This is a genomic window from Gordonia insulae, assembly GCF_003855095.1.
In the GTDB taxonomy this organism is placed as follows: Bacteria; Actinomycetota; Actinomycetes; order Mycobacteriales; family Mycobacteriaceae; genus Gordonia; species Gordonia insulae.
Map to the genome: position 1 here is coordinate 5,052,981 of NZ_CP033972.1, position 115,343 is coordinate 5,168,323.

Annotated in this window: 97 protein-coding genes, 4 tRNA genes and 2 pseudogenes (1 of these 103 only partly in view); 69 read left to right on the forward strand and 34 right to left on the reverse strand. The window is 66.8% G+C overall.

All coding sequences use genetic code 11. The features are described from left to right. Positions 1–16: 16 nt before the first annotated feature. Entirely contained in the window at positions 17–661 is a 645-nt protein-coding gene (locus D7316_RS23115) for a TetR/AcrR family transcriptional regulator (RefSeq protein WP_124710346.1), read from the forward strand. Continuing rightward, a complete protein-coding gene (locus tag D7316_RS23120; RefSeq protein ID WP_124710347.1) occupies positions 658–1,938 on the forward strand; it encodes a glycosyltransferase in 1,281 nt (426 codons plus the stop codon). The genes D7316_RS23115 and D7316_RS23120 overlap by 4 nt, the downstream gene beginning before the upstream one ends. Positions 1,939–2,016: 78 nt before the next feature. On the opposite strand, the gene D7316_RS23125 is transcribed toward D7316_RS23120, so the two are convergent. Continuing rightward, positions 2,017–2,541 (reverse strand): DoxX family protein, encoded by a 525-nt coding sequence (locus D7316_RS23125; RefSeq protein ID WP_124710348.1) that lies wholly within the window; start codon positions 2,539–2,541, stop codon positions 2,017–2,019. Positions 2,542–2,654: 113 nt separating this feature from the next. Then, a complete protein-coding gene (locus tag D7316_RS23130) occupies positions 2,655–4,235 on the reverse strand; it encodes an HNH endonuclease signature motif containing protein (RefSeq protein ID WP_124710349.1) in 1,581 nt (526 codons plus the stop codon). Positions 4,236–4,443: 208 nt separating this feature from the next. Here D7316_RS23130 and D7316_RS23135 point away from each other — a divergent pair, with 208 nt between their 5' ends. Further along, entirely contained in the window at positions 4,444–4,974 is a 531-nt protein-coding gene (locus D7316_RS23135) for an AAA family ATPase (protein WP_232017040.1), read from the forward strand. A 205-nt stretch (positions 4,975–5,179) separates the two neighbouring features. On the opposite strand, the gene D7316_RS23140 is transcribed toward D7316_RS23135, so the two are convergent. Then, on the reverse strand, positions 5,180–5,785 hold the full coding sequence (locus D7316_RS23140; protein WP_124710351.1) for a cold-shock protein: 606 nt from the start codon (positions 5,783–5,785) through the stop codon (positions 5,180–5,182). A gap of 537 nt (positions 5,786–6,322) precedes the next feature. Beyond that, positions 6,323–7,642: an O-antigen ligase family protein gene (locus tag D7316_RS23150; protein ID WP_124710352.1), complete on the reverse strand. Its 1,320-nt coding sequence runs from the start codon at positions 7,640–7,642 to the stop codon at positions 6,323–6,325. Positions 7,643–8,375: 733 nt separating this feature from the next. On the opposite strand from D7316_RS23150, the gene D7316_RS23155 reads away from it, so the two are divergent. From D7316_RS23155 to D7316_RS23250, 19 genes are all read left to right on the forward strand, one after another. Beyond that, the gene (locus D7316_RS23155) at positions 8,376–9,893 is read left to right on the forward strand and encodes a sugar transferase (protein WP_408610079.1); all 1,518 of its coding nucleotides are present in this window, start codon (positions 8,376–8,378) and stop codon (positions 9,891–9,893) included. Further along, positions 9,893–11,194 carry a UDP-glucose dehydrogenase family protein gene (locus D7316_RS23160; RefSeq protein ID WP_124710354.1) on the forward strand — a complete coding sequence of 434 codons (1,302 nt, stop codon included), beginning with the start codon at positions 9,893–9,895 and terminating at the stop codon, positions 11,192–11,194. Before D7316_RS23155 ends, D7316_RS23160 begins: the two co-directional genes overlap by 1 nt. A gap of 47 nt (positions 11,195–11,241) precedes the next feature. Further along, positions 11,242–12,264 carry a GDP-mannose 4,6-dehydratase gene (gene gmd / locus D7316_RS23165; protein WP_124710355.1) on the forward strand — a complete coding sequence of 341 codons (1,023 nt, stop codon included), beginning with the start codon at positions 11,242–11,244 and terminating at the stop codon, positions 12,262–12,264. A 2-nt stretch (positions 12,265–12,266) separates the two neighbouring features. After that, on the forward strand, positions 12,267–13,241 hold the full coding sequence (locus D7316_RS23170; RefSeq protein ID WP_124710356.1) for a GDP-L-fucose synthase family protein: 975 nt from the start codon (positions 12,267–12,269) through the stop codon (positions 13,239–13,241). Then, positions 13,238–14,407 carry a glycosyltransferase gene (locus D7316_RS23175; protein WP_164473843.1) on the forward strand — a complete coding sequence of 390 codons (1,170 nt, stop codon included), beginning with the start codon at positions 13,238–13,240 and terminating at the stop codon, positions 14,405–14,407. The genes D7316_RS23170 and D7316_RS23175 overlap by 4 nt, the downstream gene beginning before the upstream one ends. Before the next feature lie 46 nt (positions 14,408–14,453). Continuing rightward, positions 14,454–14,978, forward strand: a complete 525-nt coding sequence (locus D7316_RS27655; RefSeq protein WP_124710358.1) for an acyltransferase — start codon at positions 14,454–14,456, stop codon at positions 14,976–14,978. Between the two features lie 41 nt (positions 14,979–15,019). Beyond that, positions 15,020–16,279 carry a glycosyltransferase family 4 protein gene (locus D7316_RS23185; protein ID WP_164473845.1) on the forward strand — a complete coding sequence of 420 codons (1,260 nt, stop codon included), beginning with the start codon at positions 15,020–15,022 and terminating at the stop codon, positions 16,277–16,279. After that, complete coding sequence (locus D7316_RS23190; protein WP_124710360.1) at positions 16,276–16,821, forward strand: DapH/DapD/GlmU-related protein; 546 nt, start codon at positions 16,276–16,278, stop codon at positions 16,819–16,821. Before D7316_RS23185 ends, D7316_RS23190 begins: the two co-directional genes overlap by 4 nt. A 28-nt stretch (positions 16,822–16,849) precedes the next feature. After that, the gene (locus D7316_RS23195; RefSeq protein ID WP_164473846.1) at positions 16,850–18,142 is read left to right on the forward strand and encodes a lipopolysaccharide biosynthesis protein; all 1,293 of its coding nucleotides are present in this window, start codon (positions 16,850–16,852) and stop codon (positions 18,140–18,142) included. A gap of 17 nt (positions 18,143–18,159) precedes the next feature. Next, positions 18,160–19,254 (forward strand): polysaccharide pyruvyl transferase family protein, encoded by a 1,095-nt coding sequence (locus D7316_RS23200; protein ID WP_164473847.1) that lies wholly within the window; start codon positions 18,160–18,162, stop codon positions 19,252–19,254. 71 nt (positions 19,255–19,325) lie between these two features. Continuing rightward, positions 19,326–20,069 (forward strand): SGNH/GDSL hydrolase family protein, encoded by a 744-nt coding sequence (locus tag D7316_RS23205; protein ID WP_232017219.1) that lies wholly within the window; start codon positions 19,326–19,328, stop codon positions 20,067–20,069. Between the two features lie 159 nt (positions 20,070–20,228). Further along, the gene (locus D7316_RS23210; RefSeq protein WP_124710364.1) at positions 20,229–21,734 is read left to right on the forward strand and encodes a polysaccharide biosynthesis tyrosine autokinase; all 1,506 of its coding nucleotides are present in this window, start codon (positions 20,229–20,231) and stop codon (positions 21,732–21,734) included. A 56-nt stretch (positions 21,735–21,790) separates the two neighbouring features. After that, positions 21,791–35,869: a non-ribosomal peptide synthetase gene (locus D7316_RS27300; RefSeq protein ID WP_232017041.1), complete on the forward strand. Its 14,079-nt coding sequence runs from the start codon at positions 21,791–21,793 to the stop codon at positions 35,867–35,869. 32 nt (positions 35,870–35,901) lie between these two features. Beyond that, positions 35,902–36,447 (forward strand): arsenate reductase/protein-tyrosine-phosphatase family protein, encoded by a 546-nt coding sequence (locus D7316_RS23225; RefSeq protein ID WP_124711530.1) that lies wholly within the window; start codon positions 35,902–35,904, stop codon positions 36,445–36,447. Beyond that, positions 36,444–38,204, forward strand: a complete 1,761-nt coding sequence (locus tag D7316_RS23230; RefSeq protein ID WP_124710365.1) for a DUF4012 domain-containing protein — start codon at positions 36,444–36,446, stop codon at positions 38,202–38,204. Before D7316_RS23225 ends, D7316_RS23230 begins: the two co-directional genes overlap by 4 nt. A 43-nt stretch (positions 38,205–38,247) precedes the next feature. Beyond that, positions 38,248–39,747: an alpha/beta hydrolase gene (locus tag D7316_RS27660; RefSeq protein ID WP_124710366.1), complete on the forward strand. Its 1,500-nt coding sequence runs from the start codon at positions 38,248–38,250 to the stop codon at positions 39,745–39,747. A gap of 101 nt (positions 39,748–39,848) precedes the next feature. After that, the gene (locus D7316_RS23240) at positions 39,849–40,727 is read left to right on the forward strand and encodes a type IV toxin-antitoxin system AbiEi family antitoxin domain-containing protein (RefSeq protein WP_124710367.1); all 879 of its coding nucleotides are present in this window, start codon (positions 39,849–39,851) and stop codon (positions 40,725–40,727) included. A gap of 105 nt (positions 40,728–40,832) precedes the next feature. Next, positions 40,833–42,335 carry a SulP family inorganic anion transporter gene (locus tag D7316_RS23245; RefSeq protein WP_124710368.1) on the forward strand — a complete coding sequence of 501 codons (1,503 nt, stop codon included), beginning with the start codon at positions 40,833–40,835 and terminating at the stop codon, positions 42,333–42,335. Positions 42,336–42,340: 5 nt separating this feature from the next. Continuing rightward, positions 42,341–42,745: a MerR family transcriptional regulator gene (locus D7316_RS23250; RefSeq protein WP_124710369.1), complete on the forward strand. Its 405-nt coding sequence runs from the start codon at positions 42,341–42,343 to the stop codon at positions 42,743–42,745. Positions 42,746–42,811: 66 nt separating this feature from the next. Here D7316_RS23250 and D7316_RS23255 read toward each other — a convergent pair whose 3' ends face one another. Beyond that, entirely contained in the window at positions 42,812–43,255 is a 444-nt protein-coding gene (locus D7316_RS23255; protein ID WP_124710370.1) for an Hsp20/alpha crystallin family protein, read from the reverse strand. A gap of 447 nt (positions 43,256–43,702) precedes the next feature. On the opposite strand from D7316_RS23255, the gene D7316_RS23260 reads away from it, so the two are divergent. Both D7316_RS23260 and D7316_RS23265 read left to right on the forward strand, forming a co-directional pair. After that, the gene (locus tag D7316_RS23260; protein WP_124710371.1) at positions 43,703–43,945 is read left to right on the forward strand and encodes a hypothetical protein; all 243 of its coding nucleotides are present in this window, start codon (positions 43,703–43,705) and stop codon (positions 43,943–43,945) included. Positions 43,946–44,246: 301 nt separating this feature from the next. Then, the gene (locus D7316_RS23265; RefSeq protein ID WP_408610045.1) at positions 44,247–44,909 is read left to right on the forward strand and encodes a PAS and ANTAR domain-containing protein; all 663 of its coding nucleotides are present in this window, start codon (positions 44,247–44,249) and stop codon (positions 44,907–44,909) included. Between the two features lie 294 nt (positions 44,910–45,203). Here D7316_RS23265 and D7316_RS23270 read toward each other — a convergent pair whose 3' ends face one another. Continuing rightward, entirely contained in the window at positions 45,204–45,476 is a 273-nt protein-coding gene (locus D7316_RS23270) for a GlsB/YeaQ/YmgE family stress response membrane protein (RefSeq protein WP_124710372.1), read from the reverse strand. A gap of 29 nt (positions 45,477–45,505) precedes the next feature. Continuing rightward, a complete protein-coding gene (locus tag D7316_RS23275; protein ID WP_124710373.1) occupies positions 45,506–45,703 on the reverse strand; it encodes a CsbD family protein in 198 nt (65 codons plus the stop codon). Positions 45,704–45,956: 253 nt separating this feature from the next. On the opposite strand from D7316_RS23275, the gene D7316_RS23280 reads away from it, so the two are divergent. Together D7316_RS23280 and D7316_RS23285 are read left to right on the forward strand one after the other, a co-directional pair. Further along, positions 45,957–46,430 carry a flavin reductase family protein gene (locus D7316_RS23280; protein WP_124711532.1) on the forward strand — a complete coding sequence of 158 codons (474 nt, stop codon included), beginning with the start codon at positions 45,957–45,959 and terminating at the stop codon, positions 46,428–46,430. After that, entirely contained in the window at positions 46,427–47,158 is a 732-nt protein-coding gene (locus D7316_RS23285) for a pyrimidine reductase family protein (protein WP_124710374.1), read from the forward strand. The genes D7316_RS23280 and D7316_RS23285 overlap by 4 nt, the downstream gene beginning before the upstream one ends. Positions 47,159–47,170: 12 nt before the next feature. Here D7316_RS23285 and D7316_RS23290 read toward each other — a convergent pair whose 3' ends face one another. The 7 genes from D7316_RS23290 to D7316_RS23320 form a co-directional block, all read right to left on the reverse strand. Beyond that, a complete protein-coding gene (locus tag D7316_RS23290) occupies positions 47,171–48,172 on the reverse strand; it encodes a zinc-binding metallopeptidase family protein (RefSeq protein WP_124710375.1) in 1,002 nt (333 codons plus the stop codon). A gap of 79 nt (positions 48,173–48,251) precedes the next feature. Then, complete coding sequence (locus D7316_RS23295; protein WP_124710376.1) at positions 48,252–48,752, reverse strand: hemerythrin domain-containing protein; 501 nt, start codon at positions 48,750–48,752, stop codon at positions 48,252–48,254. 118 nt (positions 48,753–48,870) lie between these two features. Then, complete coding sequence (menE, locus tag D7316_RS23300) at positions 48,871–50,031, reverse strand: o-succinylbenzoate--CoA ligase (RefSeq protein ID WP_164473891.1); 1,161 nt, start codon at positions 50,029–50,031, stop codon at positions 48,871–48,873. Then, entirely contained in the window at positions 50,028–50,402 is a 375-nt protein-coding gene (locus D7316_RS23305; RefSeq protein WP_124710378.1) for a DUF3349 domain-containing protein, read from the reverse strand. Before D7316_RS23305 ends, menE begins: the two co-directional genes overlap by 4 nt. Positions 50,403–50,537: 135 nt before the next feature. Then, positions 50,538–50,846 carry a DUF3349 domain-containing protein gene (locus D7316_RS23310; protein WP_124710379.1) on the reverse strand — a complete coding sequence of 103 codons (309 nt, stop codon included), beginning with the start codon at positions 50,844–50,846 and terminating at the stop codon, positions 50,538–50,540. 47 nt (positions 50,847–50,893) lie between these two features. Beyond that, positions 50,894–51,175 carry a hypothetical protein gene (locus D7316_RS23315; RefSeq protein WP_124710380.1) on the reverse strand — a complete coding sequence of 94 codons (282 nt, stop codon included), beginning with the start codon at positions 51,173–51,175 and terminating at the stop codon, positions 50,894–50,896. Between the two features lie 39 nt (positions 51,176–51,214). Next, positions 51,215–52,444, reverse strand: coding sequence for an inorganic phosphate transporter (locus tag D7316_RS23320; protein WP_124710381.1), 1,230 nt, complete (start codon positions 52,442–52,444; stop codon positions 51,215–51,217). A gap of 235 nt (positions 52,445–52,679) precedes the next feature. Between D7316_RS23320 and D7316_RS23325 the strand changes: the two genes are divergently transcribed. Next, on the forward strand, positions 52,680–53,747 hold the full coding sequence (locus tag D7316_RS23325; RefSeq protein WP_124710382.1) for an LLM class F420-dependent oxidoreductase: 1,068 nt from the start codon (positions 52,680–52,682) through the stop codon (positions 53,745–53,747). A gap of 273 nt (positions 53,748–54,020) precedes the next feature. On the opposite strand, the gene D7316_RS23330 is transcribed toward D7316_RS23325, so the two are convergent. Then, positions 54,021–55,220, reverse strand: a complete 1,200-nt coding sequence (locus D7316_RS23330; protein ID WP_124710383.1) for a polysaccharide biosynthesis protein — start codon at positions 55,218–55,220, stop codon at positions 54,021–54,023. 31 nt (positions 55,221–55,251) lie between these two features. Then, the gene (locus tag D7316_RS23335; protein WP_124710384.1) at positions 55,252–56,205 is read right to left on the reverse strand and encodes a glycosyltransferase family 2 protein; all 954 of its coding nucleotides are present in this window, start codon (positions 56,203–56,205) and stop codon (positions 55,252–55,254) included. 204 nt (positions 56,206–56,409) lie between these two features. On the opposite strand from D7316_RS23335, the gene D7316_RS23340 reads away from it, so the two are divergent. Together D7316_RS23340 and D7316_RS23345 are read left to right on the forward strand one after the other, a co-directional pair. Next, positions 56,410–57,747 carry an O-antigen polymerase gene (locus D7316_RS23340; RefSeq protein WP_232017042.1) on the forward strand — a complete coding sequence of 446 codons (1,338 nt, stop codon included), beginning with the start codon at positions 56,410–56,412 and terminating at the stop codon, positions 57,745–57,747. Further along, complete coding sequence (locus D7316_RS23345) at positions 57,744–59,228, forward strand: polysaccharide biosynthesis tyrosine autokinase (protein ID WP_124710385.1); 1,485 nt, start codon at positions 57,744–57,746, stop codon at positions 59,226–59,228. The genes D7316_RS23340 and D7316_RS23345 overlap by 4 nt, the downstream gene beginning before the upstream one ends. Here the strand turns inward: D7316_RS23345 and D7316_RS23350 are convergent. From D7316_RS23350 to D7316_RS23360, 3 genes are read right to left on the reverse strand one after another with little or no spacing between them, the layout of a single operon-like run. Continuing rightward, positions 59,197–59,439: a hypothetical protein gene (locus D7316_RS23350; protein WP_124710386.1), complete on the reverse strand. Its 243-nt coding sequence runs from the start codon at positions 59,437–59,439 to the stop codon at positions 59,197–59,199. The two genes, D7316_RS23345 and D7316_RS23350, sit on opposite strands and share 32 nt — an antisense overlap. A 2-nt stretch (positions 59,440–59,441) precedes the next feature. Next, positions 59,442–60,794, reverse strand: coding sequence for a glycosyl hydrolase family 28-related protein (locus D7316_RS23355; RefSeq protein WP_124710387.1), 1,353 nt, complete (start codon positions 60,792–60,794; stop codon positions 59,442–59,444). Next, positions 60,791–61,948, reverse strand: a complete 1,158-nt coding sequence (locus tag D7316_RS23360) for a glycosyltransferase family 4 protein (protein WP_232017043.1) — start codon at positions 61,946–61,948, stop codon at positions 60,791–60,793. Before D7316_RS23360 ends, D7316_RS23355 begins: the two co-directional genes overlap by 4 nt. Before the next feature lie 249 nt (positions 61,949–62,197). Between D7316_RS23360 and D7316_RS23365 the strand changes: the two genes are divergently transcribed. Further along, a complete protein-coding gene (locus D7316_RS23365; protein WP_124711534.1) occupies positions 62,198–63,325 on the forward strand; it encodes a glycosyltransferase in 1,128 nt (375 codons plus the stop codon). Positions 63,326–63,564: 239 nt separating this feature from the next. Here the strand turns inward: D7316_RS23365 and D7316_RS23370 are convergent, their stop codons facing one another. Next, positions 63,565–65,676, reverse strand: a complete 2,112-nt coding sequence (locus D7316_RS23370) for an Rv1355c family protein (RefSeq protein WP_124710389.1) — start codon at positions 65,674–65,676, stop codon at positions 63,565–63,567. 161 nt (positions 65,677–65,837) lie between these two features. On the opposite strand from D7316_RS23370, the gene D7316_RS23375 reads away from it, so the two are divergent. Further along, a complete protein-coding gene (locus D7316_RS23375; protein WP_124710390.1) occupies positions 65,838–66,557 on the forward strand; it encodes a hypothetical protein in 720 nt (239 codons plus the stop codon). Here the strand turns inward: D7316_RS23375 and D7316_RS23380 are convergent. Beyond that, positions 66,536–67,708 (reverse strand): GGDEF domain-containing protein, encoded by a 1,173-nt coding sequence (locus tag D7316_RS23380; RefSeq protein ID WP_197718294.1) that lies wholly within the window; start codon positions 67,706–67,708, stop codon positions 66,536–66,538. The two genes, D7316_RS23375 and D7316_RS23380, sit on opposite strands and share 22 nt — an antisense overlap. 286 nt (positions 67,709–67,994) lie before the next feature. Between D7316_RS23380 and D7316_RS23385 the strand changes: the two genes are divergently transcribed. Both D7316_RS23385 and D7316_RS23390 read left to right on the forward strand, forming a co-directional pair. After that, complete coding sequence (locus D7316_RS23385; RefSeq protein WP_124710391.1) at positions 67,995–69,383, forward strand: sugar transferase; 1,389 nt, start codon at positions 67,995–67,997, stop codon at positions 69,381–69,383. A 79-nt stretch (positions 69,384–69,462) separates the two neighbouring features. Beyond that, positions 69,463–70,677, forward strand: coding sequence for an EAL domain-containing protein (locus tag D7316_RS23390; protein WP_124710392.1), 1,215 nt, complete (start codon positions 69,463–69,465; stop codon positions 70,675–70,677). Between the two features lie 23 nt (positions 70,678–70,700). Here D7316_RS23390 and D7316_RS23395 read toward each other — a convergent pair whose 3' ends face one another. Further along, positions 70,701–71,666, reverse strand: coding sequence for a 1,4-dihydroxy-2-naphthoyl-CoA synthase (locus D7316_RS23395; RefSeq protein WP_124710393.1), 966 nt, complete (start codon positions 71,664–71,666; stop codon positions 70,701–70,703). Between the two features lie 227 nt (positions 71,667–71,893). On the opposite strand from D7316_RS23395, the gene D7316_RS23400 reads away from it, so the two are divergent. The 4 genes from D7316_RS23400 to D7316_RS23415 are packed head-to-tail and all read left to right on the forward strand — an operon-like array spanning position 71,894 to position 75,625. Then, complete coding sequence (locus D7316_RS23400; RefSeq protein WP_124710394.1) at positions 71,894–73,162, forward strand: class I SAM-dependent methyltransferase; 1,269 nt, start codon at positions 71,894–71,896, stop codon at positions 73,160–73,162. After that, the gene (locus D7316_RS23405; RefSeq protein ID WP_124710395.1) at positions 73,159–73,944 is read left to right on the forward strand and encodes a glycosyltransferase family protein; all 786 of its coding nucleotides are present in this window, start codon (positions 73,159–73,161) and stop codon (positions 73,942–73,944) included. The genes D7316_RS23400 and D7316_RS23405 overlap by 4 nt, the downstream gene beginning before the upstream one ends. Then, a complete protein-coding gene (locus D7316_RS23410; RefSeq protein WP_124710396.1) occupies positions 73,944–74,594 on the forward strand; it encodes a PIG-L deacetylase family protein in 651 nt (216 codons plus the stop codon). Before D7316_RS23405 ends, D7316_RS23410 begins: the two co-directional genes overlap by 1 nt. 2 nt (positions 74,595–74,596) lie before the next feature. Continuing rightward, the gene (locus D7316_RS23415) at positions 74,597–75,625 is read left to right on the forward strand and encodes an NAD-dependent epimerase/dehydratase family protein (protein ID WP_124710397.1); all 1,029 of its coding nucleotides are present in this window, start codon (positions 74,597–74,599) and stop codon (positions 75,623–75,625) included. On the opposite strand, the gene rfbC is transcribed toward D7316_RS23415, so the two are convergent. Beyond that, complete coding sequence (gene rfbC, locus D7316_RS23420) at positions 75,609–76,163, reverse strand: dTDP-4-dehydrorhamnose 3,5-epimerase (RefSeq protein ID WP_124710398.1); 555 nt, start codon at positions 76,161–76,163, stop codon at positions 75,609–75,611. The two genes, D7316_RS23415 and rfbC, sit on opposite strands and share 17 nt — an antisense overlap. Positions 76,164–76,177: 14 nt before the next feature. On the opposite strand from rfbC, the gene D7316_RS23425 reads away from it, so the two are divergent. From D7316_RS23425 to D7316_RS23440, 5 genes are all read left to right on the forward strand, one after another. Beyond that, entirely contained in the window at positions 76,178–77,284 is a 1,107-nt protein-coding gene (locus D7316_RS23425) for a class I SAM-dependent methyltransferase (protein ID WP_124710399.1), read from the forward strand. Between the two features lie 18 nt (positions 77,285–77,302). Then, the gene (locus tag D7316_RS23430; RefSeq protein ID WP_124710400.1) at positions 77,303–78,652 is read left to right on the forward strand and encodes a glutamate-1-semialdehyde 2,1-aminomutase; all 1,350 of its coding nucleotides are present in this window, start codon (positions 77,303–77,305) and stop codon (positions 78,650–78,652) included. Positions 78,653–78,741: 89 nt separating this feature from the next. Continuing rightward, complete coding sequence (locus D7316_RS27230; protein WP_164473849.1) at positions 78,742–78,915, forward strand: hypothetical protein; 174 nt, start codon at positions 78,742–78,744, stop codon at positions 78,913–78,915. 24 nt (positions 78,916–78,939) lie between these two features. Next, complete coding sequence (locus D7316_RS23435) at positions 78,940–79,593, forward strand: PaaI family thioesterase (protein ID WP_124710401.1); 654 nt, start codon at positions 78,940–78,942, stop codon at positions 79,591–79,593. 158 nt (positions 79,594–79,751) lie between these two features. Continuing rightward, positions 79,752–81,593: a hypothetical protein gene (locus D7316_RS23440; protein ID WP_124710402.1), complete on the forward strand. Its 1,842-nt coding sequence runs from the start codon at positions 79,752–79,754 to the stop codon at positions 81,591–81,593. A gap of 22 nt (positions 81,594–81,615) precedes the next feature. Here the strand turns inward: D7316_RS23440 and D7316_RS23445 are convergent, their stop codons facing one another. The 3 genes from D7316_RS23445 to D7316_RS23455 form a co-directional block, all read right to left on the reverse strand. Next, positions 81,616–82,902, reverse strand: a complete 1,287-nt coding sequence (locus D7316_RS23445) for a saccharopine dehydrogenase family protein (RefSeq protein WP_124710403.1) — start codon at positions 82,900–82,902, stop codon at positions 81,616–81,618. Between the two features lie 48 nt (positions 82,903–82,950). Then, a complete protein-coding gene (locus tag D7316_RS23450; RefSeq protein ID WP_124710404.1) occupies positions 82,951–84,033 on the reverse strand; it encodes an AbrB family transcriptional regulator in 1,083 nt (360 codons plus the stop codon). A 78-nt stretch (positions 84,034–84,111) separates the two neighbouring features. Continuing rightward, entirely contained in the window at positions 84,112–84,729 is a 618-nt protein-coding gene (locus D7316_RS23455; protein ID WP_124710405.1) for a class I SAM-dependent methyltransferase, read from the reverse strand. Between the two features lie 88 nt (positions 84,730–84,817). Between D7316_RS23455 and menD the strand changes: the two genes are divergently transcribed. From menD to D7316_RS23470, 3 genes are all read left to right on the forward strand, one after another. After that, positions 84,818–86,494 carry a 2-succinyl-5-enolpyruvyl-6-hydroxy-3-cyclohexene-1-carboxylic-acid synthase gene (gene menD, locus D7316_RS23460; RefSeq protein WP_124710406.1) on the forward strand — a complete coding sequence of 559 codons (1,677 nt, stop codon included), beginning with the start codon at positions 84,818–84,820 and terminating at the stop codon, positions 86,492–86,494. A gap of 163 nt (positions 86,495–86,657) precedes the next feature. Next, on the forward strand, positions 86,658–87,551 hold the full coding sequence (locus D7316_RS23465) for a type IV toxin-antitoxin system AbiEi family antitoxin domain-containing protein (protein ID WP_124710407.1): 894 nt from the start codon (positions 86,658–86,660) through the stop codon (positions 87,549–87,551). 116 nt (positions 87,552–87,667) lie between these two features. Further along, positions 87,668–88,213 (forward strand): DUF3592 domain-containing protein, encoded by a 546-nt coding sequence (locus D7316_RS23470; protein ID WP_124710408.1) that lies wholly within the window; start codon positions 87,668–87,670, stop codon positions 88,211–88,213. On the opposite strand, the gene D7316_RS23475 is transcribed toward D7316_RS23470, so the two are convergent. Then, the gene (locus D7316_RS23475) at positions 88,165–88,779 is read right to left on the reverse strand and encodes a Type 1 glutamine amidotransferase-like domain-containing protein (protein ID WP_124710409.1); all 615 of its coding nucleotides are present in this window, start codon (positions 88,777–88,779) and stop codon (positions 88,165–88,167) included. The two genes, D7316_RS23470 and D7316_RS23475, sit on opposite strands and share 49 nt — an antisense overlap. A gap of 144 nt (positions 88,780–88,923) precedes the next feature. Between D7316_RS23475 and D7316_RS23480 the strand changes: the two are divergent. Together D7316_RS23480 and D7316_RS23485 are read left to right on the forward strand one after the other, a co-directional pair. Beyond that, a pseudogene (locus tag D7316_RS23480) lies at positions 88,924–90,074 on the forward strand (glycosyltransferase family 4 protein). 73 nt (positions 90,075–90,147) lie between these two features. Next, the gene (locus D7316_RS23485; RefSeq protein ID WP_124710410.1) at positions 90,148–90,846 is read left to right on the forward strand and encodes a demethylmenaquinone methyltransferase; all 699 of its coding nucleotides are present in this window, start codon (positions 90,148–90,150) and stop codon (positions 90,844–90,846) included. 52 nt (positions 90,847–90,898) lie between these two features. Here the strand turns inward: D7316_RS23485 and D7316_RS23490 are convergent, their stop codons facing one another. Beyond that, positions 90,899–92,173: a geranylgeranyl reductase family protein gene (locus D7316_RS23490; RefSeq protein WP_232017045.1), complete on the reverse strand. Its 1,275-nt coding sequence runs from the start codon at positions 92,171–92,173 to the stop codon at positions 90,899–90,901. A 101-nt stretch (positions 92,174–92,274) separates the two neighbouring features. Between D7316_RS23490 and D7316_RS23495 the strand changes: the two genes are divergently transcribed. The 3 genes from D7316_RS23495 to D7316_RS23505 all read left to right on the forward strand — a co-directional run bounded on the left by D7316_RS23495 (position 92,275) and on the right by D7316_RS23505 (position 95,383). Continuing rightward, on the forward strand, positions 92,275–93,294 hold the full coding sequence (locus D7316_RS23495; protein WP_124710412.1) for a polyprenyl synthetase family protein: 1,020 nt from the start codon (positions 92,275–92,277) through the stop codon (positions 93,292–93,294). Positions 93,295–93,464: 170 nt separating this feature from the next. After that, positions 93,465–94,319 (forward strand): zinc metalloprotease HtpX, encoded by an 855-nt coding sequence (gene htpX, locus D7316_RS23500; RefSeq protein WP_124710413.1) that lies wholly within the window; start codon positions 93,465–93,467, stop codon positions 94,317–94,319. Between the two features lie 140 nt (positions 94,320–94,459). Next, positions 94,460–95,383 (forward strand): phosphodiesterase, encoded by a 924-nt coding sequence (locus tag D7316_RS23505; protein ID WP_232017046.1) that lies wholly within the window; start codon positions 94,460–94,462, stop codon positions 95,381–95,383. A gap of 1 nt (position 95,384) precedes the next feature. Here D7316_RS23505 and D7316_RS23510 read toward each other — a convergent pair whose 3' ends face one another. Continuing rightward, a complete protein-coding gene (locus D7316_RS23510) occupies positions 95,385–96,803 on the reverse strand; it encodes a stealth family protein (protein WP_124711537.1) in 1,419 nt (472 codons plus the stop codon). Between the two features lie 525 nt (positions 96,804–97,328). Then, positions 97,329–97,820 (reverse strand): YajQ family cyclic di-GMP-binding protein, encoded by a 492-nt coding sequence (locus D7316_RS23515; protein ID WP_124710414.1) that lies wholly within the window; start codon positions 97,818–97,820, stop codon positions 97,329–97,331. Positions 97,821–97,971: 151 nt separating this feature from the next. On the opposite strand from D7316_RS23515, the gene D7316_RS23520 reads away from it, so the two are divergent. The 5 genes from D7316_RS23520 to D7316_RS23540 all read left to right on the forward strand — a co-directional run bounded on the left by D7316_RS23520 (position 97,972) and on the right by D7316_RS23540 (position 99,968). Next, positions 97,972–98,052: transfer RNA gene (locus D7316_RS23520), tRNA-Tyr, on the forward strand. 125 nt (positions 98,053–98,177) lie between these two features. After that, positions 98,178–98,250: transfer RNA gene (locus D7316_RS23525), tRNA-Thr, on the forward strand. 20 nt (positions 98,251–98,270) lie between these two features. Continuing rightward, positions 98,271–98,344: transfer RNA gene (locus D7316_RS23530), tRNA-Met, on the forward strand. Between the two features lie 94 nt (positions 98,345–98,438). Then, positions 98,439–98,606: a 50S ribosomal protein L33 gene (rpmG, locus tag D7316_RS23535; RefSeq protein ID WP_003929651.1), complete on the forward strand. Its 168-nt coding sequence runs from the start codon at positions 98,439–98,441 to the stop codon at positions 98,604–98,606. Positions 98,607–98,885: 279 nt separating this feature from the next. Further along, a complete protein-coding gene (locus D7316_RS23540) occupies positions 98,886–99,968 on the forward strand; it encodes a fused (3R)-hydroxyacyl-ACP dehydratase subunits HadA/HadB (RefSeq protein ID WP_124710415.1) in 1,083 nt (360 codons plus the stop codon). A gap of 16 nt (positions 99,969–99,984) precedes the next feature. Here D7316_RS23540 and D7316_RS23545 read toward each other — a convergent pair whose 3' ends face one another. Beyond that, positions 99,985–100,956: a DMT family transporter gene (locus tag D7316_RS23545; RefSeq protein ID WP_124710416.1), complete on the reverse strand. Its 972-nt coding sequence runs from the start codon at positions 100,954–100,956 to the stop codon at positions 99,985–99,987. Between D7316_RS23545 and D7316_RS23550 the strand changes: the two genes are divergently transcribed. The 11 genes and pseudogenes from D7316_RS23550 (at position 100,955) to D7316_RS23600 (ending at position 108,836) form a co-directional block, all read left to right on the forward strand. Further along, complete coding sequence (locus D7316_RS23550) at positions 100,955–102,391, forward strand: aminotransferase-like domain-containing protein (RefSeq protein ID WP_124710417.1); 1,437 nt, start codon at positions 100,955–100,957, stop codon at positions 102,389–102,391. The genes D7316_RS23545 and D7316_RS23550 overlap by 2 nt on opposite strands. 189 nt (positions 102,392–102,580) lie before the next feature. Next, positions 102,581–102,653, forward strand: a tRNA-Trp gene (locus D7316_RS23555). Between the two features lie 39 nt (positions 102,654–102,692). After that, entirely contained in the window at positions 102,693–103,145 is a 453-nt protein-coding gene (gene secE, locus D7316_RS23560) for a preprotein translocase subunit SecE (RefSeq protein ID WP_124710418.1), read from the forward strand. 70 nt (positions 103,146–103,215) lie between these two features. Continuing rightward, on the forward strand, positions 103,216–104,085 hold the full coding sequence (nusG, locus tag D7316_RS23565) for a transcription termination/antitermination protein NusG (RefSeq protein ID WP_124710419.1): 870 nt from the start codon (positions 103,216–103,218) through the stop codon (positions 104,083–104,085). Between the two features lie 74 nt (positions 104,086–104,159). Beyond that, the gene (gene rplK, locus D7316_RS23570) at positions 104,160–104,594 is read left to right on the forward strand and encodes a 50S ribosomal protein L11 (RefSeq protein ID WP_124710420.1); all 435 of its coding nucleotides are present in this window, start codon (positions 104,160–104,162) and stop codon (positions 104,592–104,594) included. A gap of 154 nt (positions 104,595–104,748) precedes the next feature. Next, a complete protein-coding gene (gene rplA / locus D7316_RS23575; protein WP_124710421.1) occupies positions 104,749–105,465 on the forward strand; it encodes a 50S ribosomal protein L1 in 717 nt (238 codons plus the stop codon). Positions 105,466–105,617: 152 nt separating this feature from the next. Next, positions 105,618–106,571: an L-lactate dehydrogenase gene (locus D7316_RS23580; protein WP_124710422.1), complete on the forward strand. Its 954-nt coding sequence runs from the start codon at positions 105,618–105,620 to the stop codon at positions 106,569–106,571. A gap of 102 nt (positions 106,572–106,673) precedes the next feature. Continuing rightward, entirely contained in the window at positions 106,674–106,949 is a 276-nt protein-coding gene (locus D7316_RS23585) for an excalibur calcium-binding domain-containing protein (RefSeq protein ID WP_124711538.1), read from the forward strand. A 22-nt stretch (positions 106,950–106,971) separates the two neighbouring features. After that, positions 106,972–107,391, forward strand: coding sequence for a helix-turn-helix domain-containing protein (locus D7316_RS23590; protein WP_124710423.1), 420 nt, complete (start codon positions 106,972–106,974; stop codon positions 107,389–107,391). Between the two features lie 26 nt (positions 107,392–107,417). Further along, positions 107,418–107,891 (forward strand): VOC family protein, encoded by a 474-nt coding sequence (locus D7316_RS23595; protein WP_124710424.1) that lies wholly within the window; start codon positions 107,418–107,420, stop codon positions 107,889–107,891. Between the two features lie 79 nt (positions 107,892–107,970). Continuing rightward, positions 107,971–108,836 (forward strand): annotated as a pseudogene (locus D7316_RS23600) (DUF2786 domain-containing protein). Between the two features lie 11 nt (positions 108,837–108,847). On the opposite strand, the gene D7316_RS23605 reads toward D7316_RS23600, so the two are convergent. Continuing rightward, positions 108,848–109,807 (reverse strand): YhjD/YihY/BrkB family envelope integrity protein, encoded by a 960-nt coding sequence (locus tag D7316_RS23605; protein WP_232017047.1) that lies wholly within the window; start codon positions 109,805–109,807, stop codon positions 108,848–108,850. An 89-nt stretch (positions 109,808–109,896) separates the two neighbouring features. Between D7316_RS23605 and D7316_RS23610 the strand changes: the two genes are divergently transcribed. From D7316_RS23610 to D7316_RS23620, 3 genes are read left to right on the forward strand one after another with little or no spacing between them, the layout of a single operon-like run. After that, complete coding sequence (locus D7316_RS23610) at positions 109,897–110,397, forward strand: TIGR04338 family metallohydrolase (protein WP_124710425.1); 501 nt, start codon at positions 109,897–109,899, stop codon at positions 110,395–110,397. Between the two features lie 27 nt (positions 110,398–110,424). Next, positions 110,425–111,489: a hypothetical protein gene (locus D7316_RS23615; RefSeq protein ID WP_197718296.1), complete on the forward strand. Its 1,065-nt coding sequence runs from the start codon at positions 110,425–110,427 to the stop codon at positions 111,487–111,489. Next, the gene (locus tag D7316_RS23620) at positions 111,486–112,772 is read left to right on the forward strand and encodes a methyltransferase family protein (RefSeq protein WP_124710426.1); all 1,287 of its coding nucleotides are present in this window, start codon (positions 111,486–111,488) and stop codon (positions 112,770–112,772) included. Before D7316_RS23615 ends, D7316_RS23620 begins: the two co-directional genes overlap by 4 nt. Before the next feature lie 51 nt (positions 112,773–112,823). Here D7316_RS23620 and D7316_RS23625 read toward each other — a convergent pair whose 3' ends face one another. Together D7316_RS23625 and D7316_RS23630 are read right to left on the reverse strand one after the other, a co-directional pair. Next, on the reverse strand, positions 112,824–114,851 hold the full coding sequence (locus D7316_RS23625) for a CocE/NonD family hydrolase (RefSeq protein ID WP_124710427.1): 2,028 nt from the start codon (positions 114,849–114,851) through the stop codon (positions 112,824–112,826). Positions 114,852–115,021: 170 nt separating this feature from the next. Continuing rightward, on the reverse strand, positions 115,022–115,343 hold the end of the coding sequence (locus D7316_RS23630; RefSeq protein WP_232017048.1) for a glycoside hydrolase family 76 protein. The gene runs 878 nt beyond the window's last position; only the last 322 of its 1,200 coding nucleotides appear in the window; its start codon lies beyond the right edge, outside the window; it ends in the stop codon at positions 115,022–115,024.

The window sequence follows — 115,343 nt, forward strand, 5'->3', positions numbered from 1 at the left end:
GGTCTAGAGTTAGACCATGCGGTCAGAAGAGGGCAGCGGGAGAACCTTCGCAGATGAGGCGCGACGACGCCAGATCGTCGCGTGTGCCATCGAGCTGATCGCCGAGGTGGGCTATCCCCAGGCGTCGCTGGCGAAGATCGCCGAGCGAGCCGAGATCGCGAAGAGTGCTGTGCTGTACCACTTTCGTGGCAAGGACGAACTGGTCGCCGCGATCGTGGAAGCCGTGTTCGGGGCGTCGGCAGGCGTGATGATCCCGCGGATCATGGCCGCGACGACGGCGACCGACCGCCTGCGGGCCTACATCGCGTCCAACGGCGAGTTCCTCGACACGCACCGTCGCGGCGCGATCGCCCTCTACGAGATCTCCGTGGGGTACCGCGACAGCGCGGGCCGCCGGTTCGATCAAGTGGTTCAGGCATCCGTCGACGAGTCCGGTGTGCCGCCGGAGCTCGCACTGCTCGACCCGCTCACTATCTTCGTTGACGGAATCCGCGACGGCGAGTTCGTCACGACCGCGGAACCGTTGATGCTGAAGAACATCGTGCGCGCATCACTCGACGGTGCCGTCGCCGAGCTGGCACGGGACGATACCTACGACGTCCTTGAGCACACCTCGACCTTGGCAGATCTCGTCATCTCAGCGATCGGAGCAACACGATGAGTCCACGAATCACCATCCTGGCGTTCGGAACACGCGGCGACGTGGCCCCGATGACCGGCCTCGCGGCGGGCCTTCGCCACCATCTCGGCGCGACAGTCGCGATCGCCGCCCAGCAACCCTACGAGCAGATGATCACCGACGCCGGATTCGACTTCCGGCTCCTTCCGCGCGACACCGAAGCCGACACCCACTCATCCGAGTATGGGCAGGCGATGGTCGACGGACGCCGACTCAAACCGTCGAAGGAGGCAATCGTGGGCATGCGCGAGGACCTGGTGGGTGTCGGCGAGGCCATGGCCCGCGCGGCCGATGACGCCGACCTGGTGCTCTGCGGCGGACCCGTCGGCTCCCTCCTCGGGTCGCACGTGGCCGAAGCGCTCGGGCGTCCGAGCGCCGCGTTGGTGCTCCAACCCTCCTATGTCACCGGCGACTTCGCCCCACCCGCACTCGGTACCCGCTCCTACGGCCGTATCGGCAATCGCACCGCCTGGCGACTGGCCGGTGCCGGCGAGAAGTTGTTCGCTCCGCTGATCGATGACCTCCGCACCACTCTCGGGCTGCCTCCACAGTCGCTCCGGAGTCGCCGACGTCGCCTAGAGCGTGAATGGACTCAATTGTGCGGGTTCAGCACTCACGTGGTGCCCGCACCCGGCGACTGGCCCGAGCACGTCCACGTGACCGGCTACTGGTGGTCTGCCGAGCAGCACGCACCCGAGGTGCCGGCCGGCCTCGAGGACTTCCTGGCCGACGGCCCGCCTCCCGTCTATATCGGTCTCGGCAGCACCGCGATCAGCGACGGCGAACGGGTCAGCGAGATCGTGCGCGACGCTTTGCACTCGAGCGGACAGCGGGGAGTCATTCACAGCGGATGGGCGCACCTCGACGGTGGCGACGACGAAAACCTGTTCACCATCGGCGATGTCGAGCATTCATGGCTGCTTCCGCAGATGGCGGCGGCGGTCCACCACTGCGGTGCCGGAACCACCGCGGCGACGCTGCGCGCGGGGCTTCCTACGGTCGCCCTGCCCGGCATCATGGACCAGCCGTTCTGGGCGCAACGTCTGCATCGTCTCGGCTGCGCTCCGATACCGGTGCCTCGTACAGGCGTCACCGTTCCTGTTCTCACCGAGTCGATCTCGTCGGTGATCGGCGACGACCGGTATCGGCGCTCAGCGGCCTCCATCGCAGAGAAGTTGGCGTCGGAAGACGGGACCACGGCCGCCTGCCGGATCATCGAGACGTTGCTGTCGGCGCCGACCTCACCCACTCATGCCTGACGATCGTGCTGGCGGGAGTGGGCATCCGCGAATTGTGGATGCGCGTAGGTGCACCACGAACAGACCGCGACTAGTCGGTTACGACCCTGCCGTCGCGTTCTTCCGCCGGTACAGCACGCCCGCTGCGCCGACGGTCGCCGTGGCCAGGGCGAGCACGCCGACCCGCTCCTGCTCGAGACGATGCCCGATGAGTCCGTCGACCGAATAGCGGCCGGGACCGGTCAGCGCGAGCGCCGCCGACGCCACGCCCAGGACCGCCGGGAACTCCAGCCCGCCGTTCTGCGAGAAGAAGCCGTTGGGTCGGTGGACATCGGCGGCGGCGAGCATGGCCGCGGCACCTGCGGCCGACGCGACGCGTGTGCCCGCACCCAATGCGACCAGCCCACCTGCTGCTTCGCTCACGCCGGCGGCGACCGCGGACAGCTTGGCCGGGCGAAAGCCCATCTTCTCCATGCCGGCAGCCGTGCCGTCGATGCCGGGTCCGTTGAACCAGCCCGCGAGCTTCTGTGCCCCGTGGGCGAACAACGTCGCTCCGACCGCTGTGCGCAAGGTCAGCAGGCCCACGTCGAGCGCTTTCGTGCGCGTCGAGTTCTCACCAGACATCGAGTAATCCCTTCGTCACTCCGTTAGCAAAGCTAAATAGAACTGTAGTCCGCTTGGGTGTGACAGCGTGCAGTGGCCTGGACGCGTGCTGGACACTCTCCTCCGACGAGGCGCTACCGAACCGGCCCACCGATCCGTTGCAGCGGTCGCCTCCCGACCTTCCGGCCCTTCTTGGGTCGACGACGGCGGACCCGCACCTCGGGTCGCTCGCGTGAGATCACTCGTGCACCCGAGCTGGTCGTCGGTGAAGCAGGTTGTGGGCTCTCGCTGATCGACCCCCTGCGCAGGTACTGCTCCCACAATTCCCCGACCTCGTGTGCGCGGTTGACCCGCGGGGCAGGTGGTGGCCCGCTGGCCGGGTTGATCGACCAACCCGCTCGACCGGCGTCCGGCCCTTCGCGGATGATGCGCGTGCTCCACTTGCCCGGTTCGGGGCCCACCATCCTGTTGTGTAGTGGGCAGGCCGGCGCGGTCTCGTCGATGTTGGTGCGACCTCCCTTGGCCCAATCCTTTTCGGCATGATGGATTTCCACGTGCGTGCTCGGTTGGGTGCATCCGGGTGCCGAGCATCCGCCGCCACCCGGCTGCGCGAAAAGCATGAGCCGCTGCGCTTGGTTGGCGAGGCGTTTCGCGGTGCCGAGGTAGAGCGCCGCTGCAGAGTGATCCTTGAACACTGCAAGGTGCCAGTGGGCTTCGGCGGCGAGTTCGATCACGTCCTTCATCGGCAAGTGTGAACCGGTTGCGGTGGTACCGAGTCCGGCACGGGCATAGAGGTCGGACTCACTGACCTTGACGATCAGGTGGGGCGGCAGGCCACGGTGACTCTTGCCGAGCAGCCCGCCGTCGAGCACAGCTTTGAGCACCGCCTTGAACGCGTCGTGGTTGCGCTGATTCTGCGACCGGTTATCCCTTCCCGCAGCCTCTTTCAGCTTCTCGATGTCGGCGTCGGCGGTGGTCCCCTTCGGCGACTCCTCGTCGTCGGGGTTGTTCATGCCCGGGGCGGCCCACGCGGCGAACACCACCTCGAGCATGGCTCGGGTGGTGGGGTCGAGCGTGCCGGTCAGAGTGCTCATGGATTGGGCGTCCTCTGGGCCCTTGTTCAGGCTGCGACGTCGCTTGCGGTCGACGTCCTCGGTCAACGAACCGTCGGGATCGATGCGTGCCAGCAGGTGAGTCCCGACCTGTGTGATCTGCTTCGGGGTCAGTTGACGTGCGAAGTCGGCCATGAACTCCTCTGCCGATTCGCGGACGTCGAGGGGCACGGCCACCGGGATCTTGCTGAGGATCTCGAGAACCGCGTCCACGTGAGCCGGCGCGCAATCACCTTGTGCCACAGCTGCGGCCAGATTCGGATAGTGAGGCTCCAAGACCTCGCCGGAGAACGCGCGCAGCGACGAGATCATCCGCATGTGGTGCACACGTCGGTTGGCGTCCGGCACACGCAGGCGGTGCGCCATAAAGTCCCGGACGCTGCGATATCCCAGTCCGCCGACCATCCCTCGATCGGACACCTCGACGACCCGCTGGTGCCCGATTCCGCTCATCCGCCGGTAGGCGCGCTCGTGTTCTTCGGCAACGGCCAGAACGGCAAGATCCGACGCGGGCGCGCTGTCGACCTGTTGGATCTGATCGAGCAGGTCGTTGAGCTGTTGGTACAGAGACTCCACCTCGGAGACCTGAATGTCGGCCGTCACGTCGTGCACCCCCCGGCTGCCGTGTTCGAACGTGTATTCGATAGTATGCCGGATTTGCGGAGTTGGCAAGGGTCGTCTCTCAGGAGATCGGTGACAGTCCTGCCTCAGGACCAGATCCTGGTGTCTCCTACTCTGGGTCCAGCCCACAATCCGTACAGCCGCAACTTAATCGAGAGGCGAGTGCATTAGTGAAATGAGTGGTCTAGTCGTGATATCGGGCTGTTCCGGTGGCGGTAAATCGACGCTATTACGTGAACTCGCGCGCCGTGGTCATCGCACTGTTGAGGAGCCCGGCCGGCGGGTTGTCGAACACGAGCTCGCTACCGGTGGCGATGCGTTACCTTGGGCCGACGCACCGGCTTTCGCCATCAAGTGCGCCTACCTTGCCGCCGCTGACATTGCCGCCGCATCGCAGATGCCGGGTGCTGTGACGACCTTCTTCGATCGCGGCCTGGTAGACGCCGCGATCGCAATCCGTCATTACACCGGTACGTACGCGACAACGATCGGCCACGACGCCTTGCGCAGCTACCACCACCGCGTGTTCTTCACACCGCCGTGGGAGGCGATCTGGTCCACGGACGACGCTCGCAGACACTCGCTCGCAGAAGCCACCGCGGAATACGAGCGTCTCACCCACGGCTACGACGAACTCGGCTACCGGATCACCGTCCTGCCGCCCACCAGCGTGAACGATCGAGTCGAACAGATCCTGCGCGAACTCGACATCCAGGCCTAGGGACTCACAGCCACCTCCACGTAATCTGTTGTCGCCATTCAGTGGTTACGGAAACGTGCGGGCGACTTGGACCCGTCAGCTGAGGCACCCGACGGATTGGAGCGTGTCCGCCGCTACGCCGTTGACCCCAGTACGCAAGTGATCCGAACACCGTCGGTGTTGGCGAGTCGCCTCTGCAGAGAGCGCATGAGGCGTCCGCGTCTGCTCACTGCCCGCGAATGTTGTTCGCCCGGAAGTCGTAGCCATCCTGGCCGTGGTCTTCGTAGTCGAACTCGACGACCTGCCCGGGCGTGAGGGACCGGAATCCAGTGCCCGCAACCTCCGAGAAGTGCGCCCATGCACCGCCCGGTGTGGCGTCGGAATCGAGCACACCCCAACCCTCCTCGTCGTGCCAGATGCATACTGTGCCAACGGTGGTCGGGAGAACTGGTGCCTCCGTCGGCGACACGTCGGCTTCGTCGACGACGACCTCGCGCATCGTGGTCAGCCCGTCCGGGCCAGGGTCGCCGACGCTGTTCCACACACTGGCCGAGGACGGGCCGCGCGGCCGCTCTGGCGGGTTGGCGCCTGCCGGCCAGACGAGGTGCGCCACGTGGTCACACCCGTTGATCGGGGAGTCGGCAGCAGACCACTCGAACTCGACCTCGGTGCCCGGTCGGAGGCCGAGCAGTGGGGAGGCGGCCACATCGGCGACGGCCTCTACCCGCAACGACGTCGCCGTCACATAGGAATCGCCCGGGGTGGCATCGGATTCGATGACACCCCAGCCCAATTCCTGGTGCCAGATCTGGACGATCCCGTGCGTCGGCATGGCCACACCGTAGACGCAATCGCATACGTGCGGTGTGCATCAATGAAACCCGTCGCAGGGAACCTGATCCCTCGCAGGTCATGCATGTTCCCCCAACTGGTGGCCAAGGAGTTTACGAACGTGGGTGTGAACGCCCCGACCACCGGTCACTGACGGATCACGACCGACGCTGATGCTCATGTCGACGTCGAGCGGAGCGTCGTCTGGCGGATGTCTCGGTTCGCCACAGGGCCCAGCCTGCGATGACGAATCCAACGATCGAGAGTAGGTCCGATTGAGTGATCCCATGCTGCGCATTGAGTTCGACCAAGATCTGGCCCTCGAGCGGCCCGCTGAAAACGATCCATGCTCCGGAAATGATGATTAGCGCAGCAGCTGACCACCTGCCGGGAATCGCCAGGCACCATGCGCCACAGATGAAGAGTGCGGTCATGAGGGCTAGCGCCAAATTCTGATCGATTGAGCGAAGCATAAACCATCACCTTGCGCGAGAAGATCCATTTTGTTCCAGAAGGGTTGCTTCCGAATGTGAGTCGATCAGCTGGAGGTCTTCTCCCGAGGGCCAACTCCGCCGACTGCACCAGAGGAAGGAGCTCGGCTTTGATCAGGGAATCCCGTCTGACTGCGATTCGCGGAGATCGCGGCCCACGCCACAATGGCGGGCAGCCAATAGTCGGGCTGCTCGAAGAATGCGGAGGTCAGCGCGAAGGCAGCCATCGTCACCAGAACTCCCGCCGGTCCGCCATGCTCCTTCCGGATGACCGATCGAATGGCAACCACCAGGATTGCGACGATGATCGCGGCAATCGCTGCCGCCAGCAGGATGCCACCCTGGAACCATGCTCTCAAGAAGACATTGTGCGTGAGGGTGACACCGTCAAAGGTGCCGCCGTACTCTGCGGCCAGTCCTCTGCCGAAAAGAGGTGCCTCCTTTATGGATTCCCACGCATAGGCGTAGGTCAGTTTTCGGATCTCCCAGGTGCTATCCGCTTGTGTCTGCCCAGTCACTTGGAGGTACCGGTCGGCAGGGGACCGGAAGGTGTCGAACAGGCTGGTGAACTTCGCCGTAGCCCACAAGGCCGCTGCGATTGCGACGACGCCAAGTGCGAAGTGCTTTATCCGTTCGCGTAGGACTGCAGCTGTCACAAGTACCCCGATGGCCGCCGACATCATCGAGCTGAGACTTCCGGTGGACAGGAGTCCGCCGACGTTCACCAGGGTCGCGACGACGAGCACCACCCTGCAGGGTGGCGTTCGAAGTCGGGGAGCGTCGCTCAACAACATCGTCAAGCAGAGCAGTATGGCAATCGATGACATCAAGCCCAGAACGTTTGGGTGTGACGACAGTCCAGACGCCCGACCCTGAACTGTTTCGATTCCGAGGACATCACGCCCAGCAGCCTGAGCGATACCCGCCAGGGAAGAGATCGTCTGGCCGGCCAGATAGGCGAAACCGAGTGCCTCGACGAACCTGGGTGAGCGTTCCACATTGGCGGTCAGCACGAACACTCCGAGTCCGAGTATGGCGAAAAGCTGAGCTCCGACAAATGTGTTGTCGCGGACCGTGGCCACATCCGTGGCAGTGACCACCGCGAAAGCTGTTGCCAAACCGGCGAAGAGCCACACCCCAGGGAAGAGGGGCCTGGCAACCCTGAGGGTGATTGCTGATCCGACAAGGAGAAGGAAGACGCCCGCGAACCACAGCGCCCTCGCAGCATCGGGGAGTTGCCTGTACATGGGTAGGGAGAACGAAATCACGGTCCAGGCGACCGTTATCCAGGTTTCGGGCGAACCACCCCTGTCTCTATACCGGCGTCGATCACTCGTTGTGGTGCGATACGCCGGGGTGGTGATCATGCCGCTATCATTCCCTACTTGCGAGAATACGCCAACTCAGAATGCCACTGAACCGATGGTGGCAGGGAATAGGTATTCGAGTTGTCGAGCATCCGAAAATCCAACAAACGTTGGGAATTGCCACAAGAGTTGAGAATGTGAAACATGCCATTAATTTCTGTAGTCGGTTGTTAACCCAATGCAACCCTGGTGCAACCAAAGGCGTGATCCATGTACCCTTCCCGGGGGCTGAGGTGTGTCCTTCCTCGGCTCGGTGAGCTAGAACCGTCGGACCGCGAAGGGATGATGATCAGCAGTCCCTAATATGCCTCTAGCAAAATCAAATTCGTAGCGGTGACCTGGGAAAAGGATTCGTCCAGTGGTGATTGCGGCCACAGGGTTATTGCCGGGCAACACACTTCGTAAGGACCCCGGAACGGGCGATGATTCCGCGATCTCGCTGGGGTGCAGGCGAAGTCGTCGGGATGCGCTGATCATGCGAATGGGATTCGAATTCGTCCAACGGCAGTTGTGACCTCAACGTTTGTTTGGAATTCCAGGTCCAATGTTTCGAGCGGTTCAAGTTGTCAAAGTGCGTAAGCTGACTTAGGCTCTCAGCATCTGCTCAGGCCGAGAAACTTTGCCAAAGCCAAAGAATGGTGAGCGGGATACCTTGCGCCCATTTCTGACCGGGTGCAGCGCTGGTCTTTGATCGGTACCTGTAGGTCCTATTCTGTCGGGAGGTCGAGCGGTGGTGAACAGTCGGGCGATAGACGAATCACGTCGGGACGGAGTTGGTCGTGCTGCCCCGCGGTTACGGTATGCGCACCGAGCTCACACGCGTTCGCGCAGCTGGGTGCACGGCTATCTCGTACGCCTGGCCTGGTCCGACGCGTTTGTCGTGGCGATCGCGATCACGATTGCGCAGGTGGTCAGGTTCGGTACCGATAGTGCAACTACTCCGAACGGGGCCATTCAGGCTCCGGCAGCGCTGGTCTCGCTGTTGCTCGGCATCGCATGGGTATTGACGCTCAGGGCATTTCACACTCTGGATCGGCGAGTCGTCGGCTCTGGCTCCCAGGAGTACAGCCGTGTCGTCACCGCATGTCTCTCGGTGTTCGGTGTGCTGGCGATGCTCGATCTTCTGTTCAGATTGAATATTGCGCGGGGGTTTCTCGCCCTGGCCTTACCGATCGGAACAATCGGGCTCCTGGTCTCGCGACGAGCATGGCGTAGGCGGCTCGGACGTCAACGTGCCATGGCGAAGAACCTCGAGCACGTACTCGTCGTGGGTGAACCCAGATCCGCTGTGCCGTTGATGGAACGACTCATGAGACAGCCAGATCTCGGCTACCACGTGGTGGGCATATGTCTGCCGGCGTACGCGGGTCCGCGCGAAACGGTCGCGGTTCTCGGCAGAGACGTCCCGGCGTTCGGCACCTTTGGAGATGTGTGCCGGTCCGTCACGGAGTGTGGTGCCACAACAGTGGCTGTGACATCCGCGGAAGCGCTGGGGCACGACGCCATGCAAAGTCTCTCCTGGGATCTCGAGGGATTGGACGTCGACATGCTGGTTTCACCCGGTGTCACCGACGTTGCAGGCCCGCGGATGATGCTCCGACCTGTGGCGGGTCTGCCGCTCCTTCACATCGACAAGCCCCGATACGAAGGCGCCAACAGGTTTCGAAAGGCAATCGTCGACCGGATCGGATCGATGCTGATACTGCTGCTGATTGCCCCGGTTCTGGTGGCTGTGGCCATTGCGATCAAGGTGGACTCGCGAGGCCCGGTCTTCTATCGGTCGACTCGCGTCGGTATCAACAACGCACCTTTCGAGATGTGGAAGTTCCGCTCGATGGTTCAGGATGCGGATTCGCTGAAGGACAAGTTGCGGACCCTGAACGAGGGCTCCGGTGTGCTCTTCAAGATGCGGGATGACCCGAGGGTCACCAGGGTGGGCGCCGTTATCCGTCGGTACAGCATCGATGAGCTGCCGCAGTTGTTCAACGTTCTCGGCGGCACGATGAGTTTGGTGGGCCCGCGACCTCCGCTGCCCGACGAGGTGGAGCGATATGACGGTCGAGTCGCCCGCCGGATGTTGGTCAAACCGGGTATGACGGGCCTCTGGCAGGTGTCCGGGCGATCCGATCTCTCGTGGGAAGAGTCTGTGCGACTTGATCTTTCGTACGTCGAGAACTGGTCGATCATGCAGGACGCGTTGATCCTCTGGAAGACAGTGAGAGCTGTCGTGGCGAAAGATGGGGCGTACTGATGCGAATCGTGGTTCTTGGTCTCGGATACCTGGGTGCAACGCACGCCGCATGCATGGCGGAGCTTGGCCACGAGGTTCTCGGCATCGAGGTGGTTCCGGAGAAGCGTGCACAACTCGCGGCGGGTGACGTGCCGTTCTACGAACCCGGTTTGCCTGAACTGTTGAAGCGTCACATCGACTCGGGACGCCTCGTCGTCTCAGGGTCGTACTCCGAGGCAGCGGAGTTCGCAGATGTGTTCTTCATCGCGGTCGGTACCCCTCAGAAGAAGGGGGAGTACAGCGCAGACCTCCAGTACGTGGACGCCGCGATCGACGAGTTGGTGCCCCTCCTCACCCGCGACGCGATCATACTGGGAAAGTCCACGGTTCCGGTCGGGACCGCTCAGCGATTGTCCGAACGCGCCGACGAGCTCGCAAAGGACATTGATGTCGAAATCGCTTGGAACCCGGAGTTCTTACGGGAGGGTTACGCGGTCAACGACACGCTACATCCGGACCGGCTGGTGCTGGGTCTCTTCGGCGGTGGCCAGGCGGAGGCCATCTGCCGCGAGATCTATCAACTCATTCTCGATGGCGGCACGCCTATGATCGTCACAGATCCGCCGACTGCTGAACTGGTGAAGACCTCGGCAAACGCGTTCCTTGCGACGAAGATCTCGTTCATCAATGCAATTGCGGAGGTCTGTGACGCTGCGGGCGCAGACGTGAAGGCGATTGCGGACGCGATCGGTTTCGATGCGCGTATCGGGCGAAAGTTCCTCAACGCCGGACTCGGGTTCGGAGGTGGCTGCCTTCCCAAGGATATTCGCGCGTTCATGGCGAGGGCCGGGGAGTTGGGTGCCGCCGAGGCGCTCAGTTTCCTGCGAGAAGTCGACAACGTGAACATGCGTCGCCGGACTCGGATGGTGGAACTGACCCGCGAGGTCTGTGGGGGTTCTCTTCTCGGAAAGCGGATCGCGATACTGGGCTCGGCATTCAAGCCTGAGTCCGACGACGTCCGTGATTCGCCTGCCTTGAACGTTGCCGGACAGATTCAACTGCAGGGCGCGTCGGTCACGGTGTACGACCCGAAGGCAATGGACAACTCGCGAAAGCTGTTTCCGACTCTGGACTATGCCGTGACAGCCGTCGAGGCCTGCGAAAAGGCCGACGCGGTGCTCGTCCTCACCGAGTGGAGTGAGTTCATGGCCCTCAATCCAGTTGAACTCGGTGCACAGGTGCGCGAGCGGAATGTCATCGACGGCCGGATGTGCCTCGACTCGACGCAATGGGCTGCCGCCGGATGGCAGTACCGCGTCTGAGGCCAGATCAGGCATGCGATCGATATGAGACTTTTACAAGGAGAAGTATGAAGAAGGCGCTGATCACAGGAATCACCGGACAAGACGGGTCCTATCTCGCTGAACTCTTGTTGTCGAAAGGCTACGAGGTTCATGGCCTGATTCGCCGCTCCTCGACCTTCAACACCTCGCGGATCGATCACCTTTACGTCGATCCACACGAGCCCGGAGCACGTCTCTTTCTTCACTATGGGGACTTGAGTGATGGGGCCCGGCTGGTGACCCTGGTGTCTTCGATCGATCCAGACGAGGTATACAACCTTGCTGCCCAGTCCCACGTGCGCGTGAGCTTCGATGAGCCCGAACACACCGGGGACACAACGGGGATCGGCTCCATTCGTCTGCTGGAGGCGGTGCGGCTGGCAGGCGTCAAGTGCCGGTTCTACCAAGCGTCCAGTTCCGAGATGTTCGGTGCCTCGCCACCCCCGCAAGATGAGGACACCCTGTTCTACCCACGGTCTCCCTACGGTGCGGCCAAGGTCTATTCATACTGGGTGACGCGAAACTACCGCGAGGCTTACGGCATGTTCGCGGTGAATGGAATCTTGTTCAATCACGAATCACCCCGTCGCGGTGAGACTTTCGTGACCCGCAAGATCACGCGTGCGGCGGCGCGGATCAAGGCGGGCATCGAGCAGTTCGTATACATGGGGAACTTGGACGCCATCCGCGACTGGGGCTATGCCCCCGAGTATGTCGAGGGTATGTGGCGGATGCTCCAAGTAGATGAGCCTGGCGACTATGTGTTGGCGACAGGAGGTAGTTTCACGGTCCGGGACTTCCTGGTCACCGCATTCGAGCACGCCGGTCTCGACTGGCAGGACCACGTGCGTTTCGACCCTCGCTACCTACGCCCGACTGAGGTTGACGCGCTGATCGGCGACCCGGGAAAGGCGGAGCGGCAACTCGGTTGGCGCCCATCGGTGATGGCCGACGACCTCGCCAGGATCATGGTCGACGCCGACATCGCCGCCCTCGAGTGCGAGGGCAAGGCGTGGATCGATCAGCCGGCGCTTCCGAATTGGGTCTGAGGATGAATGAGAGGGCTGAGACGATGCCAACAGAACTCGACCGTGATGCAACGATCTACATCGCGGGTCATCGCGGGCTCGTCGGCTCGGCGCTGTGGCGGCGATTCGAACGCGAGGGGTTTGCCAATCTGGTGGGGAAGTCGCGTGCTGAGCTCGATCTAACTCACCGCCGCAACGTGTTCGAGTTCTTCGAGTCGCTTCGTCCCGGCGTAGTCATCCTGGCGGCTGCCAAAGTCGGCGGCATACTCGCAAACAGCACGTATCCGGCGGACTTCCTCTCTGAGAACCTCCAGATCCAGACGAATGTCCTTGATGCAGCTCTGAATGTTCGCGTCCCAAAGCTGCTATTCCTCGGATCATCCTGCATTTACCCGAAGTTCGCGGAGCAGCCGATTCGCGAAGACTCTCTGCTCACAGGGCCGTTGGAGCCGACGAATGACGCCTATGCGATTGCGAAGATCGCCGGAATACTCAACATTCAGGCGGTCCGGAGACAGTATGGTCTGCCGTGGATATCTGGAATGCCAACCAATCTCTATGGGCCCGGAGACAATTTCTCCGCCGAAGGATCCCACCTGCTGCCGGCACTGATCCGACGTTACGAGACTGCGAAGAACAATGGTGATGAGTACGTGATCAACTGGGGTTCGGGAACACCGAGGCGCGAGTTGATGCACGTCGATGACATGGCTGCGGCGTGCCTGCATCTACTCGAGAACTACGACGGTGATCAGCAGGTCAACATCGGGACGGGCCGCGATCACACGGTATCCGAATTGGCGGACATCGTTGCGAATGTGGTCGGTTTCGAAGGTGAAATACGATGGGACCCAGAGAAGCCCGACGGCACTCCGCGAAAGGTTCTCGACGTGGGTGTTCTCGAACGCAGTGGATGGCAGTCCACGAGGACCATCGTCGAAGGCATCGCCGACACAGTCGACTGGTACCGACAGAACGAGGCGGAGGTCCGAGTATGAGTGCAGTGCGTGAGAGCATATCGCCCTCCCGGTTGTCGGTCGCGCGGACCATCGTCATGTACCTGGCAGTTGTTCCGTGGTACCGGACCGAGTGCGTCAGGATGGTGAACAGCAAATTCGCCGGCGGAGTGAAGATATTCGCCGCTTCGTATGCGCTCGACGAGACGGTGCGCACTGGGATACCCCGAGACCGCTACACGGAAGTTTCCCGTCGCCAAATTCTAGGTGGACGGCTCCTTGCCACAGGACTGGCAACCGATGCCGTCTGGGCGGACGAGTGCATTGTCGATCTGAATCCTCGGAGCCTCAGCGCATGGCTGATCCTCGTCGTACGACGCGTGCGCCGCGCGAGAGTGATTGTCTGGGGCCATCTGTACCCGCGTGCAGGTGCGGGGGCCTCGACCGCCGGCCTACGCCGACTGATGCGGCGCCTGGCCGACGGGGTCATCACATATGACTACGACGGTGCGGCCGCCGCGCGTGCAGAGATCCCTTCGCAGCCGGTCTGGACCGCACCCAATGCCTTGTACAAAGCAGATGACATGACGTTCGTTCCGACCGCGGATCGCACAGCATTTGTCTACATCGGACGGCTGGTTGTCGAGAAGAAGGTCGATCAGCTCATTCCGGCCTTCGCCGCATCAGGCGTGTGGCGTCGGGGTTGCACGCTCGAGATTGTCGGTGGCGGTGATCGAGTGGACATACTGCACAAGCAGTTTGACGCTCTGGAGGACGTCGTGAAGCAGTCGGTGTTCCTGCGGGGCTCGATAACGGACACAGGCGACATCCGGCAGATCTACTCGAGGTCTCTGTGCGCTGTGTCCCCGGGGTATGTCGGGCTCAGCGCCACTCAGAGCCTGAGCTTCGGCGTGCCGATGCTGTATTCGCAGAACGAGCCTCATGCACCCGAGATCGAGCTGACATCCACGGGAGCGATGAAGTCCTACGACGACGGAACCGTCGACGGATTGGCGCGAGCCATGGATGAGGTCGTTGATAGTGCAGTGTCGATCACCGATGATTCGCGCACAGCGGTCGTCGACTACATGCGCGAGTTCTATTCGGCTGAGGCCATGGCTGGGGGCATCATCAATGCGCTGTCGAATCTGCCCCATCTGCCGGAGTCGGCGCCTGGCGGTCGCGTGATCGAGTGGTTCGATGAGTAGCAGGTCGCGGCTTCCTGCGGTCGTCAGAAGATCCCTCAGGGGCCTCATGAACGGCCTCGCAATAGACTCCGACAACGTCACAGTCGGGGCCGGCTTCAATGCGGGCCGCGGCGTGATCGTCTCTGCGCCGCACAAACTGTTGGTCGGAAACAACGTGAGTATCGGGCCGCGATCGGTCGTCCAGGTCGACGGGACGATCGGCAACTTCGTCATGATCGGGATGAACGTGCACATCGTCGGTCGAGACGATCACGCGATCGATCAAGTGGGTGTCCCCATGCTGTTGTCCACATGGGTGGGCGATCGGGACGGCACGATGAGGGATGCTGTCGCGATTGGCGACGACGTGTGGATCGGTGCCTCCGCAGTGGTGCTCAGCGGGGTGACGATCGGGCGTGGCAGCGTCATCGCTGCAGGTTCGGTGGTTACCAGTGACACCGACGAGTACTCGCTGAATGCCGGTGTCCCGGCGAAGAAGATCGGCGATCGTTTCGACGGCGATGACGATCGAATGCGTCATTCACTGGCCCTGGACGAGCTCAGCAGAGCTGATCAACGGGTCGAGTTCTAGCTCATCGTGAAAGCCGAGGTTGTGAAATGAAGATATGCCTTGTGGCGCTGAACTACTGCCCAGAGCCGACCGGAATAGCCCCCTACACAACAACATTGGCACGTGAACTGCAACAGAGTGGCCATGCGGTGAGAGTCGTTACATCGTACCCGCACTACCCCCAGTGGAAGGTCTACGAGGGGTATCGCGGACTGGCATCTCAGGAGTTCGACGAGGGTGTCTCGGTGAAGAGACTGCGGACAATCGTTCCTCGTAAGCCTCGGCTGATCACCAGAATGCTGATGGAACTCCTTTTTGGTTGCCGTGTATCGCTGGCTTCGGAGCTGAGGGACTCAGACGTCGTCGTCGTGGTCAGTCCCGCGCTCGCGTCGCTGCTGGCATGTGCGATTCGGGGCCGCCTGTTCGCCCGCTCGACTCCGATGATCGCCTGGGTCCAGGACTTCTACGGACTCGGTCTGCGAGAGGTGGGACTCTCGCGGTCATCGCGACTGCAGAAAGCTGTTGCCGCCGTGGAGTCTCGGACGCTGCGGAGAATGACCGCAGTGGTCGCCATCCACGATTCATTCAAGACCCATTTGACTTCCGAGCTTGACGTTGACGACGCGCGAGTAACGGTCATCAAGAACTGGACTCACGTTCGCGGACCGAGCAGTGCTCTTGACGTATCGCGATACCGCAGCGCTCGCGGATGGCGTGACGATGACCTGGTCGTCTTGCACGCCGGGAACATGGGCAAGAAGCAGGATCTACTGAACGTGGTCAACGCGGCTGCCTCCGCTCAGAACAAGCAGCTGGACAAACTGAAGTTCGTGTTTGTCGGTGACGGTTCCGAGCGCTCCCACGTCGAGGCGGCGGCCGGCGAACTCTCGAATATCGAGTTTCACGATCCGGTTCCCACATCAGAGTTTCCGACTCTGCTGGCATCGGCGGATGTGCTGTTGCTGAACGAGGCGTCAGGTCTGAAGGGTATGGCTGTCCCGAGCAAACTCACCTCGTACTTCTTCGCGGGTCGCCCGATCGTTGCGGCGACGTCGGCGGATACCCCTGCGGCGGAGGAGATCGCGAGATCTTCCGCAGGCATTCGAGTGGACCCTGCGAATCCGGACGAACTGGTCAGGATCATCAACGAACTCGCGGCCTCATCCGATCTGCGAAGCGCACTGGGGGATGCCGGCAAAGACTACTTCAGGTCGGAACTGTCGCAAGATTCGGCGATAACGCGGTTCCGCACTGTGATTCATAGCGTCGCCGGAAGCGGGTCCTACCGGAGTGAGTCCATCGTCCTGGGGTCACCGTCATGACACATCCGGATATGAACCTCGGCAGGTTCGGCGGAGCGGGCTACAACAAAGGCAGGAGCGTCTTCATCCAGGCAGTCTGGATGGCGGTTCGTACACCATTGTCGTTGTGGTGGGTGCCATCAGGTATCCGTGTTCGCGTTCTGCGTGCCTTCGGTGCCGAGATCGGAACGGGAGTGCTGATCAGGCATGACGTCCGCATCCACTGGCCGTGGAAGCTGAGCGTCGGAAACAACAGCTGGATCGGAGAAGGGGCGTGGATTCTCAATCTTGAGCCCGTACGGATCGGACATGACTGCTGTGTGTCCCAACAGGCTCTGCTCTGTAGCGGCAGCCACCAGCGCCGATCGTCGAGCTTCGAGTTCGACAACGCGCCGATTTCGATTGGTGATCGGGTGTGGATCGCAACACGCAGCATCGTTCTGCGAGGAGTGACGATCGGCGACAACGCAGTGGTAGGTGCCAACACGGTGGTTTCGCGAGATGTCGAGCCGAGCGGACTGGTTCTCCCGGTGGCCGCCGAACGACAGAGCGCAGCATCATGATCACGCGGTGGGAGACGGTGGTCCGATCATGACGGCCGGCGTGACGCAGGCCGACAAAAGGACAGGCTCGGAGAGCTCCAGAGTCTTCGGACAAGCAGCGATCGTCGGCGTCGGGCGTGTTGGTGGCGCCGCCCTTCAGGCGATCAGCTTCGCCCTGATTGCGCGGAGCAGTGGACCTGCCTCGTTCGGCTACTTTGCCGCAGCGTACGGGGTGGTAGTCGCGCTGCAGGCAGTCGTAGGTCTCGGCCTCATCCAGACGATCGTTGCGCACAGAGCCGCAGCGAGCGCTGATCAGCCCGGAGTAAAGCCGCCATATGAGGAAGGCGTCGTTCGGCTCGCCCTCCGGATGAGTCTCCTGATTACCACGGTCGTGCTCGTCCTCATCGTGATCGCGTGGCTGCCGATCCAGATGACGCAGGGATTAAAGGCTTTCGTGCCGATCATCATCGCTTGGGGTGTGGTCGACAACTACGTGGAGTCCTGGCTCGGCCTATCGTTGGCGGACGGACGTGTGTACGAGAATGCACTGGCTACTGTCGCGCGCCGGGCGATCGCTCTGGGCTTCGTCCTGCTCGCGACCGGCGTGAGTGGTGACGCGTCCCTGTTCGCGGCGACCGGGCTCCTGGTCGGGTCGATAGCTGTTCTGCCGTTGGTGGTCTGGAGAAACCATCGGTACGTGGAGGGCGCCCTGGGATTCTCGTGGGGTCCAGAGGTCGCTCGAATCGGCGGTGGCTTCTGGGTGAACTCGGTAGCGGTACAGCTGCGAAATTTCGATGCGGCAGTGCTTGCTCTGGCGGGTGCCGCGCCGATGGTGGTCGGAATGTATGGTGCAGCCAGTCGGCTTGTAACACCGTTCAGGATCGTTCCCACGTCGTTCGCGATGGTGCTCATGCCCCACGCCAGCAGGGTAGGGCGGGCCGGCGCTCGCAGACTTCTACTTCCGGTTGTCATGGTCGTCGGCTTGAGTTCGATGTTGTTCGCATCGATTGCCGCGCTCAGTCCGTGGCTGATTCCGACAACCCTTGGCCCGGCGTATGCCGACGCGGTTCCCTGTATCCAGATCGTCTGTATCGGACTGGTCTTCGCGAGTGTGGCGTCGCAGTTCAGTTCCCTGTTACAGGGCTGGGGCCGGTCATCCCTGGTCGCTGTGATCGCTGTGGGTTCATGTGTGGCTTGCCTCGCGGGACTTGTACTGGTCGGAACTCTGGACATGGGCGCGAATGCGGCAGCGGCGGTGTTGTGCGCGACCTTCATGATCCAGGCAGCGTTGCTGACGCTCTTTGTTGGGTCGATCTTCAGAGAAACGGAGCAGCATCGATGACTAGTTCGACAATTTACGTGAGTATCTCGGCCGCCGACGGGAACATCGGCGACGTCTTCATTCGTCGTGAATGCCTCGCCATGCTGCGGGAGAGGTACCCCAGCAGTCAGATGCGCGTCTACGCAGGTTCCATGTCGGATGACTACGTCGCCTCGGTGGTCGGCTGCACTTCCGATGTCGAGACATTCACTCGTTCGGGAGAATTCGCTCGGAAGCTACTCGGTTCGGTTGTGACAACGCGTGGTTCGGTGCTTGTGGTCGCTCCCGGCCCCGCGTTTCTTGGGCGCTCCGTGGGACGGCGAATCAAGCATCTCATGCTTGGGGTGTTCGCAAGTCTGACGAGAGTACGCGGCTGTACAGTTCTTGTTCTGGGTCGGTCCGTGATCGGCGGGAATCGCTGGGACGTCTGGGTCGAGAACATTCTGCGCCGCGCGGCTTCTCAGTATGGAACACGTGACCTACGGACTATGACTCGCCTGGCCGGGAGCGTCGCCCTGGTCCCAGATATGGCCTTCAGAGGTTCGGAACTGTCGCCCTCGCGCGGTGGAGGTGACACGCTGGTCGTATCGGTCAGGGGTGATCGGCCGCTGCCAGAGTGGTTCGTGCCTGCGGTTGAAGCGATTGCGAGCAAGCACGTTCTGCGCATCGTCTGCGTGACTCAAGTCAAGTCCGATGATCGCGCCAATGCGGCGCTTGCCTCGCGTCTGGGTGCGACGCATATCGCCTGGGCTCCCGGCGTTACGCATCGCGATCAGGAGGCCGCTGTGTCAGATGTCTACTCGCGGAGTGCGGTATGTGTGACCGATCGTTTGCATGTGGGCATTCTGGCCGCGCGTGCGGGTGCCGTACCGGTTGTCTACTCTTCCGCGGGTGATACCAAGTTGGCGGACAGTCTTTCTTGGGTTGTACCGTCAGCTTCCCTGGCAGTCTCTGGCCGTACGAAACTCGAGGGCTTCGTTTCTGAGGCCGGCAGGTTGGGTCAATCCGAAGCGGTGAATGCTGCCGCGCGACTCATTGATCGGTTCTCGCAAGAAGTAGGGGAGTCGATGCAGGAGGACGATTCGTTTCATGAGCCGATGCCTGAATTGACGGAGCGGGAGACGGCGAGTTGAACTCTCTGAAGCAATTGGCATCTCCCCTCGATCGCAGGTTCCGGCCACGGGTGTCGCGGGTGAGAATCGTGATGATCGCGATCGCAGGAACCTTGGTCGCCTGTCTGGTCGCAGGATGCGTCGTGCTTGCTGCTCGATCGAGCGGGGCCACCGACACTGATTCGCGACCAGAGGCATCTTTGACTGATCTGCGCGGGGTAATGGCGTCCAATTCCGATGTGACAGTGAGTGTTCTGGGCGATTCGACCGGCAACACCTCGGACGAATGGGTGGGTCTGTGGGCACGTGCGCTTTCGGTCCACCACATAGTCCGCCTACACCTGTGGGACAAAGACCGCTCTCGGTTCTTCTTTCAGCCATACCTGTATGGGGCGACCGGACCGCAACTGTCGATCTGGAACGGGTCGGTCTCGGGGTCGTCTGCCGGACAAGCGATTCCGAATCTGAATATCCTGCAGCCAACGCGTCCTGACATAGTCTTGCTCTCCTTTGGTCACAACCAGCACCCAGGGACTGCGTCCCGTGATTCCGAAGATCTCTTCCAGGCAATCAGGAACAGGTGGGGCAAGTCGGTGGCGGTCGCTGTCATTCTGCAGAATGCTGCCACCTCGCCGAGGTCGAGTCGCTCAGCTCGAAACGTCGAAGAGATCAGATTCTGGGCTCTCGGCCGAGGCCTGCCGATTATTGACGTCTTCTCAGCCTTTCACAAAAGCCGGGATCTGGGGTCTTTGATCGTTCCGGACGGTCTTGGCGTCCATCCGAATGCCGCGGGCTCGCAACTGTGGTTCGAAACGGTGTGGTCCGCCCTCGATTGATTGGAGGTATGCATCAATTGCTAGTTCGGCGTGTTGACATGCGATCTCACGCTCTTGACGGAGATAGGCGGGACGCTCGATGTCCTGGTTATCCGACCCTACTCGTAACGTGAAAATTCGCGCGGTTAGCGGCTGCGCCACAACCTGATCGGGTTTCAAATGAATGAATCAACATCTCTCGACGTTCGGCGCGGCCTGCCTCCATGGGCTCGGGTGATACGCGACGGCTGGCTTGTAATCGGATTGACCACCTTGCTTTTCGGGCTGGTGGGGTTGGTGTACTGCATTCTGGTGACGCCGATCTATCAGGCGTCTGCGACGATGTACATCTCATCCACTGTTGACGACAGCACACCGGCCGCTGCTTACCAGGGCTCGCTGGCGTCGGAGCAGCGCGTGGCCTCCTACACCAAGCTCGCAGATTCCGATGTGGTGCTGAGGGAAGCCATTGGGAGTGGAAATCTCCCGGTGAATGTGGCGGAGGCACGCACGTCTGTCTCCGCAAGCACCACCCCGAATACGGTGTTGCTCAACGTGCGAGCACGCAGCTCCGACAGCGAGCTGGCCGCAAGGATGGCGAACGGTGTGGCAGCAGCGCTGACACGTTATGTTGCGCAACTCGAGACCCCGGCGGGTTCGCAGGAACCGCTGGTCAAGTTGAGCATGGTGAGTCCAGCGGCACAGCCTGATACACCTGTCAGTCCCAACACGTTACGAACTGTGTTCCTGGCCGCTGTTGTTGGATTGATCTTGGGACTGGGCTTGGTCTTTGTCCGCAATCGCTTTAGCGATCGCGTCAAGGGCGAGGCCGACCTGGAGACAGTCACGGATCTTCCCGTGGTCGCGACTGTTCCCACAGACACGAACATCGAGGGCGATGAACTGGTCGACTTCGCGGCGGGCGCATCATTGGCGGCGGAGAGCTACCGCAAACTGCGAACAAGTCTGTCATTCGCCGATATCGACAACCCGCCTCGCACGATTCTGGTGACCAGCGCCGTCGGAGGTGAGGGTAAGACCACGACGGCGATGAATCTGGCTGCGAGCCTGGCGGAGTCGGGGAACTCAGTCCTACTTGTCGATGCGGACCTCCGGCGCCCGCAGGTCGCTAAGAGGATGAAGCTGCCTGTCGGCATCGGCCTAACGAACTGGCTTCGTGGGGACGCGCCATTTGGTGACCTCGTACAGACCGGCCCCATCGAGAATCTTTCGATCATGACGTCGGGCCCTCAGCCGCCTAATCCTGCCGAGCTCTTGGATTCGGAGCGGATGGTGGCCGGCCTGAAGGAACTCTCCGCGAAGTATGACTACGTAGTGTTCGACTCACCTCCGATCCTGCCTGTTGTCGACGCAGTGATCCTGTCCAAGACGGTTGATGCGGTGCTCGTGGTGACGAGGGTTGGTTACAGCAAGATGAAGTACGTATCAGCGGCGATTGTGAGCCTTCAGCGCGCACAGGCACGTATGGCCGGAGTCGTCCTCACCGACACCAGGTACGCACGCTCCGCCACGTACGCGTACTACGGACCGAGCTCGGCGAGTAGCGACACCGTCGTCGCACCGGTAAAGGACTCTGCGGCAGTGGGCGTAGGCGAGCAGACAATGGCTCCTCGCGCGGATACCGAGGTCGAGGAATCTCGTGGCCTGGATCGCAATCTCCGGTAGGCCGCTTCGGCGGCCCACATCGCGCTCATGCTGTTCGTCCACAAGATGAGCCGCGTATGAACGAGTACGTCCCCACACACACCTCCTACCTCAGCGCGGCCCAACACGCCCTCTGGACTACCCAGCAGGCCATCCCCGATGTCCCGATCAACGCTGCGCAGTACGTGGAGATCGACGGACCCATCAACGTTGATGAGTTCGTCCACCACACCAGCGAAGCTGTCCGTCGATCGAAGTTCATGCAAGTGCGTTTCGAGGACTCGGACGACGGACTGGTCGGGGTGTACGACCCCTCATTGCACTACTGGGCGGACGTCATCGACCTCCGTGGTGAGGACGATCCGCGGAGTACGGCGGAAGCGATGATGCGGGAGGACTATTCACGTCCTCTCGATCCTCGGGTCGACCGCACCACCCGAGGTTGCCTCTTCATCCTTGGTGACGAGAAGTTCTTGGTGTACAACCGCGCTCATCATCTGGTCACCGACGGCATCGGGGCCAAAGAGCGCATGGTCGAGGCGTTGGCCGCGTACACCGCCGGGGTGAAGGGCACACCGCTGCCGGCGGAGAAGCCGGTCGACTTCGACCTGCCCGCACGGGCGGATGCGAAGTACCGATCGTCAAGTCGGTTCGAGACCGATCGTGCGTACTGGCGGGAGGCGATGGCCGGCGTCGGGATGGGCAGGACACTCGCACACCGTCACGGTGCTCCGGCGGCGATCGGCTGGAGTGGGGCAGCGCCGATCCCTGACGCGACGATGAAACTGCTGCATCGTGTGGCAGAACAGCATTCGACGATCCTTCCGACTCTGATCACTGCCGCCTTCGGCGCCTACCTCAGCCGAGCCGCCGACGGGGACGAAGTCATCTTTCAGTTCCCCGTGGCGGCACGCACCACTGCTGAACTTCGGTCGACGCCGCTGCCTGTTGCGAACACCGTCCCGCTGCGGACGCACGTCGCAGCTGACGGAACGGTGGAATCTGCGCTGCAGACCACCCAGTCGGCACTTATGGGCGCCCTCCGCCACCAGCGCTACCGGGGCGAGGACATCTGGGCCGACGTCGCCGCCGATGAGACCAGCGGACGAACCCCGCGCACCGCAGCGCAGGAACGCTCCGGGCCGATGCTCAACCTCATGCTTTTCGATCGCGAGTTCCCCTGCGGCGACGCAACCGCGACGTTCCACATCCTGACCGTCGGACTCGCCGACGACCTGACGATCAACATCTATCCGCTGCCGGGGAAGTCGGGCTCCGACTCGCTGATGGTCGGGTTCGAGGCGAATCCGAATCGGTACGCGCAAGCCGAGGTCGATGAACATCACCGCCAGTTCCTCGGGATGTTGGAGACGTTCTCGCGGGCGTTGTTGGAGGCGCCTGGGATGTTGGTTGGGGATTTGGGGTTTGTGGGGGTGGGTGGTCTCGATACGTCCTCGCCTAGCGGCTCGGACTACTCGTCCAGCGGGGGAGGCTTTGAGGTTCGGGATGCGCGCGGGCATCGGGTGCCGGCGTGGATGACCGGCGAGATATGGGTGGACGGGGAGCGGACCGGGGACCTCGGACACATTGATGGGACGAGCGGGGAGCTCGTCGTCGATCACCGGCTCGCGGATCAGGTGGTCGTCGACGGTGTCCGGGTCGATCTCGGTGAGCTCGAGCAGGCAGCCCTCGAGGTCGTCGGAGTACAAGCAGTAGTCGCGGTGGCGGGGGCGACGGGGCTGGGCATCGGAATCCTCGCCGACGACAACGCAGATCGCGATCGCCTTCCGGCCGCGGTGCGTCGTCGTGTGAACTCGGTAGTTCCACAAGTCATCTGGCCAGACAAGGTCGCACTGATCGACAGTGTGCCGACCACCGCGTCGGGTGTCGCTGACCGGGACGCAGTTGCGCTCCTGCTCGCCGCCACGCGGTCGGCCCCCAAGCCTTACAGCGCACCCCGGACTCCGACCGAAGAAGCTGTGGCCGAGGCCGTCGCGGCCATCGTGGGCGTCGAGCGCCCGTCGATGGACGACGACTTGGTCCAGCTCGGCGCCAACTCCATGGCTTTCATGCAGCTGGCCGCGCACTTGGGCGCGTCGCTCAAGGTGGTCGTCGGGGTACGGGAACTCAACGATGTGGCCACTCTGCGTGACCTCGCGACGGTTATCGAGAAAGCTGCCCCCCGGCGGGAAAGTGCGGGAGGTGCGGTGCAGTACCGGCCGACCCGTGCGCAGCAGGAGATCTGGCTGCTGAATCGTGCGGACCAGCACGCCATCGTCTACCACCTGCCGGTTCACCTTTCGCTGGTCGCCGGCGTCACCGCAGACATCGTGCGCAAGGCGCTGATCGACGTCGCCGGCCGCCATGAAGCGCTGCGCACCATCTACCCCGACGACGACGGCGAACCACTGGCGTCGGTGCGAAGTGTCGCCGATGCCATTGCGGCAGCACCGATCACCCGCGCCACCCTGGACGCCGCCGGCATCGAACGCGCCGTGTCCACCCCCTTCGACCTCACCGTGGCCGCGCCGTGGCGGGCGGTGATCGACGAGTCCGGCGACACCGTCGACCTCGTCCTGGTGGCCCACCACATCGCCATCGACGAATGGTCGCTGCCCATTGTGCTCGAGGACTTCTCGCACGCCGTGCAGGCGCGGATGGCCGGCGACGAGCCACTGTGGCAGAGCGAGGCGATCGGGTTCAGCGCCACTCTCGAGGCGCGCGACCCGTCCGAGGACTCGGCCGGCAAGTTCTACTGGCTGCGCACCCTGCGCCGCGCGCCGACACAGATCGTGCTGCCGGCACCCGCGACAGCTCACACCGCCGGACTGACCCGCGGACCGGCCACCTACCTGCGCCGCACCATCGACGGTGACATCCGCGACGCGGCCGTCGAGCGTGCCCGCACCGCCGACACCACCCTCAACTCCCTGCTGTGCGTGGCGCTCTCGACGACCTTGAGCGACTACACCGACACAGACGACCTCGTACTGTCGATGCCCGTCGCCGGCCGCGAGACCAGCGACGAACTCCACCAGGTCGGCATGTATGTGCAGACCGTGCCATTGCGCACCAACGGCATTCGGAAACTGATCGTGACCGAGGCACTCACGCGAGTCGGTGCATCCGTGAGCAAGGCGCTCCAGCATGCGGCGTCGGCGCCGACCGGCCTGTCGGACGTGATATTCGCCTACCACGCCGACCAACCCGACGTCACCGCGTCCGGCATCATCGCCGACGGCGACAGCCTGCCCACCTTCCAGGCGCGAACCGCGTTGGAGTTCAGCATCGTCGACGGTCCGGATGGACTCGAGGTGACGCTCACTGTTGCCAGTCAACACGTCGATGTAGGTGCGGCCGAACACATCCTCGACCGATTCCTCGCCACCGTCGCCGGGCTCGCGCAGGCGGACGGTGCAGGGCCGGTGGTCGCCTGCGCGCCGGTCACCGCCTGGCCGGCGCGAACGTCGCGCACGACGCTCCTGATCGATCCGGTCGACGCGCTGTTACGGCATACCGCCTCCCGACCGCACGCCACAGCACTGGTCGCGGGCGACGATCGACTCACCTATCGGCAGCTCACCGCTCGAGCCCGTGACCTCGCCGCCCGGCTGACGCAGCTCGGGGTGCGTCACGGGGATCGGGTGGCCTTGATGACGCCCGGCGGCTCGGACACCGTCGTCGCGATGATCGCGACGCTGATGATCGACGCCGTGTATGTGCCGGTGGACCCGGACCATCCGCAGGCACGAATCGATCTGCTGCTCAACGCGACCGAGCCTGCAGCGTTGGTGACCGCCGGCCTCCGGGTGACGTCGGGCGCGGGACTCGCGGTCGCCGATCCGATCCCGGGTGGCGCGTACGTGATCCACACGTCCGGATCGACGGGTGTGCCCAAGGGGGTGGTGGTCACCCGCGCCAACGTCGCCGCCATGCTCGGGGCCGCCCTCGATGTCGTCGGCGCCGATGAGCGTGACGTGTGGAGCTGGGTGCACTCCTACACCTTCGACTTCTCGGTGTGGGAGATCCTCGGCGCGTTGGCTTCTGGGGGCAGCGTCGTCGCGGTCGACCGTGTAACGGTGCGTGACCCCCGACTGCTCGCCGCCACCCTCGATCTGCACGCCGTAACGATCCTGTCGCAGACGCCCACCGCGTTCGGGGTGCTGACCGACCCGGCGGTCGTCGGGCCGGGAGCGCTCGCGATGGTTCGCGCCGTGGTGTTCGGTGGGGAGGCGTTGAGTCCGGCGGCGTTGCGGGGGTTTGTGGATCGGCGGGTGGGGGTGGGTGGTGGTGGTTTCGATACGTCCTCGCCTAGCGGCTCGGACTACTCAACCACCGGGGAACGCTCGCCTAGCGGCTCGGACTACTCAACCACCGGGCAGGGCGGCTCGGAGTGCTCAACCGGCGGGCAGGGCGGCTCGGACTACTCGACCAGCGGTGGGAGGGCGGAGTACTCGACCGGCGGTGAGGGCGGCTCCGGTCGGGGTTTGCGGCTGATCAACATGTACGGGATCACCGAGACCACCGTGCATCTGACCGCCTGCGACGTCGATGTCGACGACGAACGGAGCATCGTCGGCGCACCGCTGGACGGCGTCGCGTGGGCGGTGCTGGACTCCCGGCTCACACCGGTACCCACTGGCGCAGTTGGCGATCTGTACATTGCGGGCGAACAACTCTCGCTGGGCTACCTGAACGCGCCTGCCCTCACGGCGGCACGGTTCGTCGCCGACCCGGCCGGCAGCGGCGCGCGGATGTACCGCACCGGAGACCGCGTCCGGGAAGTCGAACCAGGCCGCCTCGTCTACCTGGGCCGCGTCGACGACCAGGTGCAGCTGCGCGGCCACCGCATCGAACTCGGTGAGATCGCGACCGTTCTGCGCTCGGTGCCCGGCGTCGGGGACGTGCGGGTGATGGTCGCGCCCGGCCAGACCGCGGGCGACGAGCGGCTCGTCGCCTTCGTCACCGAAGACGGATTCGCCAACCGCGACGCGCTGCTGGCCCTGACCGAGGCCGCGTTGCTCGACGCCTGCGTGGCCCGACTCCCGGCGTACGCGGTGCCGGCCCGGGTGTGCATCGTCGAGGGCTATCCGATGACCCCGACGGGCAAACTCGATCGGGAGAAACTGCTTGCCGGCCTGCTTGACTCGCCGACTTCGTCACGGGAGCTGGCGGGGTTGGAAACGGCAGTCGCGGCCGCGATGCACGCGGTGATCGGCGACGGTGCCGACCCGTCCCCGGACACCAACTTCTTCGCCGCCGGCGGGACGTCGCTGTCGGCGGCGCGATTCGCTGCCGCCCTGGCCGCCGCCGGCCACCCCGTCGGCGTCGGCGACATCTTCGATCACCCCACCGTCGAGGGGCTGGCCCGGATGATCGAGAACGCGTCGTCGAGCGACGCGTCCGCCGAACACCTGCCGTCGCTCGGTGTGCAACGCGACGAGCCGCAGCACCTGCCGCTGACGCCCGAGCAGATGGACATCTGGCTTCGCTGGCGCACGCAGCCCGACTTCACCGGGTACCTCATGCCGCTCGCGATACCGGTGCCGGCCTCACCCGACACCGTGCGTCGAGCAGTCGCGACGATCGTCGGGCGACACGATGCGCTGCGCACCAGCTTCCCACTCCACGATGCATCGCCCTACCAACGGCGTTGGAGCGACGACGAACTCGCGGAGTATCTCGCCGGGGAACTCTCGACCCGGGTCCCCGCCACGTCGGCGGAGACAGCGCTGAGCTCACTGGTGACGCCCATCGACGTCGGCGCGGCGCTGCCATGGCGGGTGCGGGTCACCGAATTCTATGGCGAGACTTGGATTCTGGTCGTCGTGCATCACATCGCGGTGGATGGCGAGTCGTTGCCGATCCTGCGGGACGAGTTGGCCCGGGAGATCTCCGGGTCGACGGGCGCCGCCAACACCGTCGACTACCGGCAGTACACGATGTGGCGCGACGAGACGGTGCGTGCGCGAGAGGCGGAACTCGTCGCGCACTGGTCGTCAGCGTTCACCGAACCGGTACGCCCGCTGATGCTGCCCGAGATCAACCTGCGCGCCGCCGCCAACGACGAGGCCGAGGTTGCGGTACATCGGGCGTCGGGGTCGCTCGCGGACTCGCTGACCGGCGCTCTCGATGCGCTCGCGGTGCAGCGGCGGACCACGGCGTTCATCGTGGTGCACACGGCGCTGGCGGCGGTGCTTGCCCGGCAGGGTGATTCGCCGGTCGTCACGATCGGGACCGCGGTGTCGGGGCGTCTCGATCCACGACTGGCGACAGTGCCGGGCTTGTTCGCGCGCGCCGTTCCGCTGCACACGGCGATCGACCTCGACCTCCCGTTCGGTGAGCTGTTGGCGCGGGTGACCGACGTCGACCTCGGTGCGTTCGCGCACTCCGACCTGCCGCTGACGGCGATCGCTGACATCGCCGACCCAGGCCGCGCGGGGGCGGGGACGCCGCTGTTCGAGGTGTCGTTCGGGATGGTGCCGGATGAGGTTGTGTCGGGTTGGTCGGGCGGCGGTGGTCTCGATACGCCGTCTCGTCGGCTACTCGACCAGCGGGGGGACCGCTTGGGTGGGGGTGATGGTCTCGATACGCCGTCTCGCCTGGCGGCTCGTCGGCTACTCGACCAGCGGAAGGGTGGCGTCGGTCTCGACCAGCGGGAGGGCGGCGTCGGTCTCGACCAGCGGGAGGGCGGCGAGGGCGATGCGTTCGGCGTTCCGCTGTTCGGCATCGACGTCTCGATGTACCGCGCCGACGGGCACCTGCACCTGACCATGACCTGCACCGACCGGGTCGCGTCCGCGGAGCGGCTTGATGCCCTGTGCCGCCTCGTCATCGACACGCTGGGCCGAGCCGTCACCGACGTCGACCGGCCGACCACTGCACTGCTCACCGGCGCCGACGCGGTCCCGCAGTCAGCGCGGCCGGCCGAAACCCTTGCCGACCTGCTCTCCACCGGACTCGCCGACCACCCGGACGCGATCGCCGTGCACGACGGCACCGCACTCACCAACGTCGAACTCGACCGCCTCGCCACCACCCTCGCCCGGGATCTCATCGCCCGCGGCATCGGACCGGGCGACATCGTGGTGCAGCAGCTCCCGCGGTCGGTGTGGGGCGTCATCGCCACCGTGGCCGTCGCCCGGACCGGGGCCGCCTTCGTCAATGTCGACCCCGCCGACCCGGCCGAACGTCGACGCTCCGTCGTCGCGCGGTGCCGGCCACGAGCCGTCCTGACGCTGACCGACCATGCGCGGGAACTCGATCCGTCGACCGCGGTGATCGCCGTCGATCAGATCACGCCGCCGGCCGAAACAGCGCCGTTCGACGTGACCGAGCGGGTGCGACCGCTGCGCGTCGACGACGCCGCCTACCTGACCTTCACCTCCGGCACCACCGGGACGCCGAAGGGCGTCGTGGTCACCCATCGCGGCCTCGCCGGGTGGGCGCGGGACACCGTCACGCGGCTGCACCTCACCGAAGACGACCGCGTACTGCACACGTACGCAGTCGGATTCGACGCCCACCTGATGGGCATCGTGCCGGCCCGGATCGTCGGCGCGCCCATCGTCATCTGTCCGCCCGACGTCATCGCCGCCGACGACCTCCGCGACGTGATCACCCACCACGACGTCACCGTGTTGCTGAGCACACCGTCGGTGCTCGCGACACTGCACCCCCACGAACTGCGTGGAGTCCGGCACGTCGCCGTCGGTGGTGAACCCCTCGGTGCCGCGCTGGTCCGCGACTGGACGTCGGTCGCCACGATGAGCAACGAATACGGACCCACCGAATCCACCGTCGCGGTGAGCAGTGCGCGTTTCACCGACCCCGTCGACGGCAGCGTCCCGATCGGAGCCCCGATCGCAGGCGTGACCGCTCACGTCCTCGACAGCCGGCTACGAGCGGTACCCGCGCACACCGTCGGCGAACTGTACGTCGCCGGAAGCTGCTTGGCCCGAGGCTATCTCGACGACCCGGCTCTCACCGCGGCTGCGTTCATCGCCGACCCGGCCGGCTCGGGTGAACGCATGTACCGCACCGGCGACCTCGTGCACCGTCGTGCCGACGGCACACTGGTGATCCACGGCCGCACCGACGATCAGGTGAAAATACGCGGCATCCGACTCGAACCGTCGGAGATCGACGTCGCCCTGACGAGGCTGCCCGAGGTGGCGAACGCGGTCACCGCGGTCCGCACCACCGCGGGCGGCGAGAAGATCCTCGTCTCGTGGGTCGCCGCCGAACCGGGCACCGACATCCGGCCCGACACGCTACGCACCGAACTGTCGCATGTGCTGCCACGCAGCATCATTCCGTCGGACATCATCTCCGTCGCATCACTGCCGATCGGCCGCAACGGCAAGGTCGACCTCGCCGCGCTGCCCGAACCCGAGACCGTCCCGACGACCGCGGTGACGGCGCTGTCCCACGCCACCCACCATCTCGTCGCCGGAATCTGGGCCGAGGTGCTCGACGTGCCGGTCGACCACCTCGACGCCGACGCCGACTTCTTCGCGGTCGGCGGCACATCGCTGTCCGCGACGCGGGTCTCCTCCCGGTTGGCCGCGGCGACCGGCGTCGACGTCCCGGTCCGCGTGCTGTTCGAATCGCGATCGCTGCGCGCGGTGGCGGACTACCTGGACGAGCAGCGCGGCGCCGACACCGGGTCGGCACCGGAGTCGCTGCCGGTTCCCGAGCATTTGCCACTGGCACATCCGCAGCGCCGCATGTGGATTCACCACCGCTACGACCCGGAATCCACCGCCTACCACGTTCCGGTGGTGATCCGCATCGCCGGCGACATCGACATCGCGGCCCTGCAGAAGGCGGTCGACGCGGTGGTCGACACGCACGCCGTGCTGCGCACCGTGTACCCCGACACCGAAGCCGGGCCGGTCCAACGCATCCTCGACCGGGCCGGACCCGTGCTGCGGCACGAGACGGTCGAAACAGGCGACGAGCGCGTGGCCATCGACGACTTCCTCTCCGCACCTTTCGATCTGGAACACGAGCCGGGCTTTCGGGCCGTCGTGCTGGAGGTCGGGGAGCGGGGCGAGACGCGCGAGCGCTACTTCGTCGCGGCACTGCACCACATCGCCATCGACGGCTGGTCCATGCGCATCCTGCTGCACGACCTCCTGCGCGCCTACCGCGGCGAGATCCTGCCGGGCCCCGCGGACGGCGCGCTGAGCTACGCCGACTTCACCCAATGGCAGACGCACCGGCTCGGCGGACCCGACGATCCGGCCAGCCGCTACACCGCGGAACTCGGTCACTGGATGTCGACGCTCGACGGCGTCGTCGAACCGTTCCGGATTCCCGGACGCCGGGCCACCGAACTCGAACCCGGCCGGTTGTCGGCGCGGATGGACCGGGCGATCGGTGACCGCCTGCGGCAGGCGGCATCGGGCATGTCGGCCACAGTGTTTCACCTCGCCCACGCCGCACTGGTCGCGACGCTGGGGCAGTGGACCGGACGCTGGGACGGCGTGGTCGGGGTGCCCGTCCACGGACGCACTGCGGCTGACTGGGAATCGGTGGTCGGCATGTTCGTCAACACCGTCGCATTGCGCACCCGGGTGGCCGTCGACGAGCCGATCGGTGCCGTTGTCGCGCAGGCACGTGACGTCGCGCTCACGGCGGCCGACCACGCCGAGGTGCCCTACGACGCGGTCGCGCGTGCTGTGCGACCGAACGCGCACGACGGCTTTGACCCGCTCATCTCGGTCCTCCTCGTCAATGAGGATGTGCTGCCGACCATCTCCGACGACATGCTCACCGGCGGACCCGACGACGCCAACGGGTGGCGGGCGGCGGTGGTCGACGCCATCTCGACCGTGGACGCCAAGTTCGACATCGAGGTCGTCCTCGCCGAGGACGACGGCGCCATCGTGGTCACCGTCGTGCATTCCGGCTACATCCCGCGTGACGTCGCGGGGGAATTGCTCGACGACTTCACCACGCTGTTGGTCGCGGCCGCCGGTGACGTCGCGGCGCCGTTCCCCCTGCTGGACGGACGCGTCGTCGAGGCGCCGGTCGACCTCGGCACGGAGCGGGTTGTCGCAGTGCCGCAGGACCGGGCGCTGGTCGGGTCGGTGGTCGGGGTGATGGCCGAGGTACTCGGAGTGCCGGAATCGGCCGTGGTCGAGGGCGACGACTTCTTCACTCTCGGCGGGACGTCGCTGTCGGCGACGCGGGTGACGTCGACGTTGGGACGCGAACTCGGCGTGCGGGTCCCGACCCGACTGCTGTTCGAGAACCCGGGCCCGGTGGAGTTGGCGCGGGCCGTGAGCGAGCTGCGGACGACGGACACGGACGTGCGCACGGCCGTCGAGGGAGTGCGGGCGGTCGGCGGGGGAGGCGAGGATCTGCCGCTGGCGCCGACGCAACGGCGGATGTGGGTGAACAGTCAACTGCTGGGCGACGTGTCGATCTATGCGGTGCCGGTGGTGGTGCCGGTACCCTCCGGTGTCGACGCCGCGCACGTCATCGACGCCGTGCACACTGTCGTCGGTCGGCATGCGGCGCTGCGCACCCGATTCCTGACCACATCTGACGGGCCGCGCCAACGCATCGTGTCCGAGTGGCGGCCCGAGATCCGGCGCATGGCCGCGGACTCGACCGGCGCGGCACTCGGCGAGTTCGGTGAACCCTTCGACCTCGCGGCCGGGCCACCGGTCCGCGTGTGGCTCATGGAGTCCGGGACCGCTCCGGTGGCGGTGGTGATGCTGGCCCACCACATCGTGCTCGACGGGGAGTCGGCGGTCATCGTCGGAGATGAACTCACGGCGCTGCTCTCGGGTACCGCACCGGCCGAGGCGGCCGTCGGATTCGACGTCGTCGCACGCCGGATGGCCGCGGACGAGGAACGTTCGCGCGCTGACCACTCCGCCTTCTGGGCCGACACTCTCGACGGGTACAGCGGCCGCCTCGATCTCACGCCGCGTCGTCCGGTCACGCGAGATCTACGCACCGCGACAGTCGAATTCGCGCTTGATGCGCAGACATCGGGGCTCGTGGGTCTCGCCGCCCGGGGAGCGCGTGCCAGCGACTTCCACGTACTGCATGCCGGCGTCGCGCTGGCTTTGGCGATCCAGGCGGGTACCGATGACGTCGCGGTGGCCACCCCGGTGTCGCTGCGCCGCGACGCCGACAGCGCGCGGACCGTCGGGATGCTGATCTCGACGGTGGTGCTGCGTACCCGGTTCGCGCCCGGGCTGACCGCCGCAGGGTTGATCGAGTACGTCCGGGATACCGACCTGGCCGCGAGTGATCACGCGGCCATCGCATTCGACGACGTCGTCGCGATCGTCGACCCGCCGCGCGAACCCGGACGCCATCCGCTGGTTCAGGTGGCGTTCTCGGTCGCCGACGGTTCCGCTGTCGGGTGGTCGGGCGCCGACGGTGGGTTACTGGACGCACGCAGTGAGTTCGATGTGCACGTCGTCGCGATGGAGTCGGCGGATGGCTGGCGACTACGGCTGGAGTATGCGCGAGATCTGTTCGACGAGGCGCTGATTCGGGCTCTGGGTGAGCGGATGGTGGCTGGGGTCGCGGCGGTTGTCGGGGATCGTGGGCGAGCGTTGTCGTCGGTCGATCTGCTGAGTGCCGGGGAGCGGGAGTTCGTGGCGGGGTGGGCGGGGTGGTCTCGATACGCCGCCTCGCCTAGCGGCTCGTCGGCTACTCGACCAGCGGTTGGGGAGGCTGTGGTTCCGTTCGCTGATCGAGTAGCCTCCGAGCGTAGCGAGGCGGCGTATCGAGATCACGACCAGACGCCCACGCCGTTCGCTGATCGAGTAGCCTCCGAGCGTAGCGAGGCGGCGTATCGAGATCACGGCCACGCACCCCTCCTCGGCGACCTCCTCGCCGCCGCCGTCGAGCAGTACCCGACCAAACCGGCCATCGCCGACGGCACTCGGACGCTGACCTATCGCGAGCTCGACGACTGGGTGTCGGAGACGGCGCGCGCGTTGCGGGCCCGGGAGATCGGGGTCGGGGACGTGGTCGCCGTGGTGATCCCGCGGTCGATCGAATCGGTGGTGGCGCTGTGGGCGGTCACCCGCATCGGCGGCGTGTGCGTGCCGGTGGACGTCACCTACCCGGCGGCGCGGCTCGACCAGGTGGTCACGGCCACCGGCGCCACGCTGATCGTCCCCGACGACGTCCCGCCGCAACCGACGGAACACGTTGTCCCGGAACCGGTCATCCGGGTGTCGCCGGATGAGCTGGCCTACGTCATCACCACATCGGGCACCACCGGCACGCCGAACATCGTCGGCGTGCCGCACCGCGGCGTGCATCGTGTCGCGTCACTCGGCGACGTCACCGACTCAGACCGCGTCGGCATGGCCATCAGCCCCGGCTTCGACGCCACCTTCCACGACCTGCTGCTGCCTCTGGCCACCGGCGCCACGCTCGTCGTGGTGCCCGCCGACGTCTCCGGCGGCCACGACCTCACCGACTTCCTGCGCGAGCAACGCGTCACCGTCTTCACCGCCACCCCATCGGTGATGCGCACGCTCACCGCCCCCGACATCACGTCGTTGCGTCTCGTCTACATCGGCGGTGAGGCGCTCACCGCCGACCTGGCCGACACCTGGGCCCGACATGCGCAGGTGGTCAACATCTACGGACCCACCGAGACCACGGTGACCGTGTCGACGGGCCCCTACCGCGCGGGCGGACCGGTGCGGATCGGGCGCCCGCGTCCCGGCATCGGTGCCCTCGTCCTCGACCGGCAACTCCGACCCGTCCCACCCGGCGTCGCCGGCGAACTCTATGTCACCGGAACCGGAGTCGCCCGCGGCTACCTCGGCGACCCCGCGCTCACCGCAGCGAGTTTCGTCGCCACCGCGGACGGCCGACGCGGCTACCGGACCGGAGATGTGGTCCGCTGGGACCGCGCGACCGGCGAACTCGTCTACCTCGGCCGGGCCGACCGGCAGGTCAAAGTCCGTGGCCAACGCGTGGAACCCGCCGAGATCGACGCAGTGTTGATGAATGCCGGAGCGGCGCAGTCGGTGACGGTGCTGCGCGATGGTCCGGCCGGGCCCGCGCTGGTCGCCTACGTCGTGTCCCCGGACACGCCGACCCGTCAGCTGCGTGACAGATGCCGCGCCATGCTGCCCCGGCACATGGTGCCGAGCCGCATCGTCGAGATCGCCACACTCCCACTGACCGGCGCGGGCAAACTCGACGCGAACCGGCTGCCCGAACCCGAATGGGTCCGTTCGCGGCGGGCACCGACCACCCCGATCGACCACGCGGTGGTCGACGCCTTTGGCGCGGTACTCGGCGTCGACGTCGGCATGGACGACGACTTCTTCGCCGTCGGCGGCAACTCCCTCGCCCTGCTGTCGCTACGCGATGAACTGGTGCGGCGCACCGGCGTCGCGGTGTCCGTGCCGGAGATGTTCGCACACTCGACACCCCAGGAGATCGCCGAACTGATCGAGCGACCGGAAGGGGAGACCGACGACCGGGTGGTGCGGCTGTCTGGATCGGGCGACGACGCACGAAACCCGGTGTGGTGCGTGCACACCGCGGCCGGCGTCGTCGAACAATTCCGGCCACTGGCCGACGCCCTCACCTCGACACCGGTGATGGGGCTGCAACTGCCGGAACTCATCGACGCCACCCGCGACATGCCGACGTCGTTGACGGAGATGGCAACCCGGCACGTGACCGCGATGCGCGCCGTCCAGCAGACCGGCCCGTACCGCCTCATCGGCTGGTCGGTCGGCGGGGTCATCGCGCACGAGATCGCCCGACAACTCGTGGAGGCCGGCGAGGAGGTCGCGCTGTTGGTGCTCCTCGATCCGCGCACCCCGTCCGAGCTGGACTCGGTCCCGGATGACGAACTGCGCGAAACCAATCCGCTCCGCGACGCGGCGGAACGTCGGGACCCGGTCGCGGTCCGACGCTTCGACGAACGATCCGCCACCATGGCGCGGGCCGCCCGGTCATACGACCTGCGTCCGTTCCCCGTCGCCAAGGTGCTCTACGTCGCGGCCACCGACAACCCGGACCCCGGCGCCTGGGGGCGGGTGGTCGGCGGTGACGTCGAGGTGATGGCCGTCGACTCCACACACGCAACCCTGGGCGACCCCGGGGTGATGGGACACATCGCGCAACGACTCGAGGAGGAGCTGTGAGCGCACCACCGGATCGGACGGCATCGACGACGATGCCCGGATCGGTCTTGTTCATCTGCACCGGCAACATCTGCCGCTCACCCATCGGTGAGCGGATCCTGGCCGGCCTTGCACAGCGATCCGGGGTGCCGGTGACGTCGAGCAGCGCGGGCGTCGGCGCGATGAACGGCCACGCCATGCACCCGTACGCCGTCGAGGTGCTCGACGAACACGGTTACGACGCCACCGGTTTCGAGTCGCGCTATCTGCGGCCACCGCTGCTGCAGACCGCCGACGTGGTGCTCTGCCTGACCCGCGACCATCGTGCCGCGGCCCAACAGATGCTGCCGGTGCGCTGGAAGCGGATGTTCACCCTGACCGAGTTCGCCGAGCTGGTCTCGCTCGGCGGAGATGCGTCGCTCGACGAGGTCATCGCGTCGCGCTCGCGTATCGACACCAACTCGGCGCACCTGGACATCCTGGACCCGATGGGTCGCCCCCGAGACGACTTCGATCGGGTGTTCGCCGATATCGAGCCGAAGGTCGCGACCATCGTCGACTGGCTGACCGTGCACGACAATGCGAGGGAGACACGATGATCCGGCGGGTGATCACCAACCGCACATTCCAAGTCGTCGCGGTGCTCGCGGCCGTCCTGGTGGCTCTGCTCCTCTGGCTGGGGTTCTCGGTCCTGCACGTCAAGGACAACATCGAATCCGCGCGCGGAGACGCGACGCAGGCGCGGTCGCTGGCCCTCGACGGCGACGAAGCAGGTGCGCGACGCGCAGCCGAGGCGGCTGCCGATGCCGCGACCAGTGCCAGTGACCGATCGCACGGCGTCGTCTGGTCGGCGGCCGCCTCGATCCCGTGGCTGGGCGCACCGCTGAAGTCGGTGCAGCAGATGAGCGATGCGGTGGCCGACCTGTCGACGGACGTGCTGGTGCCGTCGGCCGAACTGGCCACGGTCCTCGACCCGGCGAAGCTGCGGTCGGGCGACGCGATCAACACCGCGCCGCTGGCCGCCGCGCAACCGCAACTCGCCGCGGTCGCGGAGAAATCGGCCGCCATCGCCGACGAGGTCGAACAGATCAACCCCACGTGGCTCGGTGCCGTCGCAGATGCGCACACCCAACTCCAGGAACAGGTCGACGAGGCCGCGGCCACACTGAACGGCACCAACGTCGCCGCCCAACTCGTCCCGTCGATGCTCGGCGCCGACGGCACGCGCAAGTACTTCCTGGCGTTCCAGACGCCGTCAGAATCGCGCGGAACAGGTGGGCTGGTCGGCGGGTTCGCGATCCTCGACGCCACCGACGGCCGGATCACCGTGCCCACCCTCGGCGCGAACTCGGTACTGCGCAAACCGGTGCTGCCACAGACGAGCTTCGGTCTGGACTACGACACCATCTACTCCTCGTATCGCCCGTACACCGACCCGCGCAACGCCAATCTGAGTCCCAACTTCCCGGATGCCGCGCAGATCTGGATCGCGAACTGGCGGTACCAGACCGGGCAGCAGCTGGATGGCGCGGTCGCCGTCGACCCGATCGCACTGAGCTACGTGCTCAAGGCGACCGGGCCGGTCACCCTGTCCGGCGGCGAGAAGATCACCGCCGACAATATTGTGCCGATCACCCTGTCCACGTCGTACGAACGTTTCGCGGGTGACAACGAAGGTCGCAAGACCTATCTCCAGTCCATCGCGAAAGCCGTTGTCCAGCAACTTGCCACCGCGAAGAGTGACACCGGCGCAGTGCTGGAGGCGCTCGGGCGCGGGGTGCACGAACGGCGGATCATGGTCTACAGCACCGATTCGGCCGATCAGCGCATTCTGGAGTCGACGAACCTGGGGCATCAGATCCCGGATACTCCGGCACCATATCTCCAGGTCGCGCTCGGCAACGCGTCGGGCAACAAGATCGACTACTACCTGCGCCGCGAGATCGATTACCGCGCGGGCGACTGCAAAGGCGATACGCGCGAGAGCACGGTGACGGTCAAGATCACCAACACTCTCGACGACCTGACGCTGCCCGACTATGTGATCGGGTCGATGGGGACCCGACTGAAGGTACCCAAGGGAACCAGCCTCACCAACGTCGAGATGCTCACCACCGCAGGCTCTGTGGTCAAGAAGATCACCGTCGACGGCACGACACCGATGTATGTGGAGCAGCCCCTGCACGGCAGGCCCTACCTGGCGACGATGATCCGCGTCCCACCGGGGAAGACCGTCACCGTGACAGTGGTGCTCGACGAGCCGACCAACGCCGGCGAACCCGTGGTGCCGATCCAACCGCTCGTCGACGACCCGAAGGTCACCGTCGACGTGCCGGACTGCGCCGGCGCGAACTAGGTGTCCGATCCGATGATTCAAGGTGCGAGAGAGGCCAGTGCAGATGGGTAGACGGCGGAAGTATCGGTTGGTTGCCGCCACGGCAGTGGTCAGCGCCGCGCTGATCGCAGGCGCCGGAACGGCGGCCGCGGTGAACCCCACCAGCCAGCGCGGCGGCTGCTCGTACGCGAACGCCGCCGACCGCACCAACAACGTGCAGACCTGCACCGTGTGGTCGGAGTCGATGCAGTCGAACGTCGTCGTCAAGGTCAGGCCCTCGTCGCAGCTCCCCGGACAGCAGGAGCAGGCCGTCTACTTCCTCGGCGGAGTCGGTGGGGGAGGGGAGGGCGACAAGATCCTCGGCGAGTATGGCACCCAGTACAACCTGGTGACCGTCGTCGGCAGCTCCAACGCATGGTCGTCGAACTGGGAGTCGGTGCCGGTCGACGCGGACGGGAACACGCTGACCAATGCGAGTGGCGGCGTGTACAACCCGCAGTGGGAGACGTTCATCGGCGAAGAGCTGCCCGCCTACCTCGACGAGAACTTCGACGTCGATACGACCGGCAACGCCATCGTCGGGCTCTCGCTCGGCGGCGGCCAGGCCGTCAACATCGCCCTCAAGTACCCGGAGGTGTTCAAGGTCGCGCACTCGATCTCCGGGTACTACCAGACCGACAGCGTGTTCGGATACCTGTTGATCCCGTACATCCTGAGTGACCGCAACGGCATCTCCAACGGATTCGACGGCATGTGGGGCAATCCGTTCAGCCCCGGGAACCTCTGGGCGGCAAATGATGTCATGCGGCAGATCGTGGCAGCGAAGGCCTCCGGCCAGACGATCATCATCTCGGCGGGTACCGGGATCGTCGCGTCACCGGAGGAGTTCGCCGAACTGTGGGGGCTCGGCGGGATCTCCGAGGTCATCGCGGGCAGTGTCCTGGAGTTCGGGTCGTTCGCGTCGGCGGTGTTGCTGAACGGGGTCGCCATCCTCTTCGATCTGCCCGTCGAGTTCCACTACACGAACGGTGCGCACACGTGGGCGCACTGGAACGCCAACATCCCCACCGAAGCCGACATGGTGAAGGACGCGCTGAAGAAGTATCAGGTCCCGGTGGCCGGGCCGCAGGTCGTCGAGGCCCAGACGCGGGCTGCGGTGGCGCCGACCGCTCCTGACGATGTTGTGTCGTCGGCTGCCGAGGTGGCGCCGGTGCTGGTGCCGGAGGCGGGGGTGCAGACGGTGGCACCGGAGGAGTCGGCGGCAGAACCGGCTGTCGCGCCGGACGCGGAAGTATCTGCCGGGGCGGGGGATTCGGATGCGCCCGCTGAGGTCGTCGAGGATGCGTCGAGTGCCGAGCCGGTGGTCGAGGAGGCGGGCGAGGGGGCACCTGTCGAGGAGTCTTCTGCTGAGGAGGCTCCTGCTGAGGAGGCGCCGGCGGAGGAAGAGCCCGCGAAGGAGTCGTCTGTGGAGAAGCCCGAGGTCGGGTCATCGAGTGACTCGAGAGAGAGCGCGGAACCGGAGCCCGAAGCCGGGTCGTCGAGCGATTCCTCCAAGCGCCCCTAGCCAAACGACGTCGAACGTATCGATTTCCGATACGTTCGACGTCACGTGTGGGCCCGGGAGGCCGATGGAACCGCCGGTTCACCCGGTGCGTCAGAACGGGCATGAGACTTCCTCCCGCCCTTCGTAGGCTGGCGCTCCGGCAGGACGGCGTGATCACCGCCCAGCAGGCGCGCGAGCACGGTCTCGATCGGTCGGCGGTCGTGCGGCGCGTCGCGTCCGGCGACTGGATCCGCGCGGCCGCCCGGGTGTATCGACTCGCCGACTACCCCTACACGGACCGGACCCGGGTGCGGGTCGCGACGCTGACGGTGGGGCCGCAGGGCGTGTTGTCGGGGCTGGCCGCGGCCTACTGGCACGGCATCGTCGGCAAGCCGCCGAAGGTCATCACGGTCACCGCACCCCGTGGATGGCATGGGCGCGCGGCTCCTGCGGTGCGAGTGATGCGTCGGACCCTCGACGACACCGACGTGGTGGAGCGGAAAGGTCTGCGGGTGACCGGGATTGCGTTGTCGGTGCTCGACGGTGCGGTGGACGGTGGCGGGGTGAAGGTCATCGACACCGCCCTGCAACTGCGCCGAACCACCGTGGACGACCTCGTCGACGCCTACGAGCGGCGACGCGGATGTGTGGGTGCGGTCCGGATGGGTCAGTTGCTGCTCGGTGTGCAGTCCGGTGCCCGCTCGGCTGCGGAACGTTTGACGGTCAACATCTTCCGTAAGGCGGGCATCACCGGGTGGACCGCCAATCTCGCGTGCGGCTCGTACGAGATCGACTTCGCGTTTCGTGAGCACAAGGTGGCGGTGGAGATCGACGGCATCGCCTTCCACAACGACGCGGTGTCATTTCAGCGGGACCGGACCAAACTCAACGCCATGGTCACCGACGGTTGGCTGCCGCTCAGCTTCACCTGGGGCGACCTCGTCGAGCGTCCCGGCTACGTGACCGCGCAGGTCAGCCATGCCCTCGCACCCGCCGCATGAGGTCGCATGAGGTCGCAGATGGCGTCGAACGTCACGCCTGTCGATACGTTCGACGCCATCTGTCCGATTCGATCCCTACCCTCCCGTAAGGGTAGGGTTCCGCGGATGTCCACGACGGAGTCGGTGTCCCCGGCACAGCAACAGTCGGTGCGGGCGGCGCTGCGGTCACCGCGCCGGCTGCGTACCGAGGTCCTCGCCGGGCTGGTGGTGGCCCTGGCCCTCATCCCCGAGGCGATCTCGTTCTCGATCATCGCCGGTGTCGACCCGCGGGTCGGACTGTTCGCGTCGTTCACCATGGCGGTCACCATCGCGATCGTGGGTGGTCGTCCCGCGATGATCTCCGCCGCGACGGGCGCGGTGGCGCTCGTCGTCGCGCCGCTGGTGAAGAGTCACGGACTGGAGTACCTGATCGCCGCGGTACTGCTGGCCGGAGTCTTCCAGATGCTGCTCGGCGCGCTGGGCGTCGCGAAGCTGATGCGGTTCATCCCGCGCAGTGTCATGGTCGGATTCGTCAACGCGCTGGCGATCCTCATCTTCAGCGCGCAACTCCCGCACCTGATCGGGGTGCCGTGGCTGGTCTATCCGATGGTCGCGATCGGCATCCTCGTCATCGTCGGGCTGCCCAGGTTGACCACCGTGATCCCCGCCCCGCTGGTGGCGATCGTGCTGCTGACCGCCGCGACGCTCGCCGTCGGGTTCTCGGTGCCGAATGTCGGCGACGAGGGAGAACTGCCCGACAGCCTGCCGTCGCTGGTGTTCCCGGATGTGCCGCTGACCTGGCACACGCTGTCGGTGATCGCGCCGTATGCGTTCACCATGGCACTCGTCGGACTGCTCGAATCGCTCATGACCGCGAAGTTCGTCGACGACCTCACCGACACCCACTCCGACAAGTCGCGCGAAGCCGTCGGTCAGGGGGTGGCCAACATCGTCACCGGATTCTTCGGGGGCATGGGTGGATGCGCGATGATCGGCCAGACGATGATCAACGTGAAGAGTTCCGGTGCGCGCACCCGGATCTCGACGTTCCTCGCCGGTGTTTTCCTGCTGATCCTCGTCGTCGGGCTCGGCGACGTCGTGGCACTGATCCCGATGGCCGCCCTCGTCGCCGTGATGATCATGGTCTCGGTGGGCACGATGGACTGGCACAGCATCAACCCGAAGACGTTGCGCCGCATGCCCAAGAGTGAGACCGCGGTGATGTTGGCCACCGTCGCCGTCACCGTGGTGACGCACAACCTGGCCTATGGCGTCATCGTCGGTGTCATCACCGCGATGGTGCTCTTCGCGCGTCGGGTCGCACATCTCACCGAGGTCGTCGAGGTCGCCGACCCGGAACCCGACACCCGCGTCTACGCGGTCAAGGGCGAGCTCTTCTTCGCGTCCAGCAACGACCTCGTCTATCAGTTCGACTATGTCGACGACCCCGACAACGTGATCATCGACATGAGCGCATCGCACATCTGGGATGCCTCGACGGTCGCCACCCTCGACGCCATCACCACCAAGTACGCGGCGAAGGGCAAGACCGCCACCATCGTCGGACTCGACGACAACAGTGCCGAACGCCACCAACGGCTCAGCGGGCACCTGAGCGCGGACGAGTAGCCGCGGTGAGCACCCCCGAGGAGCGACCGCGGCACCATCAGATCGGCGAGGTCGCGGCAGAGACGGAACTGTCGATCAAGACGATCCGCCACTACGACGAGGTCGGGCTGGTGGCGCCGTCTGCACGATCGGCCGGCGGATTCCGGCTCTACACCGACAGCGACATCGACCGCCTGCTCGTCATCCGGCGCATGAAACCGCTGGGCTTCACGCTCGAGGACATGCGTCGCCTGCTCGAGGCCGAGGACGTCCTCGACGATCCGCACAGCACCGTCGCTCAGACGGACGTGGCGCGCACCTCGGTGGCGGACTTCCAGACCCGCGCCGAGGAGGCGTGCGTCAAGCTGGCGCGGCAACTCGACTACGCCCGTGAACTCACCGCTCAGCTCGCCACGCGGTTGAGCCGGTAACTCGAGCGCAGATGACGGTGAACGTATCGGTGGGCGATACGTTCACCGTCATCTGCGGGAGAACGGTCAGCCGGTGCCGGTGGTGATGGCCTGCGACGAGCCAGAACTCTCGACCGCGATCTTGCGCGGCTTGGCCCGCTCGGCCAGCGGAATCGTCACCGTCAGTACGCCATTGTCGTAGTTGGCGGTGATGGCGGCGCTGTCGATGCCCTCGCCGAGAGTGAGTTGTCGTCGATAGGTACCGGAGAATCGTTCGCTGGTCAGCCACTGCACACCGTCATCCGACGGCGCGCTGCGCTGAGCGGACAAGGTGAGCACCCCGTGGTCCACGTCCACATCGATGGAACCCGGGTCGGCACCCGGAAGGTCGGCCACGAGCATGTAGTGGTCGTCCACCTTGTACAGGTCCAGCGGCATGAACCGCGGAGTGCGTTTGGTACCGGTCGCCGAACCGGTCATCAATCCACGAGCAAGCGCGTCAACGTCGCTGAAGGGATCAAAACGAAGCACAGCTCTCACCTCCTGAATAGAAGACTGCCCGCCACCCGTTGACGAGCAGCACATCGCTGTACGTGACCCAAAATAGCACCGCCGAATCGTCGGCGCTAGCACTCTCGGGCAATGAGTGCTAAAAAATTCTGTGTTCCTGTCGACACGCCGTCACATCCGGAAACGTAAGGAGGAGAGCATGACTGCGCGTGAATACAAGAGCGACACCGACCGGGTGGTCGTGTGGCCGGACCCCTCGCCGCTCCACAAATGGTGGGTCTCGGTGATGGAGTACGAACAAGAGAACTCCGTCGTGGGTCATCCGGCCTCGCCCTCGACGAACGGCGCCGGGGACGGACGAATAGACCCGAGTCGGTGTGGGTATCCGGTGAGCGCCGCACCAAGGAGGTTGGAGATGGAACCACAGACCGATGCATCAGCCGACCCCGGCGACGAAGGGTGGTCGTGATGCCTCGCCACGACGATTGGGCTCCGTCCGCGGGCGTGCGGATAGGTGACCGAGTACGCATCGAGTCGATCCGTAGCGGCGGCGCGCACGGTGTCCCGGGCACACCGGCCACCGGGGTGATCGTGGCTTTTCACCACCACCCGCCGCGAGCCGACGTCCGTCCCGATCCGCCCGACGGCAGCCCGCCACGGTGCGTCGATCTCGCCGACCTCACGGTCCTCGACGACGAGAGTGGCATCTGAACGTCGATCAACCCTGGGACTCTCCGTCGGCGAGTGCTAGTAGTTGTCATGGGTCGGAATTCGGGTCGTCACGACCGGGTTGTCGAGGAGGACGCCGTGACAGCGGGTTGATTCACCACGTGTGTGGTGTCGGGTTTGAGGCGGTTCAACCGCTCGGTCTCTCCGGTTAATATATCGACGGCAGTTGAGAAGCAGCGGCCGGTGAGACTGACAGAACTCTCTGTTCAGCCGCGCCGCGACCTGCTCTGCGCCGGGTCGTGTGGTCGTGTGCCTGGACTCAGCACATGGAGGAGCACGACAAGTGAACGACTTCGCGTCCGAGAGTGGCGCGGACGACCCGACCGGTGACGGCATGCACCGGGTGGGCAGCTTCCGCTTCTGGTATCAGGATGAGCAATGGGAGTGGTCGGACGAGGTGGCGGCCCTACACGGCTATCGGCCGGGTGAGGTCACCCCGACGACCGAGTTGATGATCTGGCACAAGCATCCCGACGACCGTGTGCGGTTCAAGGCGATGGTCGCCGAGATGCTGACCAACCACGCGCCGTTCTCGAGTCGGCATCGCATCGTCGACACCCGTGGCCGGATCCATCCGGTGTCGGTGATCGCGCATACGATCCGCGACAACGCCGGGCGACCCGTGGGTACCGAGGGCTTCTACCTCGACCTGACCGACTCGGTGCAGGCGTCCGTCAAGGAACATCTCGACGATCAGGTGGAGAGCTTCCGCAGTAGCCGAGCGTCGATCGAGCAGGCCAAGGGCATGTTGATGCTCATCTACGGTGTCAGCGCTGAGCGAGCTTTCGATGTGTTGCGATGGCGGTCCCAGAACGACAACATCAAGGTGAAGGACCTGGCCGAGGCGATCCTGCACGATGCACGGGCGCACCTCGAGGTGTCCGACGACGTCCGCCGGAAGTTCGACGACATCCTGCTGATGGCCACCAGTCCGCCGACGGTTTAGCGCGGGTGTTTTGTCCGAGCTGTATCGGGGTAGCCCCCACGCAACCGCGTTGAGCGCCTAGGAGTTCACCACGGCCAGGTCTCCAAGGTTCTGTGGAGCAGCCTTGGGGATCGCCCCCCATCCACTCCCGACTGACCCACTGTGGCAGGCACTTTGCGGTGCCTGCTCGATATCGGCGACACCCCGGCACGGGCGTTGCCCTCATGGGCATTGCCTTGCTGCCGGGGCGCCTCCAGAACAAAAGAGTGGCGGCCACCGCGATTCGCGATGGCCGCCACGGCGGTGCGGATGATCTCAGGCGCGCACTTGGCGGCCGCGCACGGCGAGGTACGCCGCGATCAACACGATCGCGACCACGATGCCGACGAGGAACGGGATGATCTCCCAGCCGCCGTTGCTGTTGTTGTAGCCCAGCTGGTAGGTCAGCCACGAGCCGATCAGCGATCCGAGTGCGCCCAACACGATCGTGATGATGATGCCCATGTTCTGCTTGCCGGGCATGACGAGTCGTGCCAGCGCGCCGACGATCAAGCCGACGATGATGGCGCTGATGATTGTCCCGATCATGTACTGACCTTTCTGTGGAGAGAGCGCATTCAGTTGCCGGTCAGCTTGTCCTTGACCTTGCCGGCGGCATCCTTCACGCTCTCGACGCCGTCCTTGACCGCCGACGATGCCTGATCGCCCTTGCCCTCGTTCTTGAGCTCATCGTCACCGGTGGCACTGCCGGTGGCCTCCTTGGCCTTACCCTTCAGGTCTTCGGTCTTGTTGGAGATCTTGTCGTCGATACCCATGGGGTTGCTCCTTCTCTCGGGTGGCAGAAATCCGATCACTCAGAATCCTGTGTGTTGCAGGTATAGCCACGACGGCGTCGGTTCAAACCTCCGGTGCGTGGGGGACCGGCCGACCCCGATCCACGTCGCTGCACCGTTCACGCGAGATGGGGTACAGTCCCGCGAACGGACTCTCCGTGATGCACGTGCGACCGCGGAGAGCAGACCGACGGGAGCGTTTGCTGTGTGCGGACACCAGGACGCGTTCGACGACATGGTCGACGCGATCGACTACCCCATGTTCGTGGTGACCGTGGCGTCGTCCGGTCGTCGTGCGGGATGTCTGGTGGGGTTCGCCAGCCAGACGAGCATCGACCCGCAACGGTTCCTCATCGGGATCTCGAAACGCAATCACACACACGACATCGCGCTCGACGCCGACCATCTCGCCGTCCACCTGCTACCGAAGGATCGGCTCGATCTCGCGAAACTCTTCGGCGGGCACAGTGGTTACGAGGTGGACAAGTTCACGCGATGCGAGTGGTCGGAGGGTCCGCACGGGCTGCCCATCCTCGATGGTGCGGCATTCTGGTTCGCCGGCGAGATCCTGCGACGGATCGACACGGGCGACCACGACGGGTTTCTTCTCGAACCGGTCGACGGCGGTACGCGAACCGGCTCGGAAGACCCGAAGGCGTGGATCACCTTCTCCGACGTCCACGATCTCGAACCCGGGCGTGACGCGTGAACGACGATCTGGACGTGGTCGCGTTCGCCGAGCAGCGATATGCGGACTGGCCCAACGGCATTCGCGCCAACATGGTGATGAGCCTGGATGGCGCGGCGGTGTTCCGGGGGCGGGTCGGGCCGCTGTCGTCGAGTGCCGATCAGCGTCTGTTCCACGCGCTGCGTGCGATGGCGGACGTGATCCTCGTCGGTGCCGGCACCGCCCGCGTCGAGGAGTACGGTCCGGCCGTCCTCGACGACGAACTCGGTGCACTGAGAACGCGACAGCTGGGAGCGTCGGCGACGCCCGCACCCCGGATGGCGGTGGTCACCCGTTCCTGTTCGGTACCCGCGAAGTCACTCGGACACCTGCCGGGTGTGCGCCCGATCGTGATCACGACGAGCACGGCGGACACGTCGCCGGCGACCGAGCTCGCCGACGTGATCGTGGCGGGTGACGTCCAGATCGATTTCGCCCGCGTCGTCGACGAACTCCGGTCTCGCGGCCTTCGGCGAATCCTTTGCGAGGGAGGGCCGACGTTGCTCTCCGCGCTGACCGAGGCCGGCTTGGTCGACGAGCTCTGCCTCACGCTCGCACCGATGCTCACGGCCGAACCCGCCAGTGTGGGCAGCGATTCCGTGGTCCCGTCGACCAATCCGCTGAGGGCGCCGCTCCGCACCACGTTGCGGCACTCGGTCACCCACGACGACTACATCTTCTTGCGCTACGCGCAGCGTTCCGCGCCCTGAGCGTGCGTCAGATCAGTGCGACGGCATCAGGCCGTGCACGAACTTGATCTTCTCCAGCACCCGCTCCGGCAGCACGAACGGATACAGGTCGGTGTGCCCCATCGAGCGGTTGATCTGGTTGAGCGCCCAGGTGAGAGGCAACCACCATTCGACGATCTGCTCGAAGCCGACGTCGCCGGGCAGCACGGTGTCGAGGGTCGAGCCGGCCGGTGCCATCGCGAATGCCGCTGCGGTGTCGAGGGTGTCGCGGATGTGCAGATAGTGCGCGAACGTCTCGGCGAAGTCCTCCGCGGGATGCATTGTCGCGTAGGAGGACACGTAGTTCTGCTTCCAGTTCTGCGGCGCGCCTTCCGAATAGTGGCGATCCAGGGCCGCCTGGTAGTCGTCGTCGGGGTTGCCGAACAGCTCCTCGAAAGCGGCTCGGACCTTGTCGTCTATGAGGACCAGCTGGTAGTAGTGCCCGATCTCGTGGCGGAAGTGGCCGAGCAGGGTTCGGTAGGGCTCGTCGAGTTCGACGCGCATCTGTTCGCGGTGCACGTCGTCGCCCTCGGCGAGGTCGAGGGTGATCAGGCCGTTGTCGTGGCCGGTGATGACGGACTGCTCGGAACTGGAGAGCAGGTCGAACGCGAGACCCGTGTTCGGGTCCTCGTCACGTCCCTTGATGGGCAGACCCAGCTCGTCGAGTTCGAGGATCACGCGGCGCTTGGCGGTCTCGGCGCTCCCGTACTCGGCCATCGCCTCGATGTCGGTCTCCGGCGGGCGAGTCCGGGTGAGCCGGCACGAGTCGCACAGCGACGGCGTTCCGGTCCAGGGGACCAGCCAGTTGCATTGCGCGACTTTGAGGTTCTCGCACCGCTCGAGCAGCTGGCCGTCCACCTCGACCTGCCCCTTGTCGTCGAGGACGTAGATGGTGCGGGTCGGCAGGAAGAAGCCCAACGGACTGTCACAGTGCAGGCAGAGGCTGTTCTCGAAGGAGAGTCGTTGGCCACATTTTCGGCATAAGAAATCGCGCATGGTTCAGGATAGCCGCGGGTCGGGGTGTTCAAACCTCCGCCGTGTGAACAGCGCGTGTCGCCAGAGGTGGCCGCGCTCTCTACTTCACGATGGCGTCGATGGTCTTCTTCAGCGCGGACGGCTGGGCGGGTGAATGCGGGGCCTTGGCCTTCAACTCCAGCAGTTCCTCGCCGAGTTGCTGGAGCTCCTTGCGTCCGAGGGCCTTGCGCACCTCGGGGAACCACTCGTTCTCTTCTTCCTCGATGTGGTGCTCGACATTCTCGATGAGGACGGTGGTCTTCGCGTCGAATCGCTCATGGTCGGGTTTCATCGTGACGAGTTCCATCACGAGCAGATCGGCGACATGGTGCTCTTCGTAGGACTCGAGGATGTCATCCTCGACGTCCGGAACTGCCTTGCGCACGGCCGGATACATGCCTTCGTTCTCGATGTAGGTGTGCACCGTCAGCGCCTCGATGATCTTCGCGACGATGTCGCCCTTGGTCTTCGTGGCGTTCGGGCCGGCCTTGCGGAAGTCGTTGAACAGCTTCTTGATCTCTTTGTGGTCGTCTTTCAGGATGACGATGGCATCTGTGGACATGGTGGTCCTCTCGGGGAATGCGGGGCTGGGGCTGGTACGCGGGTTCCCACCGGCCAGGGCCGTCAAACTCCCCACACATGACGTCGAACGTATCTCTCACCGATACGTTTGACGTCATCTACGAGGAGTACCCAGCGCGGAGGGCGCGACGGTCGACCTTTCCCGGTCCGCGCAGGGGGAGTTCGGTGAGTTCGATGACCTCGCGAGGTGCGGCATAGCGGTCGAGGCGTTCGGTGACCGCAGCCCGAATACGCTCCGCGTCGATTCCGCCTGTGCCCGACGGAACCACGAACGCGACGACCTTCTCGCCCAGCCGGTCGTCGGGAAGCCCGACGACCGCGCACTCGGCGACGGCGGGGTCGTCGAGGATCGCCGTCTCCACCACCTGCGGGACGATGGTGAGTCCGCCGCTGGAGATGGCCTCGTCGGCGCGGCCGACGATCGACAGCACGCCGTCGTCGTCGACGCGGCCGAGGTCGTCGGTGCGGAAGCAGCCCGGCTCGGCGAAGGCGGGGTGGTCTGGTCGGTTGCGGTAGCCGTGGGCGATCATCGGGCCGCTGAGGATCACGCGGCCGATGCCCTCGGGAGTGGCGTCGTCGATGCGGATGGTGACGCCGTCGAGCGGGACACCGTCGTACACGCAGCCGCCGGCGGTCTCGCTCATGCCGTAGGTGCGGACGATGGGCAGACCGGCGTCGATCGACCTGCGCAGCAACGGGACCGGGGTCGCCGCGCCGCCCACCAGGAGGGCGTCGGCGGTGCGGAGGGCGGCGGTGGCGCGGGGCGAGTCGAGCACCTTGATCAGCTGGGTGGGCACGAGCGAGGTGTAGCGGCGCGGGCCGTCGAGGGCCTCGAGCGCGCCGGCGAACGCGTCGGGATCGAAACCGCCGGTGACGTCGAGGACGGTGGGTGTGTACCCGGAAGCCAACGCGCGCAGCAGAACCTGCAGACCCGCGACATGGTGCGGCGCGAGCGCGAGCAACCAGTTACCGGGGCCGCCGAGCCGCGTGGCGGTGGCACCGGCCGACGCGGTGAGGCTGTGCGGAGTGTGCTGCGCGCCCTTCGGTGTGCCGGTGGTGCCCGACGTCGAGATGACCAGGGACAGATCGTCGTCGATGGGATCGTCGATGCCGAGCGCGTCGTGCAGGGTCTGCGTCGTGCGGGGATCGTCGGGGACGGGTGCGAACGCGGCGGAACCGTCGAGGATCGCCGACAACTCGGCGCGACGATCGAGGACCTCGGGTCGAGCGGGGAGATGCAGTGCGCGCAGTGTCTTCAGGACTCGTCACCGTCGGGATCGGTCGGCGGATCGTCGGGCTCTGCCGGCGGGCCATCGTCGCCGACGAGGGGAGCGTCGTCGAACGGCCACCCGGAGGATTCCAGATGGCGACGGACCCGATCCATGTCGTGATCGTGCGGTAGTTCCTGGGTGACCTTGCTGATCGCCACGCCGGCGTCGATCTTGGAGATCGGCTCGGGCGGTGGCGGCGCCTCCTCGACGAGGTGGGAGGAGACCTCTTCGACCTCGTCCTCGGTCAGCTGTCGACGCAGGATCGCGACGAGGGGGATGTAGTCGCCCTGCGGCACGCCGTTGGGGTAGCCGGCACGCAACCATTCGATGATCCGTTGCAGCAATTGTGGTCGATCCACGATGGCGTCACCCCCTGATCTCCCCGGCCGGCGATTCGGTTGTCCCGGGAGCGAGTATAGGCGGTCCGGCGTCCGGCCTCGTGGGCAGAACGCCGGACCGGTGCGCTGGTCAGCGCGGTGTTGGCGTGCGAGCAGTCAGCGCGCGGGCGTTGCGAGCGGCCAGCCCGCGGAGGCCAGGCGGCTGGCCACCTGGTTGATCTCCTCGGAGTTCGGTTCGTCGCGGATGACGTTGGCGATGGCCTCGCGGATACGATCCTCGGTCACCGGGTTCTCGACGTCGTAGTACTTGGCGAGCTGGAGGACCACATCGGTGACCTGTGCCTCGTCGAGCACCCGCACCAGCAGCGCGAGCAGCGGGGGGAACTCGGTGGGTGGGATGCCCTCGGGATAGCCCTGGCGGATCCAGCTGATCGCGGATTCGAACAAGGGTGTGCCGGTCGCCATGGGTGCGATGCCTCTCCGTGGTGGTCGCGGTGGTGTCTCGCTTGGGATTACTTGTAACCGAACGGGAAGATCTTGATGTCGGTGTAGTAGTAGATCGTCTGTCGGGTGATCCAGAGCAGGGCGGTCAGGATGATCAGCGCGACGATCGCGAAGATGACGTAGGCGAGGCCGCGCAACGCCGGGTTGCCCTGCGACACAGTGCCGTCCGCGTTGGTCTCGGAGGCGCCCTCGGCATGGAACCGGAGCCCGAACGCGAACAGGGCGGGCAGGCCGGCACCGAAGATCAGTCCGACGATCAGAACCTTGCCGATCGATTCGACGATGTCCATCGGGGAATGTGTCCTTTCGTGTCTGACGTCCGCAGACGGTCAGGCGACGGGAGTCTTGGTCTCGGTGGCCACGTCGGCCGGGATGATCGAGTTGGTGCTGTCGTCCCATTCGGCGTTGACGTTGCTGGCGTCGACCTTGTTCTTCTGTGCGCGCCAGTACATGTAGGCCGAGGCCGCGATGAGGAGGCCGAAGATGACGAGCGCGCCCAGGACGTTGCCGAGCAGGTGGGCGATGCCGAAGCACAGCGCACCGACCAGGCCGGCGGCCGGCAGGGTGGTGACCCAGGCGATGGCCATGCGGCCGGCGACGGCCCAGCGGACCGTGGCGCCCTTCTTGCCGACGCCGGAACCGAGGATCGAACCGGTCGCGACCTGGGTGGTGGACAACGCCATACCGGCGGCACTCGACGTGAGGATGATGGCCGCGGAGGAGGCCTCGGCAGCCATGCCCTGCGGCGAGCTGATCTCGACCAGACCCTTGCCCAGGGTGCGGATGATCCGCCAGCCGCCGAGGTAGGTGCCGAGCGCGATCATGCCGGCGCAGCTGAACACGATCCAGAACGGGAGTCCGTGGCTCACCGACGAGGCGTCCAGGTTGCCGGTGACGATGAGGGCCATCGCGATGACGCCCATCGTCTTCTGGGCGTCGCCGGTGCCGTGTGCGAGGGAAACCAGTGAGGCACTGGCGATCTGGCCGTAGCGGAAGCCTTGTTCTTTCCTGCTCTCCTCGATCCGCTTGGTGATCGCGAAGATCATCCAGGTACCGCAGGCGGCCACCAGGCACGCGATCAGCGGCGCGAGCAGGCCCGGGATGATGATCTTGGACAGCACCCCGTGCCAGTTGATGCCGGAGAGGCCGAGCGCCGCGATGCCCGATCCGATGAGGCCGCCGAAGAGTGCGTGTGACGAGCTGGACGGCAGGCCGAACAGCCAGGTGAAGAGATTCCAGAGGATGCCGCCGATGAGGCCGGCGAAGATGATCAGCAGGGCCGTCGTCGGACTCAAGCCCGTGATGATGTCGCCCTTGTCGTCGCCGGAGGTCTGCTGGATGCTCAGCACGTCCTTGGTGATGGTGGCGGCCACCTCGACGGAGAGGAAGGCGCCGACCAGGTTCAGGATGGCCGAGAGCCCGACCGCGACCTTCGGCTTCAGCGCGCCGGTCGCGATCGAGGTGGCCATGGCGTTTCCGGTGTCATGGAAACCGTTGGTGAAGTCGAAACCCAGTGCCGTGATGACCAGCAGCACGAGGATCAGCATCTCTCCGCTCATAGTCAATATGATGCGGCTCGAAGGGCCTCCGCACCTAAATTTCTCTCGTCCGATTTGGGTGATTCCACCTGGTAGTTTGCCGAAAACTGAGAGTTGTTCATCGATTGTTCATGTTGGCGACGGCAAGCTGTCACCGATCGCGGACCACCGGGTCCGCGTGGGGGCTCGGCACCCGGCAGATCGAACGCTCGGATGGGGTCTGTGACGCCCACGACAGCTGTGGAAGAATCCGGTCATGACTGCTGCTCTGAAGCTCGGGATGCCGATCAACTACGCGGGTGACTTCCGCGAGACCATCAACAATCTGGCCGATTTCGAGGCCGTGGGCGTCGACCGCATCGCGGTCCCGGAGGCCTACAGCTTCGACGCGGTGAGCCAACTCGGCTACATCGCGGCGAAGACCGAGCGGATGGAATTGCAGACCGCCATCCTGCCGATGTTCTCGCGCACGCCGACGAACCTCGCGATGACCGCAGCCGGCCTCGACTACATCAGCGACGGGCGTGCGGTGCTCGGCATCGGCGCGTCCGGCCCGCAGGTGATCGAGGGCTTCCACGGCGTCAAGTACGACTACCCCGTCGGTCGCGCCCGCGAGCATGCCGAGATCTGTCGGCAGGTGTGGCGTCGCGACAAGGTCGACTTCCAGGGCAAGCACTACACGCTGCCGCTCGACGAGGAGCACGGCGGTTCCGGCCTCGGCAAGTCGCTGAAGATCATCAATCATCCGGTCCGCGATCGCATCCCGATGCTGCTGGCGGCCATCGGTCCGAAGAACACCGAGCTCGCCGCGGAGCTGTTCGAGGAGTTCCAGCCGATCCTGTTCAACCCGGAGCAGATCCAGTCGGCCTTCGGTGAGGCGCTGGCCGCCGGCAAGGCGAAGCGTGATCCGTCGCTCGGCGAGCTCGGCATCGTCGTGCAGGCCACCGCCCGCGTCTCCGACGACGCGCAGGAGATCGAGAACGCGCTCGAACTCGTGCGCCACCACGCGGCGCTGTACATCGGTGGGATGGGTGCCCGCGGCAAGAACTTCTACAACACCCTCGCGCAGCGCTACGGCTACGTCGAGGAGGCCAAGCTCATCCAGGATCTGTACCTCGACGGCAAGAAGGCCGAGGCCGCCAAGGCAGTGCCCGACGATCTGGTTCGCGCCATGTCGCTCATCGGCTCGAAGGCCGAGGTCGCCGAGCGGGCGGCCGCGTTCCGCGATGCCGGCGTCACCTGCATCCTCGCGTCGCCGGTGGCGGGCACGCACAAGGAGCGTGTGGCCGACATGGAGGCGCTGAAGGGGATCTTCGGGGGCTGAGGCAGGAGTGTGCGCGGCCGAGGTGCGCTCGGGCACAGGGGTGCGCTCCCGGGAGCGGGGTGCCCGCCCGACGGGTTCGGGTGCCCCGGGCAAAAGCACCCCGGAAATCCGCCCGGGTCAAGCGTGCGGATGTCGACGGTCCCAATTGAGCTGGGGAAACGGCGAATTGCTGGGCGCTTTTCCGGGGTGGGCGCATTTCTTGCGCGCATCCCAGGGGCGCTTTTCCGCGCCGACCGGCCCAACCCATGGACCCGGCAGGGCGAGCGGAGTCCGTCAGACGGTCTCCGACTCCGAGGCCTCGCGACTCTTCTTGCGCTCGAAGATCGAGTGGTAGTCGGGGGCGGCCTTGCGTGCGGCGAGGTGGTACGGCAGGAACATGATCACCTCGGTGATCACGAAGGACAGGAACACCGCCGTCGCGGTGTGGAAGATGTACAGGAACGACAGACCGAGCACCACGTAGAGGGCGGTGCCGGCGGCCCGTAGCCAGAACACCTTGGCCGTCTGCCCGACGCGCCGGAGCGCGGCGAACGGAACGGTCGAGAACAGCATCGTCGCCTTCCACAGGCAGGCGATCACCAAGGCCGGGACGAGTGAATGTGACCATGCCGGCCCGAAGATGAGGCTCCACAGGCCGAGGTACGCGGCGACCACGATCGCGCCCACACCCGCGGCGAAGATCAGCGCGACGTGCGCGACCTCACCCTTGTGGCCGTGGGCGAGCTGTCGGACCCGGCCGTAGGCGAGGACGGGTTCGAGAACTCCCGAGATCGTCGAGACGACACGGAATCCGACCGATGCGGCGGGACCGAGGACGACGAGGATGAACGACGTCAGGATCGGCTGGACTATGCCGACCGACGCGGTCTCTCCGGTAACCCACGCGGCGCGGCGCAGGTCCGGTGGCATCCCCGACTCGCGGTGCGCCGGCCGCGGCCAGAAGCGGCACAAAACGGCCAGCATCGCGCCCGCAGCCAGGACGCGCACACAGTTGGGGTTGTCGTGGACGGCCAGCAGCAGCGCCGACAGACATCCGGCCACCAGGATGACCGCGGCCACCGCCTCTAGACGCCAGCGTCCCTGGACCACGCCGATGGTGCGTGCCATCAGCAGGCCCGACGACAGGCCGAGCACGCCGAGCAGGGTGATCACCGGTGCGGGCACCATTGGGCTGACGATGAGCAGGACTCCGGAGCCAAGGGATAGCAGCGCCATCCACCAGGGCATCGAGATGTCGTGGTCGGCCTCCGGAGTGGCCAGACGTGACTCGACGACGAACGCTGACAACAGCTGTGCGACGTAGGTGCCGATGGTCAGCGAGACGGCGAGTTGGCCCTGATGGTCGATCGGTGCGACGCGCGCGAACACGGCGATGAAGATCGCGGGAAAGGCGTTGAGCGCCAAACCGGCCGCGATCTGCACGACCGCCTGCAGATGTTTGGCGTCGACTTTCGACAGGACAGGGGCGAGCACTCCACCGCGACGTGCGGAGGGTGCGTCGTGATCATCGGAGGACAGCGCGGTGGTCCCTGTCTCTGGAGAGCTTCCTGCCAAGGAGGCCCTCGGTACGCCCGATCAGGAGTGCCGCTCCGTCACCGGCACGAAACTTGCGCCGTTTGCGCAACGGCAGTGTGGCTGCGCCGGCGAGTAGTCGGAGCTTGTCGAGCACTGGATATCCCCAGCGCCGATAGATGAAGCCGGTGCCGCGACCGTAGTTGCGGAGTTTGCGGCGCCGCTCGGCCGGCGTCAGATGGGTGAAATCGGTGTGCCCGCGGACGACGATGTCGGGTGCCCAGCGGATAGAGAAATCGTCAAGCTCGGCCAGGCGCAGCACGAGGTCGGTCTCGTCGCCGCTCTGCCACGGGCTGTCGGCGCCCGACCCGATCGTGGAGTCGAACCCGCCGACGGTGACGTAGTCCTTGCGGCGGATTGCCATGCTGGGGACGACGACGGACCATGCGTTGCGGCGGGTGAACTCGGCGTCGGCGGGCGGAAGGGTGTTGCGATCGCCGTCGGCGTCGATCAGCCGGGCGGCGCACACCGACGCGGTGGGTGTGCAGTGCGCGGACAGGCGTTCGAGGAAGTCGTGTTCGAGGCGACAGTTGTCGGTGAGGAGATAGATCCAGTCGATGTCGTCGGTGAACTGCGCCGCGGCCGTGTTGTGGCCTGCCGTGCTGCCGCCGCGCTTGACCACGGTCCGGATGGTCAGTATGTCCGAATATAGATCGTGCACCTTCTTCAGGCCCTCGACGGCGTCCACATTGTCGTCGTAGGCGATTGACACCATCGCCGGGCGTACGGTCTGTGCGGCGAGGTCGCCGAGCAGGCGACAGATCGAATCCCACCGGCCCACAGTGGTGATCGCCATCCCGAACGACGGGGAGTCCCCGCGGTCTTCGGTGTCTCCGGTCGACGGTCTCTCGTCGCGATCCGTGGACGCATTTCGCCCCGTCGTCATGTCACCACCGTCATGTCAGAACCCCTCGGGAGCGCGCCGGATGGTTCCCGAATCCACCTGTTCGAACGCTCCCACGTCTCGCGCGGCGGCCGAACTCACGCGCCATAGTGTATGGCTTACGTGCCATAGTGTATGGCACGAGAGGGTGACCCTGCGCTCGACGAACGGCTCGCCCCGGATCGACAAGGCAGGGGGCACGGGCACGTGAACGATTCCGCCCTGCCCGAATCCGCCGCACCCGCGTGGTGGCTGACGCCCGCGGTGCTGATCCTCGTGCCGGTGGCCGCATCGATCGTGTCGTGGATCTCGCTGATTGCGTGGTGCTCGGCCGGCGGGTGCCCGGCGGGATCCTGGCTGCAGTTGCGTGGATTCCTCGAACCGTCCCCGGTCACCGTCGCGGGCGTCACCCTGCTCCTGGTCTGGTACGCGCTGGTCGTCGTGCTGGCCACCGTCGGCTGGCGGCTCGGGACCGGTACGCGTCCGTCGGCCGAACTCGTGACCCGTACACGTCTGCCGGCATTCGAACGCCGCTACTTTCTGCTGATCCTGGCCGTCGCGACGATCGGGGTCGGCTACTCCTACTACCGCATCGCCGGGACAACGTCGATCATCGAATCCCTCGTGACACAGACGGGAAACTCGTTCACCGAGGCCTTGCCGGCGTCGGCGGGTATCCCAACCCTGCGCTACGCGACGATCCTCGCCGCACCTCTCGGCGTGCACCTGTGGCGCACCAAGGTCATCCGAGCGCCGCTCATGACCGTGGCGGTGGTGCTGCTCCTGCTCAATTCGATGGTGGCGTCGCGGCTCTCATTGCTGATGGCGGTCGTGGTCTATCTGGTCATCTGGTCGGCGGCACGCCGCGGGGCCAACGGCGGAGCGCGGAAGCCGCTGCGTCCCTGGATGGTGATCGCCGGTGTGGTGGTCCTGTTCGCCCTGCTGACCACGCTCAACTACGTGCGCAACGGCAATTACTACCGCGACGCCGGGGTCTCGAACCCGGTGGCGATGAACGTCTATCAGATGGGTGCGTATCTGGCGGTGCCCGCGCAGGTGTCGCTCGGGGTGTCCGACGCGGTAATGCGCGGCAGTTTCGAGAAACCGGGCACCGCGGGCGGTTCGGTCAGCGCAGCGCTCCCGAGCTTCCTGGTGCCCGAGGACGAGACGCGCGGCAAGGAGGCGGTGGACGCGGGTCTGTACGACTTCACCGTGTCGTCGGCGCCGAACTTCACGACGAATTCCGAATTCGCCGACACTTATGCCGATTTCGGTGCCTGGGGATGGTTCTACACCCTCCTCCTGTTTCCGCTCGCCGGGTATATCTCCGGCCGGTTCTCGACCTACGGTCCGGTGATCGCGGGCACCACCGGGGTCATTGCCTACTGCTTTGCCGAGGTCTGGCGAATCCAGCTCCTGACGCAGGGGATCGTGGTGTTCCTCGTGCTGCTGACGGCGGTCGGCATGGCGGTGGCGGGAGCGGGCCTGCGGACACGTCCCGAGCTTGACGACGAACATCTGAACGAGAGAAGTGGAGTCACGTGAGCAACAGCGCAGTGGGTGTCACCTACCGCCCGGACACGACCGGCAACGATTGGTTGCGGTCGACGGCGGGCGCGATCCGGGACCACTGGATCGTCATCGTCGCGTGCGCGCTGGTGGGCGGTGTCGTCGGCCTCGTCCTGACCACACAGCAGACCCCGATGTACGAGTCGTCGGCGACGATCTATCAGACACCCCGCCCCGCCGACAGCGACAGCGTGAGTCGGCAGCGGACCGAGGCCTACACCGAGTTGCTGACATCGGACCGGTTGATCGCGACCGCGCTGGCGCAGAGCGGGCTACCGATGTCGATCGGCGAGGCCCGGGACGCGACCACTGCGGGTGCCAACACCGGCAGCGCGATCCTCACCGTCACCACCCGGACGGACGATCCGCAGACGTCGGCGAGGCTGGCCAACGCGCTGGCCGACGCGCTGCCGGCCACGGTTACCGCGCTCGACGGTGACCAGCCGGGCACCCCGACACCGACAGAGGACACGGCGAACGCAGATCAGGTGCGACTGTCGGTGATCACACCCGCCGTGCCGGACAACCAGAGCGAGGGCCGCAACTACGGCCGCAACATTTCTCTCGGTGTCGTCGCCGGCCTGCTGGTGGGGCTCCTCTACGCCTACGCCCGTGGTCTGGTCGGGCGACGCGTGCGTGACGAGGCAGAGGTGAGTCGATTCCTCTCCGGTCCGGTGCTCGCGACGATCCCGTCCGAGAAGACTCTCGGGGAGTCGGGCATCGTCGACTATCACCGTCCGGACAACCGTGCGGCTCAAGCGCTCCGGCGACTGCGCACCACGGTGACCGGTCGAGAGTCGGGGCCGGCGACGCTGCGCTCGATCGTCGTGACCGGGGCGTCGGCGGGTGACGGGTCGACAACGATCGCGGTCAACCTGGCGATCGCGCTGGCGGACAGCGGCTCCGAGGTCGTCCTGGTCGACGCGGCGCTCGACGGCCGGCCGACGGGGTCTCGACACGCCGCCGACGCGGAGTCATCGCCGGAGGGGCTCACCACCTATCTGGGCGGTCGAGGCAGGTTGGGGGAGTTCATCTCCCGGACCTCACGGTCCCATCTGTCGCTGGTTCCCGCCGGCCCGGCGGTCGGCAACTCGTCTGAGCTGCTCGCCTCGGAGCGATTGGCTGACGGTCTCACCGAGTTGGCGGAGCAGTTCGACCACGTCATCGTGGACACCGCGTCCCTGCAGGATTCGTCGGATCCGCTCGTCGTCGGTCGTATCGCCGATGCGGTCCTTGTCGTCGCGCGGTCCGGGCACACGCGATACGGCGACCTGCGCACGGCGGTCGAACGTCTCGCCCTCGCCGACGTCGCCGTCCTCGGGGTCGTGCTGAACGGTTCACCGCGCCCGGCATGGCAATTCGGCCGCGCCGCGAAGGCCGGGCAGTCTGCGGATCAGGTGCTCGCCGACGTGCCTCCCGGAACTGCTATCGACACACCACTTCCACAGGATCGCTGAGTCGCGCGGGGGTGGTCTCGAGTTTCTCGATGGTCACCGGGTTGTCGGGTGACGACCCGGGGGTACACGTCGATCCGGTCGTCGCGGAGACCGCCGTCCACGACGACGGTGCGCCGCGCCAGGTGACCTCGGCGTCGGTGATGCGACCGGTCGAGTCCAGAAACGACAGCGCCGGGCCTGCCGAGTCCCGATCACGAGGCGAGCCGGTCACGGTCACCGCGATGCGGTCGATTCGGAAGTCGTCGGAACGGTTGGCGGAGAACGCGATCGCGGGGGTGGTGGTCTCGATCTCGACCTCCCGAAGGTGACGCTGCGAGTCGTCTGCAGGCCGACGATGCCGATGCCGTCGGCGATGTCGTCTGCCGCGACGGTGAGGCCCCGCAGCGCGACGCCGGTGGCCGGCCGGGCGGCGGTCGATTCGACGAGGGCCGACCACCGTTCGCATCGTCGGACGGTGATCTCGGACAATTCGAGGTCGAATCGGCTGAACGTGTCGTCGGCGGCGCCTTGCGGCCGGGCCAGCACGTGCACGCCCGCCTCGCCGTCCTCGACGGTGAGGCCGGTCAGTCGAACACCTTGCGAGGCAAGATATTTCCATTCGGTATCGGAGTCTGGTGCGGCGCTGTCGAGGATGACGCCCGCCCCGGTGCGGACCCCGCTCACGGTGACGCCGGAGACGGTGACCCGATTCGCTCCGGCGAGGCGGATCCCGTTGGCGGCACCGCCGGAGACGGTGATGTCGGCGATGGTGAAGTCGGCGTCGGACCAGTCGGTCAGCGCCGACAGCGAGAACGTCTCGGCGTCGCTGTCGAAGCCGTCGGACTCCGAGTGGTAGGTGACCAGCGCGAGCCCGTCGTCGCCGGTGTTGTTCGCCGTGCAGTTGCGGACCTGACCGCGTCGGCACGCGTTGAAGTGGATGCCGTCGGCCATGGTGTCGGTTGCGCGGACGTTCGTGACCGTGACGTCGGAGACGCCCATCATGATCACGCCCGCCTGCGGACTCGACCGAATAGCGCAGTCCGCGACCGTGACCCCGGATACCGGTCCTTTCGAGCCGGTCCAGTCGGCCGGCACCGACGATCCGTCGGACGGATATCCGACGACCCGGATGCCGTCACCGAAGGATCGCTGCGACGGTTGGGTCGCCCACCGAATCCGCACGCCCCGCAACGAGACCTGCGCCGCCGGACCGCGCACGACGAGACCGTGGCCGGTCCCGCTTCCGTCGTCGGCGAGGTTGTCCATCACGAGTTCGGCGCGGGCGTCGAAGTCGACGGTGACCCGATCGAGCCCGGTCAGGGAGATCGCCGCACCACCATCGGGATCGCGCTGGGCGTACCGGTACGTCCCCGCCGGGAAAAGGAGTGTGTCACCGTCTCGCATCTGGGCGACCGCTCGACCGATCGGCCCCGAGTCGTCCTGACGGCCGTCTCCGACGGCACCGAAGTCGCGGACATTGTGAGTCGAGCCGGACGACGACGAAGAGCACGCAGCGAGTGCGGCAACCGCCGGGATCATCGCCAGGAACGTGCGGCGGGACACCGGTCGCGCGGAAGAGGTTGTCATCGTGCGGCTTCCAGCTCGGAACAGGTGCGCGCGGCGGCCGCGGTGGGATCGATCGCGGTCTGGCGTCGCGTCACATGGGCGAAACCACGCTCGGCCAGCGAGTGTCGGGCGTCGTGGTCGCCGCAGAGACGGATCAGCTGTTGCCCCAACGCGCGCGGATCGTGCGGATCGAAGAAATCCGCGCCGTCGCCGCAGGTCTCCCGCAGGACAGGGATGTCGGAAGCGAGGACGGCGGTCCGCGACGCCATGGCCTCCAGCGGTGGCAGGCCGGCCCCTTCGTACAACGACGGCATGATCAGCATGTCCGCACCGGCGACCAGCGCACGCAGCCGGTCGAACGGCACCTGCCCGGTCACCTCGACGCGGGAGCCGAGCTCGCCGACGATGCGTGCGACCCGGTCGTCGGCGGTGCGGAGCGTCTCACCGCCGCCGGCGATGACCAGCCGATGCGGGATATCGTCTGAGATCTGTGCGAACGCCTCGAGGAGCAGCACGAGGTTCTTGTGTCTCTTCACATTTCCCACGTAGAGCAGGTATGGCTGCCCGACGCCGGGATCGGGCAGGCCGTCGGTGGTGAACCAGACGTCGTCGACCGGTATCGGGGTGACGAGGACGCGCGCGGAACGGGTGGTCTCGCCGAGACGTCGTGCGGTGGCGTCGGACGGCGTGAACACGGTTGCCGCTCTGCGGGCGTCGAGCCGGAGCATGGCGGCGGCATACGTGCGACGCGCGCGGCCCTGGTTGCTCAGCGCGGCATCCTCGAGGTGCAGGGTGTCGTGGACGGTGGTGAACAGTCGGACTGCGCGGTCGCGGGGGTTCAGCAGTGCCAACGGAAACGGGTAGTGCGGCACCCATAGGGCCCGCGGCCGGCACGTGTGGAGGGCGTGCTGCCAGACCCGTTGTTCGGCGGCCGTGTACATCGCGGCGTCGTGAGGGGATGCCGTGATGACGCGCGTTGCGTCGTGCACCGTCGGCGCGGAGTCGGCGTCGGTCAACACGGCCAATCGCAGCCCGCGGTCCGCGGTCACACGCTCGAGGTGGGGGATCTGGGTGCGGATGTAGGTACCGATGCCGCTCTGACGGATGTGGCGCGCGTCGAACAGGATGTCCACGCCGTCGGCGGCCGACCGTGGGTCGTGACCGGTACCGCGCACGTCGACTGTCCTTTCCACGATGGGGCCTCTCCACGACGGGGGCCGCCGACGCCACATGATGATGCGCCCGCACCCCCCTGGTGAACAGTGTGCCGAACTTTCTTCGAGATGGTACGTTTCGGCAGGCCGAGGAGTCCCGGAGTCGCGGGCGCCGTCGGCCGGGGACAGGCGCGCCGAGAACGGAGATGCCGCGAGCGCGGGTGCTCGTGTCGCGGACGAAGACTGAGGACGGACATGACCGACCCACGAATCGCGGATCCACGAATCGCCATCGTGCACGAACGTTTCACCGAGATCGCCGGCTCCGAACATGTCGTCGAGCAGTTCTCGCAGACCTGGCCGCAGGCTGCTGTGCACGTCCCCATCGCGCGCGAACAGGGCATCCCGCCCGGTCTGTCGTCGTCGCCGGTCACCACCTGGGTGGACACACCTTACCGATGGACGGGCCGAGGCCCCTACGCGCCGCTGACGCCCCTGTTCCCCCGCGCTTTCCGCGGGATGGAGCTCGGCGACGTCGATGCCGTCGTGATCAGCCACCACGCTTTCGCGACCCAGGCGGCGTTCGCCACCGACGCACCCGTGATCGCCTACGTCCACAGTCCGGCACGGTGGGCGTGGGACACCGCATTCCGGGCGCAGGAGGCGGGCGGGCCGGCCGGTGCGGTGGTGCTGTCCGGGTTGTCGAGGATGGCGCGGCGTGGGGAACTCGCCGCCGTCGACCGGATCGATCAGATCGTGGCCAACTCGACCGCCGTCGCCGGACGCATCCAGCGATGGTGGGGCCGGGAGTCGGTCGTCGTGCATCCGCCGGTCGACACCAACGGCTTCACGCCCGACCATGTGACCGAGCGCGAGGACTTCTTCCTCGTCGCCGGACGCCTGGTCCCCTACAAGCGGCCGGACCTGGCGATCCGCGCCGCCCGGGAGGCGGGTGTGCGGTTGGTCGTCGTCGGCGATGGTCGGTCGATGGAGACCTGCCGCGAACTCGCGTCTGACGACACCGTGTTCCTCGGCCGGGTGCCGCACGACCAACTGGTCGACCTGTATCGCCGGACGCGGGCACTGATCATGCCGGGCGTCGAGGACTTCGGCATCGTGCCCGTCGAGGCCATGGCCACCGGTGCACCCGTCATCGCGCTCGGCGAGGGTGGGGCGCTCGACACCGTCGTGCCGGGCACGACGGGCATGCTCGTGCCGTCCGGCGACGACGACACCGTCGTGGCCGGACTCGCCGCAGCGATGAAGACGTTCGACCCACGCGAATATGACCCGCGGCGCATCCGTGAGTGGGCGGAACGGTTCTCGCGGAAGAACTTCGGCGCGGAGATGGTACGGGTCGTCGAGGGTGTGCTGGAGCGGGGGCGGCGGGTGGAGTAGGTGGGCTGGCGGGTGTGGTCTCGATACGCGGGCTCGCCCTTTGGGCTCGCTCGCTACTCGACCAGCGGGTGGTGTGTGGTCTCGATACGCGGGCTCGCCCTTTGGGGCTCGCTCGCTACTCGACCAGCGGGTGGTGTGTGGTCTCGATACGCGGGCTCGCCCTTTGGGGCTCGCTCGCTACTCGACCAGCGGGTGGGGGCGCTCGCTACTCGACCAGCGGTGGGGTGGGAGGTCGCCGGCTACTCGACCGGCGGTTGGGATAGCCGCCGGCTCACCTCCACCGGCATCCCTGATCGCGACAACCGCAACGCGACCGTCGGTGCCTCGTCGTCGGCGAGCGACCACGCGTCGCGCATCTCCCGCCGCAGTCCGACGAGTTCGTCCCCATGCTCGTCGGACAGGCTACGGGCGGTGTCGTCGTCGAGGGCGTAGAGGAACGTCGGCGTCATCGGGTGCACGGCATAGCCGAGTTGTTCTGCGGCAATCCACAATTGCTGCATGGTCCGGCCGGCACGCAGGTAGTCGGCCGCCCTGGTGCCCTGCTGGACGAGCAGCAGGACCCCGGATGCGGATTCGACCCTGGCCGCCGCGTCGCGGCCGAGCGCCTCGCCGCCGTCCCATTCGTCGAGCAGCGCCATCACATCGGGTCGCCGCAGCACGTCGAGCATCCCGGCCATCGCGGGCGGCAGCGCCAGCGAGGCGATGTCGATCCCGACGGGGTCGGACGGGTCCGCGGTGAGTTCGAGGAACATCTCCCGATGGAGCGCCGGGGTGAGGAACCGGAGGCGGTCGGATCGGGACACGATGGACGCGTATCGGTCGAGTCCCGCCCGATCGGCGATGGCCACCAAACGCGTCCGGTCGGTTGTCGAGACGTCGACGAAGCGGGCGAGGTCGTCCGACGAGAGCGGGGTGCCGTCGCCGGGGCCGCGTCGGGTGCTGCGCGCCAAGGCGGCGGCAAGCTGTCCGCCGACCTCCGGCGACTCCGAGGCCTGACGGGTCGGATCGAACACCACTCGTCCGGCGACCCGGTCGCCGGCACCGGTTATCTCGGTCGACACCAGCACCCCGCGGGTGGTGGCGGCGAGCTCCGCGTTGTACAGCGCGGCGCCGACGGCCACGGCCGATGCGCGGTGCTCGACGTCGAGGGTGGAGGTGCGGTCCGGGTCGAGCGCGATGGTCACCGATGAGTCGTCCACGACGATCTGCCACGGCTGCTGATTGCCCGCCGACGGCGCGCGCGCCGCGGCATGCGCGATCAGCTCGCCGTCGGACATCTCGTCGAGGCGGGGCTCGCTGATGGCGATCGCGGGTGCGGGTGTGTCCGCATTCGTGGTCGCGAGGGGGTCGACGATGTCGTCGAGCCAGGTGTCCCGATCGAATCGAACACGGCCGGACCGCAGCGGCTTGCCCTGCACGAGGCGCCGGACCGCGGCGGCCACCGTGGCACCGCCCAGGAGGACGTCGCCGCCGAGCTGTGGCCAAGCGGTGACGGAATGACCCAGCTCGATCGCGGACGCCGCCATCGACGCGGTGACCTTCGCCGGTTCCAGCACCTTGACCGCCAGTGGCGTGATGGCGGCGCGGTCGAGTCCGACGAGGTCCTCGACACGCAGATCGCCGGCGAGTCCGTGGAACAACGGCCGATCGGGTTCCAGGTCGAACCGCTCGACGTCGAGCGTGCCGCCGTCGCTGGTCTCCATGAGGACGGGGATTCCGCGCTGCCGGCATTTCTGCCGGACCAACACCTTCACATCGAAGGAATCGCATTCTTCGATGACGATGTCCAGGCCGTCGAGAAAGCGATCAATGTTCTCCGGAACAATTCCTTCCGTATAGACCTCGGTGGATAGATAGGGGTCTATCTCCGCGATTCGCCGCGAGGCAACAATTGCTTTGTTGTCGTCGAGATCGAACAACGTCGCCGGGACCCGATTCATATTGGTCAGCTCGAGCGAGTCGAAGTCGGCGAGGCGGAGTTCACCGGCCAATCCCTCGAGTGTGAGGGTCAGGGCGATCGCGTGGCCCACGCTCAACCCGACCACGCCGATGCGCAGCTCGCCGGCGCGCTGCAGGTCGGCGGCGGTCAGCTTGTGCCGGTTGCGGTCGAGCCGTAGCCGCCGGTAGGAGACCGGTCCCGGGATCTTCACGAGGGCCTTACGCCAGGGGAAATAGGCGAACGTGGGTTTTTCGGCCATCAACTCGGCCGTTACCGGCGGCAGGAGAGACCCCATCGCGATGGCCGCCTGCGCCGTGGTGTCGGTGACGCGCACGGTGTCGTCGCGGGACAGTTCGACGGGAAGCGAGGACTCGGAAAAGAGTGTGGCCGAGGACTCCGACGTGGGATACACCGTCGTATAGTGGCGCATTCGGGCAACCCGTGCCAAACCGGAGATGCGATAGCTTAAAGTTGTTCCAGGCCGCGGGTGCGAGTGCAGTATGGCAACATTGCCAGTGAAGTCAGTGCAGAACATTCGTTCTTTTTCACTGTTTCAGAAAGGTAGTCACTGCGATGATTCTGACCCGCAGCGCAATTCCCACCGGCATCCACAGGGTCTCCGGACCGGACGTGGACTCAGGCTACACGGTCATCGCCGCGAGTCCAGGCGCCCAACGCCGCCTCTGGTTGGAGTATCTGAGGGGCGCCGAGGAGGCCTATACGCGGCATGGCTGCGCGGCCGCGCTCGAGTTCGACAAGGTCGTCTCCGGGGAGGGCACCGAACTGTTCTTCGCCGTCCTCGACGAGGACAACGAGGTCCGCGGCGGACTGCGCGTGCAACCCCGTTTCGACGCCGCGGCGCAATCGCATGCGCTGCAGGAGTGGGCGGGTCAGCCGGGGCAGGTCCAACTGGTGAACGCCATCGAGGAACGTCTCGGCGGGGGTGTCGTCGAGGTGAAGACCGCGTGGGTCGACGAGCGCTCGCCGATCGCCAAGGATGTGGCGGCGCAACTCTCGCGCCTCGGGTTGGTGATCATGGAGATGGCGGGGGTCGATCACATGATGGCCACTGCCGCCGATCACGTGCTGCGACGATGGCAGTCCGGCGGCGGGCGGGTCGACGAATCGGTGCTGCCGACGCCGTTCCCGGACGAGCGGTACCGGACGCAGCTCATGTGGTGGGATCGTGCGGCGCTGAAGGAGCGCACGTCGCCCGAGACCTGGCGTCGCATGCGCCACGAGGCCGACATGCTCCAGTCGCCGGACCTCGCTCACCTCTCGCCCGAGGCCTGAACGTCGACCGACTCGTCGGTCCGGCGGGAGAAGAGTTCGAACAGGCTTGCCGCAGGGGTGGATTCGTTCAACTCGACGGCAACGGTCCTGTTCGGTTTGCGCCAGACGATCGGGTCCATCGATTCAACGACGGCGATGTCCCGGCCCTGCTCCTTGGCGCGGTAGACGCAGTCGTCGGCACGGCCGAGCAATCGCCCGATGACATCATCGGTCGACGGCGCGTTGGACCGGGTCGAGGTGACCAGCGGGGCGCACACTCCGCCGACGCTCATCGTCACCGGTGCGATCTCGGCCACCGCGGCGCGGAACTGCTCGGCGCAGCGACGGAGCTCGTCCTCATCGCGGGCGACGCAGAAGACGAGGAATTCCTCGCCGCCGAACCGACAGACCACCGAGCCCGCCGGCGCGACCTCGCGGATCGCCGCAGCGGTCGAGAGCAGGACACCGTCACCGGCGAGATGTCCGTATTGGTCGTTGATCTTCTTGAAGTGATCGATGTCCATCAGCAGGATGCCGACCCATCCGGTGGACACGCGAACCGCCGCGAGGAGTTGCGACACCCGTGCCAGGAATCCGCGTCGGTTCAGCAGGCCGGTCAACGGGTCGATGCCACTGAGCCTGGTCTGCCGATCGAGAGTCATCTCCAGCGACCGGCGCAGGGCGACGACGAGGAAGACCGGCACGGTGATGGAGCCGATCATTGCGCCCACGCTGATGATGAACGCGGGAATCGACACCGTGGTGACGGCGAGGACCGTGGTGGATCCGACCACGGCCATCGCCGTCAGCGACAAGCTCACGGGTAACACGGGTGACATCGCGGCGATCGTCGGGATGACCGCGACGAGGCCGAGTACGGCGATCGACGGGCGCGGGTTGGCGAGGATCAGGGAGGTCCCGCAGATGCCGATGATGCCGAAACCGCCGAGGACGGCGAACTGCCAATCGGTGAGACGGTGCCGGCACGCCGTCACCGTGAATGCGGTCGCGATGAAACACCAGATGACGAGAAGGGGTATCAGGCCGCCGGGCCGCAGCGTGGTCGGTGCGACGACGGCGAAGATGGGCAGCGGGAGCACGCCCCCGGTGCTGATCAGTGTCGCCATCGACCTGGCGTCGTAGCGACGCAGCACCTTCCTGACTACTGACATGCAATGACCACTTTCCGTCGGGCGAACCGACGTCCCGCCCCGCAGTATTCGGAAACTGTTTGCGACTGAAACAAAAGATCGCGTGTCGACGATGTGCAATTAGCCGATGTGAGATGAAGCGACGCGAATGTTTCGTCGGCCCCGATAATAGCCCACCGACCGGCGAACCGCGCGTGATTCGATCGATACTCGCGGGGCGTCACATACCTCCGAGTTCTGATATTTTCTGCAGGCAGCCCTGGCCTTCCCGATCGGTCGGCCCCGAGTCCGAGAACGAGTCCCCAAAATGGTGTCAACACCTGTGCGGCGAGGCGGTCGCCGGTGGGCGCCGGTCGTGGCCCGCAACCGCACCGACGTGATCCTCGTCGGCCTCGATGCGGTGGTGCTCGTGCTGATCGCCGTGCTCGCGAACGGCGACGAGGGGACGCGCGGGCGACTCATCGGGATCGCGGGCGTGGTGGTGACCCTGGTAGCGCTCGACATGGCCGGCCTCTATCGGGCCAGGCTCACATTGTCTGCTCTCGATGATCTCCCGCGCCTCGCCGGGTGGTCGGTGATCACCTCCGGTGTTCTCTTCACCGTCGCCCGGCCGGGCGTGCACATCACCCGGGCCGCCGTCTATGCGGGGCTGGTGTTCCTGGCACTGTTCGCCGTCCGGCTCATGTACTTCGCATTCGCACGCCACCGGCGCCGGACATCGTCGAAGTACCGGATGCCGACCGCGGTGCTCGGTGGCGGACTGGTCGCGGTGGAGCTGATCGAGAGCACCCGGTCCCGCCCGGAACTCGGACTCGACATCGTGCTCGCGGTGAGTGACGATCCGATGCCCGAGCTCTCCGGTGCCGGGGTCCCGATCGAGGGCAACATCGCCGAGATCCGGAGCAAGGTCAAGGCCCACGGGATCAGCACGCTGCTGGTGGCGTTCAGTTCCACGCCGGATTCGCGGCTGGTCGCGCCGCTGCGGGAGTGCGACGAACTCGATTGCGAGATCTTCATCGTTCCCCGACTGTTCGAGTTCGTGTCCCTCACCGGGGACATGGACCGAATTCACACCATCCCGCTCGTGCGGATGCGACGAGATGCGCTGCGGACCTGGTACTGGAAGGTCAAACGCGTCTTCGACGTCACCGTGGTGTCGATCTCACTGATCCTGTTGAGCCCGGTCCTCGCGACGGTCGCGGCGGCGGTGTATCTTTCGGATCCCTCGGCGCCGATCATCTTCCGGCAACAGCGAATCGGGCGCGGCGGCCGTTTGTTCGACGTACTAAAGTTTCGGTCGATGCGGCCGGTGCCCGAACAGGCGTCGGATCACGAATGGCAACCGTCCGCCGAAGACCGGATCGGCACGCTGGGCCGATTCATCCGCAAGACGTCGTTGGACGAACTGCCGCAGCTGTGGAATGTGCTGCGCGGAGACATGTCGATCGTCGGCCCGCGGCCCGAACGGCCGCATTTCGTCGAGCAATTCGAGCATTCGATCCCCGCATACCGCGATCGTCACCGCGTCGAGGTGGGCCTCACCGGGTGGGCGGCCATCCACGGTCTGCGGGGCGACACGAGCATCACCGACCGCGCACTGTACGACAACTTCTACATCGAGAACTGGAGCGTGTGGCTCGACATCAAGATCATCATCCGCACCCTCGGCGCCGTACTCCGCGGTACGGGTAGTTGAATGTCCGATGTCCCCAGAAATGGGACGTGTGCCAGTAGAATTCGATCGATGTACGCACCGATGGTCGGGGGTGTCCAGGATGGCGGAGACAACCGCCGCGACTGACAGCTCGTGGTCGACGGCCGAGACCGTGATCGCGGTCGCGGCCGATCCCTACCACCGTGCCGCCGTCGCGTACGGCCGTGACGAATCCGTGCTCATGGCCGAGCTGTTCGTCACAGAGGTCCTGATGCCGATCAGTTCGCGGATCGGGTTCGATCGGCGCTCGGATCTCGAATGGCTGATCACCTTGCCCCCGGACGGTCCGGGACACGAGGAATTCGTGTCCGCGTCGAGAACGCGACTCGGCGCGCATCTCGTGGAGATCCATGGGCAGGTGACGTTTCTCGATCTCTGTATGGGCATCGCCGTCGGTACAGAACTCGAGGGGGTCTCGTCGCACGAAGACCTCATCCGCTGCGCCGATGCCGCGCTCTGCTTCGCGCTGTTCCAACAGCACAATGTCGTCGTCGCGACCGTCGACACGATGCAGATCGTCCGAGACGAGGTCGGCGTGGCAAACCGGCTGGCCATCGCGGACGAGCACGACTTCCATCTGCACTACCAGCCGATCGTCACGCTGCCCGACCTGCGGCCGGTGGGCTTCGAATCGCTGTTGCGGTGGCACACCGAGAGCGACGTGCTGGCCCCGGCGGTCTTCCTGGCGGCTGCGGAGGCGACATCTCTCATCGTGCCGATCGGCCGACGGGCGATCGGTGATGCGATCCGCACCCTCGCCACGGACATCTGGCCGACCTGCGGTGAGGATGCGTTCGTCTCGGTCAATCTGTCCGGTCAGCAGCTGTGGGACGACGGCATCGTGGAGCACATCGGTGGCCTGATCCGCGCCAATGACGTTGATCCACAACGTGTCTGGGTGGAGGTTCGGGAGGACGAGGCGATCCGTCTCGGCACGGCGGCGGCGCAGGCGATCCACGAACTGCACGAGATCGGGTGCACGATCTGCGTCGACGACCTGGGTGCGGGCTACTCGGCCCTGCGTTATGTGCGGGATCTGCCCGTCGACGTGCTGAAGGTGGACCGGACGCTGATCGCCGGTCTGGTGACGAACCCCTCGGACAGGGCTGTCGTGCAGGCGATCTGCGACATGTCACGCGCGACCGGGATGACCACTCTGGCCGAGGGAGTGGAGTCCGAGGAGGTGCTCGCCGAGCTCGGCGGACTCGGGTTCGACATGGCCCAGGGCTACCTCTTCGGCAAGCCCGAGCCGGCGGCGACGCAGTTCGGCGATTGATCGCGGCCGGTTCGGGCGGGCGCTCAGTAGTAGTAGGGGAAAGCGTCCCAATCGGGTGATCGCTTCTCCAAGAATGCGTCCCGGCCCTCGACGGCTTCGTCGGTCATGTATGCCAGGCGGGTGGCCTCGCCGGCGAACACCTGTTGACCCATGAGGCCGTCGTCGGTCAGATTGAACGCGAACTTCAGCATCCGCTGTGCTGTCGGCGACTTGCCGTTGATCTTTCGGCCCCACTCGATGGCTGTGTTCTCCAGATCAGCGTGCGCGACAACGCGATTCACCGCCCCCATGTGGTACATCGTCTCGGCGTCGTACGCGTCGCCGAGAAAGAAGATCTCGCGGGCGAACTTCTGCCCGACCTGCTTGGCGAGGTAGGCGCTGCCGTAGCCGGCGTCGAACGAGCCGACGTCGGCGTCGGTCTGCTTGAAGCGGGCATGCTCGCGGGAGGCGAGCGTGAGGTCGCACACCGAATGCAGCGAGTGGCCTCCACCGGCGGCCCAGCCGTTGACGACGGCGATCACCACCTTCGGCATGGTGCGGATGAGGCGCTGCACCTCCAAGATGTGCAGTCGCCCGCCCTCGGCCTTCACCCGTGCGTCGTCGACGGTGTCGGCGCCGGCTGCCGCGACATCGGAGTCGTGGCTGGTCGCGTACTGGTAGCCGGAACGTCCGCGGATGCGCTGATCGCCGCCGCTGCAGAACGCCCATCCGCCGTCCTTGGGGCTCGGCCCGTTACCGGTGAGCAGTACGGTACCGATGTCGGGGGAGCGCCGCGCATGGTCGAGCGTCCGGTACAGCTCATCCACCGAGTGAGGGCGAAAAGCGTTGCGCACCTCGGGCCGATCGAACGCTATCCGCACTATCCCGTTCGCCCGCCCCGACCCGGTGTGGCGGTGGTAGGTGATGTCGGTGAGCCCCTCGAAGCCGGGCACGACCGCCCACTGCTCGGCGTCGAACGGCTGGGCCTGCCCGGGGTCGGTGTTCGTCATGGATGTCAGCCTAGTGTCACGGGTCGGTGGCGTCGGCCGGCCCGTCCGGGGGATGGCTGATGTCCGATTGGTCCGGATTCACGTCAGCGGAGTGGTGATTCGCTGTCGGTCGGACGGGGTGGCCGGTTTTTGCTAGGCTGTCTCGCGGTTGGGGTCGACGTCGCGCGCGTGAGGCGGGTGCCGAGCACGTCGCGTGTCGCGCGAATCCCCAGGAAGGACACAGCACCATGGCATGCCGCCTGTGCGGAGCGCAGCAATTGCGGAGCGTGGTCGATCTCGGTGCGACGCCGCCGTGCGAGCGATTCCTCACCGCCGACGAGCTCGATGCGATGGAGCCGACGTTCCCGTTGCATCTGCGCCTGTGCGAGGAGTGTCTGCTGCTCCAGATCCCGGCGCTCATCACGCCCGAGGACACCTTCACCGAGTACGCCTATTTCTCGTCCTACTCGGACTCCTGGGTTGCGCACGCACGGGAGTTCGTCGACGCCGCGACCGCGCGACTCGGGCTCGATTCGGAGTCCTTTGTCGTCGAGGTCGCGAGCAACGACGGCTACCTGCTGCAGCATGTGGTGGCCGATGGCATCCCGTGTGTGGGCGTGGAGCCGTCGGTCAACGTCGGCGCGGCGGCCCGGGACAAGGGTGTGCCCACCGAGACCGCATTCCTGGACGAAGATCTCGCCGCCCGGATCCGCGATGAACACGGGCCGGCCGATCTCGTCGTCGCGAACAACGTGTACGCGCACATCCCCGATCTCCTCGGCTTCACACGATCCCTGCGCGGCCTGGTCGCCGACGACGGGTGGGTCAGCATCGAGGTCCATCACGCACTGAACCTGGTGCAACTCGGCCAGTTCGACACCATCTATCACGAACATTTCCAGTACTACACGGTGCTCAGCGCATCGCGTGCGCTGGCGACGGCCGGCCTGACGGTGGTCGACGTCGATCTGCTGCCCACCCACGGCGGGTCGATCCGCGTGTGGGCTCGGCCCGCAGACGTCGCCGGCGAGCCGAGTGAGCGTGTCGTGGAGGTCCTGACGATCGAGGCAGAGGCCGGGTTGCACACTGCCGCCGGATATCTCGACCTGCAGTCGCGCACCGAGTCGGTGCGTCACGAACTGCTCACCTTCCTGCTCGAGCAGCGGGCGGCCGGTAAACGGGTGGTGGGTTACGGAGCCCCCGGCAAGGGCAACACGCTGCTGAACTACTGCGGCATCCGGACCGACCTGCTCGAGTACACCGTGGACCGCAACCCGTACAAGCACGGCCGATTCACCCCGGGTACACGGATTCCGATCCATGACCCGTCGCGGATCGACGAGGACCGACCGGACGTCGTCGTGGTGCTGCCGTGGAATCTCGAGACCGAGATCACCGCGCAGCTCTCGCATGTCGGGGACTGGGGTGGGCAGTTGGTGTATCCGTTGCCGACCCTGCACGTCGCGGAACTCGACACAACTGAACAGGTCGACATCTCGGGAGGCGTGTGGTCATGAAAGTGGTTCTGTTCTGTGGTGGATACGGCATGCGGATGCGCAATGCACCCGGCGACGACGTCCCCAAACCCATGCAGATGGTCGGCCCGCGTCCGCTGATCTGGCACGTGATGCGCTACTACGCGCACTTCGGGCACAAGGATTTCGTGCTGTGCCTCGGATACGGCGCCAATCACATCAAGGACTTCTTCCTCAACTACGACGAGGCCGCATCGAATGACTTCGTGATGCGCGGCGGCGACGTCGAGCTGCTCGACACCGACATCGCGGACTGGTCGATCACGTTCATCGACACCGGTCTGGAATCGGCGATCGGCGAACGTCTGCGACGGGTGCGGCCCTACCTCGGCGACGACGAGTACTTCCTCGCCAACTATGCCGACGTCCTCACCGACGCACCGTTGAACGCGATGATCGACGAGGTCGTCGCATCGCAGTCGGCGGCGTCGATGATGATCGTGCCGCCGCAGTCGTCGTTCCACTGTGTCGACGTCACCGAATCCGGTGTGGTCAAGTCGATCACACCGGTCTCGAAGTTCCCGATCTGGGAGAACGGTGGGTTCTTCGTCCTCACCCAGGAGATCTTCGACCACCTGCCCGAAGGCGGCGACCTCGTAGAGGATGCCTGTGGCGCACTGGCCGAGCAGGGTCGGCTGTACGCCTACAAACACGACGGCTTCTGGAAGCCCGCGGACACCTTCAAGGAACGCGCGGAACTCGATGCGCGTTACTCCCACGGGGATCGTCCCTGGATGGTGTGGGAGAGCGACACCGGCGCCTGATGATCGACCTGACGACCACCGCGCTGACCGAGGTCGTGGTGCTCGGCGCGCACTGCGACGACATCGCCATCGGCATGGGCGGCACACTGCTGACCATGGCGCGCGCCCGGCCCGGTCTCCGGGTTCGGGCACTGGTGCTCACCGGCGGCGGCACGGAACGGGAGGCCGAGGAGCGCGCCGCGCTGGCCGCGTTCTGCCCCGGCGCCACAGTCGATCTCACGGTTCTCGACTTTCCGGACGGACGATCACCGGCGTACTGGGGGGCCGTCAAGGATGCTCTCGGCGTCTTCCGGCGCACCTCCGCGCCGGACGTCGTGTTCGCGCCGCAACGACACGACGCTCACCAGGACCACCGGACATTGGCCGAACTGGTCCCCACCGAGTTCCGTGACCACCTCATCCTCGGGTACGAGATCCTCAAATGGGAGACCGACACCCCGCAGCCGACCCTGTTCCATCCGATCACCACCGACGTTGCGCAGGAAAAGGTTCGGCTCCTGCATGAGCACTACCCATCGCAGGTCGCGCATGACTGGTTCGACGATCTGTCCTTTCTCGGCCTGTCGCGATTGCGCGGCGTCCAGTGTCGCCACCCGCACGCCGAGGCCTTCGTGCTCGAGAAGGCCCTACTGACCCTCGGAGGAGAATGACCATGCGCGTACTCGTGACCGGACACCAGGGCTACCTCGGCACCGTGATGGTGCCGATGCTGATCGCCGAGGGCCACGACGTGGTGGGTCTGGACAACGGATACTTCGCCGACTGCATCCTGGGTCCGGCGCCCGTCGATCCGCCGAAGGTGGAGACCGATCTCCGCGACGTCACCGCTGCCCAGCTCGCCGGGTTCGACGCGGTCATCCACCTCGCCGCGCTGTCGAATGACCCGCTGGGATCGCTGGCTCCCGAGATCACCTATGACATCAACCATTTCGCGTCGGTGCGGCTGGCCCGCGCCGCGAAGGACGCCGGCGTCTCCAGATTTCTGTACGCCTCCACCTGTTCGGTCTACGGCTCGGCGGGGGAGGACCTCGTCACCGAGGACGCCCCGCTGCGCCCGCTGACGCCGTACGCCGAGAGCAAGGTGCGGGTCGAGGACGACGCCGCGGCGATCGCGGATTCGGGCTTCGCGCCGGTGTTCCTGCGCAATGCCACCGCCTTCGGCTTCTCACCCCGACTGCGCGCCGACATCGTGCTCAACAATCTGGTCGGGCACGCCGTGCTCACCGGGGACGTCCGTGTCCTGTCGGACGGCACGCCGTGGCGGCCACTGGTGCACGCCCAGGACATCGCGCGCGCCTTCATCACCTGCCTGACCGCGCCGACCGAGGCGATCTATTGCACCGCCTACAACGTGGGAACCGAGACGAACAACCTGACCGTCGCCGACATCGCACAGTCGGTGGTCGAGGCGGTACCCGATTCCACGTTGCTGATCACCGGGGAGAGTGGCCCCGATCCGCGGTCGTATCGAGTGGACTTCTCCCGCGCCCGTGCGGGTCTCGGGTACGAGGCGACGTGGTCGATCCCGGACGGGGCGCGTGAACTCTATGCGGCGTACACCTCGTACGGTCTGACCTCCGACGCGTTCTTCCAGCGGTTCACCCGGCTGCCGCAATTGGAGAAGCTGCAGGCCGCAGGTGAGATCGATCAGTCGATGCGCCGGGTCAGCGCACGTGCCTGAGCAGTTCCCGCCAGCTCCCGGCGGCCGCATCGCGGCTCGACACCACGGTCACCGGCACCGGCCACACGATCGCCAGGTCGGGATCGTGATAGGCCACCCCGATGTCCTCGGCGGGATCGTGCGGGCGATCGATGCGGTAGCAGACGTCGGCGAGATCGGACAGCGCCTGGAACCCGTGCAGGAATCCCGGCGGGACGTAGAGGTGATGGAAGTCGGTGTCGTCCAGGCGGAATCCCTGCTTGCGGCCGAATGTCGGCGAGTCCGCTCGGATGTCGACCAGCACGTCGTACACGGCGCCGCGGGCGCAGCGAACCAGCTTGGCCTCGCCCCGGCCCGACCTCCCGTGCATGCCGCGCACCACTCCCTGCGCGGACCGCGACTGCGAGTCCTGGACGAAGCCGGCCGACGCACCCGGACGGCCGAGGTGGGCGTCGAAGATCTCCGCGTCGAAGGTGCGGGTGAACAGCCCGCGATCGTCGCGGAAGGGCTGCGGCACCAGCAAGACCACGTCGGCGAGGTCGGTCGTCTCGATTCGCACCAGGTCATCGTCGCATGAGCGTGTGCCGGGCGTGTGGGGTCGACGATCTGCACGTGGTTCTCGAACTGGGCAGCGTGCCCGCCGCGGACCATTTCCCGCCGGCGGATGAACCGGTGTCGGCCGCCGAGTCGGCGCATCCGGCGTCGATGGTGTTGTGTGGTCGGTGCGGGCTCGCGCAGCTGGCCGACGACGACACCCAGACGCAGGAGCCGCGTGGCGTGGAGCCCCAGGCCCTGGTGGACCAGGCGAAAGCCGCCGTCGACGATGCCGCGGCGGCAGGGTGGCTGCGGGGCGGCACCGTCACCGAGTTCGGTAGCCCGCATGGTGGCACCTGGATCCCGAACCTCACGGAGCGGGGCTTTGTCGAGGTCGGTCACGAGCATCCTGGCGGTGCCGACGTGGTGATCGATTCGCTGGGCATCATGCACGAACCGGATCAGGCGGCGGCCATACGGCAGCGAGCCGCCGCGACGGCCCCCGACGGTGTGCTGCTGCTGCAGTTCCACTCGCTGGCCGCGATCGTCGCGCAGGGTCAGTGGAATGCGTTGCGGCACGGACACTTCGCGTACTATTCGCTGCCCGCGCTGGTCCGGTTGCTCGCCGATGCCGGTATGTCGGTGGCGACCGCATGGTCCTACGACCTGTACGGCGGAACGGTGATGCTGGCGGCCGTGCACGGCGAGGTCCGGTCGGACGAACGGGTGCGCGACATCGTGGATCGCGAGGCGACGATGACCGACCCCGACGTGGTGCGCGGACTGCAACGGGTCGTCGACCGCCACACCGGCGGCCTCCGCGACTGGCTGGCCGCCGAGGCGGCGGCCGGGCGGTGCGTCTACGCCTACGGCGCCGCGTCCCGGGCGGTCGCCGTGTTCAGCCTCGCGGGGGTGGAATCGTCGCTGGTGACCGCGGTCGCCGATGCTTCGCCGGGCAAGCAGGGCCGCCGGATGCCAGGATGTGACGTACCGATCGTCTCGCCGGCCGAACTGATTGCGGCGCAGCCGGACCGGGTCCTGTTGATGGTCCCCGACCTGTTGTCCGAGGTGAGCACCCGATACCCGGAACTCGATGGTCGCTGGCACGTCGACGGTGCCGACGGATACCCGACACCAGAGGGATGAGCCGAGAAGGATGACGAGATGAGCGACCCGGCCCGCAGTTTCGCGGAATCCAACCGTCTGCAGGCGGACCTGCACCGGATGGTGCCGGGTGGCGCCCACACCTATGCTCGGGGCGCCGATCAGTACCCCGACGACATGGCGCCGGTGCTGGTGCGCGGTGCTGGTGCTCGCGTGTGGGATGCGGACGGCAACGAGTACGTCGAATACGGGATCGGCCTCCGATCGGTCACCCTCGGGCACGGCTTTGCGCCGGTGGTCGACGCGGCATGCGCGGCCATCGCCGACGGCATGAACTTCAGCAGACCCACCGTCGTCGAGGTCGCGGCCGCCGAGGACTTCCTCGCGCTGGTGCCGTCCGCCGAGATGGTGAAGTTCGCGAAGAACGGGTCCGACGTCACCACTGCCGCAATCCGGTTGGCGCGTGCAGCGACCGGTCGCGAGAAGATCGCCATCTGCAATCACCCGTTCTTCTCCGTCGACGACTGGTTCATCGGGGCGACCGACATGTCCGGCGGAATTCCGGCCGACGTCGTGCAGAAGGGATTGCGCTTCTCCTACAACGACATCGACTCGCTCCACGCCCTTTTCGACGCCCATCCCGGGGAGATCTGTGCGGTGATCCTGGAGGCGGCCACGGCGACCGCCGAGCCCGCACCCGGCTTCCTCGAATCGGTGCGCGAACTGTGCGACGCGCAGGGCGCACTGTTGGTGTTCGACGAGATGATCACCGGTTTCCGATGGTCCGAGCACGGCGCGCAGGGGCTGTATGGCATCACCCCCGATCTCTCGTGCTGGGGTAAGGCGATGGGCAACGGTTTCCCGGTGTCGGCTCTCGCCGGCAAGCGCGAGTACATGGAGCTCGGTGGGCTGAACACCGACCGTGATCGGGTCTTCCTGTTGTCCACCACACATGGCCCCGAGACCGGGTCATTGGCAGCGTTCCGGGCGGTCGTCGAGGCCTATCGGACGGGTTCGCCGATCGCGGCGATGGAGACCGCCGGGCGCAGGCTCGCCGACGGGGTGAATGCGTTGTCTGCCGAGTTCGGCGTCGACGACCGGCTCGAGGTGATCGGTCGTCCGTCGTGCCTGGTGTTCGTCACCCGCGATCCGCAGGGGGTCCCGTCGCAGGCCTACCGCACGCTCTTCCTGCAGGAGATGCTCGAACGAGGCGTCCTGGGGCAGTCGTTCGTGACGTCGGCGGCGCACACCGACGACGACATCGACCACACCATCGACGCGGTGCGAGCAGCGTTGCCGATCTACCGTCAGGCGCTCGAGGCGGGCACGCTGGACGGGTTGCTGCGGGGGCGTCCGGTGGCGCCCGCACTGCGTCGACTGGCGCAACCGCGCCGGTTGCTCGGGTCCTGACGCCCGCCACAACGATTGTGGTGAAGCTGTGACCTGCAGGTGACGGACTCGGTGGTGGGAATCGCGCCGTGAGTGCCATGCTGGGAGCCATGTCCGGATGGATACTCGCCGCGATCATCATCACCGTCTGGGTGACGGTGTCGGTGATCGTTGCGCTCGTCGTCGCGCGTGCCGTGCGCCTGCGCGAGCGCAACGAGAAACCACAGCCCAGCCGGGGTGCCACCGGCTTCGACACCGACGGCCGGACTCGTCGCGACCGCTGAGCGGGCGTTCTATACGGTTGGTCCATGAGTGATGGTGCAGCCGGCCCCGATGTGACCGCCGAGGTCGAGGATCCGCACGAGGGTGGTTTCCGTGCGCACACCGCCATCACCACCGACCGCGGTGGCCCGCGGTACGGCGAGTTCAGTGAGCAGGTGCGCACGCTGATGGACCGGGTGCGCTACGCCAATCCGTCGCCCGAACTCACCGACGAGCTGATCGGTGAGCTCGCCGCGATCAACGAGAAGCTCGCGGCGGTGCGCATCGACGAGTGGCATTCGCCCGCCGGCACCCGGATCGATCTCCCGGCCCGCGGCAACATCACCCTGCCGCCCTATGAGGTCGACGAGGTGAACGACGACGGCGTCTTCGCGACCGTCACCTTCCGCGACTTCCACCTGGGTGGCAACGCCGCCGCGCATGGTGGTCAGATCGCGGTGGCGTTCGACGACCTCGGTGGCTACGCCTCGGCGGTGGCGATCCAGGGCGTCAGCCGGACCGCGTACCTCACCGTTCAGTACCGGTCGATCACGCCGTTGAACACCCCGCTGCGCTGCCGCACCTGGGCCGAGAAGGTCGACGGTCGCAAGGTGTCCATCAAGGGCACGCTGCACGACGGCGACCGGCTGTGCGCCGAGATGGATGCGTTGTTCATCAAGCTCAATCCGGGTCAGCAGTAGGCGGTTCCGACCAACGCTTCCGCCGCCGGCCTGATCGTCGGACCCGGTAACGATCTGGTACTGCCGTCCGATTCACCTCGTGATACGTCCCGGCAACGCTGAATCACCGGGACTCGGTGATTCGCGTTGCCCGTGGTTCGGGCCGGTGAGGGGATTTCATGACGAAGTCGTCGGTGAAGAAGCTGGGGCTGACCCGTCGCATCGTCGCGACGTCCGGGATGGCGGCGGCATTGTTCGTCGTCGCACCGGCCGCGATCGCCGCCGCGGAGGACGGGACGGGCGGAACGACGGACGCGTCGTCGGCGCCGGCGGAGACCGCGACGGAGCCGTCGGTTGGTGCGGACGCGTCAGGTGCGGGAGTCTCGGGTACCGACGGTGCATCCGGTACCGCGACGGAGCCCGGCGCCGGGACATCTGACGGCACGTCGGCCGAACCGACCGAACCTGCCGGCGACGGTGCGGGAGTGACGCCGGGCGCCGGCGGTGCGAGCGATGACACCACCGCGGCCGACGACACCGCCACCGAAGAGGCCGCTGCTGAGGACACCACCACCGACCCGCCGACATCGGGTGTGGAACCTGATGCCACGCCGACCCACCCGTCCGCCGACGACGAGAACGCGACGTCGACCGCTGAGGCGCCGACATCCTGGTTCTCCGTCGGCGGCCGACATCGCGCCGACACCGCACCGACGGGCCGGCATCGCGACGACTCACCGCCGACCGGGCGCCATCGCGCCGATGCCACCTGGACTGCCGGGGCCAACGGCTCCACCGCGGGCGAAACGCCCGAGGTGCCCGTCGTCATCGACGAATTCGTCGGGGAGCCCGGCGACGTGGTCGCGGTCGCCGCGCCGTCGAGCACCGGGCCCGGAAGTGTCTTCTACCAGCTCGTCACCGGCTCCGGCAGCGCTGCGCTGATCTTCCTCAACCAGAACCTGACCGCCGCCGGGGTGCTGAATCGGCGTGGCCGCGAGGACGGATCGGACTACCTGGGTTCGCTCGGGCCGGGTGAGCAGGTCACCGTTGCGGCGCAGACCGTGGCCGAATCGTCGGCCGGGAACCGGCTCGCCGTCGACGACACCGACGATTCACTGCTGGCCCAGGCGATCCGGGTCGTCACCGCCCGACTGGTGTGGGCCGGCATCGACCACGACAACCGGTATCTCGACCCGTCCGACTTCCAGGTGCTGATCGGCGACAACTACCGGATCGTCGACAACGACGGCATCACCTACACCTACGACACCGATGCCGACACGATCACCTTCACCAACACCACCGACGAGGACGTCGCGATCATCGCGGTGGATCAGTTCAACGTCCCGCACGGCGACGGGATCTACGTGGTGCCCGCGGGACAGTCGACGACCATCGACGCGTCCGGCGACATCTCGGGCTATGTCATGCAGGGCCAACGTGATTCGGCCGGTCGCGCGATCATCTACGGCATGGTCGTGGTGCAGGACGATCAGACGCTGAGCTACAACTTCAACCCGTTCGGCGGGGCGATCCGCGACACCGCCGACCCCGTCGCGGATCCGGACGATCGGTTCTGGGACCCGTCCGACGGCCTGGCGACCGGCATCCTGTGGCCGACGTTCGCCGCGGGCGCCGACGGCGCCACGGACGGCGTCTACTACACCACCGACACCGGCGGGATGACCATCCACAACGACAGCGACCAGGACATCGCGGTCACCGTGTTCACCGGTGGTGCGGCCTCGAACAGTCTGCCGCAGACCGACTTCTACATCGTCGAGGCCGGCGGGGCCCACCGCATCGACCTGCCGGAGGGCTCGTACGCCGTCACCTCGGTCCAGGGCGAGCGGGCATCGGACGGCATGCCCCGGCTCTACGGCACGCTCGTCGCGCAGGGTACCGCCGGCGGTCCGGCGGTCACCGAGACGGATACCCTTCCCGGCGACGGGATTCCGTCGATCACCCGCCGTACGCCGGACGCGGTGAAACCGGTCGAGGCCGCCGCGGTCGTCGCCTGAGGGTGCGGTAGACGATTGACGATCAGGTGAGTTCGACGGCCTCGAGCCTGGCACCCGCGGTGCGCAGGCGGTCGGTCAGCACGTCGCCCATGGCGGCGGCGGGAGTCAGGACGCCGGTCAGGCCGGAGAGGCGATCCCGCTCGAGTGCCAATGAGAGTGCGCTCTCGGCGAGCATCACCGCGGTCGCCTTGTAACCGGGGTCGCCCTTCATCCGCATCTGCGAGCGGTAGCGGCGCCCGGTGGTCGTGGTGGTGTAGGTCTCGGTGACGAAAGATCCCTTGTCCCTGGACTTCTCGCTCGGCCCCTCGCCGGGGGAGGGCAGCACCCGGTCGAGCAGTTTGCGGGTCGGGCCGAAACTCATCGCACCCAGGAACACGCCGGTCCCGACGGCGACGGCACCCGCTGCCAGCGTCGACAGCCCGGGGGTCTGGCCGACCGACATCGTCTCGGCGTAGCGGAAGTCCTTGCCGTAGGCGTCGTCGAGAAGGGCGTTGGTGCGACGCACGATCCGGGTGTTGGAGGCGGCCATGAAGAACGGTGCCAGAGTGCCGCGCAGCGACGGGTCGACCTTCTTGGCGCTGAGGATCGTCATGTCGCTCGGCTCCGATGAGATCGCGGGCCGGGGTGTATTTCCCGGCTCCCCCGACAGCGAATGCGGATTGAGCAGGAGTCGTCGGGTCTCCGCGTCGCGGGACTGCTCGGCGATGACACGCACCGAATCGATGGTGCCGCCGGAGATGCCGCCCTTGAACGACTTGACGACGAAGGTGGTGTCGGTGAGCTCCCCGGCGTCGTCGGCGGCGATCTTCTTGTAGAGCAGATAGGCCCCGAGATCGGAAGGGATCGAGTCGAATCCGCAGGAGTGCACGATGCGTGCGCCGGTGGCGACCGCGGTCTCGTGCGCCTTGTTGATCGAGTAGTGGACGAAGGGTGCCTCGCCGGTCAGGTCGACGTAGTCGGTGCCCGCGCTCGCCGCCGCGACCACCAGGGCCTCGCCATAGCGGAGGTAGGGCCCCACGGTGGTCAGGATGACGCGCGTGCGGGCGACCATCGCATCCAAGGACGCCGGCGACGACGAATCGGCGACGATCAGCGGCCAGTCGTGCGCGCGCAGCGGCAGCCGCTTGCGCGTGGCGGCGAGTTTGGTCTCGGACCGCCCGGCGAGCGCGACCTTGGTGCCGATCGGCGAGTGATCGGCGAGGTAGCGGGCGGTGAGCTCGCCGACGAAACCGGTCGCGCCGAAGACGACGACGTCGAACTCGCGGGTAGTGGATGATCCTGTGGCTGCTGAGCCGGCCTCCCCATTCATGTTCTCGACTGTAGACAGGTCGCGACGGGCGGTCGAGGGCCGCCGGTGTCAGCTGCCGAACCGGCGGGCGGCCGCGCGCGCGGCGAACGGCGCCACGAAGAGCATGAGGAGCACCCGCAGGATCTGCGCGGCGACGACGAATGCGACGTTGCCGCCTGCGGCGGTCGCGGCGGCGAGGACCGCGTAGATGCCGCCCGGTGTGGTCGCGAGGTAGCAGTCGAACATCGACTCACCGGTCCACGCCGACAGGAGGACGCCGAGCAGTGCACAGCCGGCCCCGATCGCGAGGATCAGCACCAGAGCCGCCGGCAGCACGCGGCCGATGGCGCGGAGTCGCTCCATGGTGAACCCGAGGCCCGCCTGCCATCCGATCACCGCGTAGGCGAGCGTCAGCAGGATCGACGAGACCGCGGCGTCGCCGGCGAGACCGGTCAGTTCGGCGATCGTCGCGATCGCCATCGGCCCGAGGAGTCCGGCGGCGGGCAGCCGGATGAGTCGGCCGACCGGGATTCCCACGGCGAGGCAGATCGCCAACAGGAGCAGGCCCCAGAGCTGGTCGGTGCCGCTCGGCGGCACCACCTCGACACCCGATGATCGGGCGTCGAAGACCAGCGAGGCGACCAACGGGATGGTGACGGTGACCAGCGCGACCCTGAGGTATTGGATGACCGCGACCATGCGTTCGTCGCCGCCGAGTTCGCGGGTGAGCGCGACCAGGCCCGACGCGCCACCGGCGACCAGCGCCAGTGAGCCGGTGAGCGGATCCACCCGCCGATGCAGCCCCAGCAACGCCCCGCCGATCACCGACAGGGCGAGGGTGCCCAGGCCGATGACCAGTACCGGAAACCACGACGATCCCAGTCCGGACAGCGTCTCGGGATCGGCCATCGTGCCGATGAAGACACCGAGCACCCCCTGGGCGGCGAGCATCGCCGGGCGCGGGATGACCGGAGGCTCGGGGTCGTCGGGCGGGGTCTCGGCTGGTGCCCGACGTCGCGGTGCGACACCGGCGATGGCCAGCACGCCGGCGACGACGAGACCCGCGAACAACGCGGCCGCGTCCACTTCGAGGAGTTCGAGAAGAAACGTCGCGGCCGCGGTGAGGGCGGCCAACACGATCCAACGACGCACCCGGTCGAGCCTATGTGCGTGCGCGGCCGGGGGCGCGGTCGGCGGGGGCTCGGTGTGGCCCCGGTCTCGAAATCGAGGTCAGCCGACCGTCGCGACGCCCAGGTTCATCGCGGCGAATGATTTGGGCGTGCCGGGCTGATAGAACCGATCGACGGTGGTCACGGTGAATCCGGCGTCGGTGAGGGATCCGGGGATGTCGCGGGTGAGGTGGCAGCCACCGGCGACGCGCCGCTGGATCGGCTCGAGGCGCCGCTGCCAGCGGCGCACGGCCTCGTCGGGAGCGCTGCCGTGCTCCAGGAAGTGCAGTGTCCCTCCGGCTTTCACGACCCGCGCGACCTCGGACAGCGCCGCGGGCAGGTCCGGGATGGTGCACATCGTGAAGGTGGTCAGGGCGGCATCGAAGCTGTCGTCGTCGAACGGCAGACGCTGTCCGTCGAGGCCGGCCCGATCGATCGGTACCGTCGACGACGCGACCCGGTCGGCGGCGAGTCGCCAACCGTTGTCCGACGGTTCGATCGCGGCGATCCGGGTGACCGCCTCCGGGTAGCAGCCGACGTTGAGCCCGGAACCGAAACCGAGTTCGACGACCTCACCGGACAGCCCGACGCACGTCCGGCGCCGTAGCGGGGTCAGTGCCGACATCCCGCACGTCACGTTGATCAGGTGGGGCAGGACGCGGTCGTCGTAGAAACCCATGTGCTGATCCTGCCGCAGTCACGTGACCGACACCACTGTCGATCGGGCAGCGGCGGGCTTTGTGGGCAGGCGTCCTACGCTGGACTCCATGAACCCCTCGACTCTGCAGGCGCGGGTCATCGTCGACGAGATGATCCGATGCGGTGTGACCGAGGCGGTGCTGTGTCCGGGGTCGCGCAATGCCCCGTTGGCGTTCGCGCTGCATGCCGCCGACGTCACCGGCCGATTGCGTCTCCACGTCCGGATCGACGAGCGGTCGGCCGGATATCTCGCGCTGGGTCTCGCGGTGGCCTCACGACAGCCGGTGCCGATCGTGATGACCAGCGGAACCGCGGTCGCCAACATGTCGCCTGCGGTGTTCGAAGCGAACTACGCGCGCGTCCCCCTCGTGGTGGTGAGCGCCAACCGGCCGTACGAACTGCTCGGGTCTGGTGCCAATCAGACGGTCGAACAGTTCGGCATCTTCGGCACGCAGGTCCGGGCCGCGATCAGCCTCGGCCTGGCCGAACAGGACCTCGACACCAACAGCCAGTGGCGGTCGGCGGTCGGCCGCGTCCTCGCCGCCGCGCGCGGTGCGCGCACCGGCAACGCGGGTCCGGTGCAGTTCGACATCCCGCTGCGCGAACCGCTCGTCCCCGACCGTGCGGCGGGCCCGGACGACGATCTCGGTGTCTTCGCGGGGCGTGCCGGGGGTCTGCCGTGGACCCAGGCGCCGGTCGGCAAGCTCGACGTCCCGTTGCCCATCGATCTCTCGCTGGACACCGTGGTGGTGTCCGGTCACGGCGCGGGCGAACATCAGGCGCTCGCGGGGATACCGACGGTGGCCGAACCTACTGCGCCGCTTGCGCATACGCCGCTGCACCCCTTGGCGCTCAACTCGCTCAGGCCGCAGCAGGCGATCATCTGCGGACGGCCGACCCTGCATCGTGGCGTGTCCAGGCTGCTCGCCGACCCCGACGTTCGCGTCTACGCACTCACCACCGGGCCGCGCTGGCCGGATGTGTCCGGCAATGTGTTCGCGACGGGTACCCGGGTGGAGCCGAACGGGGAACCGCGCGAGGACTGGCTCAAGGAATGCGCGGCGGTCCAGCAGCGTGCGCTCAGCGCGGTCGACGCCGAGCTCGACGCGCTGCTCGTCGACGGCCCGGCGTCGACCACCGGCCTGCACGTCGCACGGGTCGTCAGTGCCGCGGTCCGCCCGGGCGATCAACTGGTCGTCGGGGCCAGCAACCCGATCCGCGACGTCGCGCTGGCCGGTCGGGTCACCGAAGGCGTGCGGGTGTTGTCGAACCGGGGGGTCGCGGGTATCGACGGCACCAACTCGACGGCGATCGGTGCGGCGCTCGCTCTGGACCGCGCCGCGCCCGGGGCCCGCACCATCGCGCTGATGGGCGACCTCACCTTCATCCACGACGCCACCGGCCTGGTCATCGGTCCCGGCGAGCCTCGGCCGTCGTCGCTGCGGATCGTCGTGGCCAACGACGACGGCGGAGGCATCTTCGGCCTCCTCGAGCAAGGCGATCCGCGGTTCAGCAGCGGCCCCTACGCGGGCTCGTATGAGCGCGTCTTCGGCACGCCCCATCGCGCCGACCTGGCGTCGCTGTGCGCCGGCTTCCACATCCCGCATCGTCGGGTGGGGCTGGCGGAGCTGTCGTCGGTGCTGGGTGAGCCGGCTCCTGACGGCGGCGTCGAGGTCGTCGAGGTGAGCACCGATCGCGCAGCGCTGCGGGACGTGCATTCGGCGATCGCGGCGAGGTTGGGGTAGGCGGGTCCTCCCGGGGGCCGGCCCGTTCTGGCCGCACCTGTCGTCTCTGGCCGCAGTTGCGGCCCCTGGCCAGAACCCGAAACTGCGGCCAGAACGACGACTGGAACGCCCGAGGGTGCCGTCGCGTCTGATTGGCATGTACATCGCGGATGATCATGGGTTCGTGCATCGTGCCGATGCGGCACACATCGTCGGCGACGGCCGACTGCGGCGGGACGTGGGCGACGGCGTACTCGAGCGCGTCTGGCGCGGTATGTACCGGTTCTCCGACGACGCGCCGTCGCATGCGGACGAGCACTATCGCGAGCGGGTCATCGCCGCAGCCGTCGCCGGCGGAGATGAGCGGAGTATCAGCCATTCATCGGCAGCGGCCGTACACCGGCTCCGCCTGCTCGACCCCGATCGCAGGGTGGTGCATTTCGTCACCAAGACGGGTGGTCGAGAGACCGCCACGTTGTTCGTACACCGCGATCGGCGGCTGCTGCCCTCCGACATCGAGATCGTTGACGGCGTGCAGGTGACCACGCTCGCGCGGACGGCGGCCGACGTCGCGCGGGCGGGCACATACGCGCAGGCGGTCACCGTGCTCGATGCCGCCCTCGCCCGCGGTGTCAGCAAGGCGGCCCTGGAGGTCCACGTGCGGCGCGGTCACCGGCAACACGGAGTGACGATGCTTCGCAGTGCGTCGGCAGTGGCCGATGGACGCTCGGAGAGCGTTGCCGAATCATTCAGCCGTGCCGTGATGCTCACGTTCCCGGACGTTCCGGCGCCGGAGATTCAGGTGGAGATCTGCAACGACGAAGGTCAGTTCGTTGCGCGGGTCGACTTCCTGATCGCGGGAAAGGTGGTGGGCGAGATGGACGGCCGAGCGAAGTATCGCAGCGAGACATACGGTCGGGACCTCGAGCAGGTGCTCTACGAGGAGAAGCTGCGTGAAGATGCCTTGCGCGACCTCGGTTACGGAATCGTGCGCTGGTGCTGGCAGGACCTCGTACACCCCGAGCGCCTGCACACCAAGGTCAAGCGGGCTCTCGAACGTGCGAGGCGGGTCCCGTGACCGAAAGTTCGTGAAGTTCTGGCCGCACCTGTCGTGTCCGGCTTGCGACGCGAACTGCGGCCGGAACCCATAGGTGCGGCCAGGAGTCGCCGTGAATCCCCGGTTACGCTGGGGGCGTGAATCCGACCATCCTGCGCCGTGTACAGATCGTGCTGCTCGTGGCCGGCATGGTCGTGACCACGATGGGGTTGGTCCTGGTCGCGGGCTGTTATCGCAATGACCAGCAGATCGACGCGAACCGGGCGATGGTGATGGCCGACGTGGTGTCGGCGGACCGGCTGCACGCCGCGGTCAATTTCCAGACCCCCGACGGCCAGTTCCACAGTCCCCGCCTCGGCCTGCTGTACCCGACCGAGCTGACCCAGGGCCAGCGGATCAGCGTCGAGTACGACGTCATGAATCCCGACCTGGCGCGACCGGCGGGCCGGAGCTGGACCCTGGCGATCATCCCGGCCATCTCGATCGCGGTGGTCGGGTGGCTGATCGTCGGTGCGGTGATGATCGCCCTGGCCGAGATCAATCGCCGGATGCTGTCGCGTTCCTCCCCTGCGGACGACGGTGACGCCGTTGAGGGCGATGCTGACCGGGGCAACGGTGACCGGGGCGAACAGGTTCAGGACGCGATCACCGACCGCGAATCCCCCGAGACCAGCAACGCCTGATCATCGTCGAGAAAGCGCAGCCGATACCGGTCGGCGTAGCGGCCGCGGAGTTCGTCGACGACGGCGCGGCCGCTGACGATGCCGTCCGCGTGAGGCACCACCACCTCATCGATCCACCCGAGACCGGCGGTCGACTCCAGGCCGGTCGCCTCGGCCGGGTCGTCGAGCAGACCCAGCGGTTCGATGTCCGGCCCCACGACGCACGCACCGGCGCTGGCCCCGAGGTAGGGGAGTCCGGCGAGCACGCGAGCGGTGAGGATGTCGGCGCACCCGTTGCGTCGCATCGCGGCGAGCAGATGAAAGACGTTCCCGCCGGACACGAACACCGCATCGACGTCGTCGAGCGCGGCTGACAGTTCGGCCCCCGACATCGACTCGATGTCGAGATCGGTGGTGTCGAACCCCTGGTCGCGCAACGTGCGGCGATCCAGGTCGACCCATGCGCGATCGGAATAGATCGACGAGGCGGTGGGGATGAAACCGACGCGCGCGGCCGGGCCGGTGCGGGTGATGAGGAACTCGGGCACCGCGCCGAGCCATCGACTCAACAACAGCATCTCGGCCATGGCACCAGCGTGCCACGACGGCCAGGACAACTGATTTCCCGATTCCGGCGAGCGGAAACCGCGCTGCGAGAGTTCATCGGGTGTTCGCGTCCGGATCACCGAGTATCGGGTACATAGGACAGCCGCGGGCGTGACCATGGGGTCATGCGGGTAGCGATCGTTGCCGAGAGTTTCCTGCCGCAGTGCAACGGAGTGGTCAATTCCGTCCTGCGGGTCGTCGAGCATCTCGAGAAGACCGGCCACGAGGCGGTGGTCGTCGCACCGGACACACCGCGGGGGCAGGCATCCGCACCGACGCTGGTCGGTCGCCGGACACCGGTCCACCTCGTCCCGTCGGTGATGGTGCCGAAGGTGACGTCGCTGCCGATCGGGGTGCCGACGCCGTCGCTGTACCGGACGCTGCGCGACGTCGATCCCGACGTGGTGCATCTGGCGTCCCCGTTCGTGATCGGCGCGGCGGGCGCGGTCGCCGCCCGGCGCCTGGACCTGCCGTCGGTGGCGGTGTTCCAGACCGACGTGGCGGGTTTCGCCGAGAGTTACGGGCTGGCGGTCACGTCGCGACTCGCCTGGCGCTATACCCGGAGGCTGCACGAGATGTGCGACCGTACCCTCGCGCCATCTACCGAGACGCTGAAAACGCTTGCTGCGCATGGTGTGCCACGACTGCATCGGTGGGGTAGAGGCGTCGACGTCGAGCAGTTCGATCCGGCCCACGTCGATCCGGGGCTGCGCGCCGACTGGTCGACGGGTCGTCGGGAGCCGTTGTTGGTCGGTTTCGTCGGGCGACTGGCCCCGGAGAAACACGTCGAACGCCTCGCGTCGGTCGCCGACGATCCGTCGGTACGACTCGTCATCGTCGGGGACGGGCCCGAGCGGGCGAGGCTCGAGGCCCTCATGCCGCACGCGGTGTTCACCGGTGAACTCCGCGGCGCCGAACTGGCCCGGGTCTACGCGAGCCTCGACGTCTTCGTCCACGCGGGGAGCACGAGACGTTCTGTCAGACCATCCAGGAGGCGATGGCCAGCGGCCTGCCGGTGGTCGGGCCGGACGCGGGTGGTCCGCGCGACCTGGTCGGGCATTGCCGGACCGGCTACCTGTTGCCCCCGGGCGAGTTCGCGGAGCGGTTGCCCGCGGTTCTCGACGTCCTGCGCGACGGTGGCCTGCGCACCGAACTCGGCCGCGCTGGACTGGCGGCGGTCCGGACGCGGACCTGGCCCGCGATCTGCGCACAGCTGGTCGATCATTATCGAGCCGTGACCTGCGGCGACGTGACTGCTCGGCCGCTCGCCAGCTGAGCGTCGGCGGTCCGCGGAACGCAACGGGTCGGCGGTGGCGACCGGTGGTCGCGCGGCCGGTAGCGTTGTGGCCATGGGAACCGGCTCGCAGGAACGCGCAACCCTCGACAAGGATCCGGCCGAGGTTGCGGCCATGTTCGACGGCGTGGCCAAGCGCTACGACCTGACCAACACGGTGCTCTCATTCGGCCAGGACCGCGGGTGGCGCAAGAAGACCCGCAAGGCCCTCGACCTGCGACCCGACGACGTGGTGCTCGACCTGGCCGCGGGTACCGCGGTGTCGACGGAAGAGCTCGCGACGTCGGGGGCGCACTGCATCGCCGCCGACTTCTCGCTCGGCATGCTCAAGGCCGGTGCCGACCGTAACGTACCCAAGGTCGCAGCGGATGCGCTCGCGCTGCCGTTCGCCGACGAATCGTTCGACGCGGCCACCATCTCCTTCGGACTACGCAACGTGCACGATGCACCCAAAGGCCTCGCCGAGCTGCATCGGGTCCTGAAACCCGGTGGGCGACTGGTCATCTGCGAGTTCTCCACCCCGACGTTCCGCGCGTTCCGCACCGTCTACATGGAGTACCTGATGAAAGCGCTGCCCGCGGTGGCGACCAAGGTGTCGAGCAATCCGGCCGCATACGTCTATCTCGCCGAATCGATCCGTGCGTGGCCCGACCAGACGCATCTGGCCGCGCTCATCCGCTCGGCCGGTTTCTCCGACGTCTCCTGGCAGAACCTCACCGGTGGGATCGCGGCGATCCACTCGGCCGTGCGCTGAGCAGCGGCATGCGAGGTGCGGCCTTGCGGACGCAGGCGTCGCGGGGTCGGGCTCAGCGAAATGGCGGGCGGTCGTCGATGCGCGTCGAGACCCGGCCGGCCGTGCGCCAGGCCCGGGCGACGAGGTCGGCGTCCTCGGGGGTGATGAGGTTGCCCATGACGCGCACGACCAGCGACATCAGCCGTGCGGACCGGATGCCGGGGCGGCCCAGCGTCGGGACCGCCTGCGGCACGGTGAGCACCCCGGCGAGACGTCGGGCGGCGGAGAACGCCAGGCCGTAGTGCTCGACGAGGATGTCGGTCCAGCGGGTGGTGTGGTCGGGGGAGCGGCGGGTGTCGTCGATGAGTTCGACGGCCAGCCGTCCGGTCTCCATCGCGTAGTCGATGCCTTCGCCGTTCAGCGGGTTCACACACGCCGCGGCGTCGCCGATCAGCATCCAGTTCGGTCCGGCGACCCCGGTGACCGCGCCGCCCATCGGCAGCAGCGCCGACGTGATCCGTTGCGGCGGGCCGCCGATGGCCCATTCGTCACCCACCATCCGCGCGTAGTGCTCGAGGATGGGCCGCAACGCCATGTGGGCGGGGCGTTGTGCGGTTGCCAGTGCGCCGACGCCGACGTTGAGGAGGCCGTCGCCCGCGCCACCGAGGGGGAACACCCAGCCGTATCCGGGTAGGAGCGCGCCGTCGGGGCCGCGGAGTTCGAGGTGTGAACCCATCCAGTGGTCATCCGCGCGGCCGGACGGGACGTATGCGCGGGCGGCGACGCCATATGCGGTGTCGCGGTGCCATTCCCGGCCCAGCGCCTTGCCGAGCGCGGAGCGCACCCCGTCGGCGACGATGACGTCGCGAACCGCGATCGCCGCAGGGCCGTCGGCGCTCTCGACGATCACCTCGTCGATCCGCCCGTTGCTCATCGTCACGTCGACAGCCTTGGCGCCCTGGATCATTCGCGCTCCCCGCGCCACCGCGTGCACCCGGATCGCCTCGTCGAACTCGACGCGGGAGACCGCGCTGCCGTAGGCCGGGAACCGGCCGGACGGCCAGTGCACCAGTTGCTGTGCGCCCCAGCCGTGCAACGCGAGCCCGTCGATCCGCGGGCGGTCGTCGAGGTAGTCGCCGAGCCCGAGATGGTCGAGTTCGGCGACCGCCCGCGGGGTCAGCCCGTCGCCGCAGGTCTTGTCCCGCGGAAAGGTGGCCGCGTCCAGCAGCACCACGTCGTGGCCGGCGGCCGCGGCATGCGCCGCGGCCGCCGATCCACCCGGGCCGGCGCCGACGACGAGGACGTCCGCACGCCCAGGTATCCGGTGCGGGGGAATGTCGCTACTCACCCGACCAGTATGTCGGCACGGCCGAACGACTAGGCTCGGCAGCATGGCAGCCGTGCCCGATGGCCGGTTGCGACCGACGTCGAGATGGAGCGGCAGAGCGCGTGAAGTCCACATTCGCCGGGCTGGACCTGGGTACCGATGAGTTCGCGGACACGGTCCGGACATCGTTGGCGCAGGTCGAGGACCTGTTGCTGACGGAGTTGTCGTCGGGGGACGAGATCATGACCGAGGCGGCCACACACCTGGCCAAGGCCGGCGGCAAGCGCTTCCGCCCGATGTTCGCCATCCTCGCGTCGCAGTTCGGCGCACAGCCGCGCTCCGGCGCGGTGATCACGTCGGCCACCGTCGTGGAGATGATCCACCTGGCCACGCTCTATCACGACGACGTGATGGACGAGGCCCAGCTGCGCCGCGGTGCGCCGAGCGCCAACGCACGGTGGACCAACAGCATCGCCATCCTGTCCGGCGACTTCCTGTTCGCCCGCGCGTCGCGACTGGTGTCGACCCTGGGGCCGGAAGCGGTGCGGATCATCGCCGAGACCTTTGCCGAGCTGGTCACCGGCCAGATGCGCGAGACCGTGGGCCCGGCCGTGGGTGCGGACCCGGTGGAGCATTACCTGAAGGTGGTGTGGGAGAAGACGGGATCACTGATCGCGGCGGCCGGCCGCTTCGGGGCGATGGCCGCCGACGCCACCCCCGACGACGTCGAGCGGCTCTCGAAGCTCGGCGACATCATCGGCACGGCCTTCCAGGTCTCCGACGACATCATTGACATCTCGTCGGTGAGCATCGACTCGGGGAAGACCCCGGGCACCGACCTTCGCGAGGGCGTGCACACGTTGCCCGTGCTCTATGCGTTGCGCGCCGACGACGCGGCCTCGGCGAAACTCCGTGGACTCCTGATCGACCCGGAGACCGGTGGAGCGCGCCCGGTCACCGACGACGCGGCGGTGGCCGAGGCCATCGAGGTGCTCAACGGGTCGACGGGGATGGCGGCCGCGCACGACCGGCTGCGCGCGTATGCCGACGAGGCGCAGGCGGTGCTGGCCCAGCTGCCCGACGGTCCCGCCCACGGGGCGTTGTCGTCGCTGGTGCGGTACACGATCGATCGGACGGGATAGCCGGTCCCGTACCCGGCTCGGCCACGATTGCGGCACCTCTCGGACAGCGAGCGCCGGTGTCATCGCTGTGAGGTGGCTGTGGGTGGAAACTCTGCCGACCCCCTGTTCGTTTGCAAGAGTGATGGCACCCAGGCGACGTACGCCGGGTCGATGCTCAGAACGAGGAACAGATGCACTTCAATGGCCTGAAGACGGCGGCCCTGATGGGGTTGATGTCGGCGATCATCGTCGGGATCGGCGCGCTTTTCCGCAGTCCGATGATCCTGCTGCTCGCGGTGCTCGTCGCCGTCGGGACCAACGCCTACGTCTATTTCAACTCGGCCAAGCTGGCGTTGCGGTCGATGCACGCGCAGCCGGTCACCGAGGTCGAGGCGCCGGTGCTGTACCGCATCGTGCGTGAACTCGCGACGACCGCGCGTCAACCGATGCCGGCGCTCTACATCAGCCCCACCGAGTCGCCGAACGCGTTCGCGACGGGTCGCAATCCGAAGAACGCCGCGGTGTGCTGCACCGCGGGCATCCTGCGACTGCTCGACGAGCGCGAGTTACGCGCGGTTCTCGGGCACGAACTGTCGCACGTCTACAACCGCGACATCCTGATCTCGTCGGTGGCGGGCGCGATGGCGTCGATCATCACCGGCCTGGCGAACTTCGCGTTCTTCTTCAGTGGCAACCGCAACAACGGCCCCGGCATCCTCGGCGTCCTGCTGATCACCTTCCTGGGCCCCCTGGCGGCGACGCTGATCAAGATGTCGGTGTCGCGGTCGCGCGAGTACCAGGCCGACGAGTCGGGTGCCGAGCTCAGCGGCGACCCGCTCGCGTTGGCGTCGGCGCTGGCGAAGATCAGCGGTGGCATCGATCAGGCGCCGCTGGCCCCGACGCCGCAGATCGAGTCGCAGTCGCACCTGATGATCGCGAACCCGTTCCGCGGTGGCGGGGTCGCGAAGATGTTCTCGTCGCACCCGCCGACGCCCGACCGCATCGCGCGACTGCAGGAGATGGCCCGACGGTCGGGCCGGGGGTAGGCCGGTTCCGGTCCCGGCGCGTCGTGCCGGTGACCCGCCCGGTCCGCTGAACCGACCGCCGGCCCGCAGACACGTCTACGCTGGGAGACATGCAGTCGCCGATCGGCCCTGCACATCGGGCGGGCGGAAGCAGGAGACCGATGAACGACGGGGGTCCAGGCGGTATCCGGATGTCGGAGTACCCACATCCGTCTCATCTGATCCTGCACCTGAGCGACACACATCTGGTCGGCGGTCCCGGCCCGCTCTACGGCGCTGTCGACAGCGAGGTGACACTGCGTCAGATCCTCGCCGAGGTCGAGGCGTCACATGCGCGCCCCAACGCCTTGCTGTTCACCGGAGACCTGGCCGACCGGGGAGAAGCGGTCGCCTACCGGAAGTTGCGGTCGATCGTCGACGGGGTCGCCGATTCCATTGGTGCCCAAGTCATCTGGGCCATCGGAAACCACGACGATCGTGCGAACTTCCGCACCGAGCTGCTCGACGAGCCGCCCTCGGTGGCGCCGGTCGACCGTGTGTACGACGTCGACGGACTCCGCATCATCACACTCGACACCTCGGTGCCGGGGCACCATCATGGCGAGATCTCCGACGAGCAGCTGGCGTGGCTGGCCGCGGAGCTGTCGGTGCCCGCGCAGCACGGCAGCATCCTCGCCATGCACCATCCGCCGGTGCCGTGTGTGCTCGACCTCGCCGTCCTGGTGGAGCTGCGCGACCAGGACCGACTGGCCGATGTCGTCCGGGGCAGTGACGTGCGGTCCATTCTCGCCGGTCACCTGCACTATTCGACGACGGCGATGTTCGCCGGCATCCCGGTCTCGGTTGCGTCGGCCACGTGCTACACCCAGGATCTGACCGGGCCGGCGGGCGCGTTGCGTGGCCGCAACGGTGCCCAGGGATTCAATCTGGTGCACGTCTACCCGGAAACCGTCGTGCACTCGGTGGCCCCGGTGGGCGACTACGACACGGTGGGTGAATATGTGTCGTCGGCGGAGACCCGGCGTCGGCTGCGTGAGGGCGGAGTACGCATACCCGGCCCGGAGACGCTGACCCTGAGGCGCTGAGTCAGCCGGCTTCCCAGGGCGCTGGGATCGGGAAGTAGTTCTGCAGGAACTGGGTGACCTTGATGGCGCGCTTGTCCAGGTCCACCTCCGGCGTGCTGCCGTCGTTGAGGCAGAAGAAGTCCATCGATCGCTTCTTCAGGAGCGAATCCATCTGCCGGAAACCCGATGTGACGGTGGTGTCGACGTACTTCACCTTGGCCGAGCGCTGCACCACCGCGCGGCCGCTCATGAGCGCGTAGTAGTGATACAGCGAATTGGTGACCGAGATGTTGGTCTCGGCCCGGAAGGTGCTGGCCGCGGTGGCGGCGAACTCGGTCGGGAACCTGGCCTCCATCTCCGCCATCACGCTCTTGCGCAGCGGCGTCGCCGCGTGCTCGAGATGGCGGGTGGTCACCAGGCCGAACCGATCGCTGAGCAACCCGCGGTTCACCCGTGCGGAGTTCTCGAAGCCGCTGCGTTGATCGTTGTTCGATCCCAGTCCGATCCGGATCGGGGCCTCGATGAACATGCTCACCCCACCTGGTGAGAAGAACATCTGGGGGGCCACCGACCGACCGAAGAACATGTCGTCGTTGGAGTACAGGAAGTGCTCGGCGAGGCCGGGGATTCGGTGGAGTTGGGACTCGACGGCCTGCGAATTGTGGGTCGGCAGCACCGAGGGGTCCGCGAAGAAGTCCTCACTGGGCACGAAGGTCACCCTGGGGTCGTCGGAAAGCCATGCGGGCCTTGGTGAGTCGGTGGCGACGAAGATCCGCCGGACCCAGGGCGCGTACATGTGCACGCTGCGCAGGGCGTACCGCAACTCGTCGATCTGGCGGAACCGGGCCGCGGAGTCGTCGCCCTCGCCCACGACGTAACTCTGCATTCGCTTGGCGCGCTGGGCTTGCCACTCCTCGGAGGACCCGTCCACCCAGGAGAACACGAGATCGATGTCGAACGTGATGTCGGAGGCCTGGTGGGCGAACATCGTGTCGAACGTCGGCCACGTGCGACCGAACCTCTCGACCTCGCCGCGCACCGCCTCTCGCGACGACACCTGCCGTCGGGTCAGCGAGTTCGCCACCGGCAACAGCAGATCATCGCCGTCGGTCGCCCACAGCTCGATCTGCACACCGGTCGACGCCCCGTACCTCATGCCGCTGGCCAGGTGGACGCGCGGGCGGAACACCCGGAACACCCGCGCCTTGCGGTGCGTCGACAACGTGCCGTCGGAGACCAGGGAGAGTCGACCACGTTTGGCGCCAACGGTTTTCGCGTAGAACGGATGGCCTGCACATGCGACGGCCAACGCCGACCGGAGTTGCTTGCGTTGCGCCCAATCGATGGCCAGGACCGGGCGTTCGTCGTTTCCTCGCACCAGCAGATAATCGATCCCGGCGTTGTCGAGTGCGTCGCGGATGAACAGGAGGTCATCGACCATCGCCTCGTGCGGCGTGGTGTCGGTGTTGATCAGTGCGAGGCGGCCGTCGAACCGGACCACGTCGGAAGTGTGTTCGTCGGGTGCCGACGAACGCGCGGTGCCATGGCGCGAATCCTGCTCCGGTGTGGCGAAGTAGACATCGATCGGGGCGGGAGAATGTGTGATGGGTGGCCTTCCGGATGCTCGCCGCAACGCGCGACCTGTTCAGTCTAGTCCCTGGTCAAGGGGTGATCTCGATCCGCGATCAGAAAGGGGAGGACTTCCGCTGGTCGAGTAGGCCCGAGCCGCTAGGCGAGGGGCGTATCGAGGCCGGGTGCGGTGATCTCGATACGCGGCCTCGGCTGGCGCCTCGGCCGCTACTCGATCAGCGGGAGGGGGCCGCCCGCTACTCGATCAGCGGGAGGGGGCCGCCCGCTACTCGATCAGCGGGAGGGGGCCGCCCGCTACTCGATCAGCGGGAGGGGGCCGCCCGGTACTCGATCAGCGGTAGGGGCCGGCTGCTACTCGATCAGCGGGAGGGAAGGCCTAGCGGTAGTTCACGAACTGCAGGGCGATCCCGAAGTCCTCGCCCTTGAGCAGCGCGATGACGGCCTGCAGGTCGTCGCGCTTCTTGCTCGACACGCGCAGTTCGTCGCCCTGGATCTGTGCCTTGACGCCCTTGGGTCCCTCGTCGCGGATCTTCTTGGAGATCTTCTTGGCGTGGTCCGAGTCGATGCCCTGCACCAGGTTGCCGCTGATCTTGAACGTCTTGCCGGATGCCGCGGGTTCGCCGGCGTCGAAGGCCTTGAGCGAGATGTCGCGGCGGATCAACTTCTCCTTGAAGACCTCGAGGCCGGCCAGCGCGCGCTCCTCGGCGTCGGAGGTGATCACGATGGTCTCCTCACCGGACCAGTCGATGCCGGTGTTGGTGCCGCGGAAGTCGTAGCGCTGCGACAGCTCCTTGGCGGCCTGGTTGAGGGCGTTGTCGACCTCCTGGCGGTCGATCTTGCTCACCACGTCGAACGATGAATCAGCCATGACCGACACCCTAGCGTCCCGCCGGCCGCCGCCCGATGACCGCCCTCGTGCAAGTGCGTCATCTACCAGCGGGTTTGCACTCACATGGTCGGTTCGTTGTATTCTTCACGGCGTTGTTCTTACGGCCGGTGACCGGCCCGACGGACGGCACGGCAGGTTGCCCGAGCGGCCAAAGGGAGCGGACTGTAAATCCGTCGCGCAAGCTACATAGGTTCGAATCCTATACCTGCCACAACGTGGTCCACGCTGAACTCATGGCGCTCGCCACCGGTCGCTGACCAGCGATTTGGTGAGCGCCTGGGTTCGTGTGTAACCTCGTTAAGGCTCTCGAACAGGCCCTCGGGATTGTTCGGGTACGCCCCCTTAGCTCAGTCGGCAGAGCGTTTCCATGGTAAGGAAAAGGTCGACGGTTCGATTCCGTCAGGGGGCTCGATGGACCCCAGTCCACATGGCGGTGTAGCTCAGCTGGTTAGAGCGCACGACTCATAATCGTGAGGTCGAGGGATCGAGTCCCTCCACCGCTACACATCGGTGCCGACCAGCACGGCGCCGACAACCCTGGGCCGTCGCCGAGAGGCTGCCGAGCCCGCCCCGTACCACCCGAAAGAAGGCAACGAAGTGGCCTCCTCAACAGATGTCCGCCCCAAGATCACCTTGGCGTGCGAGGTGTGCAAGCACCGCAACTACATCACGAAGAAGAACCGTCGCAACGATCCCGATCGCCTCGAGATCAAGAAGTTCTGCCCGAACTGTGGCAAGCATCAGGCGCACAAGGAGTCGCGCTGACGACTCCGTCGTCGGAATCGCGATAGCGATCGACGGCTTTTGGCATACACGCGGGCTACCTCTGATGAAGAGGTGGCCCGCAGCCATTACCGTGGCAAGGGGATGCCGTCACGGGTCCCCCACAGAGTACGAACGGCAGTACACAACGAGCGGTAGCGACGGGTTGCCCTCCGCGAGCAGCACCCCTCCCGCTGTGGACCACGCCCGGCCCCTCGCCGACGAGGGTCGGTCCACGAGATTCCGGCCATCGGGTATGGCCGAGCAAAGGAGCGGCATCCGATGACGATCACCGAAGCCGAGATACAGGAACGGATCGAGGCCTTGAAGAGCGGCGTCAAGCTCACGCCCGACGAGATCGCGGCCCACACCACGCAGATGGTGGGCTTCAACTACACGGTCGACGACTACTACGAGGTCGGCCGTGAAGAGATCCGCAAGCACGCTCGTGCCGTCCAGGACGATCACCCCGTGCACTGGAACGAGGCCGCTGCCGCCGAGATGGGTCACGACACCCTGATCGCGGCGCCCACGTTCGTGTCGGTGCTCGGCATCATCGCCCAGCGTCGTCTGTTCGAGGACGTCGTCACCGGATACGACCTGTGGCAGATCATGCAGACCGACCAGCGCCTGGTGTTCCACAACCCGATCAAGGTCGGCGACCAGCTCATCTGCGACGTCTCCCTCGACTCCTTCCGCCAGATGGCCGGCACCGACGTGATGATCACCAAGAACATCATCTGGAACCAGCGCGACGAGCCGGTCATGACGACCTGGACCAGCCTGGTCGCGCGGCCGGCCGTGGAGGCCGACCCCGACGTCCTGGACAAGCTCGAGCACGTGATGATGAAGGTCGATCGCGAGCCGGATCTGCCCAAGACCGTGCACGGGCCGTTCGATCGGTACGACCGGCCGGACCCGCAGGTCGCACCGAAGGCCTATTCGGCCATCGACTTCGACGATCTGTCCGTCGGCCAGGAACTGCCGCCGATGACCAAGACGCTCACCCGCGGCAACCTCGTCAACTACGCGGGCGTCGCCGGTGATCCGAACCCGATCCACTTCTCCGATGAGGTCGCCAAGGTGATCGGACTGGAGACGGTGGTGGCGCACGGCATGCAGTCGATGGGTCTCGGTGCCAGCTTCATCAGCAGTTTCGTCGGCGATCCGGCAGCCATCTTCGAGTACAACGTGCGGTTCACCAGCCCGGTCTACGTACCGGCCGAGGGGTACGCGCAGGTCGACTTCACCGGCAAGGTGAAGTCCCTGGACCCGGAGACCCGCCGTGGCGTCATCGCGATCGTCGCGAAGCAGGGGGATCGGAAGATCTTCGGTCGCGCGCAGGCGCACGTGCAGTTCAACTGATCCACCCGCATACAGGTCACCCCAGCGCGGCGCGAGATGGTTCGTCCATCGGACGCCGCGCTGTCGTGCTGGGTGGGGTCGTCGTGACCCGGCTGCGCACGGCGAACGCGGCACATCCGATCACTGCGGCGCCACCGATCACCATGGGGACCGTCAGTTGCTCGCCCAGGAACAACACGGCCCATGCGACGGTCAGTACCGGCTGCACGAGTTGGACCTGGCTGACGGTCGTCATCGGCCCGATCGCCAGTCCGCGGTACCAGGCGAAGAATCCCAGGAACATGCTGACGGCCGAGAGGTAGCCGAACGCCATCCACTGGTGTGCGCTCGCGTGGGGCAGATGCCCGCCGGTGACGGACACCGTCGCGATGAGCATGGCCGGGAGTGCCAGCAGCAGCGCCCAGCAGATGGTCTGCCAGGCCCCGAGTTCACGCGCCATCACGCCACCCTGCGCATAGCCGATCGCGGCCAGCACGACGGCGCCGATCAGGTACAGGTCACCGATGCCCGGGGCCTGGATTCCGCCGTGTCCGGCGACGGTGAACACGACCGTCGCGAGCACCCCGAGGGCGGCACCGATCCAGAAGCGTCGGGCCGGCCGCTCGTGGGTGCGGGCCACCACAACCAGCGCCGTCGCGGCCGGCAGCACGCCGATGACGACGGCCGAGTGCCCGGCGCCGACGTCGCGCAGGGCGAGCGAGGTGAGGATCGGGAATCCGGCGACCACGCCCACCGACACGGGGACCAGTCGCAGCCACTGGGATGCGGTCGGCAGCGTGGCCCGGCCGATGGACAATGCGATCGCTGCCAGCACGGCAGCGACGACGGCACGGCCGCAACCTATGAACAGCGGATCGAGACCGACCACCGCGACACGGGTGAAGGGCACGGTGAACGAGAATGCGACCACACCGAGCAGGCCCCAGAGCAGTCCGGTCCGCGGTAGCACCGCGGATACTTTCGCGATAGCGCTACTATCAGTTCTCATGTCCGACGATAGCAGTGACCGAATCGCGCGTCACCTCCGTTCCCTCGCGCTTGCCGCCGAGCCGGGGAGCAGGCTGCCCTCGACGCGTGCGCTGGCCGCGCGGTTCGGCGCCGGTCCGGTCACGGTGCAGCGTGCACTGGCCGTGTTGGTGAGTGAGGGGATCGTCGAGACACGTTCGGGGCTGGGCACATTCGTTCGCGGACGATCGGCACCGGCGACTCGCGCCGATGTTGCCTGGCAGACGGCCGCGCTCGGTCCGGAGCGGGGTGGTCCGTCCCCGGTCGGATCGTCGATGCGTCAGATCCCGCACGACACCATTGCGATGCACAGCGGCTACCCCGACGCCGACCTGCTACCGATCCGCGAGATCCGGAGCGCATTCGCTCGTGTCTCCCGTGGCGCCGGGGGAGGAGCGAGCGGGCCGGGGCGATACCGCCACGACGCCTTCCAGCGCCCGCCCACGGCCGGGCTTCCCGATCTCCGCCGTTGGTTCGTCGACGACCTCGGCGCCGACGGCTGGCGCGACACCGACGCCGTCATCGCCTCGGGTGGGCAGGCCGCCCTCGCCGCGACGTTTCGTGCCCTGGCGGCACCGGGTGATCCGATCGTGATGGAGTCGCCCACCTACTGGGGTGCCATCGCGGCGGCGCGGCAGGCGGGTCTGGTGATCGTGCCGGTGCCGCGCACCGACGGCGCACCGAGCGACGCCGACCTCGACGACGCGTTCGCATCATCGGGTGCACGGCTCTGCTACGCCCAGCCCACCTATGCGAATCCGACCGGCGATGTGTGGACGGCGACGCAGCGCGCCCAGGTGTTGGATGTGGTGCGCGCGCATCGGGCGTTCATCGTCGAGGACGACTGGGCGCACGACTTCGCGATGGAGACCCCGCCGCGACCGTTGGTGTCTGCCGACACCGACGGACATGTCGTCTACATCCGGTCGCTGACGAAGAGTCTCTCGTTGACGGTCCGGGTGGCCGCGGTGCTCGCGCGTGGCCCGGCCCGCTCGCGCATCGAGAACGCGCTGACCGTGTCCGACCTGTACGTCTCCCCGGTGCTGCAGGCGGTGGCGCTCGACGTCGTGTCGCGGCCCGGGTGGCGCACCCACATCCAACGGCTCCGGCGCGCTCTGCAGCTGCGCCGCGACACGCTGGTGGACGAGCTCGCCACCCGTGCCCCGCAGATCGACGTGGCCCGACCGCCGCGTGGCGGGCTGAACGTATGGGCGGAACTGCCCGGTCACGGTTCCGACGGCGCGCCGACGGATCCGGAGCTCGTCGCGGCACGCACCCTCGGCCGCGGACTGTCGATCTCACCGGGCGGGGAGTGGTTCCCGACCGAGCCGACGGGTCCGTTCATCCGGCTCAACTTCGCCGCCGCCCCGCCCGAGCGCTACGCCGAGGCCGTGGAGATCCTGGTGGGTGCGTTGTGACCGGTGGACAGGAGCAGTTCCGGGGCGTTTTGGGTTAGACGGTGCGGGTGATCTACACTGAAGTGTCTGGATTGGCTCAGACTTGCGCGCTGCCCAATAGGGTGGCGCGTTGGTTTTGTCGGGAGGTTTCCGGCGGAGGCGATCGAGATGGCAGCTGTACCGTGGCGTCGAGCCGCGAAACAGTCGCAAAGGGGCGTAGCTCAACTGGCAGAGCAGCGGTCTCCAAAACCGCAGGTTGCAGGTTCAAGTCCTGTCGCCCCTGCCCTGGTGAGGGCACACGTTGACGAGAGGAACCTCGAAGGTGAGCAAGCGAGATCGAGCTGCCCGCGCCAAAGGCGCGGGAGAAGACGCCGCTGCCGACTCGGTGGAGGAGCTCGAAGGTAGCGAGGGCACCGAGGGTGGTGCCGACACGTCGGCCGAACTCCGGCCGTCGGGCAAGCGCTCGTCGCGAGGTCGTCGATCGTCGACGAGTGCCTCCAGCACCGACAGCGAGACGGAATCCGACACCGGATCCGCCGTCGCGGTCAAGGAACGCAAGAAGAAGGCAGCTGAGGGCGAGAGCCGGAATCCGTTCGTTCGGATCTGGGTTTTCCTGCAGCAGGTCGTCGCCGAACTGAAGAAGGTCATCTGGCCCACGCGCCGGGAGATGATCACCTACACGATCGTCGTGCTGGTCTTCGTGATCATCATGACCGCCTTCATCTCGGGTCTCGACGTCGTCTTCGCCAAGGGAGTCCTCTGGCTGTTCGGCTGACGCGACCCGCGCGAGTGGGCACAGGCCGAGGCCAGGACGACCGGAAACCGACAGAGGAGCGTGGGCTGCAGTGAGCACCCCGGAGAACGAGATCGAATCGACCCCAGAGTCGGTCGACGGAATCGACCAGTCGGCGGTGGACACCGTCGACGAGACCGACGATCCCGGTGTCGAGGCACAGGTCGAGGCCGCCGAGGATGACGCTGCAGCCGTCGAGGGCGGCGAGGCCGCTGTCGAGGAAGCCATCGAGGACGCCGTCGCCGACGAGGTCGAGGTGGCCGACGAGGTCGCTGCCGAGGAAGCGCCCGCCGAGGACGCCGACCCGGTCGAGGAACTGCGCAAGCAGCTGCGTCGCGCGCCCGGTGACTGGTACGTGATCCACAGCTACGCCGGCTACGAGAACAAGGTGAAGGCCAACCTCGAGACCCGCGTCCAGAACCTCGACGTCGGCGACTACATCTTCCAGGTCGAGGTACCGACCGAAGAGGTCACCGAGATCAAGAACGGTCAGCCGAAGAAGGTCAACCGCAAGGTGCTGCCGGGATACATCCTGGTGCGCATGGACCTCAACGACGAGTCGTGGGGCGCGGTGCGCAACACCCCGGGTGTGACCGGATTCGTCGGGATGACCTCCAAGCCGTCGCCGTTGTCGCTCGACGAGGTGCTGCAGTTCCTGATGCCGCGCGTGGAGGCCAAGAAGCCTGCGCGCGCCGGTGCCGGGGCCGAGGGTGTCGAGGCGGCCGCCGCCGCGGCGACCGCGGTCATCGAGGTGGACTTCGAGGTCGGCGAGTCGGTCACCGTCATGGACGGCCCGTTCGCGACGCTGCCCGCATCGATCAGTGAGGTCAACGCCGAGCAGCGCAAGGTCAAGGTGCTGGTGTCGATCTTCGGTCGCGAGACCCCGGTCGAGCTCGGCTTCAACCAGGTCGAGAAGATTTAGCCCCCACGCGGGACACAAGACTTTCACGTCTCCAGCGGACGTGGATCTGCAAGAAACAACCAAGGAACAATTAGATGCCTCCCAAGAAGAAGAAGCTCGCCGGGATCATCAAGCTCCAGATCCAGGCAGGCGCGGCCAACCCGGCTCCGCCCGTGGGTCCGGCGCTCGGTCAGCACGGCGTGAACATCATGGAGTTCTGCAAGGCGTACAACGCGGCGACCGAGTCGCAGCGTGGCAACGTCATCCCGGTCGAGATCTTCGTGTACGAAGACCGGTCCTTCGACTTCAAGTTGAAGACCCCGCCGGCCGCAAAGCTCCTCCTCAAGGCCGCAGGCCTGCAGAAGGGCTCGGGCGAGCCGCACGTCAAGAAGGTCGGCAAGGTCAGCATGGACCAGGTCCGTGAGATCGCCAAGACCAAGCAGGAAGACCTCAACGCCAACGACGTCGAGCAGGCCGCGAAGATCATCGCCGGCACCGCTCGCTCGATGGGTATCACCGTCGAGGGCTGAGTTGCCCGCGATCTCGATACGCTGCTCGCCTGGCGGCTCGCAGCCACTCGATCAGCAGGAATCGCAGCTACTCGATCAGCAGAAACCCGTGGGAGGGCCGGCTCGGCCCATCAACCACTAACCCGAACATCTACAACGGAGAAAGAACAGAGCAATGGCACAGAAGAGCAAGGCCTACCGCGCCGCCGCGGAGCAGGTCGACAAGAGCAAGCTGTACAGCCCGCTGGAAGCTGCGCAGCTCGCCAAGGACACGTCGTCGAAGAACACCGACTCGACCGTCGAGGTCGCCGTTCGCCTGGGTGTCGACCCGCGCAAGGCAGACCAGATGGTCCGTGGCACCGTCAACCTGCCGCACGGCACCGGTAAGACCGCACGCGTCATCGTGTTCGCCGCCGGCGACAAGGCCGCCGAGGCCGTCGCCGCAGGCGCCGACGAGGTGGGCGCCGAGGATCTGATCGAGAAGATCCAGGGCGGCTGGCTCGACTTCGACGCGGCGATCGCCACCCCGGACCAGATGGCCAAGGTCGGCCGCATCGCGCGCGTCCTCGGCCCGCGCGGTCTGATGCCGAACCCGAAGACCGGCACCGTGACCACCGACGTCACCAAGGCCATCAACGACATCAAGGGCGGCAAGATCAACTTCCGCGTCGACAAGGCAGCGAACCTGCACTTCGTCATCGGTAAGGCGTCATTCGATGTTCAGAAGCTCGCCGAGAACTACGGCGCCGCCTACGACGAGATCATGCGTGCGAAGCCGTCGGCAGCGAAGGGCCGCTACATCAAGAAGGTCACCGTCTCGACCACCACGGGCCCGGGCATCCCGGTCGACCCGCAGGTGAGTCGCAACTTCGCGGAGACCGCGACCGACTGATCCGAGCTCTCGACTCGAAGCCCCCGATCACGCGAGTGGTCGGGGGCTTTGTCGTTGACGGCCGGGTCATCTCGTCGTCTCGCTGCACGGAGGTCGGGGTACGTGAATAATCGCGGGCAGGGGCGGACTCACGAGACCAGGCGGTGACTTTGATGGAAGTACGACCGACGAAGCTGGCGATCATCGGAGCAGGAGCGGTCGGTACGGCCGTCGCATACGCGTCACTGATCAGAGGTGTGGCCCGCACGATCGCGCTGATGGACATCAACACCGCGAAGGTGACCGCCGAGGTCCTCGACATGTCACACGGTCTCGAGTTCGTGCCGCGAGCCGACATCATCGGCGACGACGACGTGTCGGTGTGCGCGGACGCCGACGTCGTGGTGTTCACCGCAGGTGCGAAACAGAAGCCCGGGCAGTCGCGGCTCGAATTGGCCGAGGCCACCATCGGTTTGACGAAGAAGATCATGCCGGGCGTGCTCGAGGTCGCACCGAACGCGGTCTACATCATGGTCACCAACCCGGTCGACATCGTCACCTATGCCGCTCTGAAATACAGTGGCCTGCCGAACAATCAGCTGTTCGGGTCGGGCACGGTCCTCGACTCCTCCCGGTTGCGGTTCCTCATCGCGCAGCACTGCGACGTCGCGGTGCAGAACGTCCACGCCTACATCGTCGGCGAACACGGTGACAGCGAGATCCCGCTGTGGAGTTCCGCGAGCATCGGCGGTGTGCCACTGCTGCACTGGAAGCCGTTGGGCGACGGGCAGGCCATCGACGCGGCGGCCCGCGAGCGGATCCACCACGAGGTGGTGCACGCCGCGTACAAGATCATCGAGGGCAAGGGCGCCACGAACTATGCGATCGGCCTGGCCGCCACCCGCATCGTCGAGGCGGTGCTCAACAATGAGCACCGTGTGCTGCCGGTCTCCACGGTTGCGACCGGCTACGAGGGTCTCGACGACGTCTGCCTCTCGCTGCCGACCATCGTCGATCGGGGAGGCGCGCAGACGCGGCTGGAGATGCCGATGTCCGACGACGAACTCTCCGGCCTGATGCACTCGGCGGAGACACTGCGGGCCATGCAGGCGAAGTTCGGTCTCTAGGCGCGTCCATCGTTCGGGTGATTCCCGAGTCGGTTTCTTTCCCGTGCACCTCGTGACGGCTATCGTGACGGGGTTCATCGAGGAATGTGGGAAGAGGTCGTCATGCGGTACTCGCGGAGAATCGTCGTCGGAATGCTGGCATCGGCGGCGGTGGTGATCGCGCCGCTGGCGGTGGCGGCGCCGGCGGAAGCGGCGACGACCTACAAGAACTGCGACGCGTTGAACGGCGACTATCCGCACGGTGTCGGGGAACCCGGCGCCGTCGACTCGACGTCGGGGACCCCGGTCACCGATTTCACGGTGGACCAGGACGTCTACGACGCCAACAAGAGTGGCCGGGATCGGGACGGCGACGGCATCGCCTGTGAGCAACACTGATCGGTGAGCCACACTGGACTGCGTGTTCACCCCTCGTGAGGACGAGAACCGCCGTCTGCTGCGTGCGCGCGACGCCATCGACCGTGCGTACGCCGAACCGCTCGACATCGCGACGCTGTCCGGCATCGCGCTGATCTCACCGGCCCATTTCATCCGGCGGTTCCGGGACGTGTTCGGCGAGACGCCGCATCGCTATCTGCAGCGTCGCCGCATCGAACGAGCCTGCGCGCTGTTGCGCCACACCGAACTCCCGGTGACCGACGTCGCCCGTGCGGTCGGGTACGAGAGCCTCGGCACATTCGGCCGGACGTTCACCGCGATCATCGGGCGGAGCCCGACCGCGTATCGGCTGACCGCTGCGCCGACGCGGGTGCCGTCGTGCTTCGTGAAGGACTGGACGCGGCCGCATGCGAATTCGAGCAGTTTCGGAGAAGCGTCGTAGTACGCGACCGTCGTATCGTCGGGCGCATGATCAACGGCATCAGCATCCACTCCATCTACGTCCTCGACCAGGACGTCGCGCTCGACTTCTACGTCGGCAAGCTCGGTTTCGTCGTCACCACCGACGTCGACATGGGATTCATGCGATGGCTGACCATCGCCACGCCCGGGCAGCCCGATCGCGAGATCCTGTTGTCACTACCCGGTCCGCCGGCGATCTCCGAGGACGCCGCCGCGCGGGTCCGTGAGCTGGTGACGATCGGCGCGCTCGGTGCGACCATCCTGTCCACCGACGACTGCCGCGCGACCTATGCCGACCTCGCCGCCAAGGGCGTCGAGTTCACCCAGGAGCCCGAGGACCAGCCGTACGGCATCGACTGCGCGTTCCGCGACCCGTTCGGCAACCACATCCGGATGACCCAGCGGACCGACGAGCGAGAGGTCTCCGACGAGGACATCGCGCGCTGGGCACCCGACGATTCCGAGGGTTCCGACACCTGAGCGCTCGACCGATTTCGCATGCCTGCACCGAATATGGCGTCGAGTGGAACCGATCGGCCCGCTGGATAGTCTGATAGATATGCGCGATGACAAGCTGCTGACCCGGATCTCGGCCCTGCTGCGACAGGCGGAGGGGACCGACAACCCGCATGAGGCCGAGACGTTCATGCAGGCCGCCCAGCGGCTGGCGACGGCGGCGTCGATCGACCTGGCGGTGGCGCGGTCGCACGATCCGGCGGGTCGTCGGGACACCACTCCGGTGACGCGCCAGATCGCCATCGGCACGGCCGGCAAACGCGGTCTGAAGACCTACGTGCAGCTGTTCGTCGCGATCGCGCGCGCCAACGATGTCACGGTCGATGTCGCGGGCAACTCGACGTTCGTGATGGCCTATGGCTTCGGCGCGGACATCGACACCTGCGAGACGCTGTACACCTCGCTCGTCGTGCAGATGGTCGCCGCGAGTGACGCCTACCTGCGCTCCGGGGCCTACAAGGGGGAGGAGTTCTCCCGGGTGGTGACCCGTGGAAGCGGCTGGCGCGCACGGCGGGTGGTGGAGACCAAGCCGCTCTCGCCGATCACCGCCCGGCTGAACTTCCAGTCGGCGTTCGCCGAGCGGATCGGCAAGCGGTTGAGCGAGGCCCGCGAGCAGGCGCGCGCGGAGGCGCTCGGTGCGGATCCCGACGGTGACGGCACGCCGACCGGACAGGCGTCGGGGAGAAGCGGGCGAGCCCATCCGCCACCGCAGTGGCGTTGCGTGACAAGGAGATCGAGGTGACGGACTTCTACCGCACGGAGTCCAGGGCCCGCGGTACGTGGCGGCCGTCGAGTGCGTCGGCGGGGTACTCCGAAGCAGCCCGCAAAGCCGGTGATCGTGCGGGACGTCGGGCAAAGATCGGTGCGGACCGGGAGTTCGGCAACGCCCGCGGCGCGCTGGAGGAGTGAGCGCGCTGCGATCAGGGCTCGGTCGACCGTGCGGGGGTGCGTCCGTCCGTGCCGAAGAACTCGTCGAATGTGTCGTTGACCCGTCGCGGGAAGGGCCGCGGCGTGCCGACCCGAGGACGCAGCCACGAGCCCACGGTGCCCTCGTCGCAGACCGCCGAGTGCACCACGATGGCGCACACCACGACGATCGCGGCGAAGAAGAACAGCCAGCTGATCGCCACGAAGACCACGCCGAGTGTCCCGTAGTGGCGGGTGGTCTCGCCGAGGATGGCGGGCAGGAACACGCGGCTGCCCACCAGCAGGACCGTGATGAACACGCCGGTCACCGCGCCGTTGAGGGCCATCAGTCGCATTGGCACCTGCGAGGACACCAGGAGTCTGGGAAGTGCGGTCCACATGGTCGCCCAGATCAGGAACGTGGCCAGCACCTCCAGTCCGACACCGATGGGTCCGTACCCCCCTATGGTCCATCCGGTGACCGTCAGCGTGTGCAGCGGCGCGGCGAAACCCTGCGCGACGACGCCGACGGGCAGGGCGAAGATCACCACCACCCATCGCCACCAGCCGGAGATGGGCAGCTTGGTCACCTGCCAGATCGACACGTACATGCGGCCCAGGGCCCGGGAGAGCGAGGTGGCGCCGGCGATGGTCATCAGCGCGGCGAAGATCCCGATGGTGGTGATCGACCCCGGGTCGGATTTCACGAAATCGACCGAGTCGGGATCGATGCCCAACCCACTGAGCGCCTTGGTGATGACCGTGTGGCTGGGCAGCGCCGTCAGCAGGATGACGATCGGCAGCACCGAGGTGAACGCCTGGGCGGCAAGGGTCATCGAGCGATCCGTCACGTCGTTGACGGCGAGATCGCGCAGGATGCGCAGCACGAGGTTCGCGCCGGGGACGCGGCGAGCACGCTGGGCCGCGGCCAGGGCGCGCTGCTGTGCCCGGGCACTCAGCGAAGGAGAACTCACGCCGCACCTCTCCTGTCCGCGTACCGGCCGCTCCGCGTGGCCGCCCGTCAGATCGTAATGCGTGCGACGGTACCCGGGGAGAGTCGGCGATGACGCCGCGCGACGCCGGACGCAGCCGGCTCTACGAGGCCGAGCGCATGGTGCTGCAGATGTTCGAGCGGCCCGGTGTGGGGCGGACCGTCCGGATCGCCGGCACCGAGGTGACCCTGCCCGTCGAGGCCCGCTTCGCGTCGGTGGATTCTGTAAGCGACCACGTCGACCGGGTGCTCGCCATGCCCGCGGTACGCGCGCGGTTCACCCGTGCCGGCGAATCTGTCGGGGTGCGCGAGCGGCAGGGACATCGCTCGGCGCACTATCACCGAACGGCGAGCGGGACGGCGGAGATCGCGATCCCGTCGTCGTCCGAGGGGCGGTGGGCGCTGCGCGAACTGGTGGTCCTGCACGAACTGGCCCATCACCTCGACGACTCGGGCGGACCGGCGCACGGTCGGGGGTTCGTCGACACGCTCATCGACCTCGTCGCCGCCGTGCTGGGACCGGAGACCGGGTTCGTCTATCGCGTGGTCTTCGGGGACAGCGGGGTGATGTGATGTCCGTGTGCGGAAGGGGCGGGGCGGGTGAGCGAGCCACCAGAGGACGTCGACGACGGCGGTCCGGGGAACACGTCTGACGACGGCGACGCGCCCGGTCATCCGGTCGCGCGCACGCCGTATCGGCCGACGCGCACCCAGTGGTCGGTGGCCGGCGCCATCGCCGCGTTCGGTGTCGGGTACGTGCTCTATCACGTGCTGAAGGGCGCCGGGCTGGGGCAATCCGCCGCACTCTACGTCGGCATCCCGCTGGTCCTGGCCGTCGTCATCACGCTCAGCTCGCCTGCCCGTCGGCCGGCCGGCATCGCGTTGAAGGTCACCACGATCCTGCTGCTGCTGTCGATCCCGGTGCTCGGCGAGGGCGCCTGCTGTGTGCTCATGGCCGCCCCCATCTTCTATCTGTTCGTCTACCTCGGTGGCCGGGCCACGGTGCATGCGCGGGACGCGCGGGGTCGTGGCCCCGCGGTGTTCGTCGCGCCGGTGCTGCTCGCACTGCTCGCGCGGGAGGGCACGACGCCGGTCCTCACGGTGCCGGGTGACGCGATGTCCGCGGCCACCCGGGTCGTCGACATCCCGGCCGCCGGAATGTCCGCGGCGCTCGCGGCACCACTCCGTTTTGCCGACACGCGTCCGCGCGGCGTGCTCGCGATCGGGTTCCCGCAACCGCTGTCGGATTCCGGCGGACTGACTCTCGGCGGGCACCGGACGATCGGCTTCGACGGGGCGCATCATCGGTCCGGCCCTGTCGCCCAGCACCATTGGGGCGAGCACGGTTCGGCCCTCGAGCTGGAGGTCAGCGCCCGCACGGCGTCATCGGTGACCTTCACCCCGGTCGCCGACAGCACCCCGCTCGCGAGTTGGTTGCGCTGGCGCGAGATGCGGGTGAGCTGGCGGGCAGTCGATGCGACCCGGACCGAGGTGCGCTGGGAGCTGCACTACACGCGACTGTTGTCGCCGGCGTGGTACTTCGGTCCGATCGAGCGGGTCGTGACGTCGCGGGCCGCCGATCATCTGATCCGCGCGGTCGATGACCACGCGCCTGCGGTCCGGGCGACGGATCGCACACACGTCGACCACCACCGGCACCGATGATCGCCCTGCCGTTCGCGGGCGACTGGCTCGACGTCTCGACCGTGCGGATGCTGGCGGTGATGGCGCCGGTGGTCGTCGCGGCCGGCTTGTGGTTGGCGGTGACCGATGTCCGTCGTCGGGGTGCGGCGGTGCTCGCGCTGCTGTGGAACCTGTTGGGGCTCACGATGATCAACGTGATGGCGGTCGCCGTCGGGTGGTGGTCGTTCGGGACCGAGGGCGGCGACATGTTCGGGTTGCCCGTGGATCTGATGATCGGGTGGGCGGTGGCATGGTCGATGCTCCCGGTACTCGCCGCGCGCTGGATCCGGCCGGCGCATTCCGTGGTGGCGCTGGTTCTCCTGGACGTGTACGCGATGCCGTCACTGACGCCCGCGGTCGCGCTGTCGTCGGGGTGGTGGTGGGGCGAGGCGCTGGCCGTGGTGACCTGCCTGATCCCGGGTGTCGTGTTGGCCGAGGCGACGACGCGTGGCCGGTTCCTCGGACTGCGCGTCGTCATGCAGATGGTGTTGTTCGGTGCGTTGCTGATCGTCGCGATCCCGTCGGCGGCGATGGCATCGACCGACACCCCGTGGACGGACGTGTGGGCGCGGATCGGCGGGCCGCTCGACATCGTCCTGGTACAGGTCGCCGGGGTGGTGGCCCTGGTGGCGGTGTCCGCGGTGATCGAGTTCGCCCGGCACGGCGGCACACCCTATCCGTGGGACCCGCCGCGACGACTGGTGACGTCGGGACCTTATGCGTACGTGGCGAATCCGATGCAGCTCTGCGGTACCGCGCTGTTGCTGGTGATGGCCGGCATCACCGGGTTGCCTGCGCTTGCCGGGGCCGCCGTCGCCGCCGCGGCCTTCTCGTCGGGTCTGGCTGCATATGTCGAGAACGATGCGTTGGCCCGTCGCTTCGGTGGGGAGTTCGACGGGTACCGGCGGTCGGTGCGACCGTGGTGGCCGCGGTGGCGTCCCACTGTCTGCGGCGAGCCCGCCAGGGTGTACCTCGCGCGCGGATGCGACCCGTGCAGCGATCTCGCCGGGTGGCTCCTTGATCGACGCCCGGCCGGACTCGACGTGCGCCCTGCCGAAGGTCATCGAGAGGCGTTGCGCCGCATGCGTTACGAGACGGACGTCGTGGCAGTGGACGGCGTGCGGGCGTTCGGCACGGCGCTGACCCATCTGAATCTGGTCTGGGCCGTCGCCGGATGGGTCATCGCGACACCCGGGATCGCGCACGTCCTGCAGGTGCTGGTGGACGTGGCCGGGGGAGCACCGCGCGAGATCGCCCGGGACTGAACGACTTCCGCGTGAAAGGCCGCGGGAAAAGCGAGGCAGACCGAATCCGGTCTACCAGTTCCCGCCTGCGCAGAACGTCAGATAGCTCGGATGACGTGGGTCCAGGACGAGTCGCTGCCGACGGCCGCGTGCCTTGATCAGGTCGGGCACCACGGTGAGGTAGCGGGGGAAGCTGGCGGCGTAGACGTCGACCCGCAGCCGATGGCCGGGTTCGAGCACCGCGTCCGTGGGCACGAGGTCGACGTCGATGCGGATGGGTTCGTCGGCCGGCACCGGCAGCTTGCGTTTGCGGGACAGATAGTGGTGCGCCGACAGCAGGCTGCCGTCCGATGCGTAGGTCGACGACGATGGGTCCAGCGCGCGGTTGGACGACGACAATGCGCCGTTGGTCAGCACCGTCGACGTCCCGTCCGGAGCCACATCGTTGACGGTGACGGCCCAGATGGCCTCGTGCGCCGTGGTCGCCACGTTGAGACGCAGGTTCATCGCGCCGCTGATCGTCGTCGCCTCGGTGACGGGCGCGGTGGTGAACGAGAGCCCGCCGCGCTCCTGGTATCGGGCATCGGCCGTGAACGAGCGGCCGAAGGCCATCGCCGCGCCCGCGGTCACCTGCGTCATGTCGCGGGACACCGCGCCGCGCAGATCGGGCTGTACATGCAGCGACGACAGGTGATCGACGGGTTCACGCGACAACGAACCGTCGTGTTCGGCGTGCTCGGCGGTGCCCGACGGCGCGTCGTCGAGGTAGAGGCGTTGCGGGCGCACACCGGGCCGCGGGAAGCTCGGGCCCGACGTCCATGCGCCGCCCTGCTGGAGCATGGTGACCGGCCCGTAATAGTCGACACCGTTGCGATGACCCTTGAGCCACCGATCGAACCATGCGCGCTCGAGTACATCGAGGCGGGGCGGCGCGAACTTGCCGCCGTATCCGGACCCGACGTCGAAGTGGTAGCCGTCGCCGACGACCATCTGCTTGCGTCCGGGAGCCATCTTCAGTCGTTCGTAGACCCCGGTCGCGCTGCGGCCGAACAGGTCGTGCCAGGCGCCGACGGTGAACGTGGGTACCTCGATCCGGTCCACCTGGGGATCGCGCTCGTCAAAGTACGGGTCGTCGAAGATGCGGTCGTCGCGGGCGGTGAGGAATCCCCAGAGCAGCGAACTGATCTCGGTGGCCGGCGACTTGATGCGATCGATCGCCCAGCGCAGGGTGTCGCCGCGCAGCACGTCGCGGATCGGGCTCGACGGGTTGGGTACCCACTTGAGCAGATTGACCACCGACAGCCACGCGGGGATGAAGGCCGACGGCATACCGCCGGTGATGTAGATGTCGCGGACGATGTCGTCGCAGCCCTCGACGGCGAAGACGGCCTTGAGGGCCGGCGGACGCTTGTCGGCGGCCTGCAGCGAGTTGATCGCCGAGTACGACCAGCCGGCGAGGCCGACGGCGCCGTCGCACCAGTCCTGCTCGGCGACCCAGTCGATGATCTCCACCGAGTCCTGCTGCTCCCGGGCGCCCAGGATCTGCCATTTGCCCTGGCTGGCGCCGGTGCCGCGCACGTCCACGATGACCTGCACGTAGCCGCTGCGCACGAGGTTCCGGTTGATGCCGAAGACGTCGAACACGCCGCCGGACAGGGTCTTGGTGAGTGTGGTGAGGCCCTCGAGGCCGGTCCCGGTGCCGTCGATCGACGCCGAGGCGGTGTGCAGCGCCTTGCCGATGACCGGCGCGTGCAGCGTGTGGTCGAGGAGGTCGATGGCGACCCGGTTGTACGGATTGATGTTGACGATGGCGGGGTACGGCGTCAGAACCGTCTGCCCGAACCGATTGGCCGGGCGGATCACCGTTGCGCGCAGGCGGACACCGTCGCTCATCGTGAGGATGACGTCGCGGTCGATGGCGACCCGCGGATAGAGCTGCTTGCCGTCGACCTGGTCGCGCCAGCGCATGCCGTCGGCACCGCCGGTGGGGTCACCGAGCGGTAGCGAACCGAAATGCGGGGCAGTCCCTGTCCCGAGGGGGCGGCCGGCCCGGCCCCGCCGCGGCTGCGGCTGTTCTGCGGCGTCCAACTGGTACGTCATGGTGCATCACCCTGCCTGGCGTGATGTCCCGTTCAGCCGTGCGCTCGAGGCATCGTCGCCTTGCTCGTCCCCGCACCTCTCGTGTCGGGAGCGCGGTGACGGACGTTACATATGTGGTGTTCGTCACCTCGCCGGACGAGGATATCTCAGCCCCGGTATCGGATCGCTAACTAGGTGGCGTCTTTTTGGGCATGCTCGGGAAGCCGCAGGTCGACGGCGGCGGCGGCCTCGAGCACCATCCAGGCCGACAGTTGCACCGACAGGTCGCGCTCGGCGATCTGCGAGGAGTTCACCGCGCCCCCGACGAACCGTGCCCGGGTGCCGTCGTCGCGCGGCGGCGAGGCCGGTTTCCGCCAGTCGGGACCGAACACCGGGCCGTCGGCGGTGTCCACGCGGTTCGTCCACGCGGCGTCGGCGGACGCCGTCACGATCGACGCCGCCCGACGTCGGAGGCCGGCGGTGCCGTCGGACCGAGGCAGGTCGGTCGCCGCG

What these genes read in the sequence shown, in the direction of transcription:
- D7316_RS23115 (WP_124710346.1), top strand. Translation starts at nt 17, where the DNA reads ATGCGGTCAGAAGAGGGCAGCGGGAGAACCTTCGCAGATGAGGCGCGA.
- D7316_RS23120 (WP_124710347.1), top strand. Translation starts at nt 658, where the DNA reads ATGAGTCCACGAATCACCATCCTGGCGTTCGGAACACGCGGCGACGTG.
- D7316_RS23125 (WP_124710348.1), bottom strand. Translation starts at nt 2,541, where the DNA reads ATGTCTGGTGAGAACTCGACGCGCACGAAAGCGCTCGACGTGGGCCTG.
- D7316_RS23140 (WP_124710351.1), bottom strand. Translation starts at nt 5,785, where the DNA reads ATGCCGACGCACGGGATCGTCCAGATCTGGCACCAGGAATTGGGCTGG.
- D7316_RS23150 (WP_124710352.1), bottom strand. Translation starts at nt 7,642, where the DNA reads ATGATCACCACCCCGGCGTATCGCACCACAACGAGTGATCGACGCCGG.
- D7316_RS23160 (WP_124710354.1), top strand. Translation starts at nt 9,893, where the DNA reads ATGCGAATCGTGGTTCTTGGTCTCGGATACCTGGGTGCAACGCACGCC.
- gmd (WP_124710355.1), top strand. Translation starts at nt 11,242, where the DNA reads ATGAAGAAGGCGCTGATCACAGGAATCACCGGACAAGACGGGTCCTAT.
- D7316_RS23170 (WP_124710356.1), top strand. Translation starts at nt 12,267, where the DNA reads ATGAATGAGAGGGCTGAGACGATGCCAACAGAACTCGACCGTGATGCA.
- D7316_RS23175 (WP_164473843.1), top strand. Translation starts at nt 13,238, where the DNA reads ATGAGTGCAGTGCGTGAGAGCATATCGCCCTCCCGGTTGTCGGTCGCG.
- D7316_RS27655 (WP_124710358.1), top strand. Translation starts at nt 14,454, where the DNA reads ATGAACGGCCTCGCAATAGACTCCGACAACGTCACAGTCGGGGCCGGC.
- D7316_RS23190 (WP_124710360.1), top strand. Translation starts at nt 16,276, where the DNA reads ATGACACATCCGGATATGAACCTCGGCAGGTTCGGCGGAGCGGGCTAC.
- D7316_RS23195 (WP_164473846.1), top strand. Translation starts at nt 16,850, where the DNA reads ATGACGGCCGGCGTGACGCAGGCCGACAAAAGGACAGGCTCGGAGAGC.
- D7316_RS23205 (WP_232017219.1), top strand. Translation starts at nt 19,326, where the DNA reads ATGATCGCGATCGCAGGAACCTTGGTCGCCTGTCTGGTCGCAGGATGC.
- D7316_RS23210 (WP_124710364.1), top strand. Translation starts at nt 20,229, where the DNA reads ATGAATGAATCAACATCTCTCGACGTTCGGCGCGGCCTGCCTCCATGG.
- D7316_RS27300 (WP_232017041.1), top strand. Translation starts at nt 21,791, where the DNA reads ATGAACGAGTACGTCCCCACACACACCTCCTACCTCAGCGCGGCCCAA.
- D7316_RS23225 (WP_124711530.1), top strand. Translation starts at nt 35,902, where the DNA reads ATGCCCGGATCGGTCTTGTTCATCTGCACCGGCAACATCTGCCGCTCA.
- D7316_RS23230 (WP_124710365.1), top strand. Translation starts at nt 36,444, where the DNA reads ATGATCCGGCGGGTGATCACCAACCGCACATTCCAAGTCGTCGCGGTG.
- D7316_RS27660 (WP_124710366.1), top strand. Translation starts at nt 38,248, where the DNA reads ATGGGTAGACGGCGGAAGTATCGGTTGGTTGCCGCCACGGCAGTGGTC.
- D7316_RS23240 (WP_124710367.1), top strand. Translation starts at nt 39,849, where the DNA reads ATGAGACTTCCTCCCGCCCTTCGTAGGCTGGCGCTCCGGCAGGACGGC.
- D7316_RS23245 (WP_124710368.1), top strand. Translation starts at nt 40,833, where the DNA reads ATGTCCACGACGGAGTCGGTGTCCCCGGCACAGCAACAGTCGGTGCGG.
- D7316_RS23260 (WP_124710371.1), top strand. Translation starts at nt 43,703, where the DNA reads ATGCCTCGCCACGACGATTGGGCTCCGTCCGCGGGCGTGCGGATAGGT.
- D7316_RS23270 (WP_124710372.1), bottom strand. Translation starts at nt 45,476, where the DNA reads ATGATCGGGACAATCATCAGCGCCATCATCGTCGGCTTGATCGTCGGC.
- D7316_RS23275 (WP_124710373.1), bottom strand. Translation starts at nt 45,703, where the DNA reads ATGGGTATCGACGACAAGATCTCCAACAAGACCGAAGACCTGAAGGGT.
- D7316_RS23280 (WP_124711532.1), top strand. Translation starts at nt 45,957, where the DNA reads ATGGTCGACGCGATCGACTACCCCATGTTCGTGGTGACCGTGGCGTCG.
- D7316_RS23290 (WP_124710375.1), bottom strand. Translation starts at nt 48,172, where the DNA reads ATGCGCGATTTCTTATGCCGAAAATGTGGCCAACGACTCTCCTTCGAG.
- D7316_RS23295 (WP_124710376.1), bottom strand. Translation starts at nt 48,752, where the DNA reads ATGTCCACAGATGCCATCGTCATCCTGAAAGACGACCACAAAGAGATC.
- D7316_RS23310 (WP_124710379.1), bottom strand. Translation starts at nt 50,846, where the DNA reads ATGGCGACCGGCACACCCTTGTTCGAATCCGCGATCAGCTGGATCCGC.
- D7316_RS23315 (WP_124710380.1), bottom strand. Translation starts at nt 51,175, where the DNA reads ATGGACATCGTCGAATCGATCGGCAAGGTTCTGATCGTCGGACTGATC.
- D7316_RS23320 (WP_124710381.1), bottom strand. Translation starts at nt 52,444, where the DNA reads ATGAGCGGAGAGATGCTGATCCTCGTGCTGCTGGTCATCACGGCACTG.
- D7316_RS23325 (WP_124710382.1), top strand. Translation starts at nt 52,680, where the DNA reads ATGACTGCTGCTCTGAAGCTCGGGATGCCGATCAACTACGCGGGTGAC.
- D7316_RS23335 (WP_124710384.1), bottom strand. Translation starts at nt 56,205, where the DNA reads ATGACGACGGGGCGAAATGCGTCCACGGATCGCGACGAGAGACCGTCG.
- D7316_RS23355 (WP_124710387.1), bottom strand. Translation starts at nt 60,794, where the DNA reads ATGACAACCTCTTCCGCGCGACCGGTGTCCCGCCGCACGTTCCTGGCG.
- D7316_RS23375 (WP_124710390.1), top strand. Translation starts at nt 65,838, where the DNA reads ATGATTCTGACCCGCAGCGCAATTCCCACCGGCATCCACAGGGTCTCC.
- D7316_RS23380 (WP_197718294.1), bottom strand. Translation starts at nt 67,708, where the DNA reads ATGTCAGTAGTCAGGAAGGTGCTGCGTCGCTACGACGCCAGGTCGATG.
- D7316_RS23385 (WP_124710391.1), top strand. Translation starts at nt 67,995, where the DNA reads ATGGTGTCAACACCTGTGCGGCGAGGCGGTCGCCGGTGGGCGCCGGTC.
- D7316_RS23390 (WP_124710392.1), top strand. Translation starts at nt 69,463, where the DNA reads ATGGCGGAGACAACCGCCGCGACTGACAGCTCGTGGTCGACGGCCGAG.
- D7316_RS23395 (WP_124710393.1), bottom strand. Translation starts at nt 71,666, where the DNA reads ATGACGAACACCGACCCCGGGCAGGCCCAGCCGTTCGACGCCGAGCAG.
- D7316_RS23400 (WP_124710394.1), top strand. Translation starts at nt 71,894, where the DNA reads ATGGCATGCCGCCTGTGCGGAGCGCAGCAATTGCGGAGCGTGGTCGAT.
- D7316_RS23405 (WP_124710395.1), top strand. Translation starts at nt 73,159, where the DNA reads ATGAAAGTGGTTCTGTTCTGTGGTGGATACGGCATGCGGATGCGCAAT.
- D7316_RS23410 (WP_124710396.1), top strand. Translation starts at nt 73,944, where the DNA reads ATGATCGACCTGACGACCACCGCGCTGACCGAGGTCGTGGTGCTCGGC.
- D7316_RS23415 (WP_124710397.1), top strand. Translation starts at nt 74,597, where the DNA reads ATGCGCGTACTCGTGACCGGACACCAGGGCTACCTCGGCACCGTGATG.
- D7316_RS23425 (WP_124710399.1), top strand. Translation starts at nt 76,178, where the DNA reads ATGAGCGTGTGCCGGGCGTGTGGGGTCGACGATCTGCACGTGGTTCTC.
- D7316_RS23430 (WP_124710400.1), top strand. Translation starts at nt 77,303, where the DNA reads ATGAGCGACCCGGCCCGCAGTTTCGCGGAATCCAACCGTCTGCAGGCG.
- D7316_RS27230 (WP_164473849.1), top strand. Translation starts at nt 78,742, where the DNA reads ATGTCCGGATGGATACTCGCCGCGATCATCATCACCGTCTGGGTGACG.
- D7316_RS23435 (WP_124710401.1), top strand. Translation starts at nt 78,940, where the DNA reads ATGAGTGATGGTGCAGCCGGCCCCGATGTGACCGCCGAGGTCGAGGAT.
- D7316_RS23440 (WP_124710402.1), top strand. Translation starts at nt 79,752, where the DNA reads ATGACGAAGTCGTCGGTGAAGAAGCTGGGGCTGACCCGTCGCATCGTC.
- D7316_RS23445 (WP_124710403.1), bottom strand. Translation starts at nt 82,902, where the DNA reads ATGAATGGGGAGGCCGGCTCAGCAGCCACAGGATCATCCACTACCCGC.
- D7316_RS23455 (WP_124710405.1), bottom strand. Translation starts at nt 84,729, where the DNA reads ATGGGTTTCTACGACGACCGCGTCCTGCCCCACCTGATCAACGTGACG.
- menD (WP_124710406.1), top strand. Translation starts at nt 84,818, where the DNA reads ATGAACCCCTCGACTCTGCAGGCGCGGGTCATCGTCGACGAGATGATC.
- D7316_RS23475 (WP_124710409.1), bottom strand. Translation starts at nt 88,779, where the DNA reads ATGGCCGAGATGCTGTTGTTGAGTCGATGGCTCGGCGCGGTGCCCGAG.
- D7316_RS23485 (WP_124710410.1), top strand. Translation starts at nt 90,148, where the DNA reads ATGGGAACCGGCTCGCAGGAACGCGCAACCCTCGACAAGGATCCGGCC.
- htpX (WP_124710413.1), top strand. Translation starts at nt 93,465, where the DNA reads ATGCACTTCAATGGCCTGAAGACGGCGGCCCTGATGGGGTTGATGTCG.
- D7316_RS23505 (WP_232017046.1), top strand. Translation starts at nt 94,460, where the DNA reads ATGAACGACGGGGGTCCAGGCGGTATCCGGATGTCGGAGTACCCACAT.
- D7316_RS23510 (WP_124711537.1), bottom strand. Translation starts at nt 96,803, where the DNA reads ATGGTCGATGACCTCCTGTTCATCCGCGACGCACTCGACAACGCCGGG.
- D7316_RS23515 (WP_124710414.1), bottom strand. Translation starts at nt 97,820, where the DNA reads ATGGCTGATTCATCGTTCGACGTGGTGAGCAAGATCGACCGCCAGGAG.
- D7316_RS23540 (WP_124710415.1), top strand. Translation starts at nt 98,886, where the DNA reads ATGACGATCACCGAAGCCGAGATACAGGAACGGATCGAGGCCTTGAAG.
- D7316_RS23550 (WP_124710417.1), top strand. Translation starts at nt 100,955, where the DNA reads ATGTCCGACGATAGCAGTGACCGAATCGCGCGTCACCTCCGTTCCCTC.
- D7316_RS23545 (WP_124710416.1), bottom strand. Translation starts at nt 100,956, where the DNA reads ATGAGAACTGATAGTAGCGCTATCGCGAAAGTATCCGCGGTGCTACCG.
- rplK (WP_124710420.1), top strand. Translation starts at nt 104,160, where the DNA reads ATGCCTCCCAAGAAGAAGAAGCTCGCCGGGATCATCAAGCTCCAGATC.
- rplA (WP_124710421.1), top strand. Translation starts at nt 104,749, where the DNA reads ATGGCACAGAAGAGCAAGGCCTACCGCGCCGCCGCGGAGCAGGTCGAC.
- D7316_RS23580 (WP_124710422.1), top strand. Translation starts at nt 105,618, where the DNA reads ATGGAAGTACGACCGACGAAGCTGGCGATCATCGGAGCAGGAGCGGTC.
- D7316_RS23585 (WP_124711538.1), top strand. Translation starts at nt 106,674, where the DNA reads ATGCGGTACTCGCGGAGAATCGTCGTCGGAATGCTGGCATCGGCGGCG.
- D7316_RS23595 (WP_124710424.1), top strand. Translation starts at nt 107,418, where the DNA reads ATGATCAACGGCATCAGCATCCACTCCATCTACGTCCTCGACCAGGAC.
- D7316_RS23610 (WP_124710425.1), top strand. Translation starts at nt 109,897, where the DNA reads ATGACGCCGCGCGACGCCGGACGCAGCCGGCTCTACGAGGCCGAGCGC.
- D7316_RS23620 (WP_124710426.1), top strand. Translation starts at nt 111,486, where the DNA reads ATGATCGCCCTGCCGTTCGCGGGCGACTGGCTCGACGTCTCGACCGTG.
- D7316_RS23625 (WP_124710427.1), bottom strand. Translation starts at nt 114,851, where the DNA reads ATGACGTACCAGTTGGACGCCGCAGAACAGCCGCAGCCGCGGCGGGGC.